This is a genomic window from Frankia sp. CcI49 (assembly GCF_001983215.1).
Taxonomy (GTDB): Bacteria; Actinomycetota; Actinomycetes; order Frankiales; family Frankiaceae; genus Parafrankia; species Parafrankia irregularis.
On sequence record NZ_MOWP01000027.1, the window covers coordinates 230,686 to 330,944 of the forward strand.

The 100,259-nt window shown below is 71.7% G+C and carries 72 protein-coding genes, 1 tRNA gene, 1 pseudogene and 2 riboswitches (1 of these 76 running past the window's edge); of the genes and pseudogenes, 36 read left to right on the forward strand and 38 right to left on the reverse strand.

The features are described from left to right. Together CcI49_RS24585 and CcI49_RS24590 are read left to right on the forward strand one after the other, a co-directional pair. Positions 1 to 1,508 carry the 3' portion of an MFS transporter gene (locus CcI49_RS24585; RefSeq protein WP_076829650.1) on the forward strand. 55 nt of this gene lie to the left of the window's left edge, so the window shows 1,508 of its 1,563 coding nt (coding positions 56-1,563); its start codon lies beyond the left edge, outside the window; its stop codon occupies positions 1,506 to 1,508. Positions 1,509 to 1,575: 67 nt separating this feature from the next. Further along, on the forward strand, positions 1,576 to 3,627 hold the full coding sequence (locus CcI49_RS24590) for a serine/threonine-protein kinase (RefSeq protein ID WP_076829653.1): 2,052 nt from the start codon (positions 1,576 to 1,578) through the stop codon (positions 3,625 to 3,627). A 281-nt stretch (positions 3,628 to 3,908) separates the two neighbouring features. On the opposite strand, the gene CcI49_RS24595 is transcribed toward CcI49_RS24590, so the two are convergent. Further along, entirely contained in the window at positions 3,909 to 4,316 is a 408-nt protein-coding gene (locus CcI49_RS24595; RefSeq protein WP_076829657.1) for a VOC family protein, read from the reverse strand. A 54-nt stretch (positions 4,317 to 4,370) separates the two neighbouring features. Further along, positions 4,371 to 5,975, reverse strand: coding sequence for an AMP-binding protein (locus tag CcI49_RS24600; RefSeq protein ID WP_076829662.1), 1,605 nt, complete (start codon positions 5,973 to 5,975; stop codon positions 4,371 to 4,373). A 185-nt stretch (positions 5,976 to 6,160) separates the two neighbouring features. Between CcI49_RS24600 and CcI49_RS24605 the strand changes: the two genes are divergently transcribed. After that, a complete protein-coding gene (locus CcI49_RS24605; RefSeq protein ID WP_054571397.1) occupies positions 6,161 to 6,928 on the forward strand; it encodes an ABC transporter permease in 768 nt (255 codons plus the stop codon). A gap of 121 nt (positions 6,929 to 7,049) precedes the next feature. Here CcI49_RS24605 and CcI49_RS24610 read toward each other — a convergent pair whose 3' ends face one another. Together CcI49_RS24610 and CcI49_RS24615 are read right to left on the reverse strand one after the other, a co-directional pair. Continuing rightward, positions 7,050 to 9,365 (reverse strand): MMPL family transporter, encoded by a 2,316-nt coding sequence (locus CcI49_RS24610; RefSeq protein ID WP_158230810.1) that lies wholly within the window; start codon positions 9,363 to 9,365, stop codon positions 7,050 to 7,052. A 192-nt stretch (positions 9,366 to 9,557) separates the two neighbouring features. After that, positions 9,558 to 9,959 (reverse strand): nuclear transport factor 2 family protein, encoded by a 402-nt coding sequence (locus CcI49_RS24615; RefSeq protein WP_076829669.1) that lies wholly within the window; start codon positions 9,957 to 9,959, stop codon positions 9,558 to 9,560. 396 nt (positions 9,960 to 10,355) lie between these two features. Between CcI49_RS24615 and CcI49_RS24620 the strand changes: the two genes are divergently transcribed. The 3 genes from CcI49_RS24620 to CcI49_RS24630 all read left to right on the forward strand — a co-directional run bounded on the left by CcI49_RS24620 (position 10,356) and on the right by CcI49_RS24630 (position 14,250). Continuing rightward, a complete protein-coding gene (locus CcI49_RS24620) occupies positions 10,356 to 11,039 on the forward strand; it encodes a response regulator transcription factor (protein WP_076829673.1) in 684 nt (227 codons plus the stop codon). A 6-nt stretch (positions 11,040 to 11,045) separates the two neighbouring features. Next, entirely contained in the window at positions 11,046 to 12,470 is a 1,425-nt protein-coding gene (locus CcI49_RS24625; protein WP_083749688.1) for a HAMP domain-containing sensor histidine kinase, read from the forward strand. Positions 12,471 to 12,594: 124 nt separating this feature from the next. Beyond that, positions 12,595 to 14,250 (forward strand): GMC oxidoreductase, encoded by a 1,656-nt coding sequence (locus CcI49_RS24630; RefSeq protein WP_076829679.1) that lies wholly within the window; start codon positions 12,595 to 12,597, stop codon positions 14,248 to 14,250. Positions 14,251 to 14,321: 71 nt separating this feature from the next. On the opposite strand, the gene CcI49_RS24635 is transcribed toward CcI49_RS24630, so the two are convergent. Both CcI49_RS24635 and CcI49_RS24640 read right to left on the reverse strand, forming a co-directional pair. Next, positions 14,322 to 14,951, reverse strand: a complete 630-nt coding sequence (locus CcI49_RS24635) for a nucleotidyl transferase AbiEii/AbiGii toxin family protein (protein WP_116437490.1) — start codon at positions 14,949 to 14,951, stop codon at positions 14,322 to 14,324. Beyond that, positions 14,948 to 15,454: a helix-turn-helix transcriptional regulator gene (locus tag CcI49_RS24640; RefSeq protein WP_241840218.1), complete on the reverse strand. Its 507-nt coding sequence runs from the start codon at positions 15,452 to 15,454 to the stop codon at positions 14,948 to 14,950. The genes CcI49_RS24635 and CcI49_RS24640 overlap by 4 nt, the downstream gene beginning before the upstream one ends. A 124-nt stretch (positions 15,455 to 15,578) precedes the next feature. Here CcI49_RS24640 and CcI49_RS24645 point away from each other — a divergent pair, with 124 nt between their 5' ends. Then, positions 15,579 to 15,794: a hypothetical protein gene (locus tag CcI49_RS24645; RefSeq protein WP_076829683.1), complete on the forward strand. Its 216-nt coding sequence runs from the start codon at positions 15,579 to 15,581 to the stop codon at positions 15,792 to 15,794. A gap of 430 nt (positions 15,795 to 16,224) precedes the next feature. Here CcI49_RS24645 and CcI49_RS24650 read toward each other — a convergent pair. The 9 genes from CcI49_RS24650 to CcI49_RS24695 form a co-directional block, all read right to left on the reverse strand. Next, positions 16,225 to 16,301: transfer RNA gene (locus CcI49_RS24650), tRNA-Ala, on the reverse strand. A 16-nt stretch (positions 16,302 to 16,317) separates the two neighbouring features. Then, positions 16,318 to 17,127 carry a hypothetical protein gene (locus CcI49_RS43530; protein ID WP_076829686.1) on the reverse strand — a complete coding sequence of 270 codons (810 nt, stop codon included), beginning with the start codon at positions 17,125 to 17,127 and terminating at the stop codon, positions 16,318 to 16,320. A 656-nt stretch (positions 17,128 to 17,783) separates the two neighbouring features. After that, positions 17,784 to 19,643, reverse strand: coding sequence for a gephyrin-like molybdotransferase receptor GlpR (gene glpR / locus CcI49_RS42200; RefSeq protein WP_076829689.1), 1,860 nt, complete (start codon positions 19,641 to 19,643; stop codon positions 17,784 to 17,786). Next, positions 19,640 to 19,852: a hypothetical protein gene (locus CcI49_RS24665; protein ID WP_076829693.1), complete on the reverse strand. Its 213-nt coding sequence runs from the start codon at positions 19,850 to 19,852 to the stop codon at positions 19,640 to 19,642. The genes glpR and CcI49_RS24665 overlap by 4 nt, the downstream gene beginning before the upstream one ends. Before the next feature lie 446 nt (positions 19,853 to 20,298). After that, positions 20,299 to 20,931: a GNAT family protein gene (locus CcI49_RS24670; RefSeq protein WP_054571410.1), complete on the reverse strand. Its 633-nt coding sequence runs from the start codon at positions 20,929 to 20,931 to the stop codon at positions 20,299 to 20,301. Then, positions 20,928 to 21,506, reverse strand: a complete 579-nt coding sequence (locus CcI49_RS24675; protein ID WP_076829697.1) for a MogA/MoaB family molybdenum cofactor biosynthesis protein — start codon at positions 21,504 to 21,506, stop codon at positions 20,928 to 20,930. Before CcI49_RS24675 ends, CcI49_RS24670 begins: the two co-directional genes overlap by 4 nt. A 5-nt stretch (positions 21,507 to 21,511) precedes the next feature. Further along, complete coding sequence (gene moaC, locus CcI49_RS24680) at positions 21,512 to 22,054, reverse strand: cyclic pyranopterin monophosphate synthase MoaC (RefSeq protein ID WP_076829839.1); 543 nt, start codon at positions 22,052 to 22,054, stop codon at positions 21,512 to 21,514. Next, on the reverse strand, positions 22,047 to 23,435 hold the full coding sequence (gene glp, locus CcI49_RS24685) for a gephyrin-like molybdotransferase Glp (protein WP_277872752.1): 1,389 nt from the start codon (positions 23,433 to 23,435) through the stop codon (positions 22,047 to 22,049). The genes moaC and glp overlap by 8 nt, the downstream gene beginning before the upstream one ends. A gap of 586 nt (positions 23,436 to 24,021) precedes the next feature. Continuing rightward, positions 24,022 to 24,969 (reverse strand): UTP--glucose-1-phosphate uridylyltransferase, encoded by a 948-nt coding sequence (locus CcI49_RS24695; protein WP_076829707.1) that lies wholly within the window; start codon positions 24,967 to 24,969, stop codon positions 24,022 to 24,024. Positions 24,970 to 25,624: 655 nt separating this feature from the next. Between CcI49_RS24695 and CcI49_RS24700 the strand changes: the two genes are divergently transcribed. Together CcI49_RS24700 and CcI49_RS44520 are read left to right on the forward strand one after the other, a co-directional pair. After that, on the forward strand, positions 25,625 to 26,248 hold the full coding sequence (locus tag CcI49_RS24700; protein WP_054571414.1) for a 5-formyltetrahydrofolate cyclo-ligase: 624 nt from the start codon (positions 25,625 to 25,627) through the stop codon (positions 26,246 to 26,248). A gap of 91 nt (positions 26,249 to 26,339) precedes the next feature. Beyond that, entirely contained in the window at positions 26,340 to 26,702 is a 363-nt protein-coding gene (locus tag CcI49_RS44520) for an FmdB family zinc ribbon protein (RefSeq protein ID WP_076829710.1), read from the forward strand. A 1,216-nt stretch (positions 26,703 to 27,918) separates the two neighbouring features. On the opposite strand, the gene CcI49_RS24710 is transcribed toward CcI49_RS44520, so the two are convergent. Next, the gene (locus CcI49_RS24710) at positions 27,919 to 28,140 is read right to left on the reverse strand and encodes a hypothetical protein (protein ID WP_006545578.1); all 222 of its coding nucleotides are present in this window, start codon (positions 28,138 to 28,140) and stop codon (positions 27,919 to 27,921) included. 86 nt (positions 28,141 to 28,226) lie between these two features. On the opposite strand from CcI49_RS24710, the gene CcI49_RS24715 reads away from it, so the two are divergent. From CcI49_RS24715 to CcI49_RS24730, 5 genes are all read left to right on the forward strand, one after another. Next, positions 28,227 to 28,568 (forward strand): hypothetical protein, encoded by a 342-nt coding sequence (locus CcI49_RS24715; RefSeq protein WP_054571417.1) that lies wholly within the window; start codon positions 28,227 to 28,229, stop codon positions 28,566 to 28,568. A 193-nt stretch (positions 28,569 to 28,761) separates the two neighbouring features. Continuing rightward, complete coding sequence (locus CcI49_RS42665; protein ID WP_198955620.1) at positions 28,762 to 28,908, forward strand: hypothetical protein; 147 nt, start codon at positions 28,762 to 28,764, stop codon at positions 28,906 to 28,908. Between the two features lie 580 nt (positions 28,909 to 29,488). Next, on the forward strand, positions 29,489 to 29,965 hold the full coding sequence (locus CcI49_RS24720) for an STAS domain-containing protein (protein WP_116437491.1): 477 nt from the start codon (positions 29,489 to 29,491) through the stop codon (positions 29,963 to 29,965). A gap of 69 nt (positions 29,966 to 30,034) precedes the next feature. Next, complete coding sequence (locus CcI49_RS24725) at positions 30,035 to 30,391, forward strand: metal-sensitive transcriptional regulator (RefSeq protein ID WP_235498487.1); 357 nt, start codon at positions 30,035 to 30,037, stop codon at positions 30,389 to 30,391. A 10-nt stretch (positions 30,392 to 30,401) separates the two neighbouring features. Beyond that, positions 30,402 to 31,121 carry an alpha-ketoglutarate-dependent dioxygenase AlkB gene (locus tag CcI49_RS24730; RefSeq protein ID WP_076829715.1) on the forward strand — a complete coding sequence of 240 codons (720 nt, stop codon included), beginning with the start codon at positions 30,402 to 30,404 and terminating at the stop codon, positions 31,119 to 31,121. Between the two features lie 63 nt (positions 31,122 to 31,184). Here CcI49_RS24730 and CcI49_RS24735 read toward each other — a convergent pair whose 3' ends face one another. The 4 genes from CcI49_RS24735 to CcI49_RS24750 form a co-directional block, all read right to left on the reverse strand. Then, positions 31,185 to 34,022 (reverse strand): serine/threonine-protein kinase, encoded by a 2,838-nt coding sequence (locus CcI49_RS24735; protein ID WP_076829718.1) that lies wholly within the window; start codon positions 34,020 to 34,022, stop codon positions 31,185 to 31,187. A 105-nt stretch (positions 34,023 to 34,127) separates the two neighbouring features. After that, entirely contained in the window at positions 34,128 to 34,913 is a 786-nt protein-coding gene (locus CcI49_RS24740; RefSeq protein WP_076829721.1) for a hypothetical protein, read from the reverse strand. Between the two features lie 233 nt (positions 34,914 to 35,146). Then, positions 35,147 to 35,791, reverse strand: coding sequence for a response regulator (locus CcI49_RS24745; protein ID WP_054571422.1), 645 nt, complete (start codon positions 35,789 to 35,791; stop codon positions 35,147 to 35,149). A gap of 139 nt (positions 35,792 to 35,930) precedes the next feature. Then, positions 35,931 to 40,220 carry a HAMP domain-containing protein gene (locus tag CcI49_RS24750; protein WP_076829724.1) on the reverse strand — a complete coding sequence of 1,430 codons (4,290 nt, stop codon included), beginning with the start codon at positions 40,218 to 40,220 and terminating at the stop codon, positions 35,931 to 35,933. A 484-nt stretch (positions 40,221 to 40,704) separates the two neighbouring features. On the opposite strand from CcI49_RS24750, the gene CcI49_RS24755 reads away from it, so the two are divergent. Beyond that, a complete protein-coding gene (locus CcI49_RS24755; protein ID WP_076829727.1) occupies positions 40,705 to 42,993 on the forward strand; it encodes a SpoIIE family protein phosphatase in 2,289 nt (762 codons plus the stop codon). A gap of 84 nt (positions 42,994 to 43,077) precedes the next feature. Next, the gene (locus tag CcI49_RS24760) at positions 43,078 to 43,521 is read left to right on the forward strand and encodes an ATP-binding protein (RefSeq protein WP_054571425.1); all 444 of its coding nucleotides are present in this window, start codon (positions 43,078 to 43,080) and stop codon (positions 43,519 to 43,521) included. Here CcI49_RS24760 and CcI49_RS24765 read toward each other — a convergent pair. Then, the gene (locus CcI49_RS24765) at positions 43,505 to 44,950 is read right to left on the reverse strand and encodes a diaminopimelate decarboxylase (protein ID WP_076829734.1); all 1,446 of its coding nucleotides are present in this window, start codon (positions 44,948 to 44,950) and stop codon (positions 43,505 to 43,507) included. The genes CcI49_RS24760 and CcI49_RS24765 overlap by 17 nt on opposite strands. A 483-nt stretch (positions 44,951 to 45,433) precedes the next feature. On the opposite strand from CcI49_RS24765, the gene CcI49_RS24770 reads away from it, so the two are divergent. The 6 genes from CcI49_RS24770 to CcI49_RS24800 are packed head-to-tail and all read left to right on the forward strand — an operon-like array spanning position 45,434 to position 55,487. Then, positions 45,434 to 46,861, forward strand: coding sequence for a diaminobutyrate--2-oxoglutarate transaminase family protein (locus CcI49_RS24770; protein WP_054571427.1), 1,428 nt, complete (start codon positions 45,434 to 45,436; stop codon positions 46,859 to 46,861). Beyond that, entirely contained in the window at positions 46,858 to 48,411 is a 1,554-nt protein-coding gene (locus CcI49_RS24775; protein ID WP_076829737.1) for a pyridoxal-dependent decarboxylase, read from the forward strand. Before CcI49_RS24770 ends, CcI49_RS24775 begins: the two co-directional genes overlap by 4 nt. Next, entirely contained in the window at positions 48,408 to 50,513 is a 2,106-nt protein-coding gene (locus CcI49_RS24780; RefSeq protein WP_347280139.1) for an IucA/IucC family protein, read from the forward strand. Before CcI49_RS24775 ends, CcI49_RS24780 begins: the two co-directional genes overlap by 4 nt. Further along, on the forward strand, positions 50,513 to 52,072 hold the full coding sequence (locus tag CcI49_RS39885; RefSeq protein ID WP_083749689.1) for a SidA/IucD/PvdA family monooxygenase: 1,560 nt from the start codon (positions 50,513 to 50,515) through the stop codon (positions 52,070 to 52,072). The genes CcI49_RS24780 and CcI49_RS39885 overlap by 1 nt, the downstream gene beginning before the upstream one ends. Beyond that, entirely contained in the window at positions 52,069 to 54,060 is a 1,992-nt protein-coding gene (locus CcI49_RS24795) for an IucA/IucC family protein (RefSeq protein WP_076829739.1), read from the forward strand. Before CcI49_RS39885 ends, CcI49_RS24795 begins: the two co-directional genes overlap by 4 nt. Before the next feature lie 38 nt (positions 54,061 to 54,098). Then, positions 54,099 to 55,487 carry a glutamine synthetase family protein gene (locus CcI49_RS24800; RefSeq protein WP_198955621.1) on the forward strand — a complete coding sequence of 463 codons (1,389 nt, stop codon included), beginning with the start codon at positions 54,099 to 54,101 and terminating at the stop codon, positions 55,485 to 55,487. Here the strand turns inward: CcI49_RS24800 and CcI49_RS24805 are convergent. Continuing rightward, the gene (locus tag CcI49_RS24805) at positions 55,447 to 57,972 is read right to left on the reverse strand and encodes an MMPL family transporter (RefSeq protein ID WP_241840220.1); all 2,526 of its coding nucleotides are present in this window, start codon (positions 57,970 to 57,972) and stop codon (positions 55,447 to 55,449) included. The two genes, CcI49_RS24800 and CcI49_RS24805, sit on opposite strands and share 41 nt — an antisense overlap. A gap of 110 nt (positions 57,973 to 58,082) precedes the next feature. On the opposite strand from CcI49_RS24805, the gene CcI49_RS24810 reads away from it, so the two are divergent. Next, the gene (locus CcI49_RS24810; RefSeq protein ID WP_076829745.1) at positions 58,083 to 58,949 is read left to right on the forward strand and encodes a TetR/AcrR family transcriptional regulator; all 867 of its coding nucleotides are present in this window, start codon (positions 58,083 to 58,085) and stop codon (positions 58,947 to 58,949) included. A gap of 102 nt (positions 58,950 to 59,051) precedes the next feature. Here the strand turns inward: CcI49_RS24810 and CcI49_RS24815 are convergent, their stop codons facing one another. Continuing rightward, positions 59,052 to 60,122 (reverse strand): hypothetical protein, encoded by a 1,071-nt coding sequence (locus CcI49_RS24815; protein ID WP_054571434.1) that lies wholly within the window; start codon positions 60,120 to 60,122, stop codon positions 59,052 to 59,054. A gap of 583 nt (positions 60,123 to 60,705) precedes the next feature. On the opposite strand from CcI49_RS24815, the gene CcI49_RS24820 reads away from it, so the two are divergent. The 4 genes from CcI49_RS24820 (at position 60,706) to CcI49_RS39890 (ending at position 68,672) form a co-directional block, all read left to right on the forward strand. Next, a complete protein-coding gene (locus CcI49_RS24820; RefSeq protein ID WP_076829849.1) occupies positions 60,706 to 61,833 on the forward strand; it encodes a cysteine--tRNA ligase in 1,128 nt (375 codons plus the stop codon). A 608-nt stretch (positions 61,834 to 62,441) separates the two neighbouring features. Continuing rightward, complete coding sequence (locus tag CcI49_RS24825; RefSeq protein ID WP_241840222.1) at positions 62,442 to 64,055, forward strand: GGDEF domain-containing protein; 1,614 nt, start codon at positions 62,442 to 62,444, stop codon at positions 64,053 to 64,055. 437 nt (positions 64,056 to 64,492) lie between these two features. Then, positions 64,493 to 67,051: an MMPL family transporter gene (locus CcI49_RS24830; RefSeq protein WP_054571436.1), complete on the forward strand. Its 2,559-nt coding sequence runs from the start codon at positions 64,493 to 64,495 to the stop codon at positions 67,049 to 67,051. Positions 67,052 to 67,220: 169 nt separating this feature from the next. Continuing rightward, positions 67,221 to 68,672: a class I SAM-dependent methyltransferase gene (locus CcI49_RS39890; protein WP_241840223.1), complete on the forward strand. Its 1,452-nt coding sequence runs from the start codon at positions 67,221 to 67,223 to the stop codon at positions 68,670 to 68,672. Positions 68,673 to 68,928: 256 nt separating this feature from the next. Here the strand turns inward: CcI49_RS39890 and CcI49_RS24840 are convergent, their stop codons facing one another. The 4 genes from CcI49_RS24840 to CcI49_RS24855 all read right to left on the reverse strand — a co-directional run bounded on the left by CcI49_RS24840 (position 68,929) and on the right by CcI49_RS24855 (position 75,107). After that, positions 68,929 to 69,381 carry a MaoC family dehydratase gene (locus CcI49_RS24840; protein WP_054571437.1) on the reverse strand — a complete coding sequence of 151 codons (453 nt, stop codon included), beginning with the start codon at positions 69,379 to 69,381 and terminating at the stop codon, positions 68,929 to 68,931. A 139-nt stretch (positions 69,382 to 69,520) separates the two neighbouring features. Then, positions 69,521 to 70,264, reverse strand: coding sequence for an FkbM family methyltransferase (locus CcI49_RS24845; protein WP_235498492.1), 744 nt, complete (start codon positions 70,262 to 70,264; stop codon positions 69,521 to 69,523). Between the two features lie 432 nt (positions 70,265 to 70,696). Next, positions 70,697 to 74,047 carry an aminomethyl-transferring glycine dehydrogenase gene (gene gcvP / locus CcI49_RS24850; protein ID WP_241840224.1) on the reverse strand — a complete coding sequence of 1,117 codons (3,351 nt, stop codon included), beginning with the start codon at positions 74,045 to 74,047 and terminating at the stop codon, positions 70,697 to 70,699. A gap of 105 nt (positions 74,048 to 74,152) precedes the next feature. Further along, positions 74,153 to 74,263, reverse strand: a riboswitch (glycine riboswitch). Positions 74,264 to 74,266: 3 nt separating this feature from the next. After that, positions 74,267 to 74,360, reverse strand: a riboswitch (glycine riboswitch). A gap of 528 nt (positions 74,361 to 74,888) precedes the next feature. Then, positions 74,889 to 75,107, reverse strand: a complete 219-nt coding sequence (locus CcI49_RS24855) for a hypothetical protein (RefSeq protein ID WP_054571439.1) — start codon at positions 75,105 to 75,107, stop codon at positions 74,889 to 74,891. 395 nt (positions 75,108 to 75,502) lie between these two features. Between CcI49_RS24855 and CcI49_RS24860 the strand changes: the two genes are divergently transcribed. After that, the gene (locus CcI49_RS24860; RefSeq protein ID WP_076829751.1) at positions 75,503 to 77,083 is read left to right on the forward strand and encodes a serine/threonine-protein kinase; all 1,581 of its coding nucleotides are present in this window, start codon (positions 75,503 to 75,505) and stop codon (positions 77,081 to 77,083) included. A 7-nt stretch (positions 77,084 to 77,090) separates the two neighbouring features. Here CcI49_RS24860 and CcI49_RS24865 read toward each other — a convergent pair whose 3' ends face one another. Then, entirely contained in the window at positions 77,091 to 77,297 is a 207-nt protein-coding gene (locus tag CcI49_RS24865; protein WP_076829754.1) for a hypothetical protein, read from the reverse strand. Positions 77,298 to 77,459: 162 nt separating this feature from the next. Between CcI49_RS24865 and CcI49_RS24870 the strand changes: the two genes are divergently transcribed. Further along, positions 77,460 to 78,137, forward strand: a complete 678-nt coding sequence (locus tag CcI49_RS24870) for an enoyl-CoA hydratase-related protein (protein WP_241840225.1) — start codon at positions 77,460 to 77,462, stop codon at positions 78,135 to 78,137. 49 nt (positions 78,138 to 78,186) lie between these two features. Here the strand turns inward: CcI49_RS24870 and CcI49_RS43545 are convergent, their stop codons facing one another. The 4 genes from CcI49_RS43545 to CcI49_RS24890 form a co-directional block, all read right to left on the reverse strand. Further along, the gene (locus CcI49_RS43545; protein ID WP_063793372.1) at positions 78,187 to 79,011 is read right to left on the reverse strand and encodes an acyl-CoA thioesterase domain-containing protein; all 825 of its coding nucleotides are present in this window, start codon (positions 79,009 to 79,011) and stop codon (positions 78,187 to 78,189) included. A 505-nt stretch (positions 79,012 to 79,516) separates the two neighbouring features. Then, positions 79,517 to 82,222 carry a DUF3488 and transglutaminase-like domain-containing protein gene (locus CcI49_RS24880; RefSeq protein ID WP_241840227.1) on the reverse strand — a complete coding sequence of 902 codons (2,706 nt, stop codon included), beginning with the start codon at positions 82,220 to 82,222 and terminating at the stop codon, positions 79,517 to 79,519. After that, a complete protein-coding gene (locus CcI49_RS24885) occupies positions 82,219 to 83,853 on the reverse strand; it encodes a DUF58 domain-containing protein (protein ID WP_054571442.1) in 1,635 nt (544 codons plus the stop codon). Before CcI49_RS24885 ends, CcI49_RS24880 begins: the two co-directional genes overlap by 4 nt. Continuing rightward, entirely contained in the window at positions 83,850 to 84,824 is a 975-nt protein-coding gene (locus CcI49_RS24890) for a MoxR family ATPase (protein WP_054571443.1), read from the reverse strand. Before CcI49_RS24890 ends, CcI49_RS24885 begins: the two co-directional genes overlap by 4 nt. A 914-nt stretch (positions 84,825 to 85,738) precedes the next feature. Between CcI49_RS24890 and CcI49_RS24895 the strand changes: the two genes are divergently transcribed. Next, complete coding sequence (locus tag CcI49_RS24895; protein WP_076829760.1) at positions 85,739 to 87,211, forward strand: hypothetical protein; 1,473 nt, start codon at positions 85,739 to 85,741, stop codon at positions 87,209 to 87,211. Positions 87,212 to 87,227: 16 nt separating this feature from the next. Here CcI49_RS24895 and CcI49_RS24900 read toward each other — a convergent pair whose 3' ends face one another. Continuing rightward, on the reverse strand, positions 87,228 to 87,917 hold the full coding sequence (locus tag CcI49_RS24900; RefSeq protein WP_054571445.1) for a hypothetical protein: 690 nt from the start codon (positions 87,915 to 87,917) through the stop codon (positions 87,228 to 87,230). Between the two features lie 328 nt (positions 87,918 to 88,245). Between CcI49_RS24900 and CcI49_RS24905 the strand changes: the two genes are divergently transcribed. Continuing rightward, positions 88,246 to 89,598: an extracellular solute-binding protein gene (locus tag CcI49_RS24905; protein WP_076829763.1), complete on the forward strand. Its 1,353-nt coding sequence runs from the start codon at positions 88,246 to 88,248 to the stop codon at positions 89,596 to 89,598. A 181-nt stretch (positions 89,599 to 89,779) separates the two neighbouring features. Here CcI49_RS24905 and CcI49_RS24910 read toward each other — a convergent pair whose 3' ends face one another. Further along, positions 89,780 to 90,331 (reverse strand): VOC family protein, encoded by a 552-nt coding sequence (locus CcI49_RS24910; RefSeq protein WP_054571447.1) that lies wholly within the window; start codon positions 90,329 to 90,331, stop codon positions 89,780 to 89,782. 146 nt (positions 90,332 to 90,477) lie between these two features. Between CcI49_RS24910 and CcI49_RS24915 the strand changes: the two genes are divergently transcribed. Next, positions 90,478 to 91,194, forward strand: coding sequence for a TetR/AcrR family transcriptional regulator (locus tag CcI49_RS24915; protein WP_241840228.1), 717 nt, complete (start codon positions 90,478 to 90,480; stop codon positions 91,192 to 91,194). A gap of 138 nt (positions 91,195 to 91,332) precedes the next feature. Here the strand turns inward: CcI49_RS24915 and CcI49_RS41630 are convergent, their stop codons facing one another. Both CcI49_RS41630 and CcI49_RS24920 read right to left on the reverse strand, forming a co-directional pair. Continuing rightward, positions 91,333 to 91,596 (reverse strand): hypothetical protein, encoded by a 264-nt coding sequence (locus CcI49_RS41630; protein WP_131831176.1) that lies wholly within the window; start codon positions 91,594 to 91,596, stop codon positions 91,333 to 91,335. After that, entirely contained in the window at positions 91,593 to 91,832 is a 240-nt protein-coding gene (locus CcI49_RS24920; protein ID WP_054571448.1) for a hypothetical protein, read from the reverse strand. Before CcI49_RS24920 ends, CcI49_RS41630 begins: the two co-directional genes overlap by 4 nt. Before the next feature lie 647 nt (positions 91,833 to 92,479). On the opposite strand from CcI49_RS24920, the gene CcI49_RS24925 reads away from it, so the two are divergent. Further along, positions 92,480 to 93,724 carry an inorganic phosphate transporter gene (locus tag CcI49_RS24925; RefSeq protein WP_054571449.1) on the forward strand — a complete coding sequence of 415 codons (1,245 nt, stop codon included), beginning with the start codon at positions 92,480 to 92,482 and terminating at the stop codon, positions 93,722 to 93,724. 19 nt (positions 93,725 to 93,743) lie between these two features. Here the strand turns inward: CcI49_RS24925 and CcI49_RS24930 are convergent, their stop codons facing one another. Next, the gene (locus tag CcI49_RS24930) at positions 93,744 to 94,640 is read right to left on the reverse strand and encodes a 5'/3'-nucleotidase SurE (protein ID WP_083749690.1); all 897 of its coding nucleotides are present in this window, start codon (positions 94,638 to 94,640) and stop codon (positions 93,744 to 93,746) included. Positions 94,641 to 95,269: 629 nt separating this feature from the next. On the opposite strand from CcI49_RS24930, the gene lysA reads away from it, so the two are divergent. Beyond that, positions 95,270 to 96,589, forward strand: coding sequence for a diaminopimelate decarboxylase (gene lysA, locus CcI49_RS24935; RefSeq protein WP_054571450.1), 1,320 nt, complete (start codon positions 95,270 to 95,272; stop codon positions 96,587 to 96,589). 146 nt (positions 96,590 to 96,735) lie between these two features. Here the strand turns inward: lysA and CcI49_RS24940 are convergent, their stop codons facing one another. Further along, positions 96,736 to 97,470: a dienelactone hydrolase family protein gene (locus tag CcI49_RS24940; protein WP_241840229.1), complete on the reverse strand. Its 735-nt coding sequence runs from the start codon at positions 97,468 to 97,470 to the stop codon at positions 96,736 to 96,738. 1,313 nt (positions 97,471 to 98,783) lie between these two features. Between CcI49_RS24940 and CcI49_RS24945 the strand changes: the two genes are divergently transcribed. Continuing rightward, complete coding sequence (locus tag CcI49_RS24945; RefSeq protein ID WP_076829773.1) at positions 98,784 to 100,016, forward strand: ABC transporter substrate-binding protein; 1,233 nt, start codon at positions 98,784 to 98,786, stop codon at positions 100,014 to 100,016. A gap of 144 nt (positions 100,017 to 100,160) precedes the next feature. Continuing rightward, positions 100,161 to 100,259, forward strand: a pseudogene (locus CcI49_RS44525) (histidine kinase); the annotation flags it as partial.

Consider the following 100,259-nt stretch of genomic DNA (forward strand, 5'->3'; position numbering starts at 1 on the left):
TCGACGTCACGATCGTGAACGTCGCCCTGCCCGACCTCGTGACCGACCTCGGTGCCTCGCTCAGCGCGCTGCAGTGGGTCATCGACGCCTACGCGCTGTCCCTGGCGGCGCTGCTGCTCGGGGTCGGCTCGATCGCCGACATCGTCGGGCATCGCCGGATGTACATCGCGGGGCTGGGGCTGTTCGCCGTCTCCTCCCTGCTCTGTGGCCTCGCGCCCGGGCCCGGCACCCTGGTCGCCGCACGCGCGGTCCAGGGTGTCGGTGCGGCGGCGATGTTCGCCACGACCTTCGCCCTGCTGAACAGCTCCTACACCGGGCGTGACCGCGGCACCGCCTACGGTGTCTGGGGGGCGGTGTCCGGCGCGTCCAGCGCGATCGGGCCGATCCTCGGCGGGCTGCTCACCGAGGGCGTCTCCTGGCGCTGGATCTTCTTCGTGAACCTGCCGGTCAGCGTGATAGCGATCGGCCTCTGTCTGACGGCGCTGAGTGACACCCACCCGCCGCGGCGGGTCCGCGTCGATCTCGGTGGCATCGCGACGTTCACCGGCGCGGCCGGTGCCCTGACCTACGCGCTCATCCGGGCGAACGAGGACGGCTGGTCCGACGCCGTGGTCTGGTCACTGCTCGCCGCATCCGCCGTGCTGCTCGCCGGATTCGTCGCCGTCGAGGCCCGGGTACGCGAGCCGCTCTTCGACCTGGCGCTGCTGCGCGACCGGCGGTTCGTCGCGGTACTGCTCACCGGCCTGCTGCTGACCTTCGCCGCCTTCGCGGCCTTCACCTACTCCTCCATCTGGCTGCAGTCCGTGCTGGGCATGGGCCCGCTCGGCGCCGGGCTCACCGGGATTCCGCTCTCGGTCGCCGCGTTCGCCGTGTCCGCCGGCCTCGGCCGCATCCTGCACGAACGGCGACCCGACCGGGTGATCTCCCTGGGTCTGCTGCTCATCGGCCTCGGCGCGCTGCTCGTCGCCGCGCTCGTCCACGGATCGGCACGTTGGCCGGCGCTGCTGCCCGGCTTCGCCGTCATCGGCCTCGGCGTCGGCCTGGTCATCCCGATTCTCGGCTCGGTGTCGATGTCCTTCGTTCCGCCGCAGCGTGGCGGCATGGCCGCCGGCGCGGTCAACACCGCCCGCCAGCTCGGGTACGCCATCGGGATCGCGGTGCTCGGCAACGTCTTCGCCGCACGCGCCCACGCCATCCTGGCCGAGCGGGACGTCCCGGCCGCGGCGCAGGTCGCGCACACCGTCGCCGGTGGGGGAAGCCGCCAGCTCCTGGGCGCGAGCGAGCCCACCGCGCGCCAGGCGCTGGACGGGGCCCTGCACGCGGCCTCCGTCGGCGCGCTCCAGATGACCTTCGTCGTCGCGGGCACCGTCGGCGTCGTCGCCAGCCTCGCCGTCGCCTACCTGATGCGTCCGCACGGCGGCGGTGGCGGCGGTGGCGGCGCGGGGTCCGTCCCGGCTCAGGACCACGCAGCCGCGATCGGGCCCGCGGCGACGCCGGCCACGTCCTGACTTGCCCCGTTAGCTGCGCTTACACTCTTGTCTCGCCAATGGGGGTAGACGGCGGGGGGTGTCGGCCATGCGCCGGCTCGGTTCGCATTACGTCCTGAGCGAGCGGCTCGGCCGCGGCGCTACGGGTGAGGTCTGGCGCGGCGAGCGGGAGGCGGACGGCACGCCGGTCGCCGTCAAGATCCTGCGCGCCGAGCTGGCGGACGACGACGAGGTCGTCGACCGGTTCCTGCGGGAACGCAGGGTCCTGCTCGCCTTCGACCATCCGCATCTGGTCAAGGTCCGCGATCTCGTCGCCGAGGGCGGGACGCTGGCGATCGTCATGGACCTGGTCGACGGGGTCGACCTGCGTGGGCACCTTCGCCGCCACGGTCCGCTGGAGCCGGCAGAAGCGGTGCGGCTGACCGCCGAGGTGCTCGACGCGCTGGGCGCCGTGCACCGCCAGGGGGTGGTGCACCGCGACGTCAAACCGGAGAACATCCTGGTCGACACCACCGACCCGGGCCGCCCGCGGGCCATGCTGACCGACTTCGGGATCGCCCGGCTCGCCCACGGGCCGGCGATGACCCGGCTCACCGGGCTGATCGGCACCCCCCGTTACATGGCACCGGAGCTCTCGGACGGCACCCGCGCCACCCCCTCAGCGGATCTCTACAGCCTCGGGGTCGTCCTGTACGAGCTGCTCAGCGGCCGGCCCCCGTTCGACGCGGAACACCCGATCGCGATGCTGCGCGCGCACCTGGAGCAGACGCCCGCGCCCCTCGACGAGCTGCCGGGCACGCTCTGGCCCACCCTCGCCCGCCTGCTCGCCAAGACGCCGGCCGACCGGCCGGGCACCGCCGGCCAGGCCCGGCTGGAACTCACGACCGCGCTGCCGGGGGCACCGACCACCACCACTGATCCGAACAGTTCGGATGAACCGGTCAGACCAGACAGCCTGAACGATCCGGACGCGACGATGATCTCCACTGGCGGATCGGGCCCAGCCGGGAAGACGGCAGCCGACGCAGCCAGGGCAACCGACGCAGGCAGGGCAACCGAAGCGGCCGGGGCAACCGAGCCGCCCATCTCGGACGAAACGATCATCTCGCCGCGGCTGACCACCCCCCTGCCCGCCACGTCCCCACCCACCGCCGCCCAGCCCGCCACGGCCCTGCCCGCCACCGCCGATCCCACGCTCAACACTCTTCTCTCCCCAGTGATCGGCAGCGGCTCCCCGGCGCCGACCGACAGGCCGGCGGACGGCGGCGCGGCCCCGATCGGCGCGGACGCGGAGTCGAAGGACGCCTCCCCCGCCCCGGTTCCAGTCGCAACCTCGGGCCGTACCCGTCCCGGATGGCCGGTATGGGTCGGGGTCGCCGCCGCGGCGGCGGTGCTCATTTCGGCCGGGTCATGGGCCCTGGCCGCGGCCGGTGGCGGGGGCGGCGACCAGGGCAGCAGCACCGCCGCCGTGGTGAACCCCCTGGCGTCGGCAGGGCCCGGCAAGCCAGCGACAGCGACCGGCACAGCGGCGACGACGACAGCCACGTCGGCGGCAGCGAACGGTTCGGGGACCGCCTCGCCATCCGGGGCGCCGTCTCCGTCCGCGACGACGGACGTCGCGACCGCCGGTCCGGGTCCGACCAGGGAAGCGGTCCCCCAGCCTGCTCACCAGACCCAGCCGAACCAGGCCAACCAGCCCACCGCGCAGCCGCCGGCCCAGCCCACCGACGACGGGCGCGGCACCGTCCCGGGGGTGGTCGGCCAGACGCTCGACGGCGCCGCGGCCACCCTGAAACAGGCCGGCTTCAACAACCTTCCATACCTGTACAACTGCTACGGAGGCTCCGCCGGGCGGGTGGTGAGCCAGAATCCGTCCGGCGGCACGCGCCTGGACCGCTCCGCGCCGGTGCGCCTGCAGGTCGAGGCGAACAACTGCGCGAAGGTGCCCGACGTCCGAGGGCTGTCCCTCAGCGCGGCCGCCGCCGCGATCAAGCAACGAGGCTTCAACAACATCCCTTACATATACGAATGCCTCGGCTCGACAGCCCTGCTGACGGTCATCACCCAGTCCCCGGCCCCCGGGACCGACCTGGTCATCTCCCAGCCCGTCGAGCTCCACCTGCAGGCCAACAACTGCTGATCCCGGCCCTTTGCCTGAACCGAGCCGGTCGTCGCCGACCCGTCAGTCCGCCTGGCAGCTGAGTGACCGCAACGGCTGCGCCGCCGTTGCCGCTTCCGAGAAAGAAGTGAGGATTCTGGCTGCCACAGCAACCGAAATCCTCACTTCTTGCGGATCGTAAAGCGACCGCGCGTCCCGTTTGTCACTATTGACGCGAATTGCTGGCGCTTTCCGGCGCAGGATTCCAATCGGGGCCGGTCGATCCAGCCGACCGGGCCGGCGTCGGCGAGCCAGTCGCGCCGTCAGCCGGCGTGGCAGCAGACCTCGAGCTCCATGCCGTCCGGGTCGCGGAAGAACAGTGACCACTCGGCGCCGAGGCGCTGGATCTCCCCGATGTCGGCGCCCAGCTCGCGCAGCCGGTCACGGGTCGCCTCCAGGGTGGCCAGGGAGTCCACCGCCAGGCCGAAATGGTCGATGGGCCCCCGCCCGCCGATGCGGCGCCGCTCTCCGATGATCTCCTCGGCCGGCACCTCGAAGACGTTGAGCGCGGCACCCCMGCCGAGGTCGAGAATCGCCATCCGAGGGTGGCCTTCTCGCGCCGCCATCTCGAAGGTCACCACGGCTTCGAACGCGTCGGAATAGAACTTCACAATATTGTCAAGATCGGCTGTAAGCGTGGCGACGTGGTTGAATCCCGCGGTGGTTGGCACTGCGTCCTCGATTCACTCGGAACACCGGCTTCACCACAGTCTGACATCGACCCGTCAGGTGTTGGTGCGGGCCACCAGACCGGCCAGCGCAGACCGGTCGATCTTGTGAAGCGGGGTGAGGGGCAGCGCGTCGACCAGGACCAGATCCTCGGGCAGCTTGTAGGTAGCCAGCTGGCCACGCAGGTGGGCGGTGAGATCGGCGAGCGTCGGCGGCCGGTCCGGGTCTCGCGCCACGACCACCGCCACCCCACGCTCACCGAGGATCTCGTCGGCCCGCGGCTGCACCGCGCACTCGGCGACCAGTGGATGGGTGCTCAGCAGCGCCTCCACCTCAGCCGGGATCACGTTGTAGCCGCCGCGGATGTACATCTCCTTCTTCCGGCCACGCAACCGGACCAGGCCCCGCCCATCGACGAGGGCCAGATCCCCGCTGCAGACCCAGCCGTCGACCAGCGCCTCGGCGGTGGCCTGCGGGTTACGCCAGTAGCCGGCCATCGCGCTCGGGGTGCGCAGCCAGAGCTCGCCGACCTCACCCGTCGGCAGCGGCCGGCCGTCGTCGTCCCGGATCTCGGCCCTGATCCCCGGTCGTGGGCGGCCGACCGAGTGCATCGCCTCGTCGTCGTCGGCGTCCGGGGCGGTGCCCAGGCCGCAGCCACCGGTCTCGGTGGACGAGTACCGCACGCAGTAGGGCGCCCCGAACCGGCGCCGGGCCTCGGCGACGAGCGCCGGCGGCGAGGCAGCGGCCCCCGCGACCAGCATCTGGACCGCCGACAGGTCGAAACCGTCGAAGTCCGGATGGCGCAGCATGAGCGCCAGCTGCGGCGCGACGGCGTTGACCACCGGCACCCGCTGCGCCGCCAGCAGGGCCAGGGTCCGCCCGGCATCCCAGCGGTCCTGGAGATGGATGCGCAGGCCCCGGCGCAGATACCAGGGCAGCTTCGTCATGAAGCCGACGTGGGCGAACTGCGTGGAGCTGAGCATCGGCTCGCCGGGCGTCCCCGCCCACTCCCGGCCCGTGTCGATCAGGACCACCGCGTCCAGCTGGGCTTCGGTGAACACCGCGGCCTTGGGCGTTCCGGTGGTGCCGGACGTGAACACGATCGCGACCGGGCGGGCCGGGTCAGCCGGCGGCGTGGCCGGAACCGGCGTACGCGCGCCGCTCCCGCGCGCCCAGCGCAGCAGTTCGTCCACCTCACCGGACTCGCTCAGCACGAGCTTCGGATCGACGGACTCGGTCAGCCGCTCCTGCTCGGGCGGTGCGAGGGCCGGGTTGACCCCGGCGGTGACGGCGCCCAGCTTCGCCGCGGCCAGGTAGGCGAGCACGTACTGGCCGCGTGACGGCAGCCGGAGCACGATCCGGTCACCGGGGCCGAGCCCGCGGGCGGCGAGGCCGGCGGCGACGCTGTCGGAGCGCTGGTCGAGGTCGGCGAAGCTGAGCCGGGCTCCGTCCGGCTCGACGAGGGCGGTGGCCGCGCCGAACCTCCGGCCGGCCTCCCGGACGGTGTCGGGCAGCCGCACCGGTGATGACGACGGCGCGGGCAGCACGGGCACCGCAGCCGCAGCCGGAACGGCCGGAACGGCCTGCCCGGACGGCACCGGGCTGTTCGCCGCGGCCGGAGTGGGGGGACCGTTCACGGGTGACGCGGGATGTCCGTCCACGGGTGAATCGTCTCCTCCCAGGTGTCGCCGACGCCATCAACCGCGGTGACCCGCTGAAAGCGCCCGCCGATGACCTATGACATCCCGGCCGGTGCGACGTCGGTCATGCTGGTTCGTCGTCCGGTCTACGAGATCGCCAGGTCGCCCGGTCGTCCAGCCATCCGGCGAGCGAGGAGGCCCGGTCGATGCCGATGGACGCGCATCTGGTCATCGGGCTCGGCTGCCTGGTCGCGGTGGCAGCCGGGTGCCTGCTGTGGGCCCGGGTCGACCGGGCTCCGGCGGTGGCGACCGCGGTGGTGCGGGCCGTCATCCAGCTCACGCTGGTCAGCCTCGCGCTACGTGGCGTGTTCGCGGCCCCACCGGCCGCCGTGGCGGCGCTGGCCGTGATGCTGACCGCCGCCGTGATCACCGCCGCGCGCAGGCTGACGGCCTTCCACCGTCCGCTGCCGGCCGTGGCCGGCTCGTGCGTGGCCGGCGCCGCGGTGACCCTGGGCATCGTGTTCGCCGTGCCGGTTCTCGACCCGTCGACCCGGCACCTGATCGCCCTGTCCGGCAGCGTCTTCGGCGGCACCATGACGGCCTGCACCCTGGTCGGCCGCCGACTGGCCGACGGGCTCGTCCGCCGCCGCGACGAGGTCGAAGGATGGCTCGCCCTCGGCGCCACCCCGCGGCAGGCCTGCGCGCAGATCGCCCGGCAGGCCGTCGGCGAGGCGCTGGTGCCCGCTCTGGACCAGACCCGCACCACCGGACTGGTGACCCTGCCCGGCGCGTTCGTCGGAGCACTGCTGGGCGGCGCGAGCCCGGCCGACGCGGCCCGCTTCCAGATCGTCATCCTGACCGGCCTGCTCACCGCTGAGACGGTCGCCGCCGTGACCCTCGCCCACCTGCTCGGAGCGCCCCGGGTACTTCCCTCCACCGGCGACAAGCGGCCCGGCCACCACAGTGATCCGTAACACTCGCGGACCGGCGAGGTGCCAATGGCCCACCTCCGCCGCGGTCCCCCACAGCATCCGCAGCGAGGTCTGTTCGGATCATTGATCCACCACACCACCGCCAGGCGCCGCACCGATCCGGTCAGCGCCCATCGCGTCCATGACCACACCGCGTTCGGTTGCGGTGTCGCCCTGATGTGTGGCCGGTGAACAGGGGCACGGTGGTTTCGGGGTCCAGGATCTCCTCGGTCACGACCGGTCTGGGCCGCATCGGATGATCCTTCTGACGGCGGTGAACGAGGTGTGTGGCCGCCGGCAGCACCGCCGTGCGGAGCACAAGCGCGTCGACGGCCAGGCCGGCGGCCATCCCGAACCCGATCATCTTGAGGGTCCGAGGTGGTTGGGCGGCGATAGCGGCGAACGTGAATATCATGATCGTGTTCATGGTGAGGATGACGTGGCCGAGGGCTGCGTGCCCACGTCGGATGTGGTCACTGCCGTGGTCACGGTCGATTCCGGACAGGTCGCGTGGCGCACCGCGGCGTCGCGAGAGGTCACGGCTTCCGCGGAGACTGCCGGGATCGGCTTGACCGGCCTCGCGAAGTCGGCCGAGCAGGGCGAGGTTCATTCCGAGGGACAGCCCGAAGACCGAGACCATGACCGGCACGAGCACGAAGGGCTCGACCGGGCTGGTGGTGACCCCGAGCATGTCGGCGAACCGCTGATCCTGGAAGAGAACCCGCAGCATGCCCGCGGCGGCCAGGACCGACAGCGTGCTGGAGGCGCCGAGAACCACGGCCAGCACGATCGAACGTGCCAGCAGAAACGTCGCCAGGGCACTGGTGGCCAGCACGATCGCCAGAAATGTCGGAAGGCTGGCACGGAAGGTGGCGGCGCCGTCGTCGAACAGGGCGGTGGGGCCACCGATGTGGGCGGTTGCCGCCGTTCCGCCCAGCAGTGGAGGGAGGGTGTCGTCGCGCAGCCTGCTGACGAGTTCGCTGGCCTGGGAGGTACGAGGGCCGGTCGTCGGCAGCACCCGGATGATCGCGGTCCCCCGGCTGTCGTCAGCCAGCGATACTTCGGCGCTCCTCACTCCGGGTACGCCTGCGATGACGGCAGCGATCCTCGAAGGTGTGACGGCGTCCCCGACGCCCGGGGCTGCGGCACGGACCCCATCGACGGCCACCAGGACCGGTCCGTTCGCCCCCGCGCCGAAGTTCTGGCTGATCAGGTCATAGGCGCGTCGTGACGTCAGCGAGGTCGTCTCGCTGCCGGCGTCACCGCCACCGACACGAAGCCCCATGCTCTGGGCGGCCAGCCCCACCAGGAGAACGCCGGCCGCGGCGGTGATGACGGCGGGATGCCGTCCGGCCTGGGCAGCCCACCACGACCGTAGCCCTGGGCGACGCCCGAGCCCGGTCCCGACGGTCGCGAGATGATGACGCTCGGCCCAGCCCAGCAGCCTCAGGCCGCCGACCACGAGCAGCGCCGGCAGCATCGTCACGATCACCAGGACGGTCACCAAGGCCGCGGCCGCTGCGGCAGACGCGACCTGCTCGAAACCGCCCAGCCTGAGGCCGCCGACGACGAGCATGGCGATACTCAGCCCAAGGCCTCCGACGATCACGGCCCCACCCGACGTGGCCATGACGATCAGGACCGCCTCGACGCGGTCCTCGCCGCGCAGCAGCTCGGACTGCGTCCGGTAGACGATGACGACCGCGCCGCCCAGGCAGGTGCCGAAGGCGAGCACCGCGGCGATGACAGGCGCGAAGGACGTCAGCGCCGCCGAGCGGGCCAGCCAGGACACGACGGCGACCGCCAGCACGGCCGACGTCGCCGCCGGCACCAGGCAGACCAGGACTCCCACCCGGGACCGCAACGTCACGCCTACCAGGAGGATCGAGGCGAGCACGGCGAGGGCCAGGGGCACCGGCGAGACGTCCGCCGACTCGAGCATCGTGACGCCCGGTCCCGACATCTCGATCTGCAGTTGCGGATCATCGTAGGCGCGGGCCACCTCGAGCAGACGATGTACCGCGTCGAGATCGGGCGCGAGCGCGTCCGCTTTCATCATCACCGCGATCAGAGCGGTTCGCCGGTCGGCGGAGACGGGATCGAGGCCCAGCATCGCCCGCCCCAGCGGCCCCGCGGGGTCGCCGACCAGAGCCACACCAGGCAGCCTGGCCAGCTCGGCAACGATCACGGCCATCCGGTCCCGCACCGGAGGTTCGTCGAGGGTCCCGCGCCGCGCCCTGAGCACCAGCGTCTCGGTGTCCGGGAGTTTGCCTCCGGTGGCGGCCGCGACCCGGTCCATCGCCTGCGCGGAATCCGAGTCAGCCGGAGCCACCTCCTGGGTGTACCGAGTATCGGAGTCGCGGAGRAAAAGGGCCGACGCCAGGACGACAGCTGTCCAGCCCAGCAGAACCAGCCAGCGGCAGCGCACGAGAACGCGCACGCGGAAACGGGGCCGCGCAGAGCCGAATCCTTCGTCGTACCCGTCATACATACGAGGGTTCCGACGGCCAAAGGTCTGAGGGAAAACGTCTACAGGAACCTCCGTGGACGTCTTTCAGACATCATCTCGTCGACCGCGGTACGTCGTGACACGCAGGTCGGCCGGCGAGCAGCTGACAGCTGGTCTTCGCGGTCACCCCGCGGAGAGCGGATTGTCCGACAGGGCCCAGCCCTCGACCACTCGCGCGCCCATCGGCTCCGGGTTGTCCTTGAACTGCACGAACTCCATGGTCTTCAGCTCCGACCGCGCACCGGTCGTCTTGTCAAGAATGTAGACCGAGTACCGAATTGCGCCCCATTCACCCTCGATCAGGACGTTGTCCAGCTGTCCCAGCTCGATGTCGTACACCGCGAACAGCTGCCCCATCATGTCCTTGTATTCCTGCAGGGTCAGTCGCTCGCTGTATACGTTGTAGTGGGCATCCGGCTCGTACAGTGTGTCGCACCATTTCAGCCACGCCTCATAGCCGTGGTTCCACTGGTCGAAACCCTCCTGGAACCGCCACCTGATACGGGTCTCGAAATCAGCACTCATTCCGGTCGTCCGCCACCTTCCGTCTCGGGAAATCCGCTCCCGTACCGCTCACCGGGTTGCGGGCTGCTCGTGGCGCTCGCGACGCTCGCGGGTGCGGTGATCGGGATGTTCCACACGATCAGCATGTTCGCGCGCCAGGCTTGCCGGTACTTGAACGTTGGTTGCGGGTTTGCTGGCGATGCCGTTGCGGTGGGCGGCTCCGGCGGATCGTCGCGGAACCAGCTCGGACGAGACCGTGGGGGCGACCGCCGCGCCCATCCTGGCCGGAAGATCGGCACTCGCGGGGGCACAGGCACGGCCAGCGATCAGCCACTGCGCCGTAGCGGCCTATCACGCCAGGTCACAACGAGCGGGCCGACCTACGCCGCCCGGCGAGCCCGTCGTCATGATGGGCGAATGGTGCCCGTTCCCGTGATGGTGGTCGAAGACGAGGAGAACGTCTCCTACGTTGTCGCCATGGCGCTGCGGCTGGCGGACTTCGAGGTGATCGAGGTCTCCACCGGGCGCGAGGCGCTACGCGTTGCCGGCGGCGACACCCCGATCGCACTCGTCATCATGGATGTGATGTTGCCCGACCTCGACGGTTTCGAGGTCTGCCGGYGGATGCGTGCCGCCGGGATGGACGTGCCCATCATCTTCCTGTCGGCTCGTGGTGACCTCGATGACCGGGTGCGGGGGCTCACTCTCGGGGGCGACGACTACCTGCCCAAGCCGTTCAGCGTCGAGGAACTCGTCGCCAGAGGCCGGGCGATCCTGCGCCGCCACGGCGCGGTCACGAAGGCATCCGTCCTGACCTGCGGCGAGCTGAGCCTCGACGAGGACGCCCACCGGGTCACCGTCGGGGGCCGGCCTGTCGTGTTGTCGCCGACCGAGTACAAGCTGCTGCATTTCCTGCTACGGAACGCGGGGCGGGTGATGACCAGGGGACAGATTCTTGACCACGTCTGGGACTTCGGCTTCGACGGTGAGTCCACGGTCGTCGAGACCTTCGTCTCGTCACTGCGGAAGAAGGTCGAAGCCTTTTCTCCGCGCCTTATTCACACCGTGCGCGGCGTGGGCTACCGGCTCAGCGATGAATGACATGGAATGACGCTCAGGCTACGGTTGGCAGTCGCCGGCGGGGTGGTGCTCGGGGTTCTCGCGATCGCCGGCTTTCTCATGATCCAGTCGGTGTGGACGGCCCAGGTCGCCCAGATCGACCAGCAGCTCACCACCGGCGCGGCCGCAGCAGTGTCCCTGGGCGAGGCGGGGCCGTTGCCCGACCTGCCGGCACCTGCCGGGCCGGCCGAGGCGCTTCCCGACGCGGTCTCGGCCATCCGGAGCGTGCAGAACGGTCTGAACTACTTCTACGTGGCGGTGCTCTCGGGCGACCGGCGCACGGTGATACTCGAGCCGGCGGTCGCTGCGGGGCAGGCACCCCAGGTGCCGGCGGGGGGAGCACGGCCGCTGACCTCGCTGCACGCGGTGACCGTGAGCTCGTCGTCCGGACCGCAACGGTGGCGAGTGGTCTTCGTCGCCGGCACCGGTGACCGGGATGTGCTGCTGGCCCAGTCGCTGGCGGKAGTGGAGGCCGCGACCGGACGGATCCGGTCAGCGATGTTCGCCGTCAGCGCGTTCGTACTGACCGTGCTGACTGCCGCCGGCTACTGGGTGGAACGGCTGGGCCTGCGTCCCATCGCCCGCGTGACGCAGGTCTCCGACGCGATCTCCACCGGTGATCGTTCGCGGCGGGTGGACACAATGGGATCACGCCGGTCGGAGGCCGGTCACCTGGCTCGCGCCTTCAACGTCATGTTGGACGAACAGCAGGAGAGCCGGGATCGCCTCCAGCGCTTCGCCGCCGACGCCTCACACGAACTACGCACGCCCGTCTCGGTGGTCCGAGGGCTCGTCGAACTGTGGGGGCAGGGGCACCTGCGTGAACGCGAAGATCTTGACGAGACGATGCGCCGGATCGGGCGGGAGGGCCGCCGGATGGCGGACCTCGTGGAGGACCTGATGCTCCTCGCGCGGCTGGACGAGAACGCAGCCGGGCAGCACGGGCAGGTCGACCTCGCCACGATGGTCCGCAACACCGAACGCGAGGTGTCGGAGCGGTATCCGTCCCGCAGGCTGCGATGCCACGTGTGCGACCCGGTCGACGTGCAGGGGGACGAGGTGGCGCTGCGGCAGGTGCTCACCAACCTGCTGGAGAACGCGCTTGTGCACACCCCGCCCACTGCCTCGGTGTCGGTGTCGGTGCGGGCAGGCGAAGCCGGCGGCACGGCGGTTCTCCAGGTGAGCGACACCGGGCCGGGGATGAGCCCGCGGGATGCCGAGCGGGCGTTCGACCGGTTCTGGCGGGCCGACGCGAGCCGCTCCCGGCCCGGCTCGGGACTCGGCCTGCCGATCGTGGCGGCGATCGTCGCCGCCCACGACGGCAAGCTCGCCTTCGACACCTCACCGGAGCACGGAACCACCGTCCGCATCGAACTGCCCATAGCCGAAGATCTCCAGCAGACCCGCATCTAGCCCTCAAGTAAGGGCAAGCCTGGCACGGGAACATACCGGCACTCGCCAGCTGAACCGGATTCCTCCCTGTGCCCACGAGAGCGACGGGCAGAAAGGCGTCCGGCGGGACACAACCGGAGTCAGAATGTCCGACCAAGCTTCCAGCAGGTCTCCCCTGAGCCGGAAGACAACAGCGGGTCTCACCCGCCGGAAAATACTCGGAGCGGCTTTCGGGACGGCCGCCTTCGGCGCGGCCGCGGCCGGCGGGCTGACCGCGTGCTCCGACGACACACATTCGCAGAGCTCCGGCGGCGCCGGCGCCGGCGGGACCGAGGTGCGGGAGCGGGCTGTCGTCGTCGGCAGTGGCTTCGGCGGGGGTGTGACAGCACTGCGGCTGGCCGAGGCCGGCGTCCCGACGCTGGTCCTGGAACGCGGCATCCGGTGGCCGAGCGGGCCCAATTCGACGACCTTCAGCCGTTTCGCCACCGTCGACAACCGATCCTCCTGGCTGACCGACCACAGCATGCTCCGAGGTGTCGACAGGACCTGGAAGCCGTTCACCGGAGTCATCGAGACCGTCGTGGGTGACGGTATGGACATCAACTGCGGGGCCGGGGTCGGCGGCGGCTCCCTGGCCTACCACGGCATGACGTTGCAGCCGACCAGGGAGAACTTCGCCGCGTCCATGCCGACGGCAGCCGGCCTCTACGACGAGCTGAACCAGTGGGCCTACCCGACCGTTGCCAGGATGCTGGGCATCTCCACAATCCCCGACGACATCCTGAATACCGACCCCTACCGCTCGTCCCGACTGTTCCTGAAAACCGCGCCGGACGCCGGCCTACAGCCGTTCCGGGTTCCCCTGCCCGTCGACTGGAATTTCGTCCGGGGTGAGCTCACGGGCGAGTACCAGCCCACCTACACCACCAGTGACCTCGCATTCGGTGTCAACAACGGCGGCAAGCACTCCATCGACGCCACCTACCTGGCCGCCGCGGAGAAGACCGGCCGGGTGCGGGTGGAGCCGCTGCACGTCGTCCGCGACATCTCACTCGACCGGAAGAAGCGCTGGGTACTGGCCATAGACCGGATCGCCACCGACGGCACAGTCCAGGAACGGAAAAGGATCGTCGCGGACGCGGTGTTCCTCAACGCCGGCTCCGCCGGCACGACACGGCTCCTGGTCAGGGCGCGGGCCAAGAACCTCGTGCCGGACCTGCCGGACTCCATCGGTACCCAGTGGGGCAACAACGGCGACCGCATCTACGCCTGGACCGGGATGAACGGCGACATCGGAACCCAGCAGGGCGGCCCGGCCTGCGTGGGGGGCCGCGACCCGCTCAGCCCCATCCCGTTCACCTTCATCCACGCCGGGTCGCCCATGCAGATCCCCGGGGTCAAGATGATGACCGTCGTCGGCTTCGGGGTCGTCCAGGCGGCCGGCACCTGGACCTACGATCCAGACAAGGACGACGCCGCACTCACCTGGCCGGCATCCGCCGAGGCCGACCTGCAGAAGCTGATCGGCGAACGCATGCAGCGGCTGGCCGCAGCGGGCGGCGGAACAGTGATCGACACCGACCAGGCCGCACCGTCGACCTGGCACCCGCTGGGCGGCGTTCCCATGGGCGCCGCAGTCGACCAGTACGGCCGAATGCTCGCCCACCGCGGCCTCTACGTACTCGACGGCGCACGGATCCCCGGCTCCACCGGTGCCTGCAACCCGTCCATGACCATCGCCGCCCTGGCCGAACACAGCATGGCCACGATCATTCGCCAGGACGTCGGACAAGTTTTCTAGCGCCGCGACCGGCGGCCGCTCCCCATCCGGATTTCAGCTCGACCACGCCCACGAGCGCGGCCGGTCGTCGCTCATCCGCCAGTGATTTCCTGACGCCAGGTGTGGAAAAAGTGGCGCAGCCGGTCGGCGGCCGGCTGAGGCAGTCCCAGGTCGTCGTCGGTGAACCGGCCGATGGTTCCGATCATGTCGGCGAACACCTGCAGGTCGAAGCCGTCGTCCTGGGTCTGGGCGAGGTGGACGAGTTCATCCTTGGTGAAGACGTTCGCCAGGTCGTGCACGTCGGTGAAATCGCGTGCCTCGGCTCGGCCGAACAGGGCGAGGGTCTTGCGGGCGGCCAGGTCATGGGCGCTGAGTGTCGGGCCGAGTTCGGTGAGGGTGGGTGGTTCGTCCGGCGGGCTGTCGACGCCGAGATCCACGATCAATGCCTCATCGCCTGCCTCGACGACAAGTCTGGCGAAGCTCCCCGTGAGCATGACCCGCCGGATGGCCCAGCCCTGCGAAGCCGCCGCGCGTTCGAACGCCACTGCCGTGTCGGGGATCGATGCCGTGGGCGGGAGAGCGGTGAACAGATCGACGTCGCGGGTCTCGCGGTCGACCAGATCACGTGCGATGAGCGCGGCGCCACCCGCGACCGCGAAGCCCGCGCTTTCGGGCAGCCCGAAGAAGATCCGCGCAACTGCCCGCTGCAACGATGTGATCATCCGAAAGCGGTCCGTTCCCAGGCGCGCCGGATCTGGACGGGAAGGACAAGCTCCGGCCAGGCGTCGACGAGCAGTGCCCCGTCGATGTAAGTGAGGATGTCCTCCGCCGTCCCCTCGCGCAGGACAATCTCGTACAAGCGGTGGCGCTGCCGGCGGTCCGTAAGGTCGTAGGTCCGATCAGGGTCGGACCAGTTCAGATGGACGGGCAAACGTACTCGCGCCAAGGCCTGCCGGATCGGAAGCCGAGGCAGCCGATCCGGCACGGTGAACGGTCGTCCTCGGCTGTCCACCACGACCTCGAACGAGGGCACCGGCACCGCGTCGAGCCGGAAGCCGGCCGCCGCCAGCAGACGCGTCGCGGTCTCCAACGTCGGCGACTTCACCCCGTGCTCATAGGCCGCCAACGTCGGCCGCGACGTGCGCGCCCGCCGCGCCAGCTCGGCCCCGGACAAGCCCGCCTCCAGCCGCGCCGATTCGATCAGCCGGCCTGCCAGCGAATCCACCACTCCCCCTCCGCCACGACGACAAACGTATCCGATGAGATACGCTACTCGCCCTTCGATCCGTTCGCCGGCCCAGCCGGCGTGACCTCGGCATGAGCCCGCCGCCAAGCGACTTGAGCCGCCGATGGCCGAGATCAACCAGTACCAGTCAGCCGCAAGCGGCAAGGACATCGCCTACGAGATGGCGCAGAAGGCCAGCAACGGCGGAACCCCCGGCCTCGCCCAGATCGGCTATCTCAACGTCCGGGTCAGGACCGAAGGGCGCAACATCGCGGATGTCGCGCTCGACCCCGACCGGTGGCGGCTCGTGCAAAGTGTCCGCAGCACAGACTTTCCTTGAGCGGGTGGAAGTGGTGTTGCGGCTTCTCTCCCGCGAACCCCAGAGGACTCCGAGAACGTCGACCCACACTCCCCGAGGAGTTCCTCAAGGAAGAACAGACCCGCATCGACCGGGCCCTGTCCCGCGCCTGCGAAACCCTTGCCCTGTGTGAGGGTGAAGCTCTGCGAGGACAGCCACACCCTTTACCGGACGGCACCCGCAACCTGCGGCTCACGGTTCGGGATCACGAATGCCACCGGCCGGCACGGCGGCACCTACCCGTATTTCTACTGCCTGGGCCGGTCCCACACTGCGCCGACTCTCACGCTCGCCCACGGCGACATCAGGGGCCACAGGGGACAAACAAGAACGCCGCCCGGCGCTTCACCGGGCGGCGTGTTGCTTACCGAGAGACAGAGAAACCATGATCGGGATTCGAACATGGCAACTCTGGTGGAGGTGAGGGGACTCGAACCCCTGGCCTCCTCCGTGCGAGGGAGGCGCTCTACCAGGCTGAGCTACACCCCCTGGAAGCAACTGAAGCTTACAGGACGCGGGACGAAAGTGGGTGGGCGCCCCCTCCGGTAGTTGTCTCGTCTGGTGGGTGGGCTTCTGACGGCGGTGTGCCGCCGGCGGCGAGCCCCGGCTGGTCAACGCCGGTGGCTCTGGCTGTCGCGAGCACGGAGTACGTCCGCTCGGTGAAGGCCATCGCGGGTTCGGCCGACTGGACGTCTATGGCCGGTCTGGCTGGCCTCGCTTGACGGGGTGACTGGCCCTGGGCCGGTACCAGGCGTGGGGAGGCCGCCTGGTGGCCGCTGGCGGTGGCAGTGACGGTGACGAGGCCGGCCAGCACGAGCATGGATTCGAAGATGGCGGCGGCTTCGGCGACGGCGAGCAGGCCTGCCTCGTGGCCGCGCCAGCCGCGGGACCGGGCTCCGTCGAGCACGATCCTGGTGTCGGGCCGCGGTTCGGGTCCGTCGCCGTCCCTGCCGCTGCCGCTGGGGCTGCCGCTGCCGCTGGGGCTGCCGCTGCCGCTGGGGCTGGGACCGGAGTCGGGTCCGGGGCCGACGAAGACCAGCCGTCCGCCGGTGGGCACTGTCCGGTCCTGTACCGGGCGGTTCTCCCACAGTTCGAGGGTTTCCTCCGGGCTCCAGGCGTCGTCGCGCAGCGGCGTCTGCCAGGCCGCGCGCCCGGGCCGGTAGACGTGGAGATGCACCCGGACGCCCCGGCAGCGGAAGTGCAGCCCGGTGCCATCGGCGGTGACGGCCTTCAGGTCGATGGGGACGGCGCTGCTACCCGGGCAGGTGACGAATCCGCGGTCCCGCAGCCGGGCGAGCCAAGATTCGAATGTCAAGACAGGAACTCTCCTCCTGCCGCTGTCCGCTCCGGCTCCGGTGGCCTGCACCAGCCGGCTCCGATCACCGGCTGGCGGTGATCGGGGCGGGCGGTGCGGCGGACCGGACTACGGGCGGATCCGACGGCACGACATCGAGACACGCAGTGACCGAACCGGAGGGCTGGTGCCATGCGGAGCAGGCGGCCATCGATGGCCGCGCGGCTCGGCGCTGGCACGTGATCACGTTTCTGGCGGTCCCGACCGGCTGTGATGACCGGTGGGCGGGTTCGGTGCGCGGATTGGCCCGATACCGAACGTGATCCGGAGGCCCCTCACGCCCTGGCCCGTCAGGCTGAGCCTGACCGGGCGACGCCGGGTGGCCGTTGTCGGCGTGGAGGCGGCGTCAGCGGGCGCGAGGGCAGGGACAACACCGCGTACAGGCAGCCGACAGCTCCGTGCGCCGGGAACCGGCGGCGGAGGCGAGCTGCGAGCGGAGTGTCACCAGGCCATTATGCACGCGGACGGCGCCGGGCGTCGGCTGCGCCCGGCTCAGGACGTCCGGCTGCGCGGCGATGCCGGGCCGCCGCGCGGGCGCTCCGGCACGCTGGCCTGGTAGTGCGGGACTTCGCGGCTGCCCGCTCGACCGCGGGATGTTGTCAGGCTCACGGCACGGGTCAGCTGCCGACCGCGTGGCGGCGCAGCAGTGTCTCCAGTTCGTCCGGGGTCTGCCCCTGGGCCTGGTCCGCCGGCGCCGCGGCGGCCGCGGCCCCGCTCGCCGCCCCCGCGCCGCTTCCGCCCGCCGCAGTACCACCGGCCGCGGCGGGCGGGATCAGACCGCCGTGGGTGCCCGGTGGATTGACCTGGACCCGCCCCGGACGCGAGGTGTTCGGGCGTGCACCGGGCCGCGGGACGGGCCGTTGCGCGCCGCCGGTGCGATACCCGGAGGAGCCGGAGCCGGCCGTTCCGGTGGCGACACCGGGCGCGGGCGCCCCTGAGCCGCTGTCGGCCGCCTCGGCGTACTGGTGACTGTTCTCGTAGCCCTGGACGTCGTGGCCCTGGACGTCGTAGCCCTGGCCTTCGCCCTGGGGCGCGTACTCGTAGTACGCGGCCTGGTCGACGTCCGCGGGCTGATCCGGGTGGCCGCCGTAGGCGACCTGCTCCGCATGCTCCGCCGGGTAGCTCGCCTGGGCCGTGTACTCAACCTGTTCGGCCTGGACGTACTCGACGTACTCGACCGGCCCCAGGTGGTCACCGTGCCCTGAGTGCTCGCCGTAGGCCGTGTAGGCGGTACGGGTCACCGTCCGACCGGTGTAGTGGATTCCAGCCGCCGGCTGCGCCACCGCGCCGTCGGCCTCGCCCTCGTAGCCGTCRGCCACGTAACCGCCAGCCGCGTGGCCGTCGGCCGCGTAACCGTCGGCGTCGTAGCGGTCGTCCTCGTAGCCGTCGGCCGGGTACTCGTCGGCCGGGTACTCGTCGGTGTCGTAGTCACCGGCAGAGGAGTCGCCTTCCGCGTCGTCGTCGGAGCCCTCGGGCGAACCGGCCTGGTAGGAGCCGTCTCCGGCGTGGCCGCGGCTGGCGGTGCCGGCGAGATCCACCGTGTCGGCCCGGGCGTGCGCGAGGTCCGCCTCGGTCAGATCGCCGCCGCTGTCGGTGGACAGCCGCACCGGCGCGTAGTCACCGCCGCGCGTCGCCGAGCCCGCCGACCCCGCCCTGGCCGGCGTGGCCTGCCCCACCGCTCCCGCGCCGCCGGACCAGCCCCGGATGCCGCCACAAGCCCGTGCGGCCCGGTCGGCGGCGATGCGCCGGTCCAGCTCCGCCCTGGACCGCAGCAGCCGCCGGTGAGCCTGCGCGGACCGGCGCAGGTGGGCCACATAGCCGAACGTTCCGGCGTCCACGATGAGCTGGACGACGATCCACATGCCACCGAGACTGGCCGCGAGGACGACGCTGATCGGCATCGCGACGAGCAGCACGAGCAGCCGCTGCCGGCGCAGTCGGATGAGTGCGGTGTGCTCCGCCTGCACGGCACGCACGGCCCGGTCGGCGGAGACGTTGCGCAACGCGCCGGACCGCGGCCCGAACAGGTGAGGAGCCGGCTGGGCGTCATCGAACGCGGCCGTCGCCGCCGTCGCCGCCGTCGTCGCCGGATTCCCGGAGTCCGCGGTGGCGTGGGAATCCGCCGAGCCGCGGGAATCCGCCGAGCCGCGGGAATCCGCCGAGCCGGAGGATTCCACCGAGCCGGCGCCTGCGTCCGAGCCGGCGCTTCGGTCCGAGCTGGGGCCCGATGGAACGCCTGCGCGCGAATGCGCCATCCCTGAAGCCTCCTGTGCCCCCGTCACCGGGCTCTGGGACGTGGCCCTGGTGAGCGGGTCCACCCCGCCGCGTGGCGAGACGCGCCGGGAGAGCACCCGCATTGCGGTGGAGAAACGGTCCGCGGACCGCTGCTCCACCGCCGAGTCATGGTGCCGCAGCCACATGGGGATGAGCACGAAGCCCCACACCGCGACGATCGCGAGCCAGATGATCGCACTCATTCGATCACGATCCGTGACAGCCCGAGGACGTCGTTGGGTGGCCTGACGTCGCCAACCCAGTGCGGAACGCCCACACCGGCGGAGCGCCCTTCACCATTGCCGGCGCCTTCACCGTCGCCGGTGAGAGTGGAGCCGGCCCGCACCCGCAGGTCGCGAGCCTGGCGCGGACCGGATGCGCCGGGCGCGTGCCGCGCGAGCGAGCGGACCACCGGGATGCCTCTTCTCGATGTCGTCGTTTACGATTTCGTGCCCGACGCTAGTGAGCGCAATGCGCGCGGTCACCGACCGGAACCCCGCGTGTCGCACACGTCGGCGAGGTTCACCGGATGGTCGTCCGCTGTCAATCCGAGGTGGCACCGATGTGGCCCGGGCGACGACCCCACCACCGGGCACACCGGTAGCACGATGATCACCCAACGTAAGAAGTCATGCCCGCGAGGCCTTTCCCGCCGGGGAACGGGCCGTGGACGCCTTCCACGGCCACCTCCCGGTGACCCCGAACAGGGTTGCCGCCAGTGCCCGGCGCAAGGCACCGCGACCGGGTGGAACGGTTTCAGGGGCGATTCGCGACGGTAGAGAAAACCTCAGGGGAGCCCGCCGAGCGAGACCATCCCCACCTTGGAAGGTGCGGACGAGGCTCCGCCGTGCGCCCCCTTCAGGAGTGGGCCGAACGGGCGCGGCTCCAGCGCGCCAGCAATCCGTCCGGGACGTCCTCGGTCGTCAGCGCGAAGCAGATGTGGTCGCGGTACTCGCCGTCGATCGCGAGAAACCTGCGGTGCAGGCCCTCCTCGCGGAAGCCGAGCTTCGTCAGCATCCGGCGGCTCGCCGCGTTCTCCGGGCGGACGTTCGCCTCCAGCCGATGCAGACCCACCGGCCCGAAGCAATGGTCGGTCACCAGGGCCAGCGCGGTCGGTGTGATTCCCCGGCCGGCGCGGGCGCCGTCGAGCCAGTAGCCGACCTGGGCGCTGTTGAAGGCGCCCCGCACAATCGTCGACACGGTGAGCTGGCCCGCCAGCCGCCCGTCGATCGCGATGACGAACGCGAGCGCCGCACCGGCCCTGGACTGCGCCCGCAGGCGGTGCATCATCTGCGAGTACACGCTGAAGGTCTGGTGCTCGTTCCAGGTCTCGCGCACCGATGGGGCCCCCGGCCGGGTCGCCTCCCACGGCGCGAGCCAGTCCGCGTTGCGGCTGCGCACCTCGACCCAGGCTCCGGCGTCACGAAGCCGCATGGGCCGCACGACGACGTCGCCGTGGCGCAGCACAGCCGGCCATCCGGGTGCGCTCACCCGCGACTCCTCCCGCCGCTGTCGCCGGCGTGACCGGTGCTGGCGGCGTGACCGGTGCTGGCGGCGTGACCGGTGCTGGCGGCGTGATCGGTGTCGCCGCGCAGCTGGGCGAGGGCGTGCGCGACGACCGGGCCGAGCACGGCCAGCCCGTCACGGACTCCGCCGGTCGAGCCGGGCAGGTTCACGATCAGGGTCGTCGCGCGGGTGCCGGCCAGGCCCCGGGAGAGGACAGCGGTGGGCACCTTGTCCCGCCCGGCGGCCCGCAGTGCCTCGGCGAGCCCCGGCAGCTCACGTTCGAGCAGGCCCCGGGTCGCCTCCGGGGTGACGTCACGTGGCCCGAGACCGGTGCCGCCGGTGGTCACGACCAGGGCTGTGCCAGCGTCGACGGCCGCGCGGATGACGGCGGTGATCTCGTCCTGCTCATCCGGCACCACGACCGGTGCCGGCACGTCGAACCCGAGCCCGGTGAGGCCCTCGACGAGCAGCGGGCCCGACCGGTCGGTGTAGATACCGCGGTGGGCACGGTCCGAGACCGTCACGACCAGCGCCCGGGCACCCGGCGGCGGACCTGGCATGCCGCTCACCCGCTCCCGCTCTGGCGCTGGCTCCCACTCGGGCTCTGGCTCAGGCCCTGGCTCGGGCTCTGGCTTCGGTGCCAGTCTCCGGATCTGCCGCCGGTCTTGGACACGACCCGCACCCCGGTGAGCTCGGCCTCGGGATCGACCGCCTTGACCATGTCGTGCAGCGTCAGCCCGGCGACCGCGACGGCGGTCAGCGCCTCCATCTCCACCCCGGTCCGGTCGGTGGTGCGCACCGTCGCCGTGATGTCGACCGCGTCGTCGAGCACCGCCAGCTCGACCTTCACTCCCGAGATCGCGATCGGGTGGCAGAGCGGGACCAGGTCCGGGGTGCGCTTGGCACCCATGATCCCGGCGATGCGCGCGACGGCCAGCGCGTCGCCCTTCGGCATCCCCTCGCCACGCAGCAGCTCGATCACGGCCGGCGAGGTCAGCAGCCGCCCGACAGCGGTGGCCGTCCGCGTCGTGACGTCCTTGGCGGAGACGTCGACCATCCGCGCCGCACCCTGGTCGTCCACATGGGTGAGCCGCACCGGGTCACTCACCGGCGGTCCCACCCGTCGGCGCCGAACCCGCCGAACCCGCGGAACCCGCCGAGGCAGCCGACGCGGTTGACGCCGTTGACGCGGGGACCTGGGGCCCGGCGCACTCGGGCTCGGCCAGCAGCAGCGCGGGCAGCACCATACCGGGGGACACCTCGACGACCTCCTCGGGAACGACGAGCAGCGCGTGCGCCGAGGCGAGCCCGGACATCTGATGGGCGCCCTGGCCGCCCGCGGACGTCGCGACGAGCTCTCCGCCGGCATCGCGCTCAAGACGGACCCGGGGAAACGTACGCTTCCCAGGCTGCGACCGCACAACCTCACCCACCTTTACGGCGAGGGTGTTCCAGATCGCCGCCGCGTCCTGGCCCCCGGCGGYCGGCTCGGAGAACGGCGCCGATCCCGGGGACGTCACCGATGTCGGCAGGCCACGCATCCTCCGCAGCGCCGGCCGGACGAACAGCTCGAACGACACCAGGGCGCTGACCGGGTTTCCGGGCAGGGTGAAGACCGGCACTCCGCCCACCACCCCGAATCCCTGCGGCTTGCCCGGCTGCATGGCGATGCGCTCGAACCGGATCTCGCCCGACTTGCTCAGAACCTCCTTGACCACGTCACGCGCGCCGACGCTGATTCCGCCGGTGGTGATGACGACGTCGGCGTCCTTGAGCACCTGCTCGAACGCGTCGGCGAACGCGTCGGGATCGTCCGAAACCCCGGCGAACCTGCGGACGACCGCTCCCGCCTCATGGGCCGCCGCGGCGATGGCGTGGCTGTTCGAGTCGACGATCTGCCCCGGCCCGAGCGGGGTGCCGACCTCGACGAGCTCACTGCCGGTCGACAGCACCGCGACCCGCGGCCTCGGATGGACGGCGGGCCGGGCGATGTTCACCGCGGCCAGCAGCCCGATCTGGGCGGAGCCCAGCACGGTTCCCGCGGCCAGCACGAGATTCCCGGGCGCGATGTCCTCACCGGCGCGCCGGATGTGCAGCCCGCGCCGGGGTGCCTGGTGGATCCGCACGCTCTCGGTGCCGCCGTCGGTCCATTCGAGCTGGACGATGGTGTCGGCGCCTTCCGGCAGCGGAGCGCCGGTCATGATTCTTGCGACGGTGCCGGGTACGAGCGGCTCCGGGCGCACCGGTCCGGCCATGATCTCGCTGGAGACTGCCAGCGTGACCGGGTTGGCCTCACTGGCGGCGGCCACCTCCGCGGCTCGCGCCGCATATCCGTCCATCGCCGAGTTGTCGAAGCCGGGGACAGCCACCGTTGCTCGGACGTCTGCCGCCAGCACACACCCGTGTGCCTCGCGCAGCGCGGTCCGACGCGGGGACATTGGCCCGATTGCTGACAGAATGTCCGATGCGTGCTGATCTACCGTTTTCACGTACACCGTCCGTTCTTGACACTTCTGTTCTGGCCGTTCGTCCTTCGCGTCAGCAGTGAGCGGTACCACGGCAACACGGCCGTCGGAGCGGTTCCGGTTCCGGTTCCGTCAGACGTTCACCAGGGGTGCATTTCCACCCCGGCGGGGACTCTGGATCGACTGTGCTTCCAGCGCCCCGCACATTTGCGCACGAAGATGTCCCGACAGTCTGCTCGCCAACACCAATGCGGCGGAGCAAGGGTCCGGACAAGTGGCCGGGTATCGCATAATCGGAAGTGCCTGGTCACGGCTCGTCAGCACACGATGCGACCCATTCGCCGCCGGTGCGGGCACCCTCGGCGGCGACCGGACCGGCGCTGTTCGACGGCCGCCGGGCGCGGCCACGACGCTCCCGGCGAGGGTTCATCGCAGCGATCCGTCCGACCGTCACCAGCCGGCCGCCGGCTGTCACCGGCGGCCGTTCTGCCGGCGGCCATTCCGCCGGCAGCGCCCTGCCGCCGCCGGCAGCTCCCTGCCGCCGCCGACGGTCCCCGGCCGCCGCCGGCGCCCGTCGGCCGGCCACGCCGATCCGGCGCGGGCCGCACCGTCAGGCGTCGGCCTTGGGCCCACCGGAGGCGACGTACTCCTCCAGCCACGGGTAGAAGTCGGGGCCGAGGTCCTGACGCTCGCTCGCCAGCCGGACGATGGCCTTCAGGTAGTCCAGCCGGTCACCCGTGTCGTAGCGGCGGCCGGTGAACACGACACCGTGCACGGGGAGCTGGGCTCCCGGGTCGTCACCGGCCCGGGTCGCCAGCGTCCGCAGCGCGTCGGTGAGCTGGATCTCGTTGCCCCTGCCAGGCGGCGTCGACCGCAGGATGTCGAACGTCTCCGGCGGCAGCACATAGCGCCCGATGACCGCCAGGTTGCTGGGCGCCTCCTCGACCGGCGGCTTCTCGACCAGATCCGTGATCCGGACCGCCCGGTAGCGGCCCGTGGGCTCGCTCGCCGCATCCGCTGACACGGCCAGCGGCGCGACGGTGGCCACGCCGTACATCGACACGGACTCCTCGGGCACCTCCATCAGCGCCACCACCGCACCGCCGTACCGCGCCTGCACGGCGAGCATCTCGGCCAGCAGCGGGTCACGTTCGTCGATGAGGTCGTCACCGAGCAGCACGGCGAAGGGSTCGTCGCCGACGTGGGCGGCGGCGCAGAGCACGGCATGCCCGAGGCCACGCGGCGAGGCCTGGCGGACGGAGTGGACCTCGGCCAGCGCCGCGGACGCGCGGACACGCTCGAGCCGGGCTTTGTCACCCTTGCGCTCAAGGGCGAGCTCCAGCTCCGCCTCACGGTCGAAGTGATCCTCGATGGCCTTCTTGGAGCGGCTGGTCACCAGCAGCACGTCTCGAAGGCCAGCCCGTGAGGCTTCTTCGACAACATATTCGATCGCCGGTCTGTCAACGACAGGAAGCATCTCTTTGGGAACCGACTTCGTCGCGGGCAGGAACCGGGTTCCCAGTCCCGCGGCAGGAATGACCGCCTTCGTCACCAGCATGGGCGAAACCTTAGTCTGGCAGGGCGTCCCGGAGCACCACGGCACCGATACACAGGACATTCACAACGAGCCGTGGGCCCGGTCCAGCACGATACCGGGCCCGGCCACGGTGGTGGCGGGTGTCCGACAGCCCGGCCACCATCGAAGGCCCGGCCACCCGACACCCACCGTCCGGCACTGCGATCAACCATCCGCAGTCAGTTCGTCACGCTCGCCGGACGCGTACCGGAAGCCGCCCGCCGCCCCGGCGGGTCAGCGTCGGGCAGGTCTCCACGTGCGGGTCGATCACGGTACCGTGAGGCTTCGCCAGTGGGATGTCAGGCCGGTGTCGTCTTTGTGACCGTCACCGACAGCATGAAGGCGCACGACGCGGGAAGTCCGAGCAGTCGGGAGGCGGGGCCCGACATATCGAGGGCGGCCACGCTCGAGCGCGCTGAGGGTGGGGATGGCTGTGACCGGAGGAACCGTCACCGGCAGTGACGTGGTAGGCCGGGCTGGCTCTGGCCAGGCCTCGGCACCCTCCCCCGGCCCGTCACCGACGGATCCCGGCACGGCCACGGGAACAGACTCCGGCGGCGCAGCGTCCAGTGGCACGGTGCCCGGTGGCGCCACATCCGGTGGCACGGCGTCCGGCGGCGCAGTGCCCGGTGGCGCAGTGCCTGGTGGTACTTCGGCGACGGCACCCCCGGCGCCGTCGCCCGTGCTTTCCCCGTCGGCCGAGTGGCCCGGCCCCAAGAGCGAGATCCGCCGGCGCCTGCTGGCGCTGCGGCGCGCGGGCGTCACGCCGGACTCGGCGGTCCTCACCGAACGGGTGCTGGCGCTGCCCGAGGTCGCCCGGGCCAGGTGCGTGGCCGCCTACGTCGGGATGGCGGACGAGCCCGACACCGCCGAGCTGCTCGCCCGGCTGCGGGCGCGTGGGGTCCGGATCCTGTTGCCCGTCGTACGCCCCGATCTCGATCTGGACTTCCGCGAGTACGGGACCACGCTCGTGCCCGGGGCCATGGGCACCCGCGAGCCACCGCCGAGCGCCCCCCTGGTCGAGCTCGCCCGCGCGGATGCGGTCATCGTGCCCGCCCTCGCGGTCGACCAGGCGGGCAACCGGCTGGGGCGTGGCGGTGGCTCCTATGACCGGGCGCTGGCCCGCACCGCCCCCTCCACCCCGGTGATAGCGTTGGTGCACGATCGGGAGATTCTGACCGACGTCCCTGCGGAGGAGCACGACAGGCGGGTGACAGTGATCGTCACACCGTCAAGAACGCTTCGCCCAGCATCGTCATGAAGCCCACGTCGTCATTCGGGAAGCCATCGGCCGCCTTCAGGCGTTAGAGTTGGCAGTCCCTACCGCCGAGTGCCAACTTCGGGAGGAGTCCGTGCCGACCTACCAGTACCGCTGCACCGCCTGCGGGCATGATCTTGAAGCCGTGCAGAGCTTCAGTGACGCGGCGCTGACCGAGTGTCCTGCTTGCACGGGCCAACTTCGGAAGGTGTTCAGCTCCGTCGGTCTCGTCTTCAAGGGCAGCGGTTTCTACAAGACCGACAGCCGTTCGGGCTCCTCCTCCGGGGTTCCGGCGCGCACGAAGGAGTCGTCCGCCACTTCGTCGGACGGCGACTCGTCCGGCAAGAGCTCCGCTGCGGCCGAAAGCGGCACGGCGGCGTCCGCCGGGTCCTCGAGCAGCAGCACCAGCTCGTCGACGAGCGCTGCGTCTGCCGCATCCAGCACGGCTGCTGCCTGACCCGTCAGGAAAGAACAGCATTCAACGAACAGCCCCCGGCGGCCCTTCCGCCGGGGGCTGTTCGTTTGCCAGCGCCGCTCGTTTGCCAGCGCTGCTCCGTAGTCGGCGCTGCACTGCAGTCAGCACTGCTCTGTAGGCGGCGCTGCTCCGCAGTCAGCACTGGCACCACAGTGGGAATGCCTCGTGCCCGGCTTCTTGCCGCCGACCACTTCCGGTGTTCGCTACTTGTGGTAGCCGTTTAGGTAGACGAGGGTAACGCCAAGGCCCGCCTTGGCGGGTGTCGCGGTCTGCCTGCCGGCGGTCAGCACGGCCCGAGGGCCGCCATCCGAAGCGTTGAGGATCGTGGACGTCCCAACGACCACGATCCTCAGGTCCCGCTCGGTGGCAGCGGCAGCCCGAAGCGCGGGATGTGGCGGCACGCCTTCCGAGGCCCGAGATCCGCAAACTCCTCGTCACGGCTGGCCCCAACCAGGCCAGGACCCCCGGATTCCGGCACCCGGCCGACGCCCTGCCCGTGGCAGCACGGCACCGAAGCGGAGCACACCCGCTACCTCGACCGGTCACCCCGCCCAGCCGGAACCCGACCACGAGGGCCGACCAGCGGCCATCCGACATCACGCGTCATGACCGGGTGCGGAAAGGCACCACTGAGACGTCCCACCAGCACCACCAGCAGGCACAGCCGGGGCAAGCGGCCATGGCAGGCCTGGGGCGAACCGGCCGATTCTGACAGCAGCTCCTCGATCGATGTGCGGGCTGTCCGCTATCGGACCAAGCGCAGCCGCTATTCCACGGCACGGGCACAGACGCGAAGACAATCGACTGAACGAATCGACCTGTCTCGGTGATTCAGTCGACAATTTCGACCACGGCGTCGGCCCAGGAAGCGCGCGCGGGAACAGGGGTAGCAGGCCACACGGAGGTTCAACAAGAACCACGACTCGCACCACAGGCACGCCACGAACCGTCATGTGGCCCGGATACACCAGACCTCGAATACCGTCAACCTACGGGATCAGACCGCGAACCCCTCCCCGCAAGGACGGATTCACGTGCATCCGCAGATGCGTAGATGTGGGCCATATCGCGCACATTGCCCGATTCACGATTCCCGCACCCCCGGGCCCGCCCAGGATGCCCGTACCCACAAGGCATCCTGGACAKCTCGGGCACCCAGGCAGTCACGGAGCCCGAGGCGCCCGCGGGGCGGGCATGCCTACTGTTTACGCCGCCGATAGTGCTCCACGATCCAGGCGTCGACCTCGCGCTTACGCCAAACCCTGGTCCCTTTGGCTCCGCTACCCGCAGGCGCGTTGATGACCTGCAGAGGCTCCGGAAACTTGGCGTCCTTGCGAGTCCAGTAGTCCACAGCCTGTCGCGTGATCTTGAGTTGGAACGCGATGTCCCCGATGCCAACCAACTGCTCACCGTCGTCCACGACAACATCGTAACCACTTTGCTCTTGCTCAAGAACCTCGCTAGGGTCGTTTTTGCTTATCGACAAATAAAGGCTGTGGAGGAAACATGCCAGCGACCCCCGGTGGACAGGACGCGATCAGTGAGCTGATTGACCGCGACGAGGCCTACGACTCGGACCCGTCCGGAGACCCTCCACTCCTGGTGGCGAGGTATCGAGCCGCATTGCGGGCGGCGCTGCGCGCCCGGCAGCCGGCGCCGGACGGCCAGGCACAGGCCTGGACGCAGCGGGAACGCGACGCCTACCTGGCCGGCGGGGAGGCCGCCCGCCAGGCGGTCGTCAGTGCGATGGCCACGGCGATCCTGGGCACCGAGCCGGAACCGCCCGGGACCGAACGCGCCGCGCCCGAACCACCCGACCGGCCCACCGGCGCAGGCCAGGTCGACTGATCACGAGACACCGACCATCGGCGTTCGTGTCGTCACGCACTCCCGGCCACGGATGGCCGGTAGATTGGCCGCGCCGGCACCGGACGCGCCCAGCCAGGCGCGGCCCGTGGCCCGGCTCGATGGACGGACCGACGGACGGCCCCTTGCCGGCTGCCACCGCGCAGGGGCCGCACGCCGATCAAAGGAGATCACCATGGGGCACACGCCGCTGCCCGGCGACGAGATCCCGAGCGACGAGCGCGAGATCGGCTGGGGCGACGAAGGCCTGTTCGACGACGAGGTCGACACCGACCTCGCGCGGCTCATGGAAGACCTGCCACCACACCACGTCGATCGCTGACCGCCACCAACCTCACCGCGCCAGCGCACCCCGCCGGCTCGTCCACCCGTCCACTCACCCGCTCGCACCGCGGTCCCGACCGGCTTCGCCGGCGGACCTCCCGCCCGGCGTGACATTCCTCGCGCCGTGGCGGGCCGGCGCGCGCCTCGCGGATCCGGCCGAGTTCCCACAGTTCCCACAGCGCCCACAGTGCCCAGCGCCCTCGGCAGCCCGCCGACGGGTGACCGCACCCACCAGCTCGGGCGCGGCCGACGCCAGCCGACACGGGGACTTCACGCCCGGGTCGGACGACGTTCACGCCAGCGACTGTGACGTGCGATACACCCGGCCCGGACGGAACACAAGGTGACCTTTGGCATTGGATTCCGTCACCCAAAGGCGCAATACTGATCGAGCCTCGCATCTGCGGTAACCCTCATGCGCCTACCGCCACATCGTTCCCCTCGGAGACGACGTGATGCTCACCATCGGCGAAGAAGCCGACACACTCATCGCAGGCCCCGAAACGGCCTCCCCGCCATCGAAAGCGGCGTCCACGCCGACGTTGCTACCGCTCGGAGCTCCGTCCAGCCCGCCAGTCATGACGAGCCTGCTCGCGACCGTCCGCCCCAGTCCCAGTCCCAGTCCCAGCCCCAACACCGGCACCGGCACCGGCACCGGCACCGGCATGGGGATCGAGATCGGAGCGGCGGCCGGACTGGCCGTGAGCCCGCCGGCGGCCGTGGCCGGGCATCGTCCCGACCGCCCGCTCCGGGCCCGGGTCGAGCAGCGCGCCGAGGGCGCCGTGATCCATCTGAGCGGTCTCCTCGCCGCTGGGGCGATCGGCTCGGCGAGGGCGGCGGTGGACGACGCGGCCACCCCGGGGCCGCGGGAAATAGTCGTCGATCTCGCCGGCGTCCACGGTGCGGACCCGCTCGGCGCGGTCCTGCTGGGAGCGATGAGCCGCCATGCGGCCCGCCGTGGCTGCCGGTTACGCCTACGTGCCGTCGGGCCGCCGGTACTRCAGGTGCTGGCAGAACGGGGCGTGCGGGTCGAGTTTGTGGACCCGACCAGCTGACCTCGACGGCCGCCCCTGTTCGCCCGTACCGTAGGGGGGTATTTCGCGGCGACGGCGCGGGGGCAGGTGATGCGGGTGAAGGCCGAGACCGACCAGATGACCCAGGTCCAGCCCCAGGGCGACCAGCAGGAGCACACCGAGTCACAGCACGGGTACACCTCCGGCAAGGACGAGTACACCGCGCGGCTGCGGCGGATCGAGGGCCAGGTGCGGGGCCTTCAGCGAATGATCGCCGAGGACAAGTACTGCATCGACATCCTCACCCAGGTCTCCGCGGCGACCCGGGCCCTGCAGTCCGTCGCGCTCGGCCTGCTGTCGGATCACCTCGCCCACTGCGTGGCTCAGGCCGTCGCGGATGGTGGGCCGGCGGCCGACGAGAAGCTCCGCGAGGCGACCGCCGCGATCGCTCGTCTCGTCCGCTCCTGACCCGCGGAAAGTGGCGAACAGCGACGACACCGGGCGCGCAGCCGTACCCGGCCCCGCAACCGAGCTCGGCCCCGGCCGGTCCGCGACCTTCGAGCGTGTGTGGCTCGACGCCCACTCGTGGGTGGATGTGGCCCGCGGCTGGATGCCGGCTGCGGACGCGCTCTACGAGGCCGTCCGCGACGGCACCCCATGGCGTCAGGGGACGATGTGGCGGTACGAACGCCACGTAACCGAACCGCGGCTGAGCGCCTTCATCCGCAGCGGAGCCCCCGTTCCGTTCCCACCGTTGCTGGCCGCCTACCGGGCGCTGCGCCAGCGGTACGGGGTCGACTTCGACGGGTTCGGCCTGTCCTGGTACCGCGACGGGAACGACGCTGTGGCCTTCCACCGCGACCGCGAGATGCGCTGGCTCGACGACACGATCATCGCGATCCTCACCCTCGGCGCCCGACGTCCCTTCATGGTGAAGTCGCGCCACCTCCCCGCCGGCCGCCGGATCCTCAACGATCCCCAGGACCGCGCCGGCCGCGACTTCTCCCCCGCGGGCGGTGACCTGCTCGTGCTCGGTGGGCGGGCGCAGGCCGACTGGCTGCACGCGGTGCCCCGGGTCACCGGCGCGGTGCCCGGGCGCATCTCCGTCCAGTGGCGTTGGACGTCCCGCTCGGGCCGCCCGGAGATCGGCCCCGGCTACGGAGCCGCGCGCACCTTCTCCTCCCGTTCCTCCCGCTGAGGAGCGCCTCCCGCTGACGAGCCCGCCCACGCTCCTGCCGGCGGCGCGGGCGGGCTCGTCAGGTCAGGATTCCTGGCAGGGCGGAGCGTAGTGGCGGTCGCCGACGTGGTTGCGCCAGTCCGCACGGCTGATCGTGGTCGCGGTCCGGGCGCAGATGTTCTCGGCCGCCGCGGCCGGATCAAGCTCCCAGACCCGCGCGGCGTTCCCGTCGGCCACGACGAGCGTCCGCGCCGGCCCGTCGGCGAGCGCAAGCCCGACCGGCGCGTCGAAACCGTCGGAACCATCGGTGGTGCCGCCTTCGGACCTACCGGGCAGCGACAGGCTCAGCCGGGGTGACGGGTGGCGCGGGCTCGTCAGGTCCCAGACGGAGACGTCACCACCGACGCGCGCCGGCCCCACCACGAGCGCGCGGCCGTCCGCGGAGAAGGCGACCTCGCCGGCCCCGCCGGCCGGCGAGAAGGAGGTCAGCCGATGGAGGCCCCGCGGATCGCGGGGGTGGTAGATCTCGACAATCGAGCGTGACCTCGGCGCGGACGTCGGGTCGGTGGCGTCGGCTGTCCCGTCGGCGGGCAGTCCGGTGGTGGTGACCGCCAGCGTGCGGCCGTCGGGCGAGTACGAGGCGCCGGCGACGACGCCGGCGCCGCGCAGATCGCCCGCCAGCCGAGGCTGGCGCGGGTCCTTCAGAGACCACATCGAAAGACGCCCGACGCCGCCGGCCAGCAGCTGGTCGCCTCCCGGCGCGAAGGCCAGCGCGGTGACCGGCCCGGCGATGCGAACCTGGGCGAGCCGGGCGGGCTTGCGGGGGTCGGCGACGTCCCACAGCCGCACCGTGCCGTCGGACGATCCCGTGGCCACCAGCCGGCCATCGGTGCTCACCACGATCTCGTCGACGGTGCCGCTGTGCCCGGCCAGGACCCCGAGCCGCTCGACCGCCCCGTCCGCCGTCACACGCCACAGCCCGACCGTGCTCGGGCCGCCGCTGAGCCCGGCCCCGGCCGCCGTGATCACAACTGTGCCGGCGGAGGCGGGCCGCCCCGGCTGGGACAGGTAGGCGACGGCGCTGACCGCCGGCCCGTCGACCGGAAGCGCGGTGATCTGGGTGCCGGCCGTCGGATCCGACAGGTCCCAGAAGGCGGCTCCGGTCGCGCTGGCGGTGAGCATGCTCCGCCCGTCCGGTGCGACGGCGAGGCCGACGACGTCGCTGGGAAGGTTGCCGACCCGCCGGACGGACGCGTCGACCAGTGCGGCGGCCGCGGTCGTGGTCGGAGAGATCCCGTAGGCCGCCAGGGCGAGCTGCCCGGCGAGATCCGGCTGGCGCTCGAACAGATCCCGCGCCTGGCGCGCGATCTTCTTGGACGCATTCGCCGCCGTGTGCGCCCGGACCAGACCGACGATCTCGATCGCCAGGGTGACCGCCGTCAGGCTGGCGATCAGGCTGAGGAACACCCGGAACCGTCGGTCGCCCCTGCTGTAATGGGTTCGGCTCCCGACCCGAGCGGGCGACTCCACCGGAGCCGGTGCCTCGACCGGAGCCGGTGCCTCGACCGCTTCCGGGGACTCGACCGGCTTGGCCCGGTCCGCGGGCTGGGTCGACGGTGCGTCGCCGCCTGCCTGCGGCACACCGGCCGCCGGCGCTTCGTCCACCGGCTCGCGCCCACCGGCCTCCCCCGTGCCGCCGACCGGCCCCGGCTCACCAACCAGCTGGGGCTCACTCGCCGGCTCGGACCCGCYCGCAGCCGTCGGCTCACCCACCGGCCGGGGCTCACTCGCCGGCTCGGACCCGCTCACCGGGGCTTCGGCCGCCGGAATCACCTCGGGCACCGGAATCACCTCGGCCGCCGGCACCACCTCGGGCACCGGCACCGTCTCGGGCACCGGCACGAGCGCAGGCGTCGGAACGTCCAGGCCAACGGAGCCGGGCTCGCCGCCGGGTCGAGCTATGAGCCGGGTGGTGGCCTGTGCCGGATCGGCTGAGGCTCCGCCGCCACCGCCCGCCCCGGCGCCGCCGCCCGCCCCGGCGTCGTCCACAGTGACGGGAGCGGGACGATCGGTGCCCGTGAGCCCGGTGCCGGGACGTCCGTCCAGCAGTTCCAGCAGTTCGGCTGCTGTCGGGCGGCGGGACGGATCCTTACGCATCGCGGCACTGACAAAATCACAGAGAGTAAGATCCAGGCCGCGCAGATCGGGCTCGGCGTAGACCGCCCGCTGCAACAGAACCTGTGGTGTTCCGTTACCGAACGGAAGCCGGCCGGTGGCCGCGAAGAGGACCACACCGCCCCAGGCGAAGATGTCCGACGCCGTTGTGAGGGGCCGCCGCAGAACATGTTCCGGGGTAATGAATGCCGGTGTGCCGAGGCCGGGTCCCGAGCCCGCCCGACCTGCGAGCGCGGCGGAGTTGAGGACGCGCACGAGGCCGAAGTCGAGCAGCCGGATTCCACTCGGAGAAAGCAACACATTAGCTGGTTTCAGGTCTCCGGAGACCAGACCGGCACCATGGAGCCCGGTCAGTGCGGACACAAGTGCCATCGCCATGGCCCGAACGTCGTCCGGAGGCAGCGGACCGGTGTGCGCGACCCGCTGGGCCAGCGTCGGAGCATCCACGAACTCCGTCACGACGTACGGCGGATGCGCCGTGGTGCCGGCGTCGACGATCTCCGCGAGTGACGGTGGCGCGAGCGCCCGAACAGTCTCAAGATCCGCCTGCAGCAGCCGGCGGAATTCGTGGTCGCGGGCGAACGCCGCACTGATCATCTTGATGACGACATGCCGGCCGGATGGATCTAGCGCGAGATAGACCGGCCCGGTTCCAGCCTCAGCCAGCTGCCTTTCCACGGTATACGGGCCGATTGAAACCGGCCGATTGCCGCGTGGTGCTTCGAGGTGTCGCCGGGCAACGACCACAGGTCGGCACCTCCGAAATATTCGTGAAACCCCGTAACGAGAACGCCGCAGTCACATCGGACGTGCTCGCATGTTATCTATACGGAGGCCGCCCGAACGGGCCGGTTACGCTTCGCGGTCGCCGAGGGCCGCGGCGACCGCGAGGAGCAACCCGGGATGCCGGTAGACCGCCCCGATCGTCAGCGGCCCCCCGCGGAGCGCCTGTAGCACCTCGTCGTGGCGCGGGACCTGTGCCCATCGGGCCCGCACCAGCCCGGCCAGGGCGAGCAACCCGCCCAGATGACGTTCCAGCGCGTCGCCAGCCGGCCCGAGCAGGCCCCCGAGCCAGGCCCGGTACTGGGCCGCGCTCATGATTTCCCACACCACCCGGTCTGTCACCCCCGCAGACCCTTTCGGACCACCCTGGGGACCACGCTCCCCATCCGGCCGGTGGTGCACCGCGACAATGTGCGGCAGGCGCACCAGGCTGCCGCTGGCAGCGGCRCTCACAGCGGTACCCGCGGCGGCGCCTGCGAGCTCGGGGCGATGATCCGCGACGACGACCCGGCTGGCCAGGCCACGCGCCGTGCGCGCGTCGTGCAGTCGGCCGGCGAAGCAGACCGCGAGCGCGGTGCTGACGACCGGTGCGAACCGCGCGTGCACCGCGACCGCGGTGAGGTCCGCCGTCTCCACCAGTGCGACGGCCGTGCGAGCCGCCTGGCCGGGATCAGCGGCGACGAACTCCACCCGGGTGACCTGGTGGCCCGCGGACGGGTCGCCGGCCGGTACCGGGCACACCGGGGAGCCCGGCGTACGGCGAACCCGGTCGATCGTGATCAGGCCGTCGACATAGGGCAGGCGCAGCCTGGGCAGGTCCGCGGCAGCAACGGCGTGCGGGTCACCGCCCGCCATCGCCCGCCCCCTCGTGCCCGCTCCAGGTACGGCCGACCTTACAAGCGCTGAGGTGGGCCGGAACCCGAATTCACGAGAAGATCGATCCGAAGGCAACTACCAGCCCCAGCAGGCCGAGCGGCCGCCTCCGGCACTGTTGTCCCGCAGGCTTTCCGGCCCCGCGGGCTCCCCCCGCGCCGCCGGCTCGGCCGGCCACCGACTACTCGGCCGGGCCGACTGCTCCGCTGGGCCGACTACTCCGCCGTGCCGCCGGACGACCGGGCGAAGGGCCGCAGGCGGGCGACCAGGCCCCGAACCTCGGCGCTGGCCGCGGCCAGCGTCTCCTCATAGGACGTCGCGGCCCCGTCGAGGAGCACGTCGAGCGCGATCAGGCGCTCGGCGACCTCGGTAATGAGGTCGAAGTCACGCACGTGCTGATGAGCCAGCTCAGCCAGCCGCTCATTTTTCTCAAACAGCTCGACAAACACGCTCACCTTGGCACGCAGGAGCCACGGGTCGAACGGCTTGGCGATGTAGTCGACCGCGCCGACCGCGTACCCACGGAAGGCGTGATGTGGCTCACGGTCAATCGCCGTCAGAAAGATGATAGGCGTGTCCCTCGTCCGCCCACGCTGCTTGATCCGGTGCGCGGTCTCGAAGCCATCCATCCCCGGCATCTGAACGTCCAGAAGGATGACCGCGAAGTCGTCGATGAGCAGACGCTTGAGTGCTTCCTCGCCCGAGGACGCCGTGACCAGATCCTGGTCCAGCGAGGCGAGGATCGCCTCCAGGGCCATGAGGTTGTCAGGCCGGTCATCCACAAGGAGGATCTTGCTTCGCGGGCGCTCCGAATTCGAAGCGCCCGCGGTTTCGACAGGTCCGCCGGTCCGCTCGGTCACCCGCCTGCCTCCTCCTTCGCCGGTCGGCCTGGATGTTCGTGGCGACGACACCACTGTTCCACCTTCGCCGATCGGCATGTGCGGGCCATCACCGGCCCGTCGACGCTTACCCGAATGCGCACCATACGCGATCTGATCATCACAGATGTGACCGCATCACTCCGAGGAGGTGATCGAGATCCACGGGCTTGGTGATGTAGTCCGTCGCCCCGGCCGAAATGCTCTTCTCCCGATCACCGGGCATCGCCTTCGCGGTCAGCACGAGAATCGGCAGCGGTGCGAAGGCGGGCATCGCGCGGATCGCGGATGTCGTCTCGTTGCCGTCCATGCCGGGGAGCATGACGTCCATCAACACGAGGTGCACCGGCGCGCTGTCCTGTTGGAGCGTCCGGATCGCGTCATGGCCGTTGTCAGCGTAGAGCACCCGCATCCCGTGCATCTCCAGTGCGCTGGTCAGCGCGAACACGTTGCGGACATCGTCATCTACCACCAGCACGGAGGCGCCCACGAGCGGATCGGAGCTGTCGAGGTTCGCGGAGGGCGGCCGAGCCACCGCCGACGGGTCGGTGAGGAACGGTGTGCCCTCGTCCGAGCGCGGGTCCACGGCGTTCCCCTCAGAAGCCCGGCTTGACCACAGCGTACGCTCCCCGACCCGCGACCTCCCGGCCTGCCTCGAGCCCTCGGCGTTCGGCGCGGAACCCATCCCGGGCGCCGTCGGCCCGGCCGCCCCCGCCAACCCCACGCCGGTGCGCCCCGACCCCGACGCCGAGCCCAACCCCGACCGCGGCCCCGCCTCCGCCAAGGAGCCCGCCGTGACGAACCCCGAGCCCTGCCGGCGATCCGGCGCGGCCAGTTCGGCCCCGGCCAGCCCCGGGCCTCGTCCGTCACCGCCCGCCTCCAGGCGGGACCGGGCTCCACCCGCACCTTCGACGATCATGAGAACGCCGTCCGGCTCGCCGGGAATCACGACGGCCGGTACCTCGGCCGGCATCACCGACGGGACGAACAGCGTGAACGTGCTGCCCTGGCCGATCTGGCTGGACACCGCGATCGATCCGCCGAGCAGGCGGGCGATCTCCTTGCTGATCGACAGTCCCAGACCGGTGCCGCCGTAGCGGCGGGACGTCGTGCCGTCCGCCTGCTGGAAGGCCTCGAAGATCATCCTCAGTTTCTCGGCGGCGACGCCGATCCCGGTGTCGCTGACGGCGAAGGACAGCACCATCGGCGCCGACCGCAGGCTCGGCGCGACGAACGGGGTGTCGGGCGACGCGACGGACACGTCCAGGCGCACGGTGCCGGAGTCGGTGAACTTCACGGCGTTGGACAGCAGGTTCTTCAGCACCTGCTGGATGCGCTGCTCGTCCGTGACGAACTCCTCGGGGACGTCGCTCGCGACGCTGATCTCGAAGGTGAGGCCCTTCTCCTCCGCGGTGGGCCCGAACACTCCCGCGACGGCGTCGCACAGGGCCGCGGTGCGCACCGGACCGGCGTCGACGTTCATCTTGCCGGCCTCGACCTTGGAGAGGTCGAGGATGTCGTTGATAAGACCGAGCAGCTCCGAGCCCGCGGAGTGGATCGTCTCGGCGAAGTCGATCTGCTTCTGGCTGAGGTTGTGGTCGGGGTTGTCGGCCAGCAGCTTCGCCAGGATGAGCAGGCTGTTCAGCGGGGTCCGCAGCTCGTGGCTCATGTTCGCCAGGAACTCGGACTTGTACTGCGACGACAGTGCCAGCTGCTCGGCCTTCTCCTCCAGGCCGATGCGGGCCATGTCGATCTCGGTGTTCTTCTCCTCCAGCAGCGCCGCCTTCTCCTCCAGCTCGTTGTTGGTGCGCTGGAGCTCGACGGACTGGGAGCGCAGCTCCTGGGTGAGGCGCTGCGACTGGGCGAGCAGCTCCTCCGTCCGGGCGTTCGCCATGATCGTGTTCAGGACGACGCCGATGGTGTCGACGAGCTGGTCGACGAGGGTGAGGTGCAGGTCGGAGAACGGGGTGAAGGACGCCAGCTCGATGACGCCGAGCACCTGGTTCTCGAAGATGACCGGGACCACCACGAGGTCACATGGTGGCGCCTCACCGAGGCCGCTGCGGATGTTGAGGTAGCCGGCCGGGACGTCCTCGACCCGGATGCGCTTCTTCTCCAGCGCGGCCTGGCCGATCAGCCCCTCGCCGAACAGGAACGTGCCGTCGGAGCGGCGCCGCGGCACCGACCCGTAGCCGGCGACGTAGCGCAGCTTGTCGCCCTCGATGAAGTCGAGCAGGTAGACGGTGCCCTGCTGGGCGTTCACCGCCGGGGTCATCTCACTGATGATCATCTGGCAGACCGTGTAGAGGTCGCGCTGGCCCTGCATCTTGCTGCCGATGAGGGCCAGGTTCGACTTCAGCCAGTCCTGCTGGGCGTTGACCTCGGTGGTCTCCCGCAGCCGGGCGATCATCTGGTTGATGTTGTCCTTGAGCTCGGCGACCTCGCCCTCGGCCTCGACCGTGATCGAGCGGGTCAGGTCACCGCGGGTCACCGCCGTGGAAACGTCGCCGATCGCGCGCAGCTGGATCGTCAGGGTCGTGGCGAGCTGGTTGACGTTGTCGGTGAGGTCCCGCCAGGTGCCGGCGACGCCGGCGACCGTGGCCTGGCCGCCCAGCTTGCCCTCGACGCCCACCTCCCGGCCGACCCGGGTGATCTCGATCGCGAACGAGGAGAGCTGGTCGACCATCGTGTTGACGGTGTCCTTCAGCTCGGCGATCTCGCCCTGCGCGGTCACCGTGATCTTCTGCGAGAGGTCGCCGCGGGCGACCGCCGTCGTCACCGCCGAGATGTTGCGGACCTGGGTGGTCAGGTTGCCGGCCATCGAGTTCACCGACTCGGTGAGATCCCGCCACACCCCCGACACACCCCGCACGTGCGCCTGGCCACCCAGGTTCCCCTCGGTACCCACCTCGCGGGCGACCCGGGTGACCTCGTCGGCGAACGACGACAGCTGGTCCACCATCGTGTTCAGGGTCTCCTTGAGCTCAAGGATCTCGCCCTGGGCGGTGACCGTGATCTTCTGCGAGAGGTCGCCGCGGGCCACCGCCGTCGCCACCAGGGCGATGTTGCGGACCTGGCTGGTCAGGTTGCCGGCCATCGAGTTCACCGACTCGGTGAGATCCCGCCACACCCCCGACACACCCCGCACGTGCGCCTGGCCACCCAGGTTCCCCTCGGTACCCACCTCCCAGGCGACCCGGGTCACCTCGTCCGCGAACGACGACAGCTGGTCCACCATCGTGTTCAGGGTGTGCGCCAGCCCCGCGACCTCGCCGCGGGCGTCCACGGTGATCTGCCGGGTCAGGTCACCCCGGGCCACCGCGGCCGCGACCTCGGCGATGCTGCGCACCTGGGTGGTCAGGTTGCCGGCCATGATGTTCACCGAGTCGGTGAGGTCGCGCCACACCCCGGAGACGCCCATGACCTTGGCCTGACCGCCGAGCTTGCCCTCGGTGCCGACCTCCTTCGCCACCCGGGTGACCTCGTCGGCGAACGCGGAGAGCTGGTCGACCATCGTGTTCACGGTCGACTTCAGCTCGTGGATCTCGCCGCGGGCGTCCACGGTGATCTTCTGCGAGAGGTCGCCCTGCGCGACGGCGGTCGTCACCTGGGCGATGTTGCGGACCTGGCTGGTCAGGTTGCCGGCCATCGAGTTCACCGACTCGGTGAGATCCCGCCACACCCCGGAGACACCCATGACCTTGGCCTGACCGCCGAGGTTGCCCTCGGTACCGACCTCGCGGGCCACCCGGGTGACCTCGTCCGCGAACGACGACAGCTGGTCGACCATCGTGTTCACGGTCGTGCCGATGCGGAGGAACTCACCGCGCACCGGCTGGCCGGCGATCTCCAGCGCCATCTGCTGGGAGAGATCACCCTCGGCCACCGCGGCGATGACCCGGGCGACCTCGTGGGTGGGCCGGGCCAGATCGTCGATGAGCGAGTTCACCGACTGGGTGAGCTCGTCCCAGCCACCGCTGCCACCCAGGTCGTCCATCCGCAGGGTGAGACGACCGTCACGTCGAATCACCTTGGAGACTCTGGAAACCTCACGTGCGTGCCGCTCCTGCATGCCGGCGAGCTCGTTGAACCGGCGGGCCACGTCGCCACCGACACCGTCACCGATCGGGAGCCGGACACCGAAGTCACCGTCGACCAGCCGGTCGAGCCCCGCGAGCAGGCCTGGCAGCAACGCCTCCACGCCCCCGGCGACGCTCCCGGGGCCACCTCCGACCGTGCCCGCGCCGTAGGCGGGGCCAGGAGGCGCCGGGGCGCTGTGGGCAGAGCCGTTGACCGACCCGTTGGTGGTGTCGCCCGTCGCGAGGGTGCCGGTGGCGCCCGCGGGCGGACCGCCGGCATCCCCGCCATGCTCGGACGACTGCTGGCGGTCGGGGCTCACGTCGGCGCTCATCAGTCTCCTACCTTGCCTGTGACGGTGGAATTATGAGGGCTACGAGCCACCCACGGGCGGCCTGGGGCAAGCGGTGGCGGCCGGGTGGCTCGGGCCGCGTGGCCGGTGCGCGGCAGCGGGTCCGCGATGCATGGCTGGTCTGGCGCCTGACGGGCGGGTGCATGGCCGGTCCGCGCACAGGTGGTGCCACCGGGCCCTGTCGGTGGCCCGTTCGGCCCAGCGGTCGACATCCGTTGGCCCGGGTTCCAGGGTGACTGACGATGGTGTGGTCGAGATCGGTGCGTGGGTAGGCGTGTAGCCGACGACGATGCGGAATGTGGCCATGGGACGGAGGTGTGCTGGTGTCGTCTGATCGGTCCGAACTGTGGTCCCGCTGTGGACTTTTGTCCCCGCCTGAGCAACTTCGGGCCAGGAACGCTCGAAGCAGGCACATCAGCCGCCAGTATCCGCCTTACCGAGGACGACGCAGGAGAGACTGAGCCACATGAACGCCGACCCAGCGGCCGGAGACCGGGTCGCGCCCCCGCGCTCTGTCGAACTGCCACCGACTGCTGACTCTCCGCGGTCGGCCCGGCGCTTCGTGCAGGACGTCCTGCGCGGCAATCTCGACGAGGACACCCTTGACTCGGCACTGCTCCTGGTCACCGAGCTGGTCACCAACGTGGTCGTGCACGCGGGGACGGTCGCGACGGTCGGCATCGCGCTGGAGTCCGCGGGCGTGCGCGTCAGCGTCAGCGACCGCCATCCGGTCCGCATCGGCGTCGGTCGCCGCGAGACGCAGGTGGTGCGGCCCCGGCCAGCCGGGCCCGACGACCTCGAAAGCCTCGACGGGCTGGGCCTGGAGGACCTTGACGGCAGGCCCGACGGGCTCGAGGGCCTGCGCGAGGACGGCCGCGGCCTCGCGCTGGTCGATGCGCTGGCCAGCTCCTGGGGCACCGAGCATGTCGCCGGTGGGAAGACCGTCTGGTTCCGGCTGACGGCCGCCGCCTCCGCACAGCCACCGGAACGCGTGCCACCCGGTGCCGCGCGCGGCGCGGAGGGCGCGGAAAGCACGGCAGACGCCGGGAACGCGCCGAGCGCGGAGGGCACGAGGACCACGGAGGGCGCGGAGGGCGCCAGGGCCACGGAGGGCGCCGCGGTCGTCGCGCCGTCCAACCCGGGTTCCGCAGGCGTCCCGCCCAGGCTGCCCCGGCTGATCGCCCGCGACACCGCCCGTGCGCTGAGCGCCGAGGGCGAGGTGTCCGAGTTGCTCGCCCAGCTTCTCGACGCCCTGCCCGCCAGCGGCGGCATGGTGCGGCGCCCCGCCGCGGACGGCGTTCGGGTGGAGACCGTCGCGGCGATGGGACGCGCCGGCGCGGACGCACAGGCACGGGTGTTTCCCCTCGACCCGACCCAGGACAGCCTGGGCGAGCTGCTGCTCTGGCCCTCCGTCGACGGCACCGCCAGCGGCGCCGGTGGGCCTGCGGACAGCCACCCGGAAGGGCACGACGGCTTCGACGTCGAGCGCGTCCAGCTCGTCTCGCGCTGGATGGCCCTCGCTCTCGGCGGCGGCGACATGCGGCGGGCCGAGGAACGCCGCATCGGGATGCTCTCCTTCCTCGCCGAGGCATCGGATCTGCTGGCGGGAAATCTGGACCTGGCCCGCTCGCTCGCGCTGCTGGCCCGGCTTCCGGTTCCCCGGCTGGCGCAGTGGTGCGCGGTCTACCTCAACCACGAGGGCGCGAACCCCACRCTGGAGGCGTTCGGGCACGCCGAGGAGTCCCAGACGGCCGCGCTCACCCGGGCCGCGGTCGACCCGGACGGCGCGTTGATGGCCGCGGTGCGCGCCGCGCGCGGCGACCAGGTCCAGATGGTGACCGCGTTCGGCGGGCCCGCCCTGGTCGTCGTCCTGCAGGCGCGGCGGCGCGTGCTCGGCGTGCTCGCGCTCGGTCGCGCCCCCGGCCACGCGTTCCTCGCGGACGAGATGGATCTGCTGGCGGACCTGGCCCGCCGGGCCGCGTTCGCGGTCGACAACGCCAGGCTGTACAGCCGCCAGGTGGAGCTCGCCGGCACCCTGCAGGCCGGCCTGCGCCCGCCCGCGCTGCCGAACATCCCGGGGATCGATCTCGGCTCCGCCTACGGGGCCGCGCAGTCCGCCGGGCTCGACGTCGGTGGGGACTTCTTCGACCTGATCCACGGTCCGAACGGCTGGACGGTGGCCATCGGCGACGTCTGCGGCAAGGGAGCGGAGGCCGCGACCGTCACCGGGGTCGCCCGCGCCGTGCTGCGGCTGCTCACCGGCCGGGGCGCGGCGCTGGAGGAGCTGCTGCTCGAGCTCAACCGCGCGCTGCGGGACACCGCCACCGCCGGGAACGCCCGCTTCTGCACGATGGCCGCCGCCTCGATGCTTCCGCTGGCGGGCGGCAACGCCCGGTTCCACCTGCACCTGGCCGGTCATCCCCAGCCCGTGGTCCTGCACCAGGACGGATCAGCGTCCCTCGTCGGCCTGGCCGGCACCCTGCTGGGTGTGCTCGACGACGATGAGATCTCCTTCCCGGGCCTGGAGCTGCAGCTACAGGCGGGCGAGTCTCTGGTGCTCTACACGGATGGCGTCGTCGAGGCCAGGCAGGGGCGGGAGTTGTTCGGGGAGCAACGGCTGGTCGACGCGGTGGCCGGCTGCCACGGCCTTTCCGCACAGGGGGTGGCCGACCGGGTGCTGTCCGCGGCAGAACGGTTCGCGGGTGGCAATCTGCGCGATGATGTGGCGATTCTCGTCGCCCGGGTGGCCGACTGAGCCTTTGACCCCCGGGCACCTGGATTGCGCTGCCGCCTGATGGGTAAACAGTGCGAGATGTCCCCGTTCAAGACGTGGTGATCGATGAGTTCTACATCGGTTCCGATGAGTGTGGTCCAGCAGACGGGTCCGTGCCGTCCGCCGGCCACGCACATCGTCGCGGAGCTGCCCTACCTCCCGTCCGCCGTGCCGCAGGCACGGCGGGTGCTGCGGGAGTGCCTCGGGCTGACCGACCTGCCGGACGACAGCCGGGCCACGGCCGAGCTGCTGGTGAGCGAGCTCGTCACCAACGCGGTCAAGTACGGCAGTCCGCCGGTGTGGCTGCTCGTCGAGCTGCGGCCGGGCCTCGTCCACGCCTCGGTGTCCGACACGTCGACGACGCTGCCGCACCGCCGTGTGATCGACGCCGACTCCGAGGGGGGCCGCGGGCTGCTGGTCCTCGACGCGCTGGCCGGCAGCTGGGGCGCCGTCTCCGTGGAGTCCGGCAAGTACCTCTGGTTCGACCTGCCGGTCATCCGGTCGGAGTAGACGGATCGCGGGCCGACTGATCCGAGGCCGACCGATCCGGAGCTGGCGGCGGCAGGACGATGCGGGCCGCCCGGGGGTGGCCGAGGAACTCGTGCATGGCGAACTCGTAGCCGTAGGCACCGGCCATCGGGAAGACCACGACGTCGCCGGCCCGCAGGCGGTCGACGGTCACGTCCCGGGCCAGCGTGTCCTCGGGAGTGCACAGCTCGCCCACCACGGTGACCGGGCCGGCGGCCACCTCGGGCCGGGGCCAGCCCACCGGCCAGCTCTCGCGGGGCACCACGGCGAAGTTGTGCACGATCTCCCAGGAGGTCGGCAGCTGGAAATGGTTGATACCGCCCCGAAGCACCGCAAAAGCCTCACCGTGCACCTTTTTGACGTCGGTCACCTCGGCCGCGTACCAGCCACAGTCGGCCACCAGCATCCGGCCAGGCTCGAAGATCACTCGGACGTCCGTCGGCGGGCGCAGCCGGGCCAGGCCATCACCGAAAAGATCGAGGTCGAACGGACGCTCGCCCCGCCGGTCCGGTTCAAAGGGCACACCGAGACCACCGCCGACGTCCACCACCCGCAGGTCGAAGCGGCCCTCGTGCGCCTGCCGGACGGCGAAGTCGAGACACCACCGCACGTACTCCAGGTGCGCGGCCGCGTCGAGGTTTCCCGAGACGGCATGCACATGGAAGCCCACCAGATCGATCCCCGGCAGAGAGCGCGCCAGCTCGACCGCGCCCGGCACCTCCCGCTCCTCGATCCCGAAGGCACTCGGACGCCCACCCATCCGCAACGAGCCGGCGAGCCCGACCCGGGCGGGGTTCACCCGCAGCGCGACCGCGGCACGGCGGCCGGCCCGGGTGGCCACCGCATCGATCCGCAACAGCTCCAGAGGGCTCTCCACGTTGACGACGTCGACGGTTCCCGACGTCTCACCCGCGGCGGGGTCCAGGAGGGCCCGCAGCAGGCTCAGGGACTTTCCCGGGCCCGACGCCACCAGCCGGGGCAGGGGCGCCGGCTGCGGCTGGGGCGGCGGCGGCTGGGGCGGCGGCTGCGGCTGGGGTGGCTGACCCGCGCGGCCCAGGGCATCGGTCGCGAGCGCGAGCTCACGCGCCGAGGAGATCTCGAACCCGTCGACCCCACGACCGCCGGCCAGCAGCGCGTCGAGCACCGGCGGGAAGGAGTTGGCCTTGACCGCGAAGTACAGCTGCGCCCACGGCGGCAGATGGCGACGCAGGTCGACGGCGGCCCGCTCCGCCACAGCCGGCGCGTAGAGGTACGCGCTGAGCTCGGGCTCCGCGTCAACACCGGACTCCGCGCCACCGCCGAGCTGCCAGCCGCCACCGGGCCAGGCCCGCACGTGCTCGATCACAGCCGGGGGCAACCGGTCCAGGCCGAGGGCGCGCAGTGGCGCCGCCGAGATCGGAAGATCCAGCACAGCCCGAAATGTACGACGCGGCGGCAAAGCATGCGCGTTGCCCGAGCCTCGCCCGACCCGGATCAGAAGCCAGCCGTCATGCCCAGGTCGAGTGCAGGCACGCCCGACCACCCGACGGGGAGACGAGGTCACGAAACAGAAACCGCACCGAAACGATGCCGACATCCACGGAACCGCTCCACCTCGCCCATTTGCGATCGTAGTATCACGGTGGGCAACGATCGCGCGGGGAGTCGGACGGGAAGCCGCGGGCGAAGCCCATGCACGAAACCCACCGAGGAAGCCCAGCCGCAAAAAGCCCACATGGGGAGCACGGCCAGCGCCCCACCTCGACAGTCGGCAGCCGTAAGGGAGACAACACCCCGATGCGAGGGGTGCACCAGAGTTCAACAGTGAGGAAGAGCTCGGCGCGTCCACTGGCCGGAGATCGGGACTCATTGAGGTTAGGCTTCCCTGATCCGGTCCGCTCGAAGGGAAGTCGCCGTGACGACAATCTCACCGGCCGACATCGATGCCAGTACCGGCGGAGCAGGTCCCAACAATGCGGATCCCAAGGCCGCGGCGGCGATCCTGGCGCGGCAGGCCACCCGTGAATCCGCCGCCCGCACCTACGCACGATCGCTCCCGATCGTTCCGACAAGCGCCGCGGGGTCCTGGATCACCGGTGCCGACGGGCGGCGTTACCTGGATTTCCTCGCCGGAGCCGGCACCCTCGCCACCGGGCACAACCACCCGGCGGTCGTAGCCTCGATCGAGCGCGTCCTGCGTTCCGGAGCGCCCCTGCACGTCCTCGACATCGCCACCCCGCAGAAGGACGCCTTCACCGAGGAACTGGCGAACACGCTGCCCGCCGGGCTGCGCGAGGACCCGAAGCTGCTGTTCTGCGGGCCGACCGGCGCCGATGCCGTCGAAGCCGCGCTCAAGCTCGCCTACACCGTCACCGGGCGCCAGAACGTCCTGGCGTTCACCGGTGCGTACCACGGGATGACAGCCGGAGCACTCGCCGTGACCGGCAACGTGCCGGTGAAGGAGCCGCTGCCGACAGCAGCGTCGGTCGTCCGGCTGCCCTTCCCCTACCCGTACCGGTGCCCGTTCGGTGTGGGCGGCGCCGCCAGCGCGGAGATCTCCGCGCACTATGTCGAGCAGCTGCTCGACGACCCCTGCGGCGGCATCACCAGCCCGGCCGCGATGATCCTCGAGGTGGTGCAGGGGGAGGGCGGCGTCGTTCCGGCCCCTGACGGGTGGCTACGGGCGATGCGCGAGCTGACCAGCCGCCGCGGGATCCCGCTCATCGTGGACGAGGTCCAGACGGGTGTCGGGCGCACCGGCACCTTCTGGGCCTGCGAACGGGCCGGCGTGGTGCCCGACATGCTCGTGATGTCGAAGGCGATCGGCGGTGGGCTGCCGCTGGCCGTCGTCGCCTACCGCGCCGACCTGGACGTCTGGGCGCCGGGAGCGCACGCGGGCACCTTCCGCGGAAACCAGCTCGCGATGGCGGCGGGGCTGGCCACCCTGCGGCTGGTGCGGGACCACGGGCTCAGCGATCGCGCGGCCGTGGTCGGTGACCGGCTGCTGGCCGGTCTGAACCACATCGCCCGGAGCACCGAGATCGTCGGTGACGTGCGCGGCCGCGGCCTGATGCTCGGCGTCGAGATCGTCGACCCGCACCGGGAGCCGGACCGGACCGGCGCTCGGCCCCCGGATGCCGCTCGGGCCGCGGCGATCAGATCCGCGTGCCTCGACCGTGGCCTGATCATCGAGCTCGGCGGCCGCCATGACGCCGTGCTCCGTCTGCTGCCGCCGCTGACCATCACCGACGAGGAGGCGGACCTCGCGCTGGAGATCCTGGCCGACGCCATCGCACTGTCCGGCTCGCCCAAACTTTCCGGCGCAGCAGAGAGGATGGGATGACGGGGCCGGGTCACCAACCCGCGGACGATCTGCGCGCGCTGCTACGAGTCACGCTGGACGCCCTCGACGCCGGCCGCCGGGACCGCGGCGGCCCGCTGCCCGCCGGTGGGCCGGCCGCGGTCCGGCAGGCGACACTCGACGCGCTCGGGCCAGGGCCGCTTCTGCCCCGAACGGGCGACGGTGAGGCCGCGGCGCTCGGCGGGCTCACCCGCATGCTGACCGCGGGGTCGGCCGATCCCGCGGATCCGTTCTGCGCCGCCCATCTGCACTGCCCACCGTTGGCTGTGGCCGTGGCCGCCGACCTCGCGGTGAGCACGCTCAACCCGTCGCTGGACTCCTGGGACCAGGCCCCCGCCGGCACGACCATCGAGCTGGAGGTGGTCGCCGCGCTGGCCGAGCTCGTCGGGTTCGACCCGACGCACGCCGTGGGCACCGTGACCACCGGCGGCACCGAGTCCAACCTGATGGGCCTGCTGCTCGGCAGCCACACCACCGGGCAGGCGGCGGTCCGGTCGCGAGCCCGGGGCCGGAGCGGGCCGAGAGCCCATCACGGCCGGCCCGGGCCACGGGCCCAGCTCGGGCGGGCCGGCCGCGGTGGCAGCGCGGGTCCGGTTCCCGTCCTGTGCTCGGCGGCCGGCCACCACTCGGTTCGGCGCGGTGCCGAGCTGCTCGGGCTCACGAAGGTCGTCCCGGTCGCGGTCGACGCCGCGTACCGCATGGACGTCCAGGTGCTGCGGGCCGCGCTGGCCCGGCACGACGGCCCCGTCCTCGTCGTCGCGACGGCGGGCACCACCGACGCCGGCGCGATCGACCCGCTGGCCGAGATAGCCGATCTGGTGCGCAGCCACCCGGCGCCGAGCTGGCTGCACGTGGACGCCGCGCACGGCGGTGGCGCCCTGTTCTCCCGCCGGCTCGCCGGCCGCCTCACGGGCCTGGACCAGGCCGACTCCGTCGCGCTCGACCTGCACAAGCTGGGCTGGCAGCCGGCACCCGCGGGAGTCTTCCTCACCCCGTCACGGCGCGGCTGGAGCCGGCTGGAAGCCGAGATCGCCTACCTCAACCCGGCCGATGAGACCACCGCGGGATACACCAGCCTGCTGGGGCGATCGCTGCGAACGACCCGCCGGCCGGACGCATTCAAGATCGCGGTGACCTTCCGCGCGCTCGGCCGAGAGCGCCTCGGGGCGATGGTGGACGCCTGCCACGACCTCGCCGAGCACGCCGCGCACGTCATCGCCGACCACCCTCGGCTGGAGCTCGCCGCGCCGGTCACCCTCAGCACCGTGCTGTTCCGGTACGTCCCGGCCGGCACCGGCACCGGCACCGGCACCGAGGAGGGCACCCGGCTCGACCGGTTGAACGCCGCGATCCGTAGCCGCCTGCTCGACGACGGCGCGGCGGTCGTGGGGCGGACGACCGCCGGCCCCGAGGCCGCCGTCCACCTCAAGCTCACCCTGCTGAACCCGGCGGCCACCGCCGCCGACGTCTCCGCGCTGCTCGCGCTCGTCGCCGCCACCGGAGACCGCATCGCGGCCGAGGCACCGCATTGACCATCGCGAAGCGGACGATCGCCGAAAGGACCGCCGAAGCCCCCGCCCCCGGCCCGATCCGCCCAGACCCGGCAAGCCCCGGTGTGGCCGGGGCCGGGGCCGGCCCCGCAGCCGCGGCCCCGGCAGTCATTGGCCCGGCAGACATGGGCCCGGCCGGTGCCGCGGCGGGCGAGGCGGACGAGGTCGTGACCGAGGTCCTGCTCCGGTGCTGGTTGAGGGAGCTCGGCGCCCAGGCGGGAGCGCCGACCGGCCCGGCGCTCCGGCTGCCGCTGCCCGCGACCGGCCTGGCACTGGACCTCGACATCACCTACCGGTCTCCGACCGGCTGGCACCGCTTCGGCCCGCCGCGTCTGCACGGCACGCCGATCGACGCGGGCCGGCCCGACGCGGGGCTGCTCGACGCTGGCCTGCTCGCCGCGCTCCTGACCCGGGAGGTGGCCGCCGGTGCGGCACTGCCCCCCGGCGCCGCGCGCGGTGCTCTGGCGCGCATCCTCGACTCGGCGGAGTGGATCACCCGGATCATCGCCTTCCGTCGCGGTGAGCCCGCCGCCGCGACGGCGGCCAGCGCGTCAGCGGCCAGCGCGTCGGCGCCCGGCGAGCCCGCGGATCGGTCGGCCCGCGAGCCCGCCCGCGTGCCGGCCGGGAACGCCGCGAACCGCGCACCGTTTCTCGTGGCCGAACGTGCTCTGATCACCGGCCATCCGTTTCACCCGGCCGCGAAGAACCGGGGCGAGGCCTCGGCCGCCGAGACGGCGCGGTACTCGCCCGAGCTGCACGGGGCGTTCCGGCTGCACTGGTTCGCGGCGCATCCGAACATCGTCCGCCACGGCGGACCCGACCCGGCCCGAACGCTCGCGTCGCTGCGGGCCGAGGCCGGGACGGAAACCGGGAACGGGAACGAGAGCGGGAGGGGGACGGGTACCGGCCCGGTGGCACCGCCGGGATACCTGCTGCTGCCCGCCCATCCCTGGCAGGCGCGCACCGTCGGCGACCGCCCGGAGCTCGCCCGGCTGCTCGACGACGGACAGCTGGTTGATCTCGGTCCGTCCGGGCGACCCTGGTTCCCCACATCGTCGCTGCGCACGGTGTGGCGGCCGGACGCGCCGGTCATGCTCAAGCTCTCCCTCGGTATGCGGATCACCAACTCCCGCCGGGAGCTGCACACCGACGAGCTCGCCCTCGGCGCGGAGATGGCCCGGTACGCCCGGCTGGCCCTGGACGAATGGCTTGGCCGCCACCATCCGGAATTCCGGCTCCTTTCCGAGCCGTCGTGGGCCGCGGTGCTGCCCGGTGGGCTGGAATGCGCGCTGCGGACCAACCCGTTCGGGGCCGGGGACCGGGCGGTGTGCGCCGCCGCGCTGATCGCCGACCGCCCCGACCTCGCCCCCGGGGCGCCCGACCGGTCACGGCGGTCGATGCTCGCCGAGATCATCACGAACCTCACCCGCCGCGGAACGGCCGCGACCCGCCCGGCCGCGGCCGGCTCGGAGCCGACCGGCTCGGCGGTGGCCAGCCACGCGACGACGACAGTGGCGGGCGAGTGGTACGGCCAGTACCTGCGGGTACTCATCCTGCCCGTGCTCGATCTTTACCTGCGCCGTGGCGTCGGCCTCGAGGCCCATCTGCAGAACACCGTCGTCACCCTTGACGACCAGGGCTGGCCGGTCACCGGATGGTTCCGGGACAGCCAGGGCTACTACCTGGCCGCCTCCCGCGCCGAGGCCGCGCGGCATGAGGTCCCCGGCCTCGGGGACGGGCTGCCCGCCGTCTTCGACGACGCCCTGGTCGAGCAGCGCCTCATCTACTACACAGTGGTGAACAACGCCCTAGCCGTCATCGGCGCRCTCGGCGCCGCCGGGATCGCGGACGAACGGGTACTGCTCGCACAGCTGCGCGCGGAGCTGGTCCGTGCCCGCTGCGGCCCGGGCGGGCGGGCACGGCGGGGCCGGGCGCTGCTGAACCGCCTGCTGGACGCCCCGACCCTGCCCTGCAAGGCGAACCTGCGCACCTGCGTCGACGGCCGCGACGAGCTGGTCGGCCCCGTGACCTCCCAGTCGATCTACGTGGAGATCCCCAATCCGATCGTGGAGGTCCGTCCCTGATGTCACCCTCCGCCACGGCCCCCGAGCCGTTCGACCTGCTCGGGGTGGGACTCGGCCCGTTCAACCTGTCGCTGGCGGCGCTCGCCGACAGCGTGCCGGGCGTGCGGGCCGTCTTCCTGGAACAGCAGGACGCCTTTCACTGGCATCCGGGGCTGCTGCTGGACGGCACCACGTTGCAGGTTCCCTTCCTCGCCGACCTGGTGACCCTGATCGACCCGACCAGCCGGTGGTCGTTCCTGTCCTACCTGCGCGAACACGACCGCCTGTTCCGTTTCTACTTCTACGAGCGGTTCCACCTGCCGCGGCGCGAGTACGACGACTACTGCCGGTGGGTCGCGCAGTCGCTCGGATCCACCCGGTTCGGGGCGCGGGTCGATGCGGTGCGCTGGCGGCCGGGCAGCGAGCTGTTCGAGGTGACGGTCAGCGGCCCGCACGCCGGCGGCCCGACAGCCGGCGGCCCGACAGCCGGCGGCCCGACAGCCGGCGGCCCGACAGCCGGCGGCCCGCGTGACCCCGCCAGCGGCCCGCGCGAGATCGCCGGCGGCCCGGACGAGTCCGCGCCCCGCGTGCTCACCGCCCGCAACCTCGTGCTCGGCCTCGGCACCGAGCCGGTCGTCCCGCCGGCCTTCGCCGGCGTGCGCGGCCGGCGGGTGTTCCACTCGGCCGACTTCCGCGGGCAACGCGACCAGCTGGCCGGGGCCCGGCACGTCACGGTCGTCGGTTCCGGGCAGTCCGGCGCCGAGGTGTTCGCGGAGCTGCTGCGCGCCCAGCCCTCGACCGGGCAGTCGCTGGCCTGGATCACCCGCACCCCCGCGTTCGCGCCGATGGAGTACTCCAAGCTGGGCCTGGAACAGTTCACCCCGGACTACGTGCGCTACTTCCACGGGCTCGACCAGCCGACGAAGGACGCCACCGTGCCCGGCCAGTGGCAGCTCTACAAGGGCATCGACGCGCAGACCATCGGCGAGATCTACGACCTGCTCTACGAGCGCAGCATCGGCGGCACCGACGCGGACGCGCTGCTGCTGCCGAACGTGTCCGTGGAGGCGGTGAGCCAGCCCGGCGCGGATCACGCGCACGCCCTGCGCCTGCGGTGCCGGCACCGCGCCCAGCACCGCGAGTTCACCGTCGACACCGACGCGGTCGTCCTCGCCACCGGCTACGCACCGCGCCGGCCGACGCTGCTCGACCCGGTCGGCGGGCTGCTGCACCTCGACCCCGGCGGCCGCTTCCGGGTGGACGACCGGTACCGCCTCGCGACCGCGGCCGAGGTCACGGGACGGATCTACGTCCAGAACGCCGAGCTGCACACGCACGGGGTGGGCGCGCCCGATCTGGGGCTGGGCGCCTGGCGGGCCGCGGTCATCCTCGACGACCTGACCGGCGGGCGGGCGCACCGGCTGCCTCCGCCCACCGCCTTCACCACGTTCGGCGCTCCCGAGCCACCGCGAGCCGCCGCGCCGGATGGAGCCCCGGACGCCGGGGCAGCCGGGGCAGCCGGGGTGGCCACGGGTTCCATCCCCGTCCAGCCCGCCGAGGCAGGCGGAGCGGGCCGGTGACGGGGCCGGAGCAGGTCGAGCCGACACAGGCCGAGCTGTGGCGCACCGCGGGCCGCGCGCTGCTGTCCCGGCTGATCGCCGAGCTGGCCTACGAGGAACTGCTCGTCCCCACCACACACGCCGTGCCGCCCACTGCCACGCCGCCGCCCGCAGCTGCTCCGCCGCCGCCCGCAGCTGCTCCGCCGCCGCCCGCAGCTGCTCCGCGCACGGTGGTCGCTGGACGGGGCGCACCCGCGCGTTACCGGATCGAGTGCGGTGCGGTGGCCTACACGTTCACGGCCCGGCGGGGCACCTTCGGCACCTGGTGGCCGGCGGCCTCGACCCTGCGCCGCGGCGGTGAGCCGGCCGACGACCCGGTCCGGTTCCTGCTCGACGCGCAGGCGTTGCTGGGGTGGTCCGGCGACGTCCTCGCCGATGTCGTACGCGAGGTGACGGCGACCCAGCGCGCGGATGTGGAGATCCTGCGCGGGGYGCTGCCCGCGGCGCGGCTGGCCGGGCTGTCCCACCTGGAGCTGGAGGGGCGCCAGGCCGGTCATCCCTGCCTGGCCGCGAACAAGGGCCGGCTCGGTTTCGGCGTGGCCGACGCGGCCCGCTACGCGCCGGAGTCGGGCGTCCCGTTCCGGCTGCGCTGGGTGGCCGCCGAGCCGGCTCTGGGGCTGCTCGTCACGCAGGCCGGGCTGACGCCGTCCGACCTGTACGACCGCGAGCTGTCGGCCGCGACCCGGGCGGAGTTCACCGCGGCGCTGACCGCGGCGCTGATCCGCGCCGGGTGCGCCGGGGGAACCAGCTCCGCTGACGCGGACGCGCTGGCGGCGCGGTACGTGTGGCTGCCGGTCCATCCATGGCAGTGGGAGAACGTGGTGACCACTCTGTTCGCCGGCGAGCTGGCCACCGGGGCCCTCGTCGACCTGGGCGAGGCACCGGACCGCTACCTGCCACTGCAGTCCGTCCGCACGGTGGCGAACATCGACACGGTGGGCGGGCGCGACGTCAAGCTCGCCCTGATGATCCGCAACACCCTGGTGTGGCGGGGGATGTCCGCGGAGGACGCGAAGGCGGGTCCCGTGGTCTCCTCGTGGCTGACGTCACTGGCTCGGCAGGATCCGCAGCTGCGGGCCATGGGTGTGATCCCCCTGCCGGAGGTCGCCGGCGCGACCGTGGCGCATCCCGCCTTCGATGCGCTGGCGGACGCCCCCTACCGCCTGCACGAGCTGCTGGGCGTGCTCTGGCGGGAGCCGGTCACCGCCTTCCTCGCCCCGGGCGAACGAGCCCGGACGATGGCCGCGCTGCTCACCATCGGGTCGGACGGCCGCGCGCTGGCCGCCGAGCTGGTGCACCGGTCCGGGCTGACCGCCGCCCGGTGGCTCGCCGCGTTCCTGCACGCCCTGCTCCCACCGCTGCTGCACTACCTGTACGTGTACGGAGTGGCCTTCACCCCCCACGGCGAGAACGTGATCTGTGTGTTCGACGCCGACGACGTGCCGCGGCGCATCGCGGTGAAGGACTTCGGGGCCGACATCGACCTGGTCGAGGGTGACTTCCCGCAGCGCGCCGCCACAGACGGCGGTGCGAGCGCGCTGTGCCGCCACTGGCCGGCCCGGATGCTCGCCCACTCGGTGCTCTCCGCCGTGTTCGCCGGCCACTTCCGGTACTTCTCGGTGGTCGTCGAGGATCACCTCGGGATCGCCGAACCACAGTTCTGGGCGATGGTGCGGGATGCCGTGCTCGACTACCAGCAGGCGCATCCGGAGCTGGCCGACCGCTTCGCGCTGATCGACCTGCTGGCCCCGTCGTTCGACCGGGTCTGCCTGAACCGCGAGCAGCTGTCGGGGGCGGGCTTCCACGAGCGTGCCGGCCGGGACGCCCAGTTCGACGTCCTGCACGGCATGGTCGCCAACCCGCTCGTGGCCACCGGCACATCCGGCGACGGTGAGCCATCCGGCGGTGAGCCATCCGGCGACGGCGAACCGCTCGGAGATGGGCGTTGACAGCGGCCGGGAGTCCCCCGCCCCCTGCGCCGGAGGCGATGGCACTGCTTGCCGACGGCAGCGTCGACGAGGTGATCGTCGCCGCGCCCGACCTGCAGGGCAGGCTGCTCGGCACCACGCTGTCGCCGGAGTACTTCCGCGAGCGGCTGCTGGGCGGCGACGGCGTCGGCGCGTGCACCTATCTCTATGCGGTCGACGTCGAGATGGAGACCGGGCCCGGCTATGCCTACGACCCCTGGCAGGGCGGTTTCGGGGATCTGCGGCTGATCCCCGACCCGGCGACGCTGCGCCGCGCGCCGTGGCGGCCCCAGTCGGCGATCGTGATCGCGGACGCGCTCTGGCCGGACGGCTCCACCGTCGAGGTCGCGCCGCGGACGGTGCTGCGCCGGCAGCTGGACCGGCTGGCCGGCCTGGGCCTGTGTGCGCTGGCCGGCACCGAGCCGGAGTTCCTGGTGTTCGAGGAGAACTACCGCGACGCCGCCCGCCGGGACTACACCCGGCTCACGCCGGCCAGCAGCTACAACATCGACTACGCGCTCGCCGGCACCGAGCGCCTGGACGATCTCGTCCGCTCGATCCGCACCGCGATGGCGGTGGCGGGCGCCCGGGTGGAATCCGCGCGTGCCGAGGTTCATCGCGGCCAGTACGAGATCGTCTTCGGCTATGACGAGGCGATGCGCACCTGCGACCAGCACGTGCTCTACAAGACCACCGCGAAGAAGATCGCCGGTGCGGCGGGCCGGGCGCTCACCTTCATGGCCAAGTACGACCAGGGCGAGGGGAACTCCTGCCATGTGCATCTGTCCCTGCGCACCTCGCAGGGCGGCCTCGTCCTCGCCGCCGCCACGGGCGAGAGCGAGAACTCGGGCGAACACGGAGGCGGCGGCAGCGGCGGCAGCAGCGGCAGCGGCGGGATGTCGGAGCTGATGCGCTGGTTCGTCGCGGGGCAGCTGGCCTGCCTGGCCGAGCTCACCCTCCTGTACGCGCCGACCGTCAACTCCTACAAGCGGCTGGCTCCCGGCGCCTTCGCGCCGACCGGAATCTCCTGGGGGTACGACAACCGCACGTGCGCGGTGCGGGTGGTGGGCTCCGGGGGCTCGTTGCGGATCGAGCACCGGGTGCCCGGCGGCGACGCGAACCCCTACCTCGCCGTCGCCGGGATGATCGCAGCCGGGCTGTACGGCATCGAGCATCGACTGCCGCTGGAGCCGCCGCGGGTCGGGAACGCCTTCGCGGCGAACGACGTCCCGAGGCTGCCCACCTCACTGCGCGAAGCGGCCCGGGCGTGGCGGGAAAGCGCCGTCGCCCGGGCCGCCTTCGGGCAGCCGGTGGTGGATCATCTCGCCTACGCGGCGCAGGTCGAGCTGGCCGGCTACGAACGAACCGTCACGGACTGGGAACGCCGGCGCTGCTTTGAGCGGTTCTGACACCCTCGCCACCTGACGGCGCCCGGTCGGCCGGGACCCGGCCGGAAGGTGTCCCGTCGGATGCTGGCCCCTCCGACGGTGTCCCGTCGGCGGGCACCTTGGCCGACGCCACCGTGGCCGACGGCACAGTGGCCGACGACACAGTGGCCGACGACACAGTGGCCGACGGCACCGCGACGGTGCTCCCGGCCGGGCCGGCCTCGCTCAGCCCGATGCGGGCGTGCAGGGCGCGCAGCGGCTTCGGTGCCCACCAGTTCGCCTGCCCGGCGACCCGCATGAACGCCGGCACCAGCACACCGCGGATCAGGGAGGCGTCCAGCAGGATCGCCAGCGCCGTGCCCAGCCCGAACATCTGCATGAAGCGGACCGAGGACGTGGAGAAGGCGATGAAGGTCACCGCGAGCAGGGCCGCCGCCGTCGTGACGAGACGCCCGGTGCGGGCCAGGCCGGCGGCGACCGCCTCGGTGTTCGACGCGCCCGCGTCGTACTCCTCCTTGATCCGGGAGAGCAGGAAGACCTCGTAGTCCATGCTCAGCCCGAACGCGATGCAGAACAGCAGCACCGGCATCGACGTGTCGAGCGTGCCCGGGGTGAAGTCCAGCCACGAGGCGAGATGGCCGTCCTGGAAGATCCAGACGGCGACGCCGAACACGGCGGTGAGCGTCAGCCCGTTCAGGACGATCGCCTTCAGCGGGAGCACCACACTGCCGGTGAACAGGAACAGCAGGACGAAGGTCGTCAGCGCGATGAGCCCGATGGCCAGCGGCAGGTGGCTGGCCATCGTGGCCTTGCCGTCGACGAGCACCGCCGGCGGGCCGCCGGCCAGCGCCTCGGTGCCGGCCGGGGCGGCGAGGTCCCTGACCTGGTGGACCAGCTCCTGCGCTTGCGCCGAATGCGGCTCCACCGAGGGCACCACCCGCAGGTAGGAGGCGTTCTCGGCCGAGTAGCGCTCGGTGGACGCACCGGGCGGCACCACGGTCCGGCCGTCGACCAGCACGCCGGCGGCGCTGTCGACCCGGGCGACACCGTCCATCTTCGAGATCGCGGCCGCGTAGTCGGCGATCTCGTCCGGACCGGTGGCCTCGGCCGGACCGGTCACCACCACCACGATCGCCCCGGCGTCGTTGGAGGAGAAGTCGCCGCGGATGACGTCTCCGACCGCGCGGCTGGAGTTGTCGGCGCGCAGCACCCGGTCGTCCGGCGTGCCGAACTCGACGTGAAGGAACGGGGCGCCGAGGACGAGGAGCAGGGCGATGACCGGCAGCCCGGCCAGCAGGGGCCGGCGCATCGTCATGGTGGCCACCCGCCGCCAGAACGGCGACTCGACGGTCTCCCGAGGCGCGTTCCCGGCGGCAGCGTCCGCGCCGCCCTCGGCACCCGCGGACGTCCCGGCCGCCCGGCGGCGGCGCAGGAAGCCGAGCAGGCCACCCACCCGCAGGGCGTTCACCTTCGGCCCGAGCAGCATCAGCACGGCTGGCAGGACGACCACGGCGGCGAAGACGGCGACCGCCGTGACCGCGATCCCCGCGTAGGCCATGGACTTGAGGAAGTAGGGCGGGAAGACCAGCATCACGGCGAGCGCGACGATCACCGTCGCGCCGCTGAAGAGGATGGTCCGCCCGGCGGTGCGGACCGTCACCGCGACAGCTTCGGCCCGGTCCCGGCCGGCGGCGAGCTCCTCACGGAAACGGCTGACCATGAGCAGGGCGTAGTCGATGCCGAGACCCATGCCGAGCGCCGTGGTGAGGTTCACCGCGAAGATCGACACGTCGGTGAGGCTGCCCACCACCGACAGCACGGCGAAGCCGCCCAGGATGCCCATGAGCCCGATGCCCAGCGGCAGGAGCGCGGCCACCAGGCCACCGAAGGCGATGATCATGAGCACGGTCGTGATCGGGATCGCGATCGCCTCGGCCACCGCGAGATCGGCGCCCACCTGGCCGTTGATGTCCTCGCCGACGGTGGCCGCACCGCCCGGGCGCACGGTGACCGGCGAGTCGGCGTCGCCCCCTGGCACCCGGCCGGCCTCGTAGGCGTCCTCGTAGCGGGCGACCAGGTCGCTGGCATGGTCCTCGTCCACGCTGGCGATGACCAGCGCGGAGCGGCCGTCGTCGGATTTAAGCGGTGGCGCGCCAGTCCAGTAGGACGACACATTGGTGACCCCGGGCTGGGCGGCCAGATCGGCGGCCAGCTCGCGCCCGGCCACCGCCACCGCCGGGTCGTCGACGGCCTGCCTGGCCTGAGTCTGGCCGGTGATGTCGGGGCGGGCCGTGACGAGCAGGACGAGGTTCGGCTCCCCGCCGAAGCGCTCGTCGACGAGGTCGGCGGCTCGGCTGGAGGCGGACGCCGGATCGTCGAACCCGCCTGATTCGAGCTTGCCGAACGCGCCGAGRCCAAGCGCACCGGCGCCCAGCAGTGCGATGAGGGTGAGCAACAGGACGAGACGCGGCCGGCGAGTGACGATCTTCGCTACAGCGGTGAACACGGGACCCTCCCGAGAGAAGCGATCTCTTGAGAGAACAGTGTTCGCGAACACCGTTCTCTGTCAAGACCCTTGTTCTTGGAAGTTGACACCGATCGCAGTCTGGCCGCAGCATGGCGACTGTGACTCGTCCAGTCCCCCGTCGCGAGCGCCTCCGCCAGACAACGATCGAGGAGATCAAGAAGGCCGCCCACAAACAGCTGACCGAGCACGGTGCGGCCGGCCTCTCGCTGCGGGCCGTGGCACGCGAGATGGGGATGACGCCGTCCGCGATCTACCGGTACTTCGACAGCCGGGCCGCACTGATCCACGTGCTGGCGCAGGACGCCTACAGCTCCCTCGCCGACGTGCTGGAGGCGGCCTTCGACGCCGCGCCGACGGACGACCACATGGTGCGCTGGCTGCTGGTCGCCCGCTCCCACCGGCGCTGGGCGATGCTGAACCCGACGGAATACACGCTGATCTTCGGTCCGCAGCCCGACGACCTGACCGACCCGTCGACCGCAGTGCTCGACGAGCTCGAACGGTCCGTCGCCGTGCTCCTGCGGTGCATGGCCGAGGCGATCGAGGCCGGCGTCTTCGATCCGAGCGGGTTGGAGGCCGAGCTGTCACCCAACCTCCGCCGGCAGTTCGAGGCGTGGGACTGCGACGACTCCGGCCTCGGCCCGGTCGCCGATGCCGCCYGCATGCTGGTGTGGACCCAGCTGCACGGGCTGCTGGCGCTGGATCTGTTCGGTCACCTCCCGGAGCCGCTCCGGGGCTCGGGTGAGCTCTTCGACCAGCAGATGATCGGTGCGCTGGTGCGGGTCGGGTGCCAGATACCCGTCGACTTCGCCGAGGTGATCGACCGTGCCGACCGGGTCGCGGCCGGCATCGGTGAGGGCGTGTTCGAACTCGGCACCGGCGCGGCACCGCCCGGTGCCGGCGCGGCGCCGCCCGGTGCCGGCCGAGCGGCGCCGCGGTTTCTACCGCCCGCCTGACCACACCGCTCGCAGGAGCGGCGCGGGCGGCTCCGCTCCGGCGGTGTTGCCACCGTCTGGCGACGTTGCTACCCCCGCCGGGTCAGACCTGCCGCCATACGTTCAGGCAGATGTCCGCATCCTCCTACTCAGAGTGTCGAGGGCGGCACGGCGAGCACTCTTGATCTCACCCAGCCGCGCCTGGTAGGCCGGCGAGGTCGCCAGCGGCTGATAGAAGCCCAGCCGCGGGACGAAATCGGTCTCGTCGTACCCGGGTGGCCGGTACAGCGGATAGGTACGACCCGGAAATAGGAGGTCGTAGTTGTCGGCAATCTGCCAGACGGCGACATGCGGATCGAGGCGCCGCCGCTGGAAGTAGGCCTCGAGAACATCGATTGTGAAACTGATCTCATGGAACTGCTTGACCAGGTTGTGGTAGTGCTGACCAACCTGATACTTGATCGGCAGCTCGACCTGTAGACAGTCCGCGTAGTCGAGAAGGTCCAGGGCGAGAACCTTCAGGGAAGTCTCCACCCCGTAACCGCGCGAGAACGCGAGCGACGCAAAGACGTCGGCGTCAATCACGAACTCCCCGATCAATGGCTGGATTGCCCGGGTGATGGACGGCACATGACGCGCGAGCTGCTTCGAGAGAAGCGAGCGCAGCATCTCGGTCGTTCGCCCGCCGGGCTGCCCGTCACCGGTGACCCTGCGCGAGCTTCCGTTCACGAATAGCGGAGCGTTACCGGCGGTCGCCGCCGCCGCCAGAACGCCGACCGTGATCGGGTCATAACTTTCAAGATCGGCGTCGTGGAAAATCAGCCGGTTACCGAACGCGAGGTACGCGAGGCTGCGCATGGCACCGGCCTTGCCACCGGCCGCGGCGTCCTCCGCCCCCGCGTGCCGTTCCATGACGGACTGGCCTCGGGCGACCCAGCTCGCCCCCGCCTCCGTCGCGATCCGCACCAGATCGTGCTCGTCACCGTCCGAGGACGGATCGACTATTACGCCGATCTCGTCGATGACGCTGCGTTCCTGCATCCACCGTTGCCGGTTGAGCGCGATGATGGTCCCGAGCGCCCGCGCCGCCTCAGGCCCGCGGGCGGGTATCAGCAGACTTAGCGTGACGCCTCTGTTGAGCTTGTCCACCTCGATCGCATCGAGGTCGAGGGTGGTGGGTTCGAGCGTTCGCACGGACGCCCCTCTCTCGAGACCTTTCTTGGCTTAAGACCCCCCCAGGTCCGACCACGCCCGCGCAGACGTGGCCGACATAACACCTGATGGTTCGCGTACCACGTGAACCACGTCAGGCGAAGCTTTCCGGGCAGGCGCTCCCCGGTCAACCGGACGCCGCTGGCGATCCTCCCTCTTCACACCTTTCCATACCTTTACCCGCGGATCCCCCCAGGGACCGACCGCCGTGGAACACACGGCCGGCGTGCGGGGATCAAAGTATGGATGTTGCGCGACGGATCGTCACTCCCCCGGAGGAGTCCCCCAGAACATCACTTTCGGCCCGCTCGGCGCGCCGGCCCGGGCCAGGTTCACCGGCGCCCGGCCGTCCGTCGCGCCGGCCGCCCATCCGGCCGGCGCGACGGGATACACGACGGGACACCAGACCCTTCGCCGGTGTACCCGGGAGCTGTCCGGACGACGCCCGGCGGGTCCGGACACGTCCGCGTGGATCCCGGCCGTCCCGGCTGGTCGGGCCCCGGTTGGGAAGGCCGGCTCGGCGACACGATGGCATGCTGAGGTGGTGGATGTCGTACTGGACCCGATGCGCCCGGACCTCCGGCTTGGCCGGACGCCGATCCCTGTCGTCGGCCGCGCCCGGGTCTATGTGTGCGGCATCACTCCCTATGCGGTCACACATCTGGGCCATGCAGCCACGTACCTGTGGACGGATCTGACAGCGCGGGTATGGCGTGCGGCCGGGGTCCAGGTGGAGCTCGCCCGCAACATCACCGACGTCGACGACGCGATGTTCGCCGAGGCCCGCCGGCTGGGGATGCCCTTCGACCAGGTCGCGGCGATGCAGCGGTTCTCCTTCGACCGCTCGATGTCCGCGCTCGGGATCCAGCCACCGGACCACGAGCCGACGGCGCGCGCCGCGGTGACCCGGGTGATCGAGCTCACGACCGCGCTGCTGCGCGCCGGTCATGCCTACGAACGCAACGGCACCGTCTACGCCCGCACGGCCGAGGCTGCGGACCGCGCCGGCCTCGACCGGGCCGCGGCGATCGCTCTCGCCGCCGAGTTCAACGACGACCCGCGGGATCCGAACCGTGACGACCCGCTCGACGTCGCGGTCTGGCGGGCCGACCCGGCCGACGGTGAGTTTCCGAGCTGGCCCAGCCCCTGGGGGCCGGGCCGTCCCGGCTGGCACGCCGAGTGCGCGGCGATGGTGCTGTCGACCTTCGGCTCCAGTATCGATCTTCATGTCGGCGGCGCCGACCTGCGGTTCCCGCACCACGCCGTGGAGTCGCTGCTGGCCGAGCAGGCGACGGGCGTCCGGCCGTTCGCGCGGGCCTGGCTGCACCCCGGCACCGTCCGGGTGGGCGGGGTCAAGATGTCGAAGTCCCTGGGCAACCTCGCCTTCGTCGACGACCTGCTGACCCGGCACACACCGTCCGCCCTCCGGCTGCTCTGCCTCGGGCGCGCGTGGGACGCCGACTGGGACTTCGACGAGTCGGCGTTCGGCGCGGCCGAGGCGGCGCTCGACGCGCTCTATGCGGCCGCGGCGCGGCCCGGCGGTGGCGGCGGTGGCGAGCGGGAGAGCCCGGCCGCGGCGGAGGTCGACGCGGCGCTGCTCGACAACCTCGACACCGTCCGGGCACAGGCCGTGGCGCTGGAGGCCGGCGGCGACGCGGCCCGGCGCTTCATCTCCGTCCTGGGGCTGATCTGACAGCTCCGCGCTTCGGACAGCGCCGTGCTTCCAACAGCTCTGCGCTTTCTGATGGCTCTGCGCTTTCTGATGGCTCTGCGCTCGCGCCACCCCGAGACTGCCTCCGCCGGCAACGGCACCGCCACCATCACCGACTGATCACCGGTTGCTCACCGGCTGACCGTGGGTCGAGCCACGACAGGACCGCGCACTCGCCCACACCCGGCGTACCGGGCCGACGCCGCGACACAAGAATCAGACAAAAGCTCATACCCTGCGTCAAAGGATCGTGCACACGGAGCTACCATCAGGATGGTTCTGTTGTGGTCCAGGTCCGGCCCAACGGGCTGAAGCGCTTTTGTCGGGCTACCTCCGGTACTCGGGCCGTCTCGGGTACGAGGTGGCGTTGCGGGCCGCACCGGCGCCCCGGCTGCTGGGAGTGCGCCCGTCCAGCGTCTCCGGCGTTCGGATTCCGCGATCCCCCACACCACAACCCACGGACCCCGCTCCCGCGGACCCGCGCCCCTGCACCGGCGCCTCCGCAGCTTCACGCATTCGTATTCGGAGACGCTGCTCATGCCCCGGTCGCTTCCGCCCGGCACCCGGTCGCCGGCGATTCCCGGTGATCGGTGACCGCACCCCGAGCCATGCGGCCGTCGTCCGACCGCCGCTGGGCCCTGGCGCTGGGCGGCGGGATCGGTCTGCTGGTCGTCTTCTGGGCGCTGTCGGCAGCTGGCACCGTGTCGGCCGGGCGCACCGCCGTCGAGCTGCTGGCCGGCGTCTGTGCCACGGCCGCGGTGTGCGTGGGGGTACGCCGGCACCGCCCGGCGGCCACGCTGCCGTGGTGGCTGTTCGCCGCCGCCCAGGCCACGGCGACCGTCGGCGACTCGCTGCTCTACGGCATCGGGAACCTGCTCGACCGGCACCGTTTCCCGGGGCTCTGGGACGTCTGCTACCTGGCCCAGTACCCACTGCTGGTGGCCGGCGTCGTCGTGCTGGCCCGCCGGCGTGGCCTGCCCGGTGGGCTCACCGACGTGCTGGACAGTGCGACCATCGGGGTCGCGGGGGCCCTCGTCGCCTGGGTCTATGTGATCGCCCCAGGCCTGTCGGCGGAGCATTCGTCCTCATTCGCGACCCGCGTCACCGCGCTGGCCTACGCCGCCTCGTTCCCGGCGCTGTTCGCGGCCGGCCTGCTGCTGGTGCTCGACCGCGGCCGGCGCGGACCGGCCGGCTACCTGCTCCTCACCCATCTCTCGGCGGTCCTGGCCGCATCGCTGCTCTACCTGCCGCGGCAGATCGACGGGACGGACCAGTTCGGCGGCGGCGCACAGCTCGTCGCCCTGCTCGGCGCGCTGGGGCTCGGCGGCGCCGCCCTCCATCCGAGCATGCGCGAGCTCACCAGCACCCGGAAACGGAGCACGGCGGTCCTGTCGACGTCCCGGCTGCTGGCGCTCACCGCGGCGGCGCTGGTCGCGCCGATCGTGCTGACGGTGCAGAGCGTTCGCGGCGAGACCGACGGCCTGGTGGTCGTCGCCGTCTCCAGCGGCGCGATGTTCGTCCTGATCATCTTCCGGATGGCGGGTCTGGTCGCGGACCAGCACCAGGCCGCGATCACCGACGGTCTGACCGGCGTGCACACCCGCCGCCACCTGGACGGTGAGCTGTCCGCGGCGGTCGACCGCGCGTTGCGGGAGGGCCACCGCCTCGGTCTGTTCCTGATCGACGTCGACCATTTCAAGTCGATCAACGACCGGTTCGGGCACCCGGTCGGGGATGACGTCCTGGTCGAGGTGGCACGCCGGCTGCGGGCCGCGACCCGGCCCGGTGACGTGCTGGGCCGGTACGGCGGTGAGGAGTTCGCCGTCCTGGTCACGGACCTGCCCGAGATCGACCTCGCGGCCGTCGGGGAACGGCTGCGCCGCCAGGTCTGCGCCACGCCGATCCGGGTCGGCACCCGTTCGCCGGGCGGTCACCTCGACCCGCCGGGCCGGCGCACCGACCCGCCGCGGCCGGGCGACGGGCCACGTCCGGCCGTCGAGCAGCTCGTCGCGGTCACGGTGTCGGTGGGCGCGGCCGCCATACCGACCCACGCCGCGGACACGTTCGGCCTGGTCGCGGCGGCCGACAGCGCGCTGTACGCGGCGAAGAGCGCGGGGCGTGACCAGGTCGCGGTCAGCGGGACCATCGGGGCGCCCGCGGACGGCGACCAGCTCGCGGTCAGCGGAGCAGCCGAAGCGCTCTGAGGCCCGGCACCGACAGGCCCGATGGGGCACCGACAGGCACCGGGTTTCGTCGGCTACGCGACATGACAGGCGTCCGACGTGCCGGCACGCGTCATCGCCAGGACGCACCCTGAGTGGTATGCGCGATTTGCCCGTTTAGGGCGCCTTTCGCGACGTAATCTCCGCGGAGAGCTCGAGCCTTCACCTGGAACGAAGAAACCTCGATCCTCCCACCGGCGTGTAGCGCCGAACACACCACCCCCCTCCCTCCCCCGCGACACCCATCCGAGCGTCCCGCCCGAACAGTCGGACGAGGCGCTCTCGACGCCGTTCCCCGCTCCCCCGCTCCCGCTCCCCGCGGCGGAACGGCGCCCAGCGGTGCACCACCCCAACGCCCACATCCACATCCACGCCCACGTCCACCGCCCACGTCGGCCCAGCGGAGTCGAGGAGGACTGATGTCCGGGTTGCTGTACCGGATCGGAGCTGCCGCGGCCACCCGGCCGTGGCGGGTCATCGGGATGTGGCTGGCCACCCTCGTCGTGGCACTGGGACTCGCGGCCGGCTCCGGCGGCGAGCCCCACGACGACTTCAGCGCCCCGATGACGGCCTCGCAGCACGGGACGGACCTGCTGCGCGCGAACTTTCCGAACCTCGCGGGCGCCGACGCCCGGGTCGTGGTGCACGATCCCGACGGCACCCCCCTGGATGCCGGCCTGCTGGCGACCGTGCGAACCCGGCTCGCCGCCCTGCCGTCAGCTGTGGTGGCCAGCCCGCCCCAGCTGTCCCGGGACGGCGACACCGCCCTGCTCACCGTGAACTACACGGATCCGGTCGCCGACATGGACGCGGAGCAGGCACTGGCGGACCTGTTCACCGCGGCCACCCCGGCCACCCAGCGGGGACTGCAGGTGGACGTCGGCGGCCAGATCTCGGAGAACCTGCAGGAGGTCGACGGCCGGGCGGAGGCGACCGGCGTCGCGCTGGCCCTGTTGATCCTGCTGATCGCCTTCGGGTCGCTGGTCGCCGCGGGGGTGCCGATCGCGGTCGCGATGATCGGTCTGGGGATCGGGGCGTCGTGCATCACCCTGATCTCCGCGGTGACCACGGTGAGCTCGATCGCGCCGTCGCTGGCCTCGATGGTCGGCATCGGCGTCGGCATCGACTACGCGCTGCTGCTCGTCACCCGGCATGTGGAAGGGCTGCGGGCCGGGCTGTCGGTGCGGGAGGCCGCGGGCCGGGCGAACGCCACGGCCGGCGCCTCGGTGGTCTTCGCGGGGCTCACCGTCATCCTGTCGTTGACGGGGCTGCGGCTCGTCGGCCTCAGCACCTATGTGACGACGGCGTTCACGACGGCCGCCGTCGTGATCGCGGTCGTGCTGGTCGCGATCACCCTCGTGCCGGCGCTGTGCGGCCTCGCGGATCTGCGGGTCCTGCGGCGCCGCAACCACGCCGAGCTGCTGGCGGCCCGATCCGTCGCCCGTTCGGTCGCCGCGGCCGGCAGCGGAGCATCCTCCCCCGGAGCCCTCCTCGGCTCGGGCGAGCCCTCCACCGCCACGCGACGCACCCTGACCGCCGCCTGGGCGAGGCGCATCGGTGACCGGCCGGGCCCGTGGGCCTTCGGCGCGCTCATCATCCTGCTGACGCTCAGCGCGCCGATCCTGACGATGCGCACCTGGCCACAGGACGCCGGCAGCCAGCCGGTCGACGTCACCCAGCGACGCGCCTACGACCTGATCTCCAGCGAGTACGGGCCCGGCGCGAACGGCCCCCTGCTGCTGGCCGTCGACCTGCGGCGGCTCCCGCCCGTTGCCCTGGCCGAACTGGCCACGAAGGTCGCCGCGGTGCCCGGGGTGGCGTCCGTCACGCCGGCGGTCGTCGCACCGTCCGGCACCGCGGCGGTGATCGAGGTGGTGCCGACGACCGGACCGAGCGACGCCGCCTCGACCGAGCTGGTCAACCGGCTGCGCGCCGACGTCCTGCCACCCGGCGTGGACGTCACCGGCACCACCGCGATCTTCGCCGACCTGTCCGCGCTGCTGGCCGAGCGGCTCTGGTGGGTCGTGGGCTTCGTGGTCGGCGTGTCCATCCTGCTGCTGACCGTCGTCTTCCGGTCGCCGGTGGTCGCCCTCAAGGCGGCCGCGATGAACCTGCTGTCCATCTCCGCCGCCTACGGCGTGGTGACGGCGGTCTTCCAGTGGGGATGGGGAACCGATCTTCTGGGACTGCCGCACAGCGTCCCGATGTCGAGCTGGCTGCCCGTCCTGATGTTCACCGTGCTGTTCGGGCTGAGCATGGACTACGAGGTCTTCCTGCTTTCCCGGATCAGGGAGGACTGGGTGGTCACCCGCGACCCGCGCGGCAGCGTGGTGCGTGGCCTCGCCTCGACCGCCCGGGTGATCACGAGCGCCGCCCTCATCATGATCGCCGTCTTCGCGGGGTTCGCCCTCGACCCGGACGTGACCGTGAAGATGGTCGGCGTCGGCATGGCCGTCGCGGTGTTCGTCGACGCGACGCTGATCCGCCTGGTGCTGGTGCCGGCCACGATGGCGCTGCTGGGCCGGGCGAACTGGTGGCTGCCGCGGTGGTGTGACCGGCTGCTGCCCCAGGTCGACGTGCACGGCGAGCGTTTCGCTCCCGGGGCGGCCGCCGCCGCGGCGATGCGGCCGGACCAGGCCGGCGACGGCAGGGCGGCCGACCACGCCACCGCCAGGAAGGCCGGGTCCGGCAGGAAAGGCAGCACCGGCACCGACACCGGCGCCGGCACCGGACGGAAGGCGGGGGCGGGCGGCGGGGAGCCGACCGGCCGCGGGTCGATGGCCACCGGGGGTGGTCCGGCACCCGACCCGCCGCCCGCCGACGGGGGTGGCCCCGACTCCGGGACCAGCCCGAAGTCGGGTGGGACAGATCGCCTTAAACCTCCTTCCGGCCCCGTGATGGCCGGTTCGGGCATCCCCACACAGGTCTCAACCGAGCCGATCGACCATTCGGCCAACGGCCGCGAACTGCACCGATGAGATTCCGTTTCCGCAGGTCAGAGCGGGTGTCGACGGCCGGCGGTTAGCACTTTCGATCAGCCGGCTAGCCCCGATCTGGGTGGCGGAATGGGGGGATCTGTCCTGATTAGCTGAGACGCCATAGGCAGAAAGTCGCCCCAGGCGGCCCGGAGGAAGAAGGCGACGCGGCGTGGACGAGCTCACCATGGACGGGCTCACCGTGGACGGGATCGCGATGGAAACGATCTCCATGGGTGGGTTCACCATCGACGAGATCACTGTCGAGCGGATCCTGCCGCCCGGCGCGCAGGGTCGGGGCACGACCCCGGAACGCGACGACGACCCGGTCCGGATTCCGGTCCGGAGCCCGAGCGTCAGCCCCGCCCGCGGCGGGTGGCTCGCGGCGCACCCGCCGGCGGGCGGTCTTGAGCTCGGCGGCTTCACCTTCGCCGACCTCGAACCCGCCGGTCTGGGCCGGCTCGGCCTCGACCTGCGCCGCCTGGAACTGCTCGCCGGGTTCGACGCGGCCGAGGAGTGGCTGTCCAGTCGTGGGCTCGCCGGCGTCGAGGTGAGCCGCTTCGAGCCGGACGACCCCGCGGTGAACCTGATCACCGACCTCACCGGCAGGCGGACCGCTGCGGCCGGCACCCGGCTCGGCGCCGACGCCAGGGCGGACACTGTAACCGTGACCGCCACCAGCAACGGCCTTGACCGAGGATCAGACCTGTCAACCGGCACCGACGCCGGCACGGGCGCAGGCACGGGCACCGACGCCGGCCAGCGCGGCAGTGCCTCGTCGCCGGGGCCGGGGTCGGTGCCGGCCCCCCGTCCCAGCACCATGGTCTTCGAGCGGGCGGCCCACGACTACGACGCCGACGTCCACGGGATCCCGTTCTTCCGCCCGCTGGGCCGAACGCTGGTCAGCGCCGCCGGCGTCCGGCCCGGCGAGGACGTGGTCGATCTCGCCTGCGGGCGCGGCGCCGTCCTCATCCCCGCCGCCGAGGCGACCGGGCCCACCGGTTCGGTTCGCGCCTTCGATCTGGCGCCGACCATGGTCGCGCTGACCGCCGCCGACGTCACCGCCCGCTCGCTGCCCTGGGCGACCGTGGCGGTCGCCGACGCGACGAATCCTCCGGTCGAGCCGGCCAGTGCCGACGTGCTGCTCTGCGGCATGGGCCTGTTCCTGCTGCCCGACCCGGCGGGAGCGCTCGCGCGGTGGCGCGGCCTGCTGCGGCCCGGCGGGCGGCTGGCCGTCAGCGTCTTCGGTGCCCCGGACCCGCTGTGGAGCCGGCCCGACTACCCGCTTCGCCTGGCGACCGGCCTGGGCGCGGCCGACCGCCGGCCCGGGCAGGCCATCCTGGCGGAAGGCGCACTGGCCCGGGCGCTCACCGCGGCCGGATTCGAACTCACCCGGGACGATCTCGTCGCCACCGACCTGGTCTTCCGCGACGTGGAGCACTGGTGGCACTGGGCGTGGGGCACCGCGGTCCGCTCGATGCTCGAGAAGGTCGACAACGCCGACCTCCCGGCGATGATCGATGACCTCACCCGGTGGCACGCGCCGTCGGTGGACGCTGGTGGCCTGCACTGGCGTCCGACCATCCGGATCGTCACCGCCACGGTGGGCGCGCCCCGCGGCTGAGCCCGCCCGGTCGCAGGGCGCACCGGTCGCACGGGTAGCCGGTAGCCGGTACGGAGTCCGAATCCCGCACCCGCCCCCGCAGGCACCGACAATTCGTCTCAAGAGGGGCAAAATAGGCAGGGGTGCACCTGGCATCCCGCAAGAAGTGCGGATTCTGGTCGTTGGAGCGACCAGAATCCTTCACTCTTGCGACCCGCCAAGCGCTGCTGGGCCCCTGATCGCGACCGCGAGGCCCAACAGGTGACCGGGAAGGGCCTCAGGCCAGGTAGCGGACCACCGTCTCGGCCACGCAGACCGGCTTGGTGGCGCCCTCCATCTCGATGGTGACCTGGTTGACCGCCTGGACACCGCCGGGCACGTCGTCGACCGACAGGTTGCGGACGATGCCGCGGACCCGGGAGCCGACCGGGACCGGCTGCGGGAAGCGCACCTTGTTCAGGCCGTAGTTCAGCGCCAGCTTGATCCCGGTGACCTGCGCGACGTCAGCGGAGATCACCGGGATCAGCGACAGCGTGAGATAGCCGTGGGCGATCGTGGTCTTGAACGGCCCGTCCTTCGCCCGCTCCACGTCGACGTGGATCCACTGCCAGTCGCCCGTGGCGTCGGCGAAACCGTTCACCTGCTCCTGGGTGATCTCCCGCCACGAGCTGGTGCCCAGCTCCTGGCCCTGCAGCTTCCTCAACCCGTCGATTCCGTCGATCGTCGCCATCTGGCGAGTATCTCGAAGCCGTCGCTGACACGCACCGGGAACGACGCGGGGCCGGGACGCTCACTGCGGAGCGTGCCCGGCCCTGCGTTCAGGCCTCGCGTTCGGGCCCTGCGTTCAGGCCTCGCGTTCGGGTTCCGCGTCAGGCGTGCGCGACGAAGTTGAAGCGGCTGCCGCTGTCGAAGGTGCGGCGGAAGCTGCCGAGCGTGTACGGGCCGGTTCCGTCCATGTCGAAGATCCGCAGACCCAGATCGCCGTCGATCAGGCGGTACATCTCCTCCGCCGTGGTCCCGTACTTCCGGGCGGCGGCACCGAACTCGAAGATGATGTACGGGCGGTTCGTGGCCAGCAGCTTCTGCCCGCCCTTCAGCACGCCGTACTCGGCACCCTCGACGTCGATCTTGATCAGGTCCAGGCGGTGGTCGGGCGGGAGGGTCTCGTCGAGCACCTCGACGACGACCTCGATCTCCTCGACCTCCTCGGCGCCCTCCGCCGTCCGCTGACGCAGCCCGCTGTACGCCGGCCGGCTGCGGACGTAGGCGAACGGGCTGACCCCGGACTTCTCCGCGAGCGCGGCCTGCTTCAGCGTGACGGTCGGGAACTCCAGGCAGAGGTACTCGAAAAGGTGCGGAAGCGGCTCGTAGGCGATGTGCTCACCGCGCGGGGCGTGCAGCACGATCGACTTGAGCACGTCGCCGCGGTGCGCACCCACGTCGATGCAGTTGGAGTCCTCCTGGAGCACGAAGGAGAGCAGCAGCGCGAGGTGTTGGTCATCGACCGCGTTGCGGCGGGCGCTGGGCAGCACGGTGCGGCGGACCAGCTTCAGCGCCGGCCCCAGACCCAGCTCGACCGCGGTCTGGCGGAGCTGACCGAGCTGTCTGTTCATCTGCTCCTGCATCGCGGAACGTCCCTTTCGCGAGCCATCCGTCCGGCGCGGGCCCGACGCCGGCTGCGCTTCGCTGCGCTCGCCGCCGGGCTGGGCCATCCAGGCTGGTTGTCCGAAAAATGTGCGGTCTGTGCTGTCACGCACAACACCGCGCACTTCGCCGTCGCGCCAATTGTGACAAGTCGCCCGGGAGGGCCCACCGCCACCCCCATCATTGGCCACAGTCCGGACACTGTGCCCAGCTGCGCCACCACGTACCAGCTCCAGGTCAAGGCCCGAAGGTGGTCAGAAACCGGACGGAAACCGGACAGCCCAGGCATTGGTCCGGGCCAGTTCAGGCCCGGACCAGGCTCCGAACAGGCCCAGACTTGCCCGAACCGGCCTGGCACACCGACCGATCAGGCCCGGGCCAGGCCCGGTTCACCGCCCGGATCAGTCCCGGGAGTCGAAGGCCTCCACCGGCGGGCAGGTGCAGACCAGATTGCGGTCCCCGTAGGCGCCGTCGATCCGCCGCACCGGCGGCCAGTACTTCGCCGCCCGCAGCGACGCGACCGGGTAGGCCGCCACGGACCGCGGGTACGGGTGGTCCCAGTCGTCCCCCGTGACCATCGCGGCGGTGTGCGGAGCGTTGCACAGCGGGTTGTCGTCCCGCGGCCAGACGCCGTCGCCGACCTTGGCGGCCTCGGCCCTGATGGCGATCATCGCGTCGCAGAAACGGTCGATCTCGCCGAGGTCCTCGCTCTCGGTCGGCTCCACCATCAGCGTCCCGGCGACCGGGAACGACATGGTCGGCGCGTGGAACCCGTAGTCGATCAGGCGCTTGGCGATGTCGTCGACGGTCACGCCCGTCGCCTTGGTCAACGRCCGGAGATCGAGGATGCACTCGTGCGCGACGAGACCATTGCGCCCGGTGTAGAGAACCGGATAGTGCGGCGCGAGCCGACGGGCGATGTAGTTGGCGTTGAGCACGGCCACCGACGTCGCCGCCCGCAGTCCGTCCGCGCCCATGAGGCGGATGTAGGCCCACGGGATCATGAGGATGCCGGCGGATCCCCACGGCGATCCCGAGATCGGCCCGACCCCGGTCTCGGGGCCTGCCTCCGGGCACAGTGGGTGGTTCGGCAGATACGGCACCAGCTTCTCGCCGACCGCCACCGGCCCGACCCCCGGGCCGCCGCCACCATGCGGGATGCAGAAGGTCTTGTGCAGGTTGAGGTGGCTCACGTCCGCCCCGAACCGGCCCGGCTTCGACAGCCCGACCAGCGCGTTGAGGTTCGCCCCGTCGACGTAGACCAGTCCGCCGGCGTCGTGCACCACCGCGCACGCCCGGGCGATGCCCTCCTCGTACACACCGTGCGTCGACGGGTAGGTGACCATGAGGGCCGCCAGCACCGACGCGTGCTTCGCCGCCTTCGCGGTCAGGTCGTCCAGGTCGACGTTGCCCTCCGCGTCGCAGGCGACCACGACCACCCGCATGCCGGCCATCGCGGCGCTCGCCGCGTTGGTGCCGTGGGCCGAGGACGGGATCAGGCAGACGTCACRCACCGGCGCGCCCGGCTCGGCGTGGTCACGGTGGTAGGCGCGGATGGCCAGCAGCCCGGCCAGCTCCCCCTGACTGCCGGCGTTCGGCTGCACCGAGACGGCGGCGTACCCGGTGATCCGCGCGAGCCACAGCTCCAGATCCCGGATCATCGACACGTACCCGGACGCCTGGTCGATCGGGGCGAAGGGGTGGATGTCCGCGAAGTCGGGCCAGGTGACCGCGGCCATCTCGGTCGTCGCGTTGAGCTTCATCGTGCAGGAACCGAGCGGGATCATGCCCCGGTCGAGGGCGAAGTCGACGTCGGCGAGACGCCGCAGGTACCGCAGCATGGCCGTTTCGGACCGGTGCGAGTGGAACACCGGATGCGTCAGGAAGGCCTCGTCCTCCCCGCGGAGCAGCGCGGCCGGCAGCGCCGCCGGCACCGACACCGCCACCCCCGCGGACGCCACCTCGGGCGCCGGGCCCTCGGGAGCACTCACACCGAAGGCGGCCCAGACGGCACGCAGATCCGCCTCCACCGTCGTCTCGTTGCAGGAGACGCCGACATGGTCGGAGTCGACGAGCCGCAGGTTCACCCCGTGCACGAGGGCGTCCGCCACGACCTGCCCGGCTCGCCCCGCCACCCGGGCGAGCACCGTGTCGAAGAACTCGCCGTGGACGATCTCCACGCCGCCGGCACGCAGACCGGCCGCCAGCCGCACCGCCTGCGCGTGCACCGCGCCGGCGATCGCGGCCAGCCCCGCCGGGCCGTGGTAGACGGCGTACATCGAGGCCAGCACGGCCGGCAGCACCTGGGCGGTGCAGATGTTGCTGGTCGCCTTCTCCCGCCGGATGTGCTGCTCCCGGGTCTGCAACGTGAGGCGGTAGGCGGGGTCGCCCGCCGCGTCCACCGAGACACCGACCAGCCGGCCGGGAAGCATCCGCTCAAGGCCGGACCGCACCGCGAGATAGCCCGCGTGCGGGCCGCCGAAGGACAGCGACAGCCCGAACCGCTGGGTCGTGCCGACCACGATGTCCGCGCCGAGACCGCCGGGGGCGCGCAGCAGCGTGAGCGCCAGCAGATCGGCCGCGACGGTCACGACGATGTCGCGTTCCCGCGCCTGGGCGATGAGGCCCCGAGGATCGCGCACGCCCCCGTCCGCGCCCGGGTAGGACAGCAGCACGCCGAAGACGTCCGGCAGGATGTCGGCTGCGACCGCTGCCACCGCTGCCGCGGCGGGCCCGGCTGATGCGTCCGACAGCGCGGTGGCTTCGTCCGCCGGGACGGGGGACTCACCCGGCGCCGGCGTCGGCCGGGGGGTGAGGCCGTCCCGGAGGTCGGCGACGACGACGGTGATGCCGAGTGCCTCCGCCCTGGTGCGGACGACGGCGACGGTCTGGGGCAGAGTGTCCGCGTCGATCAGGAAGGTGGAGCGCTTCCCCCGGGTGGCGCGGTAGGCGATCTGCATCGCCTCCGCCGCGGCGGTGGGCTCGTCGAGCAGCGAGGCACCCGCGACCGCCAGACCGGTCAGGTCCGTGATCATGGTCTGGAAGTTCAGCAGGGCTTCGAGCCGGCCCTGCGAGATCTCCGGCTGGTACGGCGTGTAGGCCGTGTACCAGGCCGGGTTCTCGAGCACGTTGCGCTGGATCACCCCCGGCATGACCGCCGGGCTGAAACCCAGGCCGATCATGGAGGTGACGCGGCGGTTACGACCGGCCAGCGCCCGCAGCTCCGCGAGGACCTCCGTCTCGGTGACCGCCGGCGGTAGATCGAGCTCGGTGTCCCGGATGGCGGCGGGTACCGCCGCGTCGGTGAGCGCGGTCAGCGAGCCCAGGCCCAGCAGATCGAGCATGGCCATCCGGTCGGCGTCATCCGGGCCGATGTGGCGGTCGACGAACCGCGGGATCGCCTCGACCACGAGCGCGGCGCCCGGCTCGGGCCGCTGCCGCGGGGGCGCCTGGCGCTCGGACCCGGCCTCACGCCCAGTCGTCGTACCGGCGCCGTTCGTGGTGCCGGCACCATTCGTGGTAGCCGCGCCATTCGTGGTAGCCGCGCGGTTCGTGGTAGCCGCGCCGTTCGTGGTGCCGGCACCATTCGTGGTAGCCGCGCCATTCGTGGTAGCCGCGCGGTTCGTGGTAGCCGCGCCGTTCGTGGTAGCCGCGCCGTTCGTGGCACTGCCGTCAGCGGTACCGCCGCCAGTGTCGGCGGGCTGAGCGGAGGAATCCGGCGGCGTCGCCGCAGTGGTGATCTCGGTGGTCATCGTCGCTTCGCTCCGGAGGTCGTGCGACGCCGAAGAGAGACCACACCGAACGGTGACGACACCGGACGGCTGTGGTCCCCCGCCCGCGTCGCGGCGGGCCTCCCCCTCTGTCATGAGCCTGAGAGCTTCGCCGGCCACCACGCCCGGGGTCACCCGGACACCAGCGGCCGACTTGCACCGTCGGCGGGACACAGTCCTCGTGTCCGCTTTTCAGAGTCGCCTGACCCGGCGGTCTTGAGCCTGAGAGTTTGTGGGGAGATCTTGCTCCTTCGGCGCTCCGAGGCTGGCCCGGAGCTCTCCCGCACGGGTGTGAGCGGCGCGATGTGCAGTTGTCGATGTTGCGGGTGGCCAGGTTGCAGGTGGCCGGGTTGCAGACAGCCATGGTGCGGTTGACGCGGGTGCGCGGTGACGCTGGTCCCGCCGCATAGGCTAGTCGGCCCTGTCGCCGGCCGCCAAAGATCTTGCAAACCCGCTCAAAGTCCGCGAGGCCACCGTCTCGTCCGCGACATCGTCGTCGCCCTCGCAAGCCCAGGCGCTCAGCAACCGGACCCGCCCCACCGCCGGATCACGGTCCGCCACCTGAGCAGGTCACCGCGGTCGGCCCACCGCACGGCGCCCCACCGGAGGTCCCGCGCCCCCACACGGCGTCGCCCCACCGGGGATCCCGCACCCCCACACGGCGTCCGCAATTCGCACTAATAAGGACAAACAGGACGCGGCACCACCTGACAACCCGCAAGAAGTGAGGATCTCGGTTGCTCCAACAGCCAAAATCCTCGCTTCCTGCTCGGAAGCAGCGGATGGGCAGAGCGCTGGTGCGACTCCATACTGCTCACTGGAACTAGACGCTGGCGCGCTCGCGCTTGCCCGTCGGATGCGCGGTGCGGAACTTCGCGGCCTCCTCGTCGCTGCGCGCCCCGCCCCGCTCCCCTTCGAAGAAGGTCTTGGCGAGGCGGTCGTGCGACGTCTGGTCCGTCACCTGCCGGGCCATCTCGTCATCCGAAATGCCCTGCCCGGCTGGCTCCGTGTGCCGTCCACCCTTTACGACCTGGTGCGACATGTCCAACCTCCTGACATCCGCCGCCGTTGCACGCTCCTCGGACGATCCATCCGGCCGGTGATTGCCGGCCCGGATCCCGCCCTCGATGTCGACATGCCCGGATCAGACCCTGGTCATCCCAACGGCCACCGACAGCCAGCCCTCTGCCGCCGACTGCCGGACCCCACCGACAGCCAGACCCCCGCCGGCAGCCAGCCGGTCGGGACGCAACCCTCCGGACGCGCCCCGGCTATCGGGTCCACCGGATTCACCGGAACCATCCGGCACCGGTATGTTTCCCACTAGGAGATATCCGCCGATACCACGCATATAGCAGGCGACCTGGGTGCGACGTGCGCTATATCACCGGGTGTAACGTCGCCGGAGATGAGCCGCGCCCGAGGAGCGGAAGCCAGATGATCAGCGGTTATCGGTTCCTCCGGGACCTCGGCCACGGTGGTTTCAGCACCGTCCACCTCGCCGAGCAGGAGATCTTCGATCGGCAGGTCGCCGTGAAGGTCATGCATGCCGACCTGCGCGATCCGGACGCGCGGCGCCGGTTCGTCCGGGAATGCAGGGTGACCGGCCGGCTCACCGGGAACCCGAACATCATCACCGTGTTCGACGCCGGAACCACGATCGACCACCGGCCGTACATCGCGATGGAGTACTTCCCGGCGGGAACACTGCGCGACCGGGTGATCGACCAGGGCCCCCTGCCCGTCCGGGAGGTGCTGGCACTCGCGGTTCCGGTGACCCGCGCCCTGGATGCCGCACACCGGCACGGCATTCTGCACCGCGACCTGAAACCGGCGAACATCCTGCTCCGTGCTTCGGGCGAGCCGGTGCTCAGCGACTTCGGCATCGCCAGCGTCGCGGAAGGCCTCGACCCGGCGACCTTCTCGGCGGCATTCACCGCCGGTTTCGCGGCACCGGAGGTGCTGCTCGGCGAGCAGCCGGAAACCACCTCGGACGTGTTCGGGCTCGCCGCGACGCTCTTCGCACTGCTCACCGACCGCACGCCCTTTCCCGGAAAGACCCCGGCCGAAATCTTCACCCGGATCCAGGCCGGCGAGATGCTGCCGCTCGATCGCCCGGACGCACCACCAGCCCTGGACGATCTCCTTCGCCGCATGCTCGCCCGCACTCGGGACCAGCGGCCGGGCCTGGATGAGGTCACAGCAGAGCTCACCTCGCTGCTCACCGAACTGGAGCACGGCGACCCCTACCCTTCAGCCGGCTGGCAGGGCACAGGCCCGCGCGGCGAGGAGTACGGCGAGGACAGCACAGGTGCACCGCTCGAATCGCCGCAGCGCTCCCGGCCTCGGCGCCAGCGCCGAAGCGGGTGGCAGGTCGCGGCCGTGGCCGGCTCGGCCGCGCTGCTGACGGCCGGGGCGGTCGCCCTCTTTCTGCAGCTTGCGCGCCACGGCGAACAGGATGACGCCGCCGAGCTCACGACCAGTGCCAGCTCCACCGCGCCGCCCGCGAGCACAGCGGGCACGAGCCCCACCGCCCCCACCAGCCCCGATACGGACACCAGCCCCGGCCCCGACGTGAACGCCGGCACCGGCACCGATGCGGTGAGCACGAGCACGCCGGCACCGGCGATCACCCCCGCTGACAAATGCGGCGTGCGATACGAAGAGATCCGTGACTACCAGGATCGCGTCTTCAAGAGCCAGTTCATGTGCCCGACGGACGCCGAGTCACCGGTCTACGCCAACATCGGCGCCGACGCGACCGAGCCGCTCGATGACACCGGCCTGATGAGGAAGGACAACGCGGTCTGGGTGGTCTGCCAGATCCAGGGACGGCCGAATCCCGCCACCGCAACGGGTAGGCAGAGCACCTGGTGGCTGTACACCCAGGGCGACATGGCGGCGGCGAACAGCTACGGATACCGCGACGGATGGGGATACCTGCCCGCGACGGCGGTGACGTACTTCGATGGGGACACCCCCATCCGCGGCGTCGACAGATGCACCGCGCAACCCTGACCGACGATCAGCCCCGGAAGATGACGTGCGTGCCGACCGCGGCCGACTCTGCCAGCAGCGCGTCGAGGGCCTCCTCGGACGTACGGATCACCGACCTGCCGGCGACGACGTCAGCCATGGCCTCGTCGTAGGCACGCTTCGTGTCGGGRCCGGGGCCGTCGACCCACTCATGCGGCTCCGGAACCGGGCACGGGAGATCGGCGACCTGCGTCACGGCCCGTCACCGCACAGCGCCGTGTGAAAGGGCCACGCGTCGGGCGAACTCACCGGGGCGTGAGACAACGCGCCAGGTCGCGCATGACGGCCCCCCGGTCGGCATAGTCGGCAGGAAGGGATCCCCGCCGGGAGCCGGAAACGAGTGCGCGAGGAGCGGCACGTGTCAGGACTCGACCGCGATGGTGACGTGTTCATCCTGGACCTGGGGGACGGGGAGAACCGGCTGAATCCGGATTCGGTGGCCGCCATCAACCTCGCCCTCGACGAGGTGGTGGCCGCGCCGGCACCGAAAGCCCTGGTCACGACCGCGTCCGGCAAGTTCTGGTGCAACGGGTTCGACCTCACGTGGATGACCGCGAACCCCGGTGAGATCGAGCCGTTCATCCAGTCGGTGCGGGTGCTGTTCGCCCGCTTCGTGACCGTGGGGCTGCCGACCGTGGCCGCGGTCGGCGGGCATGCGTTCGGCGCCGGCGCGGCGCTCGCGCTCACCCACGACCAGCAGGTCATGCGGGTGGACCGGGGCTACTTCTGCTTCCCCGAGGTCGACATCGACATCCCCTTCAGCGGTGGGATCACCGACCTGATCCGCTCCCGGCTGCCAGTCCGGACCGCCCACGAGGCGATGACGACCGGCCGTCGGTACGGCGGCGACGACGCCCTTGCGGCCGGGATCATCGACGGCGTGGCGGACCAGGACAAGGTGCTGCCGACGGCGATCGGGATGGCCCGCCCGCTCACCGGCAAGGCGGGCCCGACGCTGGGCACCATCAAGTCGAGGCTGTACGCCACGGCCGTCGCCGGGCTGGTCGCGGGCCAGGCCGTCGAGGTGCCGATCTGACCGACTGCTCCGACCCGGTGATCGATGATCAGCGATCGGTGATCGGTGATCAGGCGGGTGCGGCGTCCTGGGTGGACGAGGCCACCAGCCGGCCGTCCTGGCTGAAGAAGGACGCCCGAGTGAGCGTCCGGTAGCCGGAGCCGGACGGGCTGTCCCGCACGACGAGCAGCCACTGATCCGCTCGGAAGGGCTGGTGGATCCAGACCGCGTGGTCAAGCGAGGTCATCCTGGCCGGATGGAGTGACCGACCCGGTTCTGGATGCGGATGCGGGCCCGGCCCCGAGTCGGGGTGCGGGTTCTGCCGCGTTCGGACGAAGGCCGCCAGCATCTGCCGGGCGAAGGCGGCTGTCACGTGATCGGCCAGGTAGGTGAGCGCGCCGGCGTGCAGAGGCGGATCATCCGGGAGGGCCTGGCCCAACCGCACCCAGGCCACCGGGCGCACCGACGCCCGTGCGGCGCCTCGGGCGTCACCATCCGCGACGACTCGCAGATCTATCAGCCGGCCGGTGGCCTCGGACGGGCGGTCCAGATCCGCGGGCGGCGGAACGGCCGGAGCCCTCAGCTGATGTCCCGTCCGCCCGTTGGGCCGGAAGAGCAGGGACATCACACAGACCACCTCACCGCCCTGGACGCCGGTGACCCGCCGGGAGGTCGCACCGCCGCCGTCGCGGACCCGGTCGACGAGATAGACGATCGTGCGTCGCCCCTGCGCCGGCCGCGGGAAATGCGCGTGCAGCGAATGGACGGGCGGACCGCTCGACACGGTGCGGGTGGCGGCGAGCTGAGCCTGCACCGCGATCAGCCCGGTGTGGACGGGTTCGTCACCGTCACCGCGCCACCGGGCACGAAAGACGTCACGGTCGATGTCCTCCAGCGCGGCGAGCTCGAGGAAGCCCGGTCGTGGCCTCGGCCCCGCCGCCCGAAGCGGCCTGGTCGAAGGGTCGAGCGGAGGGCCGAGTGGAGGGCTGGACGGAGAACCGGACGACGGTCCGAGCGGAGGACTGGGCGGTGGTCCGAGCGGAGGACTGGGCCGAGGAACAGCCGGCGGGGCCCCCGTCCGGAGCCGGTCAACGGTGAACCGGACGGGTGTCACTTCGACCGAATGGACCACGCCGGGACCACTCCGACGCCGCCGCAGCCGGTACGGAAGGGTCGGCCGGTCATCCGGGACAGCACCGGCGTTCGAGCCCGGGCTGCCAGTCGAACCCGGCCTGCCGTCCGAACCCGGCCTGCCGTCCCCGCTCGGGACCGCGCCGCCGCTCAGGCCCGGGCAGCCGTCGGGGACAGCGCCGCCGTCCGGGGCAGTACCGCCGCTCAGGCCCGTACCGCTCGCGGCGGAGCGGGCATCCGCGACGTCGCCGGTGGCGACACGCCCGGGGTCACGCCACCGAGGCAAGACTGTCCCTGTCCGCGGCCCCCGTGGTCTCCGCATCGGGGCGGCCATCCGCCGCGCTCGACGCGCTCCCGTACGGGGAATCCGGCGGGTTTCCGTGGTCCCGCGGGCCACGCAGCCGCGACCACACCGTCCCCGGTGCCAACAGGCGGCGAAGCCTGCGGACCCGACGAAGCCGATGGAACCGTCGGTTCCGCGGCTCCTCCGGGTTCCGTGCCTCCTCCGGGCTCCGCGGGTTCCGCAGGCCGCGCGGCCGGTTCCGCCCACGCGGCCCACGGCCGCGCAGTGCCCGCTCGGCCCGGTCGAGCTGGCGCCACGCCTCCTCGGCGGCACGCGCCCCGGCGGCGCCGTCCCAGTCCAGGGCTGTGTCGGGGGCGAAGATCGCGATCGTCACCAGATCCGCCAGCCCGCGCAGGGCGGCCTCGACGGCCGGTCCCGCCTGCGCGGCGGCGGCGAAGGTACCGCCGAGATGGACGACCTGCACCGGGCTGGCCGCCGCCGGGACCGTGCACCCGGCTTCGGCGAGCGCCTCCAACGCGCACTGCCAGGCACCGACCACACGCTCGCGCCGCTGGGCCGCGAACCGGAGCCTGCGGCGCCGGACACCGGACGCCGCCAGGGCAACCGCGAGGTACAGGCCGGCCAGCCCGACCAGGATGAGGACACCGAGGACCACGTGCTTCCACCAGGCACCCGCCCCGTCGGAGGGGGCCGAGGGCCCCCCGTCCGGGCCCCCGTCGCCGCCCGCCGTCATGGGAGCCGCGGGTTTCGTGGCCGGAGTCGCCTCACCCGCGGCCACGGAGCGCAGCGCGACCTCGATCAGCTCCGCCTGTTCGGGTGTCTCGCCCTGGTTCGATCCGGCCACACTCGCGCCCCTTGCCTCGGCGGACCGTGGGGTCGGGAAGAACGGCAGCCAGCCGACCCCGTCGAAGCGCACCTCCGCCCAGGCCAGCGCATCCGAACCGTGCACGGTGCGGATCTGGTCCGCGGCACCCGCTCCGTCGCCCGAGGCCGCGGGAGCTGAAGCTGGAGCGGTGAACCCGACCGCCAGCCGGGCCGGCAGCCCGAGCAGACGTGCGGCCAGGACGAAGGCGGTCGCGAACTGCTCGGACGTCCCTCGCCGGGTATGACCGAGGAAGTGGTCGATGTGCCCATACGCATGCCCCGGCGGGACCTCGGGATCGAAGACGAAGTTCGCGCTCAGATAGCTACCCAGCAGGGCCGCCCGCTCGAACGGCGTCCGCCCCCGGGCGGTTGCGAGCTCGGCCATCGACCGCAGGATCGACGGCGAGTCCGCGGGAACGGCCAGGTCAGAGTCGTCGTGGTCAGCCGCGGCGGCGCCAGCCGACAGCGCGGCGATCTGCGCCGGCTCGGGTCGAGGCTCCGGAACCGACGTGATCTCGAAGCGCGAGCCGGCGGCCAGCGGAAGGTCACTGCGCAGCATCCCGGTACCCGGGTCGACCCGCACACCGGGCGGGCCGCTCAAAGGCGACCCGTTCGCCGGCAGCAGGTTTCCGCCCAGGCCCACGACCTCGACCTCCTGGCGCACCGACGGATCCTGCCGCGGCTGCGCGGCCGCCGTCCCGGGCGGCACGATCGTGGCTCCCGCGGCGACGAACCGCGCTGTGGAGCGCCAGCTCACACCGTCGTAGTCGTCGAAGACGGCCAACCGGAAGATCACGGGAGCAGCCGGGTCCGGCCCGGTGACCGCGGCGCGGAAGAGCACGTCATCGGGGTGGGCGGTCCAGCCGCTGAGCGCGGCGAGCGGGCTGGTCTCGGTCACGTCGACCGGTGTCGTCGAGCGATGATCCCGGGGATCGACCGGATCGCCGAGGCGACCGCCGGTCACCGTCACCGCGGCCAGGATCCCGACGAGCAGGACCGTCAGGGTCGCGACAAGCCCTCTGGCCGAGGAGCGGGCCAGGCCGTACCCACCCGTCCGGGGCATCCGCGCCAGGAGGTGGCCGGCGGCCAGTGCGACGAGCACCCCCGTCTGGGGGAGGTTGTCACCCGGGACGGGCAGGGCCAACGCGGTCGCGGCCAGCAGGGTCACGACCGCGGGCAGCACCGGCAGGAGCGCCGCCCGGGTTCGGATCGTCAGCTCGGCGCCGATCGCCGCCGCGAGCCAGGTCGGGGCGAGGGCCACGATCAGCAGATCGGGGTCGGCCGGCGCCGGCGCGGCAACGTCGAGGAGACGGGCCCAGCCGTCGATGACACCCACACGGACCAGCTCGAGCCTGGCCAGGAACCCGCCCGCCTCGGCCGCGACGGTGTAGCCGGTCCAGACGACGAATCCGACCATCCAGGCCGGCACGGTGAGGACCGCGGGTGCCGGCCGGCGGCCCCGGCGCGGCCCGCCCAACAGGGCCACCAGCACGACCGGCAGGACAGCGGCCACCGGCAGGGGGACCCACAGATCCCGAGCCGGGAACAGCCGCGTGAAGCCACTCCCGCCGACGAGCGCCAGGGCCGCGACGAACGCCAGCTCGACGGCGCGGCGCGCGGCACCCGGCGGCGTTTCCTCCGCGTGCGCGGCATCCGACGTTGTGCTGGTCGACGCCGCACCGGCCGACGCCACACCAGCCGACACCGCAGCCGGGCCCGCCGACGGCACGCCAGCCGACACCGCAGCGCTGGGTGCCGGGCCGGCCGGCGGCCTGACAGCCGGTGGCTCGACGGTCAGGTCCTTCATGCCTGGACCAGCCCGCGGTCGTCGATGGCTATCGGCACGGAGCCCGCCACGGGGCCTGACACCGCCCGACCGGGCGACGGCTCCGGCCCGGCAGGCGTGGCCGCGGCCGAGGCCGAGGGGGATGTGGTCCGGGGCGATGCGGTCTCGGCCGAGAGGGGCCAGATCTCCCCCAGCTCGGCGGCGGTTGTCAGGTGCAGCACCCGCACCTGGCCCGATCCGGTGGCGTTCGGCGCGGCCGCCGGCGGAGCCATCTCCACCTCGCCTCGAGGACCCCGGCGATCCTGGGAGGCCCAGGGGTCCCGCCCGTCCGAAGAGTCGAGGATTCTGGTCGTCCCAGCGGCGGAAATCCGCCGATCTTCGCCCTTCGCCCGGTGCCGGCGCAGCCGGGCCCGGTCTGCCGGGGTCCGCCGGCCCCACGCGCGGGCGACGGCCTCGCTGCGCGGCCCCAGCCGCAGGACGATCACCTGGCCGAAGGCATGCGCGACCGGTGTCAGGGCCGTGATCGCGTCACGCCCGATCCCGCCGGTGACCAGTACGAGCGTGCCGACCGGGCCACGGCGCAGCGTCCGCAGCACCTCCAGGTTCGTGCCCTCGTCGGGCGCGACCGCCGCCAGTTGGTCGAGCAGCGAATCAACGTCCGCGGCACGGCGGCGGCCCGTCATCCGCACACCGCCCGATGTGACCAGGCGGACGCCATAGGCACCGCGCGCACAGGCCAGCACCGCGGAGGCCGCGGCGTCGACCGCGTCCTCGAAGACGGCTGCCCCGACCGGGCCAGCGGGGTAGGCACACCGGCGGGTGTCGAGCACGACGGTGGAGGCGGGCTCGCTCGGATCCACATGGGTGCGGACCATCAGCGTGCCCAGCCGAGCGCTGGCGGCCCAGTGCACCAGGCGCAGGTCCTCTCCGGGGGTGTACTCCCGCAGGGTGTGGAACATCAGCCCGCCCGCCGTTCCGCTGCCGCTGGAGCCGTCGGGATCACGGGCGGGCGCGGTCGGGGGCGAGACCAGCGCCTGCGTGCGAGGGCGCACCCGCAGCGTGACCGCCTCGCCCAGGGACTGCCGGCGGTGTGCCAGACCGAACGGATCACGCCGGTCCACCCAGCAGGGCCCGATTCGGCTGACCGCGCGGACAGCCGTGTCCAGCGGCAGCACGACCTCGTGGCCGGCACCGCCGCGAAGCCGACGGACGCCCACGACAGCCGGCCGCGCCAGCGGCCCGGACAGCACCCCCGGGCCGGACAGCACCGCCGGGCCAGGCAGCACCCCCGGAACGGACGGTGCCCCGGGGCCGGACGGCGCCCCCGGATCGGCGGGTGTCGCGGACACACAGAGCGTGAACGGGGGCGCCGTCCACCGCGAGTGGTTGACCACGGTGATCACCAGCGCCGCCTCGTCGCCGCGGCTGACCGATTCGGCGGTGAGCCGCAGACCGACACCGACCCGGGGCGGTCGAGCCACCGACACCACGGCCAGCAGCAGCGCCGCCGCACCCGCGGCGGTGAGCAGCACCAGCTCGGCGTAGCGCAGCAGCGACGCCGCGGCGCCGAGCCCGACCAGTGCGGCGAGCAGCCCCCAGGCCGCGGGGGTGATCTTCGGTAGCCCTGGGGTGGTGCGCGTGCCCGCGCTCACGTGGCGACGAGACGGCGCGGCGACGGCACGGTGTCCAGGACCTCCGCGACGACGTCCTCCGCGGTGACCCGACGCAGCTCGGCCTCGGGGGTCAGCACCAGTCGGTGCGCGAGCAGCGGCCCGGCGAGCACTCCGACGTCGTCCGGTGTGACGAAGGAACGTCCCGTCGAGGCCGCGCGGACCTGGGCCGCCCGAAGCAACGCGACGCTCCCCCGCGGGCTCGCGCCGAGCCGCACCACGTCGCGGCGGGACCGCGTCGCGGCGACGACCCGCACGATGTAGCGCCGCATCTCGGGGGCGACGTGCACGCCCAGCGTCCGATCGGCGTGGGCGACGACGTCCTCGGCCCGCAGCACCGGTCGGAGGTCCTCGACCCGCCGGCCGACCTGGCGCCCCTCGAGGATCTCCAGCTCCGCGTCCAGCGTGGGGTAGCCGATGCGCAGCCGCATGAGGAAGCGGTCGAGCTGCGCCTCGGGCAGCGCGTACGTCCCGTCCATGTCCACCGGGTTCTGGGTGGCGATCACCATGAACGGCGCGGGGACCGGGTAGCGGGTGCCGTCGACGGTGACGTGGCGTTCCTCCATCACCTCCAGCAGGGCGGACTGGGTTTTCGGCGAGGCCCGGTTGATCTCGTCGCCGATGACGATGCCTGCGAAGACYGGGCCGGGACGGAACGTGAACTCGCTGGTCCGCTGGTTGAAGACGTTGGTGCCGGTGATGTCGGCGGGCAGCAGGTCGGGCGTGAACTGGATCCGGTGGCAGCGTGCGTTCACCGACGCCGCGAGGCTGCGGGCGAGCGTGGTCTTGCCCAGTCCCGGTACGTCCTCCACGAGCAGGTGGCCCTGCGCGAACAGGCAGATGGTGGCTAGTTCCACCGCGGCCCGCTTACCGCGGATGACCTGCTCGACGTTGGCGACGACGTCCTCGAAGGCGATCGCGAACGGGATGGCCCGATCGGTGCTGACCGTCATTGCCGAACCTCCGCGTGTGGTGAGGCTTCGTGTGAGCCGGGTGGATCGTGCGAGGTGGGCGACGTGTGCGAGGTGCTCGGGTCGTGAGAGGCGGGCCGGCCGGTCGAGGGGGAGCGACCGGCCGGCCCGCCACGGGCAGCAGGGGGGAGCTGCCCGGGAAACGGAACGGCCCCCGGCGCGCCTCCCACGGGTCAGGCCGCCAGTGCCCACCGACACCGCCGGCCAGCACCACCAGGCGGTGTCGCTGGCGACCGTCACCGCAGCGTCGCTGCCACGGAGCCGAACCGTTCCGATGCAGTAGACGACGGAGTCTCCCGATTCGTTGTCCCCGGTCCGGAAAATGTTGTCGAACCCGTGGTGAGGGTCCTGCCGCCCCTACGCACCGGGGGCGACCCGGCCGACCCGGGAAGTCACCCCGGGGGCGTCAGATGTGACGCTCCGACCAAAATGGGTCGCAACCAGTCGGCGCAGTAGCGCGTCAGACCTGTCGACGGACCACGACGGAAGGCCGGGAGCCCGCGGGGGCAGCCGCGAGCCCCTTCCGCATCACGACACACAGACCACATATGCCCACTTGATGTTGGGCTTCATTGTGTTCTCTTTGTTGTGTATGGGGTCCGTCACCGGCTTCCGCCCGGCTTTCCCTCCGGCCGGGCGGAAGCCCCCGGTGACCCGGCCCGCCGCGTCGCCGGGCCCACCTGGTGGCTCCTGGCGTCTGGGGAGGTCGGATCATTCTCGGCAGCTGGCGTCAACCGCCACGAGGACTGCCCGTACGGAGACCCTCCGGGCCCGGCCCACGAAATCTCGGCGTACCAAAGGCCGACGTACCAGAGGCCGGCGCACGAAGGGCCGGCGCACGAAAGCTCGCCGAACGAGGGCTCGGCCGGGCGGCGCGGGTCGTCCCGGCGGCTCGCGTGCTCCTCCCGGGCGCGGCCGTCGTCACCGTGACCGCGCTGATCGGCGCCACCGGCCAGGGCACAGCTCCGGTCCGGCTCGATCTGGTCGACAACGGGATCTGGCTCACCGACTCGGCCACCGGCACGCTGATTCACCTGAGCGGCCCCGCCGGCCGGGCGAACGCCGCCGTGACCGTTCCCGGCATGGCCGGCCGTGACCTGACTGTCACCTCGACCACCCACAAGATCGTCGCCGTCGATCCGAGCGCCGGTCAGGTGTTCCTGGTCGACCCGGCACGCCTGGCCACTGTCGGCTCGGCGGCTCTCCGGCCCGGCGTGGCGATCACCTCGGCGTCCGGGATCACCTACGCGGTCGAGGCCGGAGCCGGGCGGGTCCAGCCGCTGTCCGCGGACGACCTGTCGCCCATCGGTACGGCCCTCGACCTCCCGGCACCGCTCGGCGCGGCGGCCCAGAGCGACGACGGCACCCTCTGGGTGCCGCTGCGCTCCACCGGGACCGTCGTGGCGGTACGCGACGGTGTCGCCACGCCGGCCGCCGGCCCGGTCGCACCGCCCGGAAACGCCATCGACGTGGTGCTGGCCGGCGGGCGCCCGGTCGTCGTCGACAGCACCGCGCGCAGCCTGACGACGCTCGGCGGCCCGGGCGCCCCCGGCGAGTCGGGAGCCAGAGCCGGAGCGCGTACGGTCCTGCCCCTGTCTGAGACACCGGCCCCGGCCGGCCCGGAGCTGCTCGTCGCCCCCCGGACGGAGAGGGGCGTCGTCCCCCTGCTCGACCCGGTGGCCCGTCGGCTCTACCTGGCGGATGTCGATCACGGCACGGTGGCGGCGACGGATCTCCCCGGCCGGGATCAGGAGCCGGGGCAGGGGCGGCCCGGCGTACCAGTGGTCCAGGCGGGCCATGCCTATGTGCCGGAATCCGCGCTTGGCGTCGTGCTCGACTATGACCTCGCCCACGGCACGTTCGGTGCTCCCGTAGCGGTCGCCGCGGCCGACGGGCACGCACGGATCACGGTGACCGTCGACGACGGCCAGGTGTGGATCAATGACACCGCCGGACCCAACGCCGTCCTGATCAATGATCGTGGCCGGACTCCGATCAGCAAGCAGCCGCCGGATCTCCCCGGCCTGCCCACCGGCTCGGCCCAGCCGCTGCCTGCGGCCCCACCACTGCCCAGGCCGCAGCAGCCGCGCCCCGACGGCACCGCCCACGGCCAGGGTGCGGCACGGCCCACGCCGGCAGCGACGACGACCCGCACCCCGACCGCCGCCACGTCCAGTCCGGGCACCGGCACCCGGACCGGTACCGAGGCGGAGCACGATCAGACCACGTCCGAACCGACACGGACGCCGACCATCCCGCCGCCGCGGACACCGTCGCCTCCTCCGGTGACGACGCATCCGGTGACCACCCCGCCCCCGTCACCCACCACCGGCCCATCCGCAAGCCCGGACGGGCTCCCGATCGAGTGATCCGGCCGGGTGGTCGTCAACCAGCGAAGTCGATCACCAGGCGGTCGGGGTTCGTCAGCTCGAGGACCCGGAAGCCCGCCCGGGTGCTCAGGCCGGCGCCGACGTGCACGTAGCCCTCGAAGTCCCCGGCGAGCACGTAACTGGTCAGTACGGGTAGGCCACCCCCCGTTCGGGGGGTGGTCAGCGTCGTCACACCGGCGTCGTCATGAGCCGCGGCGGGGGTCACCACGACCTCGAACGTGACCGCCCCCTCCAGTGGCAGGGGCGCCCCGGAGCCCGGCCGGACCACCTCGTCGACGTAGCCGGCGGTGTAGCCGGGAAGACCTCCGCGAAACTCCAGCACCAGCCGGTCGAATCCCGCACCGCCCACCGTGTTGTGGGCGCCCCGAAGGGCGACCAGTCGTGTGGTCGTCGCAGGCTGGCGCTGCGTGCTGACCGCACCGGTACCCCAGCTGGACGGCGGGCTCGAGACCACCGCGCCGACCCCGGCGCCTGGGTCGGCGCTGGCACTGCCAGTGCCACTGCCACTGGCGCCGGGGTCGGCACTGGCACTGGCACTGGCCGCAGGGACCGAACCGCCCCGCGGGCCTGACCCGTCACCGCAGGCCACGACTCCGGCGCAGAGCAGGATCGAGAGGGTGGCGGCGCCGGTCGTCCGCGGCCGGTGGATGGGCCAGGCGCGGCGGCGCACGACAGATCGCTCCATGGGAGCCTCCGAGACGATCAGCGATCAGCGGGAACAAGGCGATACCCGCAGTCTGAGCCGCGCGTCGTGAAAAGCAATGCCGCTTCGGGCGGCGGAACCGGGACGCGCGGTAGGGTTCGCGCCGCGGGCCGGGTTAGCCGGTCGGAATTGCCGTGGCGGATATCCCTTCACCGTGCCCGGCCGGGCACGGGACGATGTCCGTACGACGGGGTCCAACGGCTAACGGCAGCCGTYGGGCGGAAACCGACGAGAGGGAATGCCGATGCTGCGCGATGCGCCAGAACCACGGTCGAGGCCCCGCGAGGCGGGGACGCGTCCGAGGCGGACCATGCGGGCGGTGCCTCTGACGGCGGCCTTGGCCGGTGTCGTGACGGCCGGTCTGCTCACGGCGTGCGGCGGCGGTTCCGGCACCGCTGTCGACCCGGCCGAAAGCCTGCGCCCGACCGCCCGGGCGGCCACCGCGAGCGTTGACGACGTGAACGGGGCGAAGGCCTCCGCCGAGTGCGCGGCATCCGTGAAGACCCTGCGGATGTACGCGGTCGGTTCACTCAACGACGCGGCGAAGTCCGGCAAGGCCTACATGGAGGCCRCCCATCCAGGGCTCACTGTTGAGCTCTCCGCCGACGCGACCGGCTATCCGGAGCTGGTGGCGCAGCTCAGTGCCGACCGCGCGGCCGGGCGCCCCGCGGACGTCGCCGTCGCCGGCTTCGACCTGCTGCCCACGTTCGCCGACGAGCTCGGCGCCCAGCCGCTCTCACCCAAGCTGCTGCGGGCCTCGTACGACCAGCGTTTCCTGCACCTGGGCGAGTACGACGGCAAGCTGGTCGCCATCCCGCAGCAGGTTTCGATGCTCGCCCTCGTCTACAACGTGGACGCCCTGAAAAAGGCCGGGGTCGACCCCGCGACCCTCAAGACGACCACGGGTGTGCTCGCGGCAGCCGAGAAGATCAAGAATTCGGGTCAGTCGATCCAGCCGATCGACCTGCCGACCCAGGGCTTCGGCCAGTGGTATCTGAGCACGCTGGCCAGTTCCAAGGGAACGCCGGTACAGAAGGCTGATGGTCAGCCCGATCTGACGACCCCCGCGGCCCGTGAAGCCGCGGCCTTCCTCCGCAAGGTGGGCACCTACGGACCACAGTCCGGTGACGCGACCAGGGAGGGGCTGCTGCGGTTCGGCATTCGCCGGGAAACCGCGATCAGCGCGGTCACCCTGCCCTCGATCTCCGGCGGGCTGAAGTACATCCACGATCAGGGCGCCGCCGGCTTCGAGGTCGGGGTCATGCCCTTCCCGACGCTTCCGGGCGGCACCATCCGTCCGGTCTCCGGGGGTAACGGCCTGGCGATTCTGTCGACGGACCGCTGCCAGCGGGAGATGGCCACCGAGCTGGTCGTCGCGCTGCTCTCCCCCGACGTGATCAAGGCTGGCACGGAGGCCTTCAGCTTCTTCCCGGTCGACAACACCGCCCGGACGCAGCTCGCGTCCTTCTACCAGCAGTACCCCGAGCTGACCCAGTTCGACGCGTTCATTCCGTCGCTCGTCCAGGCCCCGCAGTGGGGTGGCACCCGCGGCGGCGAGGTCCATGACGCGATCAACGACGAGGTCGTGGCGATCATGACCGGCGCCGACCCGAACTCCACGCTGGCCGGCGCACAACGAAAGGTCACGGAGCTGGTGCGCTGATCTTCGAGCCGGCCGGCTCGGATCGACTGGACCGGCCGGCTCCGGCCGGGTTACGAGCCCACAAGATCTGGGGATCCTGATCGTTTCCACGACCAGGATCCCCAGATCTTGCTCGCGAGCAGCGACAGAGGCGGCAGCGGGCAGGCCGGGGCTCGGAGCCTCCGCCCTTTGGACGGGGACCTCAGCCGATCGAGCGGACCGGGTCGCTGCCGTCCCAGTTCTCGGCCGCCGCACGGACGAGACCGGCCAGGCCCTCGGTCGCGGGATTGAGCTCCATGATCTCGATGATGGTCGCCGGACCCGCCGGCGGTTCGACGTAGGCGAAGCGGGTTCCCCCGTCGCCGCCGCCCGACCACACGACCGGCAGGCCGGCCGCCGTCACCGCGCTCATGGTCGCGTCGAAGTCCGGCGCCCAGAAGGCGAGCTGGTGGTAGCCCTCCCGCCCGGACTCGAGGAACTCGGTGTAGATGCTGGGCTCGTCACCGTGCTGCGCAATGAGCTCAAGCTGCAGGTCGCCACTGTTCGCGAACGCCACCGACACCGTCACCTCGCATTCCTGGCCGCGGTAAAGCCCGGCCTGGGGACGCTCACGCAGCACGTACCACGGGCCGACCCCCAGGCTCAGCCAGGCGGCGATCGTGGCGTCGAGATCGCGCACGACGTACCCGTTCTGACGGACTACTCCGGGCAGGATGTTCGGATTGATCGAGGTAGGCAGGCCAGCGACCGGCACGGTGACGCTCCCAGGGTGCGAGGGGCTCCAGGTGCGACCCGGGCGGACGTCGGTGCGCTTGTCCGGGCGTCCGGCTGGCCGCCGGTCAACGCTAATCCGGCAATTGAAATCGAGTCAACATTCTCAAACGGCGTTAGAATCGCGCGATGACCGCCGGAGGAGCCAGCACAGGTGCTGACCGTGGTCAGCGGCGCGCGTCCTACCAGCAGGCTCGATCACGCGAGACCAAGCGTGTGCTGGTCCAGGCGGCGCTCGCGCTGTGGCGTGCCAACGGGTACGCAGAGACCACGGTCGCCGACATCTGCCGGGCGGCCGGGGTTTCCAAGGGGCTGTTCTACTTCTACTTCCCGCGCAAGGAGGACCTGCTTTTCGAGATCAGCATGCTGTCCACCGACGCGGCCAGGGACACGGCGCGGGAGCTGTCGCACGGCCCGTATGAGATCTCCGCGGTCGTCACCGCGACGCTGAGCTCACTCGAGCGGTCGATGCGCCGGAACCCACCCGAACTGATCATGGAGATGGTCCTCGAAGGCCTCCGCTACGAGTACCGGGCCCTCACCTCCTCCGGCGAGGTGCCCTCCCGATCGACACTGATCCTCGGCGAGCTCTTCGAGCGCGCGGTGGCCGCCGGAGAGCTGCCCCCACACGTCGACGCGGCACGGCTGGCGCGGCTGGCGCAGTCCCTGATCAGCGAGGGTGCTCGCCACTGGGCCGCCGGCGCCTACGCCGGCAGCTCGTTCACCGAGGTCGTCTCCGCGGACATCGCCGTGCTTATCGCCGGATTCCGGCAACTGCCGCCAGCCAAGCATGTGGCGCCGGCCGACCACCTCGCCCAGGTCGATCACCTGGCGCAGGCCGACTGAGCCCCGCCCCAACCCCTGGCCACGGCGGCCACCGTGGACGGCATCGCCCGACACGAGTTGATGTCGGGCGATGCCGTCCGCGGTGGACTCCAACAAGCCGAAACAGGTCAGACCAGGCCGAGCCGGAAAGGGTCGGGGTCAGGCCTCGCGGGCCCCGCTGTCCCCGCGCGGGTAGGGCGGGGCGGGAACCGGATGCCGAGACAGGACCAGGCAGGTTCGCGTCAGGAAGACGGGCGTCCGGGCCTTCGCGGGCGGACGGATCACCCGGCCCGCCTGACCGCCTGCCTGGCTGGCTGGCTGGCCACCCCCCTGGGCGCCGGCCTGGACGCCTGGTCGACCGCCGCGCAGGGACAGCGGCCTGCCGGCGCATCGCCCGACCGGGCTGGACCCCGACCCGCTCATGCCGCGGATCCGAAGGCCATCAGACCGAGCATCCCGAAGGCGAGCGCGATCGTCATCAGACTGGCCGTGGTGGCGAGCAGCGCGGACCTGCGGTCGGCGGCGTCCCGGAGCACAGGACGCGCCGGGCTGCAGGCCCGGTCCGCGACCTGGGCGCGAAACGCCCGGTAGGCCCGGTCGACCTGCCGGCTGCGGACAGGCCCGGCCGCCCGTCGCCGCGCGCTGTGCCGGCCGCTCACGCGGCACCCAGCTCAGGCCGCAGCCGCGGAGCACGGGATCCGGAGAACCCGCCCCTCACCCGCCGCAACAGTTGCCCGTCTGTTGATGTGTTGATCCTGACTGCATGACACGGCGGGACAGCCACCACGCCAACCCTGGCATCCCCGCCAGCACCCTGCCCATCCATCAAGGCCGCCTACCTCCCTGTTGTGCCGGGGCCCACACCCGCTGACCCACGACGCCCTGGCCGCCCCCCTCCCCCGAACGGGGAGCCGGTGGCATCCGGAAGGTGCCGGGAACACCAACACCGCCACCACCAGCCCCCGTTCGGGGTAGTGGAAACGTAGAGCTTTCCCCGTTTTCGGGTGTGACGTCTGACAGTCGGGCATGAAAGGTAGCCGCCGTGTTACGGCCAGATACCAGCCCGCAGCGGGCCTCGGACGGCCAACTACGGGGCATGCTGCCACTTCAGGCGGATTCCCATGATCCATCGCGAGATGTGCCGGCAACACGGGTAACCGCCACCACACCACCCACCGACAACCCGGCGGCCCGACAGCCGCCGGACGGCCACCGACAGCGGGCGGCCGGACGGCCGGGACGGCTCGCACCCGGGCTCACCCTCCGGGCGTCATTCGACTCACCCTCGGCCGGGTAACGCGACGGCGTGGACCTCACGACGGTCTCGCTGGTGGGACTGATCGCGCTCGCGCTGCTGTTCGACTACACCAACGGCTTCCACGACGCGGCGAACGCGATCTCGACCGTGGTCGCGACGCGGGTGCTGCCGCCACGCTGGGCGGTCGCCTGGGCCGCGATGTTCAACCTGATCGCCTTCACGATCTTCGGCACCCTGGTCGCGAACACCGTCGCGGCAACCGTGAAGGAGCCGTATGTCAGCCTCGCCGTGATCTTCGCGGCGCTGCTGGGGGCGATCACCTGGAACTACCTCTCCTGGTACGTCGGCGTCCCGACGTCGTCGTCACACGCGCTCGTCGGCGGCCTGGTGGGAGCCGGGCTGGCCGCCGCGGGCACCGACGCGATCCGGGCGTCCAGCCTGCAGAAGACCGTGCTGTTCGTGGTCATCTCACCGATCGCGGGCCTGGTGGTCGGATACCTGTTGATGGCCCTGATGCGCCTGGTCCTCGCCCGGCGCGACGTCGCCCGCACCGAACGCGGATTCCGGGTCGCGCAGCTGGCGTCGTCGGCGGCGGTCTCGCTCGGGCACGGCGGCAACGACGCGCAGAAGACGATGGGCGTGATCGCCGCGACGCTCGTCACCACCGGTCACCTCGAGGGCGGCGACCATCTCGACATCCCGCTGTGGGTGGTGCTCTCGGCGCATGCGGCGATCGCCGCCGGCACCCTGTCCGGCGGCTGGCGACTGGTCCGCACGATGGGCATGAGCATCACCGAGCTACGCCCCGTCAGCGGGTTCGCGGCGGAGACGTCCGCGGCGGCGGCCATCTTCGCCTCCACCGCGGTCGGTGCCCCGGTCTCGACCACCCACACCGTCGCCGGCGCCATCACCGGGGTCGGCAGCGCGAACGGGGGCGCGCCGGTGAACTGGTCGGTGTTCGGCCGGCTCGCCATCGCCTGGATCGTCACGATCCCGTTCTCGGCCGGCTGCGCGGCGGCCGTGTACGCCCTGACGACGATCCCGGTCCATCCGCTCGCGATCGGACTCGTCACCGCTCTGCTGCTGGCCCTGCTCGGCGCGCTCTGGCTCGCCCTGCGCAACGCGCCGCGAGCATCCGACATCAGCGCCGAGCTCGCCGCCGGCCCGGAGGGCGAGACGGCGGTGCCGGTACGGACTGGAGCCGGCTCGGTGATCGTCTACGGGCATGAGGGGGTCCGCGAGGAGGGCCGGAGCGCCTCCTCGCGGAGTACCGGCCGCGGTCCTCCGCTGTGAGCGATCGCGGCGCGGTGGATCAGGAGGCGGCCGGCGAGGGCACCGCTGCCGGGGCCGCCGAAGCCGCCGGGGACGGGACCGGGGACGGGGACGGGGACGGGGCCACCGGGATGTCGGTCAGGGTCGCATAGCCCGCGTTGAACGCCGGCACCTCCTCGGCCGGCTCCGCGGTCGAGGCGCAGTCCTGCTTGTTCAGCGCGCCCGCCGCGAGCGCGCTGTTCAGGTCGGGGGCCGTCTGGGTGGGCAGCTGCTTGAGGCCACGGAGCTTCCCACCCGCGGCACAGTTCGGAATGTTGAGGTTCGCGACGCTCTCCTGGGTACGCGCCGACGTCGCGGTTTCGGCGAACTCCGCCCGGTGCTTGGTAACCCAGTCGACGACGAGYGTGACGCCGGCGCTGTAGTCGTAGCTGTCCGCGAGTCCCATGCTCGACGCGATCGACGGAATGCCCCGGGACGCAGCCGCGCGGGCGGCACCGACAGTCCCGGAGAGGTCGACCACCGGCCCAAGGTTCTGGCCCTGGTTGATACCGGAGACGACGACGTCCGGCTTGAGCCCGAGAACGTCCAACGCCACCAGAACGGAGTCGGCCGGGAATCCGTCAACGGCCGTCGCGGCAACGCCGCTGGCGGTGGCGGCATCGTGGTGCGCGGGCGTCGGCTGGGTCGTCTTGCCGCCGGTACCGGACTGGTTCGCCGCGGGCGCGACGACGGTCACCGTCACAGCGGGCAGCGCCTTCAGGCCGTTGACGACCGCGTCGATCCCGGCCGCGCCGACCCCGTCGTCGTTGGTCACCAGGATGTCGATGGGCGCGGGGCCGGTCGGGCTCGCACTGGTCGTCACCGGCGAGCCATCGGCCTTCTCATCGCCTCCGCAGCCGGCGGCACCGGCACCGGCGACCAGCGCCGCGAGCAACACCGCCGTCGCCTGCCGGCGCCCGCGGGTTGATCCCGAGTCCCCACCCCACCGACCAGCACCCAGCACTGTGTTCCCCTTCGGTAACCGCGAACGTCAGTAGTCGCGAACGTCAGTAGTCGCGAACGGCGGAAGTCGCGAGCGTGGTCAACGCGAACGTGACCCCGTCGTCCCCGCCGGGCCTGCGCCGGCTCGGGCGAGCCCGAACATGCCCCTCGACCTGCGACGTTCGAGAGTATGGCCACACTTCTCAACTGAGTCACCCGATTCGACGGGATGACGGTGGTGGACGGTCGCCGTTCACTGYGCCGCCGCACGCTGTTGGCAACGTCGACATCCGCGGGACGTCCGGGAGATCGACCAGCCGGTGGCCGCCGGCGCCGTCACTCACACGTCCAGCCACCGATCACGCAATGTGACGGTCACCGCCGGCCACGGGTCAACCGCCTCCGGTCGCCGCGAGACGGCAGCTCCCCGCCGTCGGCATCCGTCGCGGCCGATCTCCGCCGCACAGAACGGTCATCCGTGCACGGGGCACCAACGATCCTTGCCGTAGCCTCTAGTCAGCCTTTGCCACCGAGCCCGGTGATAGTTCCGGGTAGGCCGGCACCGGCCATCACGGTGAGGATGAGATGGACGAATTTTCTTTTCGCGACGGCACCTTGTGGTGCGAACAGACGCCGTTGCGTGAGGTTGCCGAGAAATTCGGTACTCCTACGTATGTCTACTCGGCCTCGACGCTCGTCGACCACTACGTCCGGTTCGCCAAGGCCTTCGAGTCGATCGATCCACTCATCTGTTTCTCCGCCAAGGCGCTGAGCAATGTGCACCTGCTCCGCCTCCTCGGCGACCAGGGCGCCGGGATTGACACGGTCAGCGGCGGCGAGCTGCACCGGGCCCTGCTCGCCGGCGTCGACCCCGAGCGCATCGTCCTGGCCGGCGTGGGCAAGTCGGCCGACGAGCTGCGCGAGGCGGTGCGGCGTGACATCCGCTGCATCAACGTGGAGTCCGAGGAGGAGGTCGCGCTCCTGGCCCGCATCGCGCGGGAGGAGGGCGGACGTCCCCGCCTGGCCATCCGGGTCAACCCCGACATCGCCCCCGACCTGCGCACCCCGGCCCGGACGACCACCGCGGTCCGGGGCGTCAAGTTCGGGGTGGACATCGAGCGGGCCGCGGCCCTGTTCAGCCGCGCGGCCGACGACGGTTTCCTGCGGCCCGAGGGCATCCATGTCCACATCGGCAGCCCCATCTTCGACCCGCAGGTCTACGCGATGGCGATCGAGCGGGTGCTGGCCCTGGTCGCCGACATCGAGGCCGCCGGGAACCCGGTCACCACGATCAACCTCGGTGGCGGATTCCCCGCCGAGTACACCGAGGGCAGCGCTCCGGGCTGGGACGAGTTCGCCGACGCCATCTGCCCCCGGCTGGAGGGCTTCGTCCGCCGCGGCGGCCAGATCATCTTCGAGCCGGGCCGCACCATCGCGGCCAACGCGGGTGTCCTGCTCGCCGCCGTCCGTTACCGCAAGCAGGCCGGCGAGCGGGAGCTCGTCGTGATCGACGCGGGTATGACGCACATCGCCCGGGCCGCAATGTATGACAGCTATCACTTCATGTGGCCGGTCAGCCCGGTAAACGGGGCGATTCCCAGCTCTCGTGACCAGGAATCGGTTGACGATCTCGTCGCGTATGACGTGGTCGGCCCGATCTGCGAGTCGAGCGATTATCTGGCGAAAGGCCGGGCGCTGCCGGCAATGGTCGCCGGCGATCTCGTCGCGATCTTCACGGCCGGCGCCTACGGAATGACGATGACGAGCAACTACAACAGCCAGCTCCGGCCGGCCGAGGTCCTCATCCAGGGCGCGGACGTGAAACTGGTGCGGCGGCGCGAGACCTACGACGACCTGGTGGCGCTCGAGTTCCCCGACGACACCCCGCCGTCCCTGCCCTCCTAGTCCGCACGACCTGGCCCGCGCCAGCTCTGGCCCGCGCCGGCCGCCTGGCCCGCACGGTCTGTCTGACCCGCACGGTCTGTCTGACCCGCACGGTCTGTCTGACCCGCACGGTCCGGCTGACCCTTGTGGGCCGGGCAGCCACCGGATCAGCCGGTGGCCTCCGACGCCGGGGCGGAGTCCGGCTCCGCCCCTGAATGGGTGTGCAGCCAGCGGAGCATCCGCTCCCAGGCGTCACGCGCCGCGGCCGGGTCGTGGGTCGCCGGGCGCTCCGGGGTGTGGAACGCGTGCTGGGCGCCCGGATAGCTCACCAGCTCGGTGGGGACGTGAGCCTTCCGGGTCGCCGCCCGCAGGGAACCGATCTCGCCGAGAGTGACCCAGGTGTCGTTCTCCCCGTACAGGCCCAGCCAGGGGGTGCGCAGCTCGCCCGCGACCGCGAGCAGCGGCGGCGCGTCGGCCCAGTAGGGGTCGCTGACCGCCCCGCCGTAAAACGACACCGCGGCCGCGAGGCGGTGCCGCGCCGCAGCCAGGAAGGCGGCCGTGCCGCCCATGCAGAACCCGATGACCGCTGTCGCCGCCCGCGCGATCCCGGCCTCGGCCAGCCAGGCCAGGCCGGCCTCGATGTCCTCGTCGAGACCGCGCGCCGTCAGCGTGCGCATCTGCGCCGCGCCCTCGGCCAGCGGCACCTCCGCGACACCGTCGCGGTGATAGATGTGCGGAGCGAGCGCGAGCCAGCCCAGGTCACGGAGCTGCTCGCAGACCGAGAGCACATAGCCGGTGACGCCCCGGGCATCCCCCACCACGATGACCCCACCGTGCGGCGTCACGCCGGCGGCGGGGGCCGCCACGCTCAACGGCACGGACCCGACACGAACCGTCTTCACCGCCACACCGGACATCATTCACGGCCTCTGACATCACGCGACACCGACCCGGTCGACCAGTAGGGCTCAGGCGTGCCCGCGCCTTGCCGAACAGATCAGACAAATTAGACAGATCGGAAAGATCCGAAAGATCGGACGGGTTGTAACCAAGCACCCCGTTCCGTCCCCCCGGCGGGTGAATCCGGGCAGCCAGGCCGAAGAGCTCGGTGGTCCGGATCCGCCAGCGGCGGCAGCCCGAAGCCGCAGCGCGAAGATCCGATGATTTCGGTCGTTCCGGCGACCAGGATCCTCAGGTCCTACTCCAGCGGCAGCGGCAGCGGAAGCGGCGGCCCGAAGCTCGGGGTTTTGCTGCGCGCTCCCGGACAACCGACCATCCTCAACTCTTCGAACTGCGGATGGTTCTCTTCTGAGAGATCGATGTTCTCTCAGTTGGATCGATATCTACCGGAATTCTGGAAGTGAAATTCCCCTGAGCGAAGAGCACACTGCGGTTTCGCCGCCGACGGTGAGGATGCCGCGGTCGCGGCCGTGCGCACGCTCGGGTATCAGCCGGATCCGCCGGAAACTTCCTCCCGGCCGGCGGCCTGTCGAATGCCGGCCGGCCGGCCGGTTGGCCGGCCAGCCCGCCGACCCCAACACCACAAGTACCGGACGCATTTCCTCCACATACCGGGTACCGTTCCGCCGGGCGGTGGCCAGCAGGCCCTCGTCGCGGTTCCCGCCCGCCACCAGCCATGTGCACCGGGGCTCGCGCCACCCAGGACGATCACCGCCCGGCCGACCGTCACCGCCTTGCATGATTTTCGATGCCACCCGCTCGAGTTCCGTCGGACCCAACCCCACCGGGGCCACCTGATTCTCCGGCCGACGACCACGCAATAACCTCGATCAGTATCCGATGCATTTCCCCACCCCAGGAAAATATTTCAACCGGTCACACCAGAGAGTTTCCGGATACTCACCCATCTCCTACCAGCCCGGTGCCACCGTGACGCCGCACACCAGGCGGAAGATCGCTTATATGGGTTCGATCCAGGACGGCCCCCGGATCAACTTCCCCCGACCGGGGCGGGTAACCGGTTCCGACGCCCGCGCGGAACCACGCCCATCCGGAGGCGAACCCGACCGAGGGCAAACGAGCCCGGGAGCTGGCAGAGGCGACCTGCTACCATCGGCCGACCATTCACCATGAATGAACGTTTCGATGGCGTCACCGACCCGCGCCCAAGCACCGCCTGGCCCGCTCCGCCATGCCCTTGCCTCCGCAGCCGGCCTTCCCGTCGCCATCGCCATCTGCCTACTGGGGGAAATTGATGTACTTAGGCCGACTGACAAGGCATCCCGCGGTTGGAATTGTCGCCGCGTTGACCGCCGTCATCGCCGGATGCTCGGGCTCGGGAGCGGGCTCGGAGGGCAGCCAGCACGGCGCCGGCGCGGCCTGCGCCGCGCCCGGGGTCACGGCGGACCAGGTGCGGATCGGGCTCGTCTACACGGACTCGGGCACCGGCAGCAGCTCGCTGGCCTCGGCACGCGCCGGGATCGACGCCAGGCTCGGCCTGATCAACGAGCAGGGCGGCGTGAACGGCCGGCGCATCGTCTACACCTGGCGGGATGACGAATCCTCCGACGAAGGCGCCCTGCGGGGTGCGACCGAGCTGGTGCAGAAGGAGAATGTCTTCGGCCTCATCTCGACGTCCAGCTCCCTTGCCAGCGCGCTGGACGGCCTGGCGAAGCAACAGATTCCCGTCACGGGGCTCGTCCAGTCGGGCTGGGGAAGCTACAGCAACCTCTTCTCCTTCATATACGACGTCTCACCGGAGATTACCGCCCGCTACATCCAGGGCCACCAGGGCGACAGGGTGGCCTTTCTGATGTCCGGGTCGGAGGATTTCACCCGACAGATAATCGCGAAATATCAGGCCTCGTTCCAGGGTGCCGGCCTCTCCACCAACCCCGATATCATCTCCTATACATCAGGCGTTGACAGCCCGGTCCGGGTCGCCCAACTCCTGGAAAGCTCCAGGGCCGATTCCATAGTTGCCTTCACCGACCCCAGGGATCTCGCCGAGATAATGCAGGCGGCCCAGGCCAGAAATGTTCCACTCGTCAGTGTCGTCTCGCTCACGGGCTACGACCACAGCGTGCTGCGCGCCTACGGCCCGGCCCTGGCCAATGTCGCGATGGCGGTGAACTTCCGCCCCTTCGAGGCCGGTGGTGCTCCCATCGAGCAGTACCGGGCGGCGATGGCGCGTTTCTCTCCGGCGGTGGTGGATCCAGAACAGCAGTTCGCGATGTACGGCTATCTCTATGCCGACCTGTTCATCCGCGGGCTGCAGGCCGCCGGCGACTGCCCGACCCGCGAGGGCTTCATCGACGGGCTGCGCAGGGTGGCCGACTACGACGGCGGCGGCCTGGTCGAACCAGTGAACCTCGCCAACATCGCCAACCAGCCGCTGCAGTGCAACGCGTTCGTCCGGGTCAGCCCGGACGGCACCGCCTTCCAGCTCGACAACCAGCGGGTCTGCGCCAACGGAACGACGGGCTAGCCGGCCCGCGCCGCCGCCGGCCCACGGGGCTGGCCGCGACCGATCAGCGACAAGCCCACTGGCCGGCGGCGCCGACGAACGGCACGCCGCCGGCCAGTGCGGCGAGGGCTTCCGGCGCAGCCCGGACGGCCCCACGATGGGGAGGTGGCACGAGGGACACTGCGGATCTATCTGGGTGCCGCACCAGGCGTCGGCAAGACCTACGCGGCACTCGACGAGGCCCACCGGCGAGCCGAACGAGGC

Bases quoted from the DNA above. Each gene is read 5' to 3' on its own strand.
- CcI49_RS24590 (WP_076829653.1), top strand. From the start codon at position 1,576: ATGCGCCGGCTCGGTTCGCATTACGTCCTGAGCGAGCGGCTCGGCCGC.
- CcI49_RS24605 (WP_054571397.1), top strand. From the start codon at position 6,161: ATGCCGATGGACGCGCATCTGGTCATCGGGCTCGGCTGCCTGGTCGCG.
- CcI49_RS24615 (WP_076829669.1), bottom strand. From the start codon at position 9,959: ATGAGTGCTGATTTCGAGACCCGTATCAGGTGGCGGTTCCAGGAGGGT.
- CcI49_RS24630 (WP_076829679.1), top strand. From the start codon at position 12,595: ATGTCCGACCAAGCTTCCAGCAGGTCTCCCCTGAGCCGGAAGACAACA.
- CcI49_RS24635 (WP_116437490.1), bottom strand. From the start codon at position 14,951: ATGATCACATCGTTGCAGCGGGCAGTTGCGCGGATCTTCTTCGGGCTG.
- CcI49_RS24645 (WP_076829683.1), top strand. From the start codon at position 15,579: ATGGCCGAGATCAACCAGTACCAGTCAGCCGCAAGCGGCAAGGACATC.
- CcI49_RS24675 (WP_076829697.1), bottom strand. From the start codon at position 21,506: ATGCCAGGTCCGCCGCCGGGTGCCCGGGCGCTGGTCGTGACGGTCTCG.
- CcI49_RS24715 (WP_054571417.1), top strand. From the start codon at position 28,227: ATGCCAGCGACCCCCGGTGGACAGGACGCGATCAGTGAGCTGATTGAC.
- CcI49_RS42665 (WP_198955620.1), top strand. From the start codon at position 28,762: ATGGGGCACACGCCGCTGCCCGGCGACGAGATCCCGAGCGACGAGCGC.
- CcI49_RS24725 (WP_235498487.1), top strand. From the start codon at position 30,035: ATGCGGGTGAAGGCCGAGACCGACCAGATGACCCAGGTCCAGCCCCAG.
- CcI49_RS24750 (WP_076829724.1), bottom strand. From the start codon at position 40,220: ATGAGCGCCGACGTGAGCCCCGACCGCCAGCAGTCGTCCGAGCATGGC.
- CcI49_RS24760 (WP_054571425.1), top strand. From the start codon at position 43,078: ATGAGTTCTACATCGGTTCCGATGAGTGTGGTCCAGCAGACGGGTCCG.
- CcI49_RS24775 (WP_076829737.1), top strand. From the start codon at position 46,858: ATGACGGGGCCGGGTCACCAACCCGCGGACGATCTGCGCGCGCTGCTA.
- CcI49_RS39885 (WP_083749689.1), top strand. From the start codon at position 50,513: ATGTCACCCTCCGCCACGGCCCCCGAGCCGTTCGACCTGCTCGGGGTG.
- CcI49_RS24800 (WP_198955621.1), top strand. From the start codon at position 54,099: ATGGCACTGCTTGCCGACGGCAGCGTCGACGAGGTGATCGTCGCCGCG.
- CcI49_RS24820 (WP_076829849.1), top strand. From the start codon at position 60,706: ATGCGCCCGGACCTCCGGCTTGGCCGGACGCCGATCCCTGTCGTCGGC.
- CcI49_RS24830 (WP_054571436.1), top strand. From the start codon at position 64,493: ATGTCCGGGTTGCTGTACCGGATCGGAGCTGCCGCGGCCACCCGGCCG.
- CcI49_RS24840 (WP_054571437.1), bottom strand. From the start codon at position 69,381: ATGGCGACGATCGACGGAATCGACGGGTTGAGGAAGCTGCAGGGCCAG.
- CcI49_RS24845 (WP_235498492.1), bottom strand. From the start codon at position 70,264: ATGAACAGACAGCTCGGTCAGCTCCGCCAGACCGCGGTCGAGCTGGGT.
- CcI49_RS24855 (WP_054571439.1), bottom strand. From the start codon at position 75,107: ATGTCGCACCAGGTCGTAAAGGGTGGACGGCACACGGAGCCAGCCGGG.
- CcI49_RS24860 (WP_076829751.1), top strand. From the start codon at position 75,503: ATGATCAGCGGTTATCGGTTCCTCCGGGACCTCGGCCACGGTGGTTTC.
- CcI49_RS24880 (WP_241840227.1), bottom strand. From the start codon at position 82,222: ATGAAGGACCTGACCGTCGAGCCACCGGCTGTCAGGCCGCCGGCCGGC.
- CcI49_RS24900 (WP_054571445.1), bottom strand. From the start codon at position 87,917: ATGGAGCGATCTGTCGTGCGCCGCCGCGCCTGGCCCATCCACCGGCCG.
- CcI49_RS24915 (WP_241840228.1), top strand. From the start codon at position 90,478: ATGACCGCCGGAGGAGCCAGCACAGGTGCTGACCGTGGTCAGCGGCGC.
- CcI49_RS41630 (WP_131831176.1), bottom strand. From the start codon at position 91,596: ATGAGCGGGTCGGGGTCCAGCCCGGTCGGGCGATGCGCCGGCAGGCCG.
- lysA (WP_054571450.1), top strand. From the start codon at position 95,270: ATGGACGAATTTTCTTTTCGCGACGGCACCTTGTGGTGCGAACAGACG.
- CcI49_RS24945 (WP_076829773.1), top strand. From the start codon at position 98,784: ATGTACTTAGGCCGACTGACAAGGCATCCCGCGGTTGGAATTGTCGCC.